This is a genomic window from Agrobacterium sp. O3.4, from assembly GCF_041414895.1.
GTDB classification, from domain to species: domain Bacteria; phylum Pseudomonadota; class Alphaproteobacteria; order Rhizobiales; family Rhizobiaceae; genus Agrobacterium; species Agrobacterium cucumeris.
Window position 1 is genome coordinate 1,929,929 of record NZ_JALPZP010000001.1, and the last position, 115,343, is coordinate 2,045,271.

The following is a 115,343-nucleotide window of genomic DNA, read 5'->3' on the forward strand; positions in this document are numbered from 1 at the left end:
CGCATCCGCACCGAGGCTTTCGCGTGAACCGGTTCCCGTCAGAACGGCGATGCGCAGGCCCGCGCCCGCATTTTTCGCCATATGCAGATCGTGGTTATTGTCGCCGACGACAGCCACACGTTCCGGCGGAAATCCGATCGCCTCGCAGAAACCGAGAACCATGCCGGGCTGCGGCTTGGTGCCGTAACCGCTGTCATAACCCGCGACGAAATCGACATCGCTCTCGAAACCGAAGCGGATGGCCGTCTGGCGGATGGAATTTTCATTGTCGCTGGAGGCGATGCCGAGCTTGTAGCCGCGCGCCTTCAGCCGTGCGAAAAACGCCTTGAGATCGGTGACGGGCACGGATTTATCAGCGGCCTCGGTGAACAGCCGGTCGAGGCGCTGCGTCAGTTCGACAACATCGCAGGGCGAGCCGGCGGCAACCAGACCGGCGGCGATTTCCGCCGTATTGCCGGCGGCGAGCAGGCTGTCGGGCACCACGTGGCCGGTGATCGGGTCCATGCCGCAAGCGGCCAGCAGGCGGTCGGCGAGGACAGGATCGCCCTTGGCAGCGATCGCCGCAAGTTCGCGGTTCACCGGTCCCCAGCTGGCGTCATAACCTAAAAGGGTTCCGTCCTTGTCGAAAAGCACAGCAGCGATCGACGGCGTCGCATCAACTTCGATATCCGCTACCATGAACCGATGGCACTCCGCGGTTGCAGCTTGGCCGAAACGGTAAGCGGGTTGATATAGGGTTCCAGCGCCTTGACGGTGGAGGACAGCGCGCCGCGCATATCCTGAATGACCCGGTTGCCGGCATCGATCATCTTGTAACGCTCATTGTCGTTGACCAGCAGATAATGCACCGCCTTGGCCAGCATCTCCACATCACGGATGATACGACCGCCGCCGGCGCGGATGAGCTTCTGATAGGCCTCACGGAAATTCTGCACATGCGCGCCGGACAATACGGCGCAGCCGAGCATGGCCGGCTCCAGCGGGTTCTGCCCGCCTTCAGCCGTCAGCGACCGACCGACAAAGGCAAGCTCGGTCAGCCGCAGGTAAAGCCCCATTTCGCCGATGGAATCGCCAAGGAAAATATCGGTTTCCGGCGTGATCACGTCGTTGCGGCTACGGCGCGCCACCGTCAGTCCCATGCCCTTCAGCATGGCTTCCACATCATCTCCACGCTCGGGATGGCGCGGCACGATGATGGTCAACTGGCCGTTGCGCGACTTGATCGCCGCATGCACGGTGGCGGCGGCCTTCTCTTCGCCGTCGAAGGTGGAGATCGCCGCCCAGGTCTTGCGATTGCCGACCTGCTTGCGATAGGTCTCCAGAAGCGCCTCGTCACAGGGCGGCGGGTCGGTATCGCCCTTGAGGTTGCCTGAAATCACCACCGGCCAGGAGCCGAGATCGCGGAAGCGTTCGGCATCGAGATCGGATTGCGCAACCACCAGCGCCAGCTTGGAAAACAGCGATTCCGCAATATCGTGACGGTTTTTCCAGCGGTCGAAGGAACGGTCGGACAGACGGGCATTGACCCGGATCTGCGGAATGTGCCGGCGCTCCAGCTCCATCATCGTTACCGGCCAGATTTCCGATTCAGCTGTTATGGCGGCATCCGGCGCCCAATAGGTGAGGAAGCGGTTGACCGCGATCTTGATATCGAGCGGCACATATTGGTGGATCACATCATCGCCCAGCCGCGTACGGGTCAGTTCGGCCGAGGTGACGGTGCCGGTGGTCAGGAGCACGAAAATATCGCGTTTGCGGATTTCGCGGATCAGCGGGATGAGGGCAAGCGTTTCGCCCACGCTTGCGGCATGGAACCAGACGAGCGGCCCACGCGGGCGCTCGGCGCTGGCATAACCGAAACGTTCGAAGCGGCGGCGCTTGTCTTCCTTGCCCTTCGCAGCCCGATAGGAAAGATAGGGTCGGGCAAAGGGATAGGCGGCAATACCGGCGATCCGGTAACCCGAAAGAGCGAAACGTGCGATACGGCTGCTCATGACATTCTGCCCTTGATCATTCCGCGCAAAGCCTGCCCCTGTTCTTGTTGTTGTCGCCGCCTACTTCTTCTTAAATTGCGTCATTTTTTATCATCGGAAACGAAAGCGCGATCACATTTTCTCGTGCCGGAGCTACCGGCCTGCGTTGAACGGCAGGAATCACGGAAAAGCTCGCCTTCACCCAATAGTATTACAACGCAAGGGCAAAAGGACTCAATTTTTGTCGTCGGGATTGAGAAGACGGTGCATATGCACGATAAAATAACGCATATGGGCATTATCGACCGTCATCTGCGCCTTGGACTTCCATGCCGTGAGGGCAGAAGCATAGTCCGGATAGATGCCGACGATATCGAGCGCATTCAAATCCCGGAACTGAACATCCTGAAGGTTTTCAAGTTCGCCGCCGAAGACGAGGTGCAGCAGCTGTTTCGGTTTGCCGGATTCCGTCATGTCTTTATCTCTTTCTTAAACGCTGAGAGAGGCCTTCATCTGCGGGATTTCCGGGCAAACGTCAACCGTCGGAAACGTGTGAAAACGCTTTCAAAAGTGCGGGCAGCGCATAATCTGCTGCGGCGCACAATGCGGGGTGGTTCACCTCCCGGCGATTATACATCAGAGGTTTTCCATCGAGGCCGACAAGCTGCCCGCCTGCCCTTTCCAGAATGAGGTCGGCAGCGGCCAGATCCCACTCGTGAGAATTGGCCTTGACCAGCGTACCGTCGATACGGCCATCCGCCACCATGGCCAGCCGGTAGGCGAGCGAAGGCACATGCGGAATGCGCTTGACGCCGGCGCGCACCTCCTCCGGCAGATAAGCGATCACGTCTTCGGGCGCCGCCAGATGGAAGATGCCGGCATTTCCGCGCGCGGTGGAAATGGCCTGGCCGTTCTTCAGCGCCTCGCCGCCTTCAATCGCCGTGAATTCCTCGGCAAGCGCCGGGGCAACAAGGACCGCGACGACCGGCCGCCCCTCATGCACCACCGCAACACTGACACACCAGGTATCCCGGCCGCCAATGAAGGCGCGTGTCCCGTCGATCGGATCAACGACGAAAACGGTGGAGCGGGAAAGCCTGTCGGCATCGTCATCCGTCTCTTCCGAAAGCCAGCCATAATCCGGCCGGGCGGAACGCAGGATGGTTTCGAGAATTTCGTTGGCGGCGTAGTCGGCCGCGCTGACCGGCGAAAGCCCGCCATTCTTCCACCAGACCTCGGGGTCCTTACGGAAAAAACCGAGAGCCGTCTCGCCCGCCTTGCGCGCGGCTTCAAGCACCAGCCGCAAATCGGAGGCCCAGCGGGCCTCAGCCATATCGTTCATTTTGCCGTCTTTTCCGCGCGCCTCAAACGGCGCGCCTGTTTTTCTCTTCGCACTTGCACATAAAGTGCCGGCGAAAACAACCCGCAGGCTGGGTTACTTGCCTGCGATCGTCATGCCTTCTATCGCCAGCGTCGATGCGGCGACGCCATATTTGCGGTCGATATCATTGGCCGGCGTGACCCGCATGAACATGTCCTTCAGGTTCGAGGCGATCGTCACCTCGGAAACCGCAAAGGTCTTTTCGCCGTTCTCGATCCAGAAACCGCTCGCGCCGCAGCTATATTCACCCGTTATCATGTTAGCGCCGTGGCCAATCAGTTCGGTGACGTAAAAGCCTGACCCGACCTGTTTCAGCAAATCTTCCGGCGAAATATCGCCCGGTTCCAGCGCCAGATTGGTGGAGGCCGGCGAGACGGAGGTGCCACCGCGCACGCCGCGGCCATTGGTTTCAAGGCCAAGTTCCCGCGCCGCCGAGGTGGACAGGAACCAGTGCTTCAGCACGCCGTCCTCGATCATCGTCATCTTCTCGCCCCTTACTCCTTCACCATCGAAGGGACGCGAGGATGGGCCGCGAACGATCTGCGGATCGTCGGTCAGATAAAGACCCTTTTTCAGAACCTGCTGGCCCATCTTGTCGCGCAGGAAGCTGGTCTTGCGGGCAACCGAGGCGCCGTTGATCGCACCGGCGATGGCGCCGACGAAACCGCGGGCGATGCGGGGATCGAACACCACCGTGATGTTGCTGCCGGTATCGACCTGACGCGGGCCGACGCGCCGCACGACTTTTTCACCGGCACGACGGCCGATTTCTTCGGCTGCATCCAGATCGGCATAATAAAGGCGGCTGTCGAAATCGTAGTCGCGCTCCATCTTCGTGCCTTCGCCGGCGATGACGCTGACGGAGCGGCTGAAACGGCTGCCCATATAGCTGCCGGAAAAACCGTGCGATGTGGCAAGCACGAGGCCGCCCATGCCGCTTGATGCGCCGGCGCCGGAGGAATTGCTGACACCCTTGACGGCAAGTGCTGCCTCTTCCGAAGCAAGAGCCGCCTCGCGCAGCTGATCGGACGACACCTCGGTGGCGTCAAAAAGTTCGAGATCGTCATAGGAAGTCGCCAGCCGTTCCTTGTCCGCAAGGCAGGCAAAGGGGTCTTCCGGCGAGACCTTGGCCATCGCCACCGCCCGCTCGGCCAGCGTCTTCAGATCAAAGCCCGGATTGGCCGAAACGCTCGCCACCCGGCGGCCGACAAAGACGCGCAGGGAAAAATCGTCGCTTTCGGATGATTCGGTGCTTTCCACCTTGCCAAGCCGCACACCGACCGATTGCGAGCGGGAGCGCACGACAACGGCATCCGCCTCATCCGCGCCGGCGGCGCGGGCAAGATCGACAAGTTCGCTGGCGCGATCGAGAAGTTTGGAAGAATCTATTTCTGAGGACATGAGTTGGCCTTTCATTCCTGTTCCATTTATTGTGCCAGCAACCCCGCATCAAGGGCGAAACGCCGCTTTCTCCATCGGCAAGGCTCTGTCGCCACCATATTCGAAAGTCCGCCCGCATGACTGAGCACGACGCTCTCTTTTCCGAACCCTTGCTGCTTCTGGCCGGAGCGGTCATCGCGGCCTCCATTTTCCGCAAGCTCGGGCTTGGCACCGTGCTCGGTTATCTGGTGGCCGGCATCATCATCGGACCGTTCCTGCATCTCGTCACGGATGCGAAGGACATCTTCAATGTCTCGGAACTGGGCGTGGTTTTCCTGCTATTCATCATCGGTCTGGAACTGAAGCCATCGCGTATCTGGCAGATGCGCCGCGATATTTTAGGCCTCGGGCTGGCGCAGGTGCTGGTGACGGGCAGCGTGCTTGCGGCGATTGCCTGGTGGGCGGGGCTGATCGATGCGCGCGGCAGCCTTGTCGCCGGTTTCGGCCTTGCGCTTTCCTCCACCGCCTTTGCGCTGCAAATCCTCGAAGACGACGGCGACATGAACACGCGGCACGGCAACCGCTCGTTTTCGATCCTGCTGTTTCAGGATCTCGCCATCGTGCCGCTTCTCGCCCTCGTCACCATTCTTTCCAACCGGCCGGATGTCGCGTCGGACTCGATGGTTTACGATCTCGTCGCCTCGGTCGTTGCGGTGGCCGGCATGGTGCTGGCGGGGCGCTTCCTGCTGACACCGATGTTCCAGATCATCGCCCGCACGGGTGCGCGCGAAGTGATGATCGCGGCGGCGCTCTTCGTTGTCATCGGCGCTGCCGCCATCATGGAAGCTGTCGGGCTTTCCATGGGCATGGGGGCGCTGCTGGCGGGACTGATGCTGTCGGAATCCTCCTACCGGCATGAGCTGGAAGCCGATATCGAGCCATTTCGCGGGCTGTTGCTGGCGCTGTTCTTCATGGCTGTCGGCATGTCGCTGCATGTCAACATCGTCTATGAGCATATTGTCCTCATCCTGATCGCCGTGCCGGCAATGATGGCGGTCAAGGCGGCGGTGATCTACAGCCTTTGCCGCATTGCCGGCTCTTCGCGTTATGCATCGAGCCGTATCGCACTGCTTTTGGCGCAGGGCGGCGAATTCGGTTTCGTGCTCTTCACCACGGCCGCGGCTTCCGGACTGTTTCCACAGGCGACCGCCTCGATCCTCGTCGCCGTCGTCACGCTTTCCATGGCGCTGACGCCGCTTCTGGCGGTGATATCGCGCCGGTTGACGGCGGAGGACGCCGCCGAAGACACGCTGGACGAAGATTTCGACGGGGCTGGCGCGGATGTGCTGATGATCGGCTTTTCACGCTTCGGCCAGATCGCCTCGCAGATCCTTCTCGCCGGCGGGCGCGACGTCACGGTCATCGACAGTTCCGCCGATCGCGTGCGTCAGGCCGCACGTTTCGGTTTCCGCATCTTTTTCGGCGACGGCACCCGCAAGGATGTGCTGATCGCCGCCGGCATCGAACGGGCCGATCTGGTGGCGGTCTGCACCCACAAGAAGGAAGTGACCGACCGCATCATCGACATGATCCAGTCGGAATTTCCAAGCGTGCGCATCTATGCCCGCTCTTATGATCGCGTGCACTCCCTCGATCTCAGGAAAAAGGGCGTGGAATATGAACTGCGCGAGACGCTGGAATCCGGCCTGCTATTCGGCCGGCGCATTCTGGAGGGGCTGGATATGGACGGCGAGCGGGCGCTGGCGATCTCCGACGATATTCGCGAACGTGACGAGGAGCGGCTGCAGCTTCAAGCCGTGGAAGGCCTCGCTGCCGGCCGGCAGATGCTGCACAACAAGCCGGTGCGTGAGGTGAAACCGGAGCCGCTGATGAAGCCGAAGAACAAGGCGGAGAAACGCGAGGAGGAAGAAGAGGATTTGGAGGACAGCGAGACGGAGGTGTCGCTGTGATTTCCGCTTCAAGCCAGTGACGGGGAGCGCGCCGCTTGTTTCTTCTCCCCGCCGGGGAGAAGAAACAAGCGGCAGCGGGATGAGGGGGCAAGGGTCGAGATATTCGACGAGCTGCCCCCTCATCCGACCCTTCGGGCCACCTTCTCCCCGGCGGGGAGAAGAAACACGTGGCACCCGCTCGCTCCCGAAAACTCAGGGGTAACGCTCAGGCCTCCACGCCCTGCCCGCGATGAAACAGCTCCACCTGCATTTCAATCTGCCGTTTCAGATCGTCCTTGATGCTGGCGGAGGCGTTCAGCACCTCCTCGGACTTCAGGAAATCCAGCACACCGAAGCGGTGCACCGGCGGACGCAGGAAGATGTGGGGTGGGCGTAATCTGAGTTTCAGGGCAATCGCTGCCTGCATCATCAGCTGGCTGGCGCCGAATAGGCTGTCCAGACGGTTCGGCATGGTGGTGCCGTCTCCTTCGGGGCCGCCAACCACATCGACGCCGATGACGATATCGGCCTTATCCAGCAGATGTTCATAGGGGACAGGATTGAAGATGCCGCCATCGATCATGATGCGGCCATCGATACGCACCGGCATGAACAACGCCGGAATAGCGGCGGAAGCCGCCAGCGCCTGAATGATCTCGCCGGTTTCCACCACCACTTCGGTCTGGGCGTAATAATCTGTCGTTATCACCTTCAGCGGGATGGCAAGCTCCGAAAAGTCCTTCGGCAGGGCCTGCGGCATCAAGGCGTGCAGAATGAGTTCGAGATTGAACTGCCCGAGGCGAAAACCATCGACCGCATGGCGCATCGATGCCGGGCCGAGGCTCCAGAGACGGTTTGCCACCGAGCCTTTGCGCCCCATGAGTTCGAGGGTGTATTCGCGGATTTCCCGGCCGCTCATGCCGGCCGCCATGCCCGCGCCGATGATGGAGCCGATGGAGGAGCCGGAGAGTGCTACCGGCCGGATGCCGAGTTCGTCGAAGGCCTCGACGACGTTGATGTGGCAGATGCCACGCGCGCCACCACCGCCAAGCGCCAGTCCGAATGTCGGCTCATGGCCACCCGCGCCGTCGCCTTCGAGGACATCTTCCCCGGCACGCACGATCGTGACACTCTCGTTTACACCCTGCTCCATGCGAATACCCAAATTCTTTTCGCAGAAAAAATCCTGCCTATTGCGCAAACAAGACAAGACCGTGGCGTGACGGGAAGGCCTTCCCGTCAGGGTTCGTAGCGGTAGAAATGCATTTTCGTGTCACCGAAGATACGGCTTTCGAGCAGTTTGAACGCCGCATCGACGGTTACTGCAACATCGCCGCGCTCTTCCAGAATGGCGAGCGCGCCGGGTGTCAGCCAGCCACCGGCGTGGGCTGCGGCAAAAGCCTTTTCGCCATGGCCCTGCCCATAGGGCGGATCGGCGAAGAGAAGATCGAAGGGCTCGATATTGTTGACGCCGCCCAGCTTGGTGGCGTCACGCCGCAGGATGCGGGCACGGCCGTGCAGCCCCAGCGCATCGATATTCTCCCAGAGCAGCCCCCTGCCCTCGACGCCATTTTCGACGAAGAGCGCCACACGACAGCCGCGCGACAGGGCTTCCAGCCCAACCGCCCCGGTTCCGGCGAAAACATCCAGAACGCGCGTACCGTCAAGACTTTCCGGATAGGCATGGCTCAGAATGTTGAAGAGGCTTTCCCGCGTCCTGTCGATGGTCGGACGAATGGAATTTGTTTTCGGCGCGGCCAGATTCCGGCCGCGGAACTCACCGCCTACGATCCGCATTACGTGTCATTCCCCTGCCACCAGAAGGTTTGCCACCCGGGCCTTTGCCACCCGGCTTGCCGCCGCCGGGGCCATTACCACCGGGGCCTTTACCTTTACCCGAAAAACCCGAACGTTCGCCACGCTCGCCCGATTTGCCGAAGGACGGCTTGCCCGATGCGGGCCTGCCGCCCGGCTTTCCGCCACGCGGCTTGTCGCCGAAAGGTCGCTCGCCGCGTGGACGATCGCTGCCGGAACGATCCCCCTCTTCGCGCGGCTTGTCACGGAACGGACGTTCGCTGAATGGCTTTTCACCACGCGCCGTACGATCACCAAAACTCTTCTCGCCACGCGGACGGTCGCTGCGTGGGCGATCACCATCTTCGCGAGGCCGGTCGCGGAACGGACGGTCACCGAAGGGCTTGTCGCCGCGCGCGGGACGATCACCGAAGCTCTTTGCGCCGCTGCGCGCCGGGCGCTCGCCACGCGGGCGGTCGCCATCTTCGCGGGGGCGATCCCGGAAAGGCCGGTCGCCGGATGGTTTACCACCAAAGGGTTTGCCGCCGCGTCCACCGCGATCGCCAAAGCTCTTTTCACCGCGTGCCGGGCGTTCGCCGCGGCCGTGGCCACGATCATCCTCACGGGTGGGTTCGGAGCGGATCCATTCACCTTCGTCGTCGGCATGGCGCACGACGCTGCGACGCGCCTCTTCCTGGGCGGACGGCTTCTTGAACAGGTTTTCGGCTTCGGCACGGGCGGACGACTTGCGCTCCTTGCCGTCACGCGTTGGCCTTGCGCCGGGCGCCATCCAGACATTGGCCGTCCGGTTCGTGCCCGCCGGCTGGCGGGGGCTGCGGCGCTCTTCGCCATCATCCTCGTTGCGGCCCTTGCCACCGAATTTCCCGGCAGGCTTTGCGCCGAACTTGCCCGCAGGCTTGTCGCCACGTTTGGTGTCCAGACGTCCGAGCGCCTTTTCGCGGCGGTCTTCCGGCTTTCCGGCTGCCTTGTCGAAACGCGGCCTGCCTTCCGGCGCATCGCTCTTTGCCCATTCGGACTTGGCGCGTTTGGCCGGAGCTTCGTCCTCGTCATCAGCGGATGTATTGTAGATCGGCGCGTCGAAATTGGCACCGGCCTCTTCGATCAGGCGCGGGCCGAGCTGATCGCGCAGCATGCGTCCGCGCACTTCCAGCACCTTGCCCTCGGGCAGATCACCAAGCTGGAACGGACCATAGGAGATACGGATCAGGCGGTTGACCTCGAGACCAAGCGCGCCGAGCACGTTCTTGATTTCGCGGTTCTTGCCTTCGCGCAGACCCATGGTGATCCAGACATTGTGGCCCTGGGTACGGTCGAGCGTCGCGTCGATCGCGCCATAAAGCACACCGTCGACGGCGATGCCGTCCTTCAGCTTGTCGAGTGCGGCCTGATCGACCTCACCATGGGCGCGCACGCGGTAACGGCGCAGCCAGCCGGTGGTCGGCAATTCCAGCACCCGGGAAAGGCCGCCGTCATTGGTCAGCAGCAGCAGGCCTTCGGTGTTGATATCGAGACGGCCGATGGAGAGCACGCGCGGCAATTCACCCGGCAGATTGTCGAAAACGGTCGGGCGACCTTCTGGGTCGGAGTTGGTCGTCACCAGGCCGGCGGGCTTGTGGTAAAGCCACAGGCGCGTGCGCTCGGCACCGCGAATCGGCATGCCGTCCACTTCGATCTTGTCCGAAAGCGTGGCGTTGACCACCGGGCTATCCAGCTTGACGCCGTTCAGCGACACGCGGCCTTCCATGATCATGCGCTCAACATCGCGGCGCGAAGCAACGCCAGCGCGCGCCATGATCTTGGAAATACGCTCGGGCTTGGTGCCGAGGACGGCTTCCTGCGCCGGCGCAGCCTTGGCTTCCGCCGGTTTCTTTTCGCGCTCTGCAGCGGGTTTGCCGGGGCCTTTCGGCTTGTTGTCGCGGCTAAATGTCTTGCCGCCGTCACGCTTCGGCTTGTCTTTAAAAGTCATTTGCTGTTTGCCTGTTGTTTGGGCTGTCCTATCAGGTCCAAGCACAAGGGTTAAGAGGAAATTGAAACGCAATGGCCGAAAGGACGCATTTCATGGAACTGGCGCTTTCGGAAGCCCGTGCCGCGGCTGAGCGGCAGGAGGTTCCGATCGGTGCCGTACTGGTTCTGGACGGCCGGGTCATTGCCAGTTCCGGCAATCGCACCCGTGAATTGAACGATGTGACGGCGCACGCCGAAATCGCCGTGATCCGCATGGCATGCGAGGCGCTGGGACAGGAACGCCTGCCCGGTGCCGATCTTTACGTAACGCTGGAGCCCTGCACCATGTGCGCGGCGGCGATCTCATTTGCTCGCATTCGCCGTCTCTATTACGGCGCGCAGGACCCGAAGGGCGGCGCGGTGGAGAGTGGCGTGCGCTTCTTCAGCCAGCCGACATGCCACCATGCGCCGGATGTTTATTCGGGACTGGCGGAAAGCGAAAGTGCTGACATTCTGCGGCAGTTCTTTCGCGACAAACGTCTCGAGGAGTAAGCGGCGAGCGGGAAAGACAAAACTCCCCGCCAGCCATCAGCCGTTTTTTTACTGGCCAGTTTTTACTGGAAAGGGTTCCACCAGCTCTTGCCGGTGTTTGCCACGGCCGCTTCTTTCTTGCGGCGCTTTTCCTTCTTCTGTTCCGGCTCGCCAAGATCGGTCAGCTGATCCTGCGGAACACTGCGATATTCAGCCGGCGGATCGGTGAGGAACCGGCGCTGGGCGTTGACGACAGAGCCACCCTGAGCGTCGGCCTTGGCCTTGCGGAAGGCTTCCCACTTCTGGCTTTCGGTCATCTGACCGGCCGTGCCGTTGCCGGCAAGCAGTGGCGAGCGGTAATGCGGGTTGTTCTTGTTGGCATCCGCTTCGTCGCGCAGGCGTTCGCGGGTTTCTTCCGGCGATTCGACCCATTGCGGATTGGATTCGCGGTTGGCCATGTTCTGCTGCGGCGAGGCCAGCTGTTCGGCACGGGACTGGGCCGGAACAACGAGGCCGGGGCGCGGGCTGTATTTAAGGTTGCGCTTTTCCTGGTCGTTGCCGGTGATCGAGGTCGCGTTGCCGAGATCGTCGACAAGCTGTTCCGCCGCCGTCTTACCTGTACCGTAGGTCGGGCTGGTGCAGGCGCCGAGCAACACGCCTATAGCGGTGATGCCAACAACCGTGCGAAACATGCCCAAACCCTGCGCATTACCCTGCATCATATTCATTGAACCCTTCCAGCCGTCCGTCCCACTTTGCCAGACATCGTCTTTCGGCAGGCAGCAGCCCGCATTGCCGTGCAAATCCGGCCATTTTCAGGCAGGTGTACCGGATGAAGAGGCAAAGCGCAATTCATCCGGTTATTTTCCTCGCGCATCGGCCCGAAACCGAAATCGGTTTCGAAAAGAACGATGCGCAGCTTGAAATCATGCCAGGGCGGCAAGCTCGCGCAGCGCCGCGGCATCGCGGGCCGATACGTCAGGATATTGCGGATCAGAACCGACATCGGTGGTGATGCGCCAGGAGCGGGCGCATTTTGCACCTTCCGCCAGCTTCTGTTCGACAACGACCTTCGCCACTTCCGGCAGACGGAAGCCATCGGCCGGGCCTTCATCGCCCACCACCGAGATGGCCGAGGTGATGCAGATTTCGGCGAAATCCTGCCCCTTCAGCGCCGCCAGAAGATCGGCATCGGCGATGTGCACGACGGGAGCAGCCTCGAGCGAAGAGCCGATGCGCTTTTCACGGCGCTCGACTTCCAGGGCGCCGGTCACGACCGTGCGAACCTTGCGGATCTTGTCCCACTTGGCTTCAAGAGCTTCGTTCTTCCATTCCGCCGGGATTGCCGGGAACTGGACGAGATGCACCGATTCCGCATCCGGATAACGCGACAGCCACGCTTCTTCCGTCGTGAAGGGCAGCATGGGCGCCAGCCAGGACACGAGGCAGTCGAACAGCTTGGCGATGACGGACAGCGAGGCCCGGCGCTTCAGCGACGACGGCGCGTCGCAATAAAGCGTGTCCTTGCGGATGTCGAAATAGAAGGCCGAAAGCTCGACATTCGAGAAATCGACCAATGCGCGGGCGATCTTCTTGAATTCGAAACCGTCATAACCTTCGCGCACGACCTTATCCAGATCGGACAGGCGGTGCAGCACCAGCTTTTCCAACTCCGGCAGATCGTCATAGGCGACCTCCTCGCCCTCATAATGGGCGAGCGTGCCGAGCATCCAGCGGATGGTGTTGCGCAGCTTGCGATAGGCATCGACATTTGTCTGGATGATGGCCTTGCCGAGGCGCTGGTCATCCCAGTAGTCCGTTGTCATGACCCACAGGCGCAGGATATCGGCGCCGGCGTCCTTCATGACTTCCTGCGGCGAGACCACGTTGCCCTTGGACTTCGACATCTTCTCGCCCTTCTCATCCATGGTGAAACCATGGGTGACAACGGCGTTGTAAGGCGCACGGCCGCGTGTCGCGCAGCTTTCCAGCAGCGACGAATGGAACCAGCCGCGATGCTGGTCGGAGCCTTCGAGATAGACGTCCGCCGGCCACTTCATGTCCGGGCGGTCTTCCAGCGTGAAGGTGTGGGTGCAGCCGCTATCGAACCACACGTCGAGGATATCCATGACCTGCAGCCACTTGTCGTGGTCGTGGTCATTACCGAGGAACCGTTGCTTGGCGCCTTCAGCGAACCAGGCGTCAGCGCCCTCGGCCTCGAAGGCCTCGAGGATGCGGGCATTGACGGCTTCATCGACCAGAACTTCACCCTTTTCGTCGGCGAAAACGGCGATCGGCACGCCCCAGCTGCGCTGGCGCGACAGAACCCAATCGGGACGACCTTCGATCATGGCGCGCAGGCGGTTCTGACCGGAGGCCGGAACGAAGCGGGTCTGGTCGATGGCGTCAAGCGAACGCGAACGCAGCGTCGTGCCGTCGCCCAGTTCCTTGTCCATATAGACGAACCATTGCGGCGTGTTGCGGAAGATGACCGGCTTCTTGGAGCGCCAGCTATGCGGATAGCTGTGCTTCAGACGGCCACGGGCAAACAGGTTATTGGCAGCGATCAGCGCCTTGATGACGCGGTCGTTGGCATCGCCCTTCTTGCCGTTATCATCCATGACGCGGGCAGCGCCGCCCTCGGCGGACGGGCCGAAACCGGGAGCGTCTTCGGTGTAGAAACCGTCATCGCCAACCGGGAACGGGATGGCCGACGAAACGCCACGCGCTTCCAGCTCGCGGTGATGCGCGGTCCAGACATCAAAGTCCTCACGGCCATGGCTCGGCGCGGTGTGAACGAAACCCGTACCGGCATCATCGGTGACGTGATCGCCATCGAGAAGCGGAACCGGGAAATCGTAGCCGAGCGACGCCAGAGGATGGGCACAGGTGATGGCGGCCAGTTCTTCGGTTTTCACATCGCGAACAAGCTTGAAGGTCAGCTTCGCCTTGGCCGCTGCCTCATCGGCAAGCTTCTTGGCGAAGATCAGCTTTTCACCCGGCTGCGGGCCAAAATCGTTCTGCGCGCTTTCGACTTCGAACAGGCCGTATTCGACCCGCGAAGAAAACGCGATGGCGCGGTTGCCGGGGATGGTCCACGGCGTCGTTGTCCAGATGACGACGGATACGTCGGAAAGACCGGGAACCGCATCCTTGACCGGGAATTTCACCCAGATCATGTCGCTCTCGACATCCGCATATTCGACTTCGGCTTCCGCCAGCGCCGTGCGTTCGACCACCGACCACATGATCGGCTTCGAGCCACGATAGAGCTGGCCGGTGCGGGCGATTTTCAGCAACTCGCCGGCGATGCGCGCTTCGGCGTGGAAGTTCATCGTCGTGTAGGGGTTTTCGAAGTCGCCCTCGATGCCGAGACGCTTGAACTCTTCCGACTGAACCTTGATCCAGCCGGCGGCGAAGTCACGGCACTCCTTGCGGAATTCGTTGACCGGAACCTCGTCCTTGTTCTTGCCCTTGGCGCGATAGGCTTCCTCGATCTTCCATTCGATCGGCAGGCCGTGGCAATCCCAGCCTGGCACGTAATTGGCGTCGTAACCGCGCATCTGGAACGAGCGGGTGATGACGTCTTTCAGGATCTTGTTCAGCGCGTGGCCGATGTGGATGTTGCCGTTGGCATAGGGCGGGCCGTCATGCAGCACGAATTTTTCGCGGCCGGCGGCGGAGGCGCGCAGGCGCTTGTAAAGGCCCATCTCCTGCCAGCGCTTCACCGTTTCCGGTTCTTTTTGCGGCAGGCCGGCGCGCATCGGAAAATCCGTCTGCGGCAGATAGAGGGTGGCGGAATAGTCGAGTTTTTCTGCGGTGTCGCTCATAATCGTACCGTTGTTGCGCGCCGTGTCGGTCGCGCCGTCTCAATTCAAAACAGGGCAAATACGGAAAGCGCCATGACAAATGTCATGACAAGCGCCAAAATCCCGGACCTTCCGGCTCGTCAGAGCGGGCGGAAAGCCGGGCCAATAATTCGGCCAATCTGAGTTTTAAACATCAACCGGTATTGGGACATGGCGGATTGTTTATGCGGTTTTCCAGTAAAAAGGAAGAGAAAAGCGACAGCAACCGGGGCCGGAATTAAGGGTCCGTCGACCCTTTCAGCTCAAAAGGCGATCTTGGCGTCCAGTTCGCTCAGCGGCCGCACGCCCGACAGCATCGCCCTTGCCTCTTCCTCATCGCGCCTGATCTGCGCCACCAGCGGTTCGAGGCCATCAAATTTCAGCTCGTCGCGCAGATGGCCGAAGAAGGATACCGAACAGACTTCGCCGTAGAGATCTCCCGAAAAATCGAAGACGAATGTTTCAAGCAGGGCTGCGCCGTTTTCCGTGACGGTCGGGCGGTAACCGAAGCTTGCGACGCCATCACGGATCGAACCATCGGGACGGCGAAACCGCACGGCATAGATGCCCGCCTTCAGTTCCGTCTCCGGTGCCAGCGCCATGTTGGCGGTGGGGTAACCCAGCGTGCGGCCGAGCTTCTTGCCGTCGATGACTTCACTTTCCACGGTGAAACGATAGCCGAGCAGCCCGGCAGCGCCCGCCACATCGCCCTCGCACAGAAGCGAGCGGATACGGCTGGAGGAGACGACATCGGCACCTTCGTCGCGGAAGGCGTCCACCAGCGTCACGTCGAAATCGTGGCGCTTGCCGGCAGCCATCAGAAATGCCGGACCACCTTCGCGGCCCTTGCCGAAATGGAAATCGAAACCGGTGACGACGGCGCTGGCGCCCAGCCAGTCGACCAGAATGGATTGAACGAATTCTTCCGCCGAACGCTGCGAAAATTCCCGGTCGAAGGGGTATTCGATGACGGAGCGGAAGCCGATGGCCTCGAGAATGCGCGCCTTCAAAGGCGCGGGCGTAAGGCGGAAGACCGGCACATCAGGGCGGAACACGGAACGGGGGTGTGGCTCAAAGGTCAAAACCAGCGCGGGCACGCCACGGGCTTCTGCAAGTTCCAGTGCCCGGTCCAGCACGGCGCGGTGGCCGCGATGCACGCCGTCGAAATTGCCGATCGCGATGACGCCGCCGCGAAGATTGTCCGGCAGCGGCTCCTTTTTTTCATTGCGATGAAAGACGGTCATGGCATTCGATCCATTGTTTTCGCCAGCTTAGGCCAGATGTTTCTCAGGCAAGGCGGGGCATCCACCAGCCTGGAGCGGCGCCCTGCCCCTTGAGATAGGCATTCAGCAGCGCCTCGTCCGTCTGGCCGTTCAGCGTATATTCGGCGGCGTGAATTCCGCCGCTGATATAAAGAAGGTTGAGACCGCTCGCAATCGCGCCCTTCACATCTGTCGGCATGCCGTCACCGATAGCGAGCACGCGATCCTTGGCGAAGGTGCCGCGAACTTCCCTGGCCGCCGCAAGGCAGGCTTCATAGATCGGCGTGTGCGGCTTGCCGGCAATGCGGACTTCGCCGCCGAGCTGTTCATAATAGGCGGCCATGGCGCCGGCGCAGGGAATGATGCGCTCGCCGCGCTCTACCACCAGATCGGGATTGGCGCAGATCATCGGAGCTTTACGGGCGATGAAGCCCTTCAGCATTTCGGTATAATCCTCGGGCGTTTCCGTCTCGTCATCGAAGAAACCGGTGCAGACAACGGATTGCGCCTCCGCCTCACCCACCCGTTCGACATCGAGGCCTTCCAGCAAGGGCATGTCCCGCTCCGGGCCAAGCAGGAAGACTTTTTTCGGGCCTTCCGCAATCAGCCCGCGGGTGACGTCGCCTGAGGTGATGATGCGGTCATAGGCCTCGTCAGGCACGCCGAGCACGCGCAGCTGGGCGATAACGCCGGGAGCCGGGCGCGGGGAATTGGTGATGAGCACCACCGTCTTTCCGGCCTTGCGCGCTTCATGCAGCGCAACCGACGCATCGGGAAAGGCGTTGACGCCATTGTGCAGCACGCCCCATACATCCGAGAGAATAACGTCGAACCCATCAGTGATTTCGCCGAGGGTGAGAATACGATGGGCCATGAGAATGCTTTCCGGATGCGAGAAAAGGGTGTGCGTGACATGGCAAAGCAGGACGCCGATGGCAAGGAAAAAAGCGGTGTCGAGCCTGCCTGCAATCCACCCGCCACCGTGCGGACATAAAACCCAGCTAGGCCCGAAACAATGAGGCGTTGCCAAAAGGGTTGGTTTTCACCCGCCGGTCAGCGCCTGGGAAATTTCTGTCATGGAACGCTGATAACCATAAGCCATGAAATTTTTCCGACAGGCCGTTCTTGACTCAGGCAGAAGGCCTCCTTATCTCGGCTTCGCTGGCACTCAAACAAGAAGAGTGCTAACACCCATCACGCGAGCCTCTGAAGGTTCGTGAAGTCATTTGATCGAGGGATTAGGCAATGACAAGCACCAATTTCCGCCCGCTTCACGATCGCGTCGTCGTTCGTCGCGTTGAATCCGAAGCCAAGACCAAGGGCGGCATCATCATTCCCGATACCGCCAAGGAAAAGCCGCAGGAAGGCGAAATCGTCGCCGTCGGTTCCGGCGCACGCGATGAGTCCGGCAAGGTCGTCGCTCTCGACGTCAAGGCTGGCGACCGCGTTCTGTTCGGCAAGTGGTCGGGCACCGAAGTCAAGCTCAACGGCGAAGACCTTCTGATCATGAAGGAAGCCGACATCATGGGCATCATCGGCTGATCTGGCCGAACCCGTCCTTCCTTAAATTTCAAGCCGGACCCGTTCCGGCCATTCGAAACCAGGAGTTTTGAACATGGCAGCCAAAGAAGTAAAATTCGGCCGCACAGCGCGCGAAAAGATGCTCAAGGGCGTCGACGTTCTTGCTGATGCAGTGAAGGTAACCCTCGGCCCGAAGGGTCGTAACGTCGTTATCGACAAGTCCTTCGGCGCTCCGCGCATCACCAAGGACGGCGTTTCCGTCGCCAAGGAAATCGAACTGGAAGACAAGTTCGAGAACATGGGCGCACAGCTCGTTCGCGAAGTTGCCTCCAAGACCAACGACATCGCCGGTGACGGCACCACCACCGCAACGGTTCTGGCCCAGGCCATCGTTCGCGAAGGTGCAAAGGCAGTTGCTGCCGGCATGAACCCGATGGACCTGAAGCGCGGCATCGATCTCGCCGTCTCGGAAGTCGTCAAGGACCTTCAGGCCAAGGCCAAGAAGATCAACACCTCGGAAGAAGTTGCACAGGTCGGCACGATCTCTGCAAACGGCGAGCGTCAGATCGGTCTCGACATTGCTGAAGCAATGCAGAAGGTTGGCAACGAAGGCGTCATCACCGTCGAAGAAGCCAAGACCGCTGAAACCGAACTCGAAGTCGTCGAAGGCATGCAGTTCGACCGCGGCTACCTGTCGCCCTACTTCGTGACCAACCCGGAAAAGATGGTTGCGGACCTCGAAGACGCCTACATCCTCCTGCACGAAAAGAAGCTCTCGAACCTTCAGGCCATGCTGCCGGTTCTCGAAGCTGTCGTTCAGACCGGCAAGCCGCTCGTCATCATCGCTGAAGACGTCGAAGGCGAAGCTCTTGCAACGCTCGTCGTCAACAAGCTGCGTGGCGGCCTCAAGATCGCTGCCGTCAAGGCTCCGGGCTTCGGCGACCGCCGCAAGGCCATGCTGGAAGACATCGCCATCCTGACCGGTGGTACCGTCATTTCCGAAGACCTCGGCATCAAGCTCGAAAACGTTACCCTCGACATGCTCGGCAAGTCGAAGAAGGTTTCGATCTCTAAGGAAAACACCACGATCGTTGACGGCGCCGGCCAGAAGTCCGACATCGAAGGTCGTGTTGCCCAGATCAAGGCCCAGATCGAAGAAACCACCTCCGACTACGACCGCGAGAAGCTGCAGGAACGTCTTGCCAAGCTCGCTGGCGGCGTTGCCGTTATCCGCGTTGGCGGTTCGACGGAAGTCGAAGTGAAGGAAAAGAAGGACCGCATCGACGACGCTCTCAACGCGACGCGCGCTGCCGTTCAGGAAGGCATCGTACCGGGCGGCGGCGTTGCCCTGCTGCGTTCTTCCACGAAGATCTCCGCCAAGGGCGAGAACGACGACCAGGAAGCCGGCATCAACATCGTGCGCAAGGCTCTGCAGGCTCTGGTTCGCCAGATCGCAGAAAACGCCGGTGACGAAGCTTCCATCGTTGTTGGCAAGATCCTTGACAAGAACGAAGACAACTACGGCTACAACGCCCAGACCGGCGAATATGGCGACCTGATCCAGCTCGGCATCGTCGACCCGGTCAAGGTTGTTCGCACGGCTCTGCAGAACGCAGCTTCGGTTGCTTCCCTGCTGATCACCACCGAAGCCATGATCGCCGAACTTCCGAAGAAGGAAGCTGCGATGCCGGCAATGCCGGGCGGCGGCATGGGCGGCATGGACTTCTAATCAGTCCTGTCACTGAAATTAAGAAAGGGCGGTCTTCGGATCGCCCTTTTTCGTTGCCGCCCATGCCTTTTTTTTTAAAAAGTCCGGCGTCGCAAGCGCACCGGACGGGCGGCATGGACTTCCAATCAGTCCCGGCCTTCGGATCACTCTCTTCCCTTAAAATTTCATAGGAAGGACTGTCATGCGGGATGGTACAATATCTTCTCGCGCGGGATGTCCGGCACTGGCTCAAAATATTGTCTCTTTTTGAGACAGCGGCTAATTTAGCCGAATTATTTTCCATGGCCCATGCAATAATCGGACATCAAGAAAGGCGAATCACCATCACTGACAGGCGGAGTTTCCGCTTCAAAAAGCCTATAAGTGCGACGATTAGTTGTCTTTTTTCATATATTTCGCGATTACGATGAAGGAATACATAATATTTTTGATTTTCTCACTAAGCGGTTGTTGTAGGTGGAAGAAAATAAACTATAAGTCACCCCCCATAAGGGTGCCGCGACTGGATGCAAGCATTGAAGGGGTTTCAATGCCTGGCAAAACGTCCGACTGCGGATGGCGGTGAAAATTCGACCTGGCGGCGAAGCTTGGAAACAGCGGCGCCGGCACGATGTTCATGCGGGGGCGCGATTTGTTCGAAATATCAAGACGCAACGATGCTCTGCCTATGGCCGCGGCGACCATGCCCGATCCGCGAACCCTGTCGCATTTCTTCATTTCAGAAGAATGGAACAGTGATCTTTCGAGCGGCGTCCTCCGGCTTGGTGAACACGCGTCTTTCATGCACGGCCTGCCGCCGGGCGAATGTGGTCTGCTCAGTCTGATCCGCTGTTATGATCGCGGCGACCATGCCCGTGTGCTGGAGCTTTTCGAGCAGGCTTCCACCGCAGCCTCGCGTTTCTGTTTTTCGACCGGCGTCTCCATCCTGCCCACAATGCGGCAGCCGGTCATCTGCATGGGCGAATCCTCCGGTTTCGAAGAGGGTCAGCAGGGCCGGATTTCCGGGCTGTTCCTGTTTCCCCGTTTCGAAGATATTCGCTTCGCCGCCTAAACAGTAACATCACACGACTGTGCTTCGTTCACAAAATGAAGACAATTTGTCTTCTATTGTTCATCTTTATGGGCGGATGAATTTCGGCCATTGATATTTCCAGACATTGCCTTGCAGCTAACCGGCGAAACGCCGATCATCTACCGGAGATATCCATGACCAGCAGCCAGAACGTTCTCGTTCTCATCGCCCGCATTCTGCTTTCCTTCATTTTCATCTATTCCGGCTTCGGCAAGCTTACCGATGCCTCCAGCACCGCCGGCATGATTGCCGGTGCAGGCCTGCCCGCCGCCGCAATACTAGCCTATCTCGCAGGTCTCTTCGAACTCCTGGCTGGCCTTGCCATCCTCGCCGGCTTCCAGACCAAGATTGCCGCCTGGGCGCTTGCCGCCTTCTGCGTCTTCACCGGCCTGGTTTTCCACAGCGGCACCGTTGCCGTTCCCGGCTGGCCGGACCCGGCTCTCGGCTGGATCAATGCACTGAACGGCATCATGCTGATGAAGAACATCACCCTTGCCGGCGCTTACATTCTGCTCGCCGCCTTCGGCCCGGGCGCCTATTCCGTCGACGCCAAGCGCGGCGCGGCTTTGGCCCACGCCTGAGCCGAATAAAACAACCAACAAAAAAGCCGCCGGAGCGATCCGGCGGCTTTTTTTGTTTTCAATCTCAGAGCGCCGCTTTTATGCGCGAGGCAATCTCGTGAACCGCCGCATCATTCTCATGCTCCGGTTTGCGGGCGCGCACGAAACAGGCTTCCGAGCGGACAATGATGCCGTCCGAGAGGATTTTCAGATGGTTGGCCTTGAGCGTCGAGCCGGTGGAGGTGATATCGACAATGATATCCGCCTGGCCTGCGGCCGGGGCGCCTTCGGTGGCGCCGAGACTTTCGACGATGCGGTAAAGCTGGATGCCATGCTGGCGCGAAAAGAACTGCTGCGTCAGCCGCCAGTATTTGGTGGCGATCGCCAGTCTCCGGCCATGCCGGGCGCGGAACTCAGACGCCACGTCGCCAAGATCGGCCATGCTGTCCACATCCAGCCAGATTTCCGGCACCGCGACCACGACGTCGGCATGGCCGAAACCGAGGCGGGCACAGAATTCCACCTGCGCATCGGCGTTGGTCAGCCCCTCGCGCACAAGGTCCTCACCCGTGACACCGAAATCCACCGTGCCGGCGCCGATTTCGCGGGCGATTTCCGAGGCCGACAGATAGGCGATCTCGATATCATCGCGTCCTTCGATGCGGCCGCGATAGGAGCGGTCATTGCCGACAGGCGCGACTTTTAGCCCGGCGCGTTCCAGAACGGCAGAGGCATCTTCTTTCATCCGGCCCTTGGAGGGTAATGCGATGGTGATCATGGCTTATCGCTCCCGCGCACCGCTTCGATGCGATCCAGCCAGAGCGAAAAGCCCACGGCCGGGATTTTTTCCTGCGCGCCCAGCAGGGTCAGCAACCGGTCGAAACGGCCACCACCGGCCAGCACGCTATCGCCGCCCGCTTCCACCACCTCGAAGACAAGACCGGTGTAATAATCGAGTGGACGACCGAAGGCCGCGCCATAGGTGACGGTTTCGAGATCAACGCCGGCATTGGCAAGCGCCGCAACACGTTTGTCGAAAGCGGAGAGCGCGCCGTCGAGCTTCAGCTTCGCCTTTGCGGCAAAATCGCCAAGGACCTTCGAGGCCTGCGGCAAGGGTGCCTGAAGGGCCAGGAACTGTTTTAGCAGCTCGAAACTCTCATCTGGCAGGCGCGTGGCCGCGAGCGCCAGTTTCTCCCGCAGACGGCGGGCGATTTCCTGCGGCGAGCGGCTGGCATTGGTGGAATAACCCGTCTCCTGCATCACCGTATCGAGATAATCGACCAGCACAGTCTCGTCACCCGTCGCCAGCAGGCCGGCGACACGGGCGTCGAGCCCCGTCATGGGTTTGGGATGCACGAGGCTTTCCAGCAGCGCGTCCAGCTGCGCCATATCGCCAAAGGCCTGCACCAGCCGCTTTTGCCAGCCGAGCGGCAGACCGAGGGCAGCAACCACCGCCTCGAATACCTGCTGGTCGCCCAGCGTGACGGCGAGCGAGCGGCCCGGCAGAAGGCGCTGCAGAATGCCTGTCGCATCGATTACGGCACGGGCATCGGCGGCGGCGATATCGGTATCGCCGAGATCCTCGATACCGGCCTGATAAAATTCGTTGGCGCCCTCACGACGCTGGCGGAAGACTTCACCGAGATAGGAGTAACGCTTCGGCGTACCGGTCGCCGTCTCGATATGGCGCAGGCAGACCGGAATGGTGAATTCGGGGCGCAGGCAAAGGCTCTCACCCGTTTCGCTCTCCGTCATGAAGATACGGCGGCGCAGATCCTCGCCGGCCATATCCAGAAACGGTTCGGCGGGCTGGATCACGGGCGTGTTCACACGGCTCGTGCGGCGCGCGGCGAATTCTTCCAGTAGCTCTCCGGAAAATTCCGGCATGTCGATCAGGGGCATCGTCAACCCTCAGATATTATCATCACGATCGCCGCTTTGCGTGGGATCGTAGGGGCGTTCGAAATTTCCGGCGGCGCGGCGAACGTCCTCTGCCTGATACTCAAGAATCTCGCGGACCTTCGCCACCACTTCAGCTTCCGGTACGCTGACCTGCGCCACACGCGCCTCGCGCCAGCTGGCATTGTCCTCGATTTCGCCGGACAGACGCTTGCCTTCGATCAGATCCTTGATCTGGACCACACCTTCGGCACGCTCGTCACCGCCCTGGATGATGGCGATGGGGGAGCCGAGGCGATCGGCATATTTCAGCTGGTTGCCGAATTTCTTCCAGTTGCCCTGGTACATTTCGGCGCGAATGCCCTCGGCGCGTAGCGCCTGGGTGAAGCGCTGGTAACGGCCCATGCTTTCCACATCGCCATCCATGACGGTGATGAGAACCGGTGCAAGCGGCTTGACCTGACCGAGCTTGCCGAGGTTCTTCAGCGCCGTCATCAGGCGCGAGACGCCGATGGAGAAGCCCGTGGCCGGTACAGGCTGGCCCATGAAGCGCGAAACGAGGCCATCATAACGGCCGCCACCGCCGACCGAGCCGAACACGACCTTTTCGCCCTTTTCATTGGTGACATCGAAGGTCAGTTCGGCCTCATAGACCGGGCCGGTGTAATATTCGAGACCACGCACGACGGAGGGGTCGATCTTGATGCGCGTCGCATCGTAACCGGCACTGGTGACCAAGGCGCCAATGACGTTCAGCTCATCAACGCCTTCCTCGCCTTTCGAGGTGCCCGCCACGAGTTTCGCCAGATCGTCGGCGTTTGCCGCGTAATCCTTGATGCCGACGAAAAACAGCACTTTTTCGATCTGTTCGTCGCCAAGACCTGCACCCTTGGTAAAATCGCCGGACTCGTCCTTGCGGCCGGGGCCGAGTAGCAGCTTCACACCCTCAGGGCCGAACTTGTCGAGCTTGTCTATGGCGCGCAGCACGTTGAGGCGGCGGCCGGCATTGTCTTCGCCACCGAGACCGATGGCTTCCATGACGCCATCGAGCACCTTGCGGTTATTGACGCGAATGACATAGTCACCCCGCGCAATGCCCAGTGCTTCCAGCGTATCGGACATCATCATGCACATTTCGGCATCCGCCTGCACGCCGGCGGCGCCCACCGTATCGGCATCGAACTGCATGAACTGCCGGAAGCGACCGGGGCCGGGCTTTTCATTGCGGAAGACGTAACCGGCGCGATAGGTGCGGTATGGCAGCTGGATTTCGTTGAAGTTTTCCGCGACATGACGGGCTAGCGGCGCGGTCAGATCGTAGCGCAGGCTCATCCACTGGTCGTCATCATCCTGCAGCGAAAAAACGCCTTCATTCGGACGGTCGCTGTCCGGCAGGAACTTGCCGAGCGCATCGGTATATTCGAACTGCGGCGTTTCGATCGGATCGAACCCGTAAAGCTCGTATACCCTGCGGATCTTCTCGATCATCTCATTGGTGGCATGGATATCGGCAGCCGAGCGGTCCACGAAGCCACGCGGCAGGCGGGCTTTCAGTTTCTGAGGCTTTTTTGCTTTTTCGCTCATGATGCCGATCCGATATTTTCCTGAAATTATGCCGGTGTATTAGAGGATGAAGCCCGGTGCGGCAAGCCGCAAAGGCTTTGGTTTTACTGGCAGCGCAGGGCAAGCGATGCTATATGGGATGCATGTATCCCATTTTGGTCGGAAAGGACGCGAGCAATGAGCAAACAGACGGCTATTCGCCTGCCGGATGAGACCTATGAGCGGCTGAAAGCGCTTTCGGAGCGCACCGGCCGCACCTCCGCCTATTATATCCGCGAGGCGATCGAGAAGCATATCGAGGATATGGAAGATCTTTATCTCGCCGAAGAGGCGACGCGGCGGCAGATTGCAAACAATGAGCGCACCTATACTCTGGAAGAAGTGATGCGCAATCTTGACCTGGAAAATTGAGTTTCAGCACCGCGCCGTCAAGCAGCTTGCAAAGCTGTCCAAGCAAGATGCGAACCGCATCGTTTCGTTTCTCGCAGATCGAGTGGTCCAAGATGAAAATCCTCGCAGGACAGGCACCGCCCTGCAAGGCTCCGAACTCGGCAATTATTGGCGTTACCGGGTAGGCGATTATCGCATCATCTGCGATATACAAGATCACAAGCTCGTCGTGCTGGTGGTCGAAATCGGTCATCGCCGTGAAATCTACCGTTAGGCATCCATGATCCTCGAAGCCCTGCAATATGCCGCCACCCGCGCGGTTACGCCGAAAGAATTCCGGCCGCATATCCGCTATTCCGTCAACCTGTGGGCACGCGCCAACCGCTGCGCCAAGGCATGGGCGGAGCATGAGGACAACAGCCGGCAATTCGTGCTGCAATCCGCCCGAAAGCTGCGGCAAAAGCGGACGGCAGTGGTGCTGGGATCGGGCCTGCTGCGCGATGTGCCCTATGGCGCGCTGGTGGCGATGTTCGATACCGTCGTTCTGGTTGATCTGGTGCATCTCGCCAGCGTGCAGGCAAAACTGCGCCTCAATGCCAAAAAGAACGTCCGCATCGCCAACCGCGATCTTTCCGGTTTTGACGATGTTCTCGCCGGCCGACAGCCGGAACCGCTCGATTTCCTGCGACGGGTGCCCTATCTCGATCTCGTCGTTTCAGCCAATCTCCTGTCGCAGATCGGCACCGGCGCGCACCACCGGCTGGAGCGGGAGAAGATCACGAATGCGCCGGATGATTTGCTGGCGAAACTCATTCAGACGCATCTCGATGCGCTGGCCGGGCTTCCCTGCAAGGCCTGCCTGGTAACGGACACATCCTTCGATGTCATCGGCAGGGATGGCAGCCTACAGCAGCACGAGGATTTGCTGCATGGCATCGATGTTCCCTCACCCGCTGCCGCGTGGGAATGGCCGCTTGCCCCCTTCGGCGAGGAAAGCAGGGATTACCGCATCATGCATCACGTCATCGCGCGTGAACTCACCTGACCGTCATGCTTATTCCACAATTTTCGCGGTAAATTGGCCCCATGCGCCTGATGATCCGCACTTTGATGTTTCTTGCCTGCCTGCTTTACGGTGCAATGCCGGCGCAGATGGCGATGAGCATGCCGGTGGGCGCCGGCATGGCCGTTTCGTCGCAACCCGCGATGAGCCGTGACAATGGCCATTCAAACCATGCCGGAAATCAGGACATCAATGCCGAGACCCATGGGCAGGACATATCCAAAGCCCATAAATCCGGCATGGGCGATTGCTGCCCACATGGCGATGACGCTGCGCATCCCGGATCCTGTGCTGCCTGCCTGATCGTGGTTCCGCAAACGATCTTTGCCGATGCTGGCCGGATGACCTTCGCGTATCCCAAGCCGCAGCGTGGCATTCTCTTTAATGGCAAGGCTTTCGCGCCGCCGCTGCCGCCTCCCCGCGCCTGACACCAGATTTTTCCAGTCAATCCATCGAAAAATCCGTCAGACACAGGAAGGATAATCCATGTCTATCAAGACCATCTCCCTCGCTGCCGCTTTCGCGGTCGTCTTCGCCATGCCCGTTTTCGCACAGGAAGCGGGCGGCCATGCCGGCCACACCATGTCCAAGGCTGCCGCAAGCGAAACCGATTCCACCAAGGCTTTCATGGAAGCCAGCAAGAAGATGCATGGCGATATGGCCATCGATTACAGCGGCGATGCCGATGTCGATTTCGTGCGCGGCATGATCCCGCATCATCAGGGCGCAATCGATATGGCCAAGGTCCAGCTCGAATATGGCAAGGACCCGGAAATCCGCAAGCTGGCAGAAGAGGTCATCAAGGCGCAGGAAGGCGAAATCGCCATGATGAAGGCCTGGCTGAAATCCAAGGGCAAGTGATTGCTGCAACCGAACGGAGCGCCGGCTGCGGCGCTCCGCTTTTTCTTCTCCCCGGCGGGGAGGAGAAATAAGTGGCAGCCTTCCTATCCAACGACAACCTGTGAACGCCGCCCTGCCCGGCTGCGACACTCCATTACAACCCCGCAAGACCGGCCTTGTAGTCCTCCGATGCCGCCCGGCTGAGGCGCTCCAGCTCCATGGCCGCCCGGCTGGTGTGGCGTTCCTTGTGGCGCAAAAGGGCAAAGTTGCGGGCGGGCAGATCGATGCCCGAACGGACCAGCAAACCCTGCCGCAAAAACAGTGACGCGACCGAGGCGGAAACTGCCGTCGCGGCCCCGCCGGAGCGCGCCGCCATCACCACCGCCTCGTTGGACGGCAGTTCCAGCATGACGGAAAGCTCGCCGGGATCGACGCCCATCTGCCGCACCGCCGCCTCAAAGGCGGAGCGGGTGCCGGAGCCCTGCTCACGCAACACCCATGAGGTTCCATAGAGCATATCGAGTGACGTGAGATAACGGCCATCGGCGAAGGGGTGGGCCGAACCGGTGACGACCAGCAGCTTGTCCGACACGACGGGCTGCACCATCAATGCCGGCTCGTCGATCCTGCCTTCGATGAAACCGACCTCCGCCAGACCATCCAGCACCGCCTGCGTGACAGTCTTGGTATTGCCGATATCGAGCCGGACGGTCACGCCAGGATAGAGCTTCTTGAATTGCATCAGGATCGGCGGCAGCCAGTAGCTTGCAATGGTCTGGCTGGCGCAGACGGTGATTTCGCCGCGCGTCAGGCCGCCCATTTCCGAGAGAATCAATTCGGCATTGCGCACGCGGGCCAGCGTCGCCTTTGCTTCGCCCAGAAACACCCGGCCGCTTTCGGTCAGTTCGATGTTGCGGCCAACGCGATGAAACAGCTCGACATTATAAAACGCCTCGAGATTCTTGATGGCGGAACTGACGGCGGAAGCTGTCAGGCCGATGGCTTCTGCGGCCCTCGTCAGATGTTCCCGTTCGGCGACGGCGATGAAGATGCGGAGTTGTTCGAAGGTCATGGCTTTTCATTCGATTTTATCGAATAATATATGCCATATTATTTGATAGAATAAAACAGGCGGCTACGGCATTGTCTGGCCATGGCACAGCATCGCACCCTCACCCATCCTTTCCAGTTTTCCCTTCGTTGGCTCACCCCGCTTCTGCCGGGCATCCTGCTCTGCGCCGCCGTCAGCTGCGCCGCCATTCTGGCCGAGCGTTTTCAGGTGCGGCTGGCCGGCCATGCATGGCTTGGCGATCTGGTGCTGGCAATTCTGATCGGCACGCTTCTGCGGTCGCTGGTGTCACTGCCGGCGGTCGCTTCTGCCGGCATCAAATTCAGTGCCAAGACCCTGCTCGAAATCGCCGTGGCGCTTCTCGGTGCGTCCCTCAGCCTTGCCATCCTCAAGGGTGCCGGCGGGCTGCTGATCGGCGGCATCGCGCTGATCGTCGCGCTGTCGCTGATCGTCAGCTATGTCGCCGGGCGAATGCTTGGCCTGCCGCCCAAGCTCGCAACGCTGATCGCCTGCGGTAATTCCATCTGCGGCAATTCCGCCATCGCCGCCGCCGCGCCCGCCATTGGTGCGAAGCCGGAAGATGTCGCCGCATCGATTGCCTTCACTGCGGTTCTCGGCGTCGCCGCCGTGCTTTTGATGCCGTTCCTGCCGCAGCTCCTCGGCCTCGATGCCACCCAATATGGCATCTTCGCTGGTCTAACTGTTTATGCCGTGCCGCAGGTTCTGGCCGCCACCGCGCCGCTTGGAGCCGTGGCCGTACAAACCGGCACCATCGTCAAGCTCATCCGCGTGCTGATGCTGGGGCCCGTCATCGCCACGCTTTCCGTCATCCATGGCCAGTCCGGCAAGGGACGCCTGAAATTGCAGCAGATGGTTCCGTGGTTCATCATCGGCTTTGTGCTGATGATCATGGCCCGTTCCTTCGGCCTCATCCCCGAAGTTCTGCTTTCCCCCGTCGCCTCGCTCTCCAACATCCTCACCATCATGTCGATGGCGGCGCTGGGTCTTTCGGTCGATATTCGCAGCCTTCGCCATGCCGGTGGCAAGGTCATTCTCGCCGCCAGCCTGTCGCTGGTGCTGCTGGGTGTTCTCAGTTTCGGCCTGATCGTGCTGACACAGGCGGCCTGAGGGCGCGCCGTTATGTCCCGGTGCTGACCGTCAACGTGTAATGCGCGCCGAGGCCACGGCGCGGCGATCCCAGAATGAGTGTCGGGCGGATCAACCATTCGGTATCCGCCTTCGGCGTCAGCGTGGCGATCTTGCCGCCGGAATCGCTGAAGAAGATCGCATCCTCATCCGGCGTCGAAAAATCGAAGACCGCCATCAGGACGAATTCACTGGAGGCGGCGAGCTCGATCTTCACCGTCTGCCCGGCCTTCACCTTCAGGCGGTAGACATCACCACGCCCGCGCCGGGTCCAGCCATCCAGCGTCAGTGGTCCGGACGGCGGCATGGCCACTTCCTTCAGCCTTTCGCCATCATCCAGCCAGATGCCATCGACATTGCGGCTTTCCGCGAATGACGGATGCGGCACGGCGGCCACAGTCATGGTGAAAGCCAGAAGAAGGGACGTTGCCTTCATGGACGTATGAACTCCCGCCGCAGGGCCTCGATCGGCTGGCGGCAATGGCAGCCTTCGATATGGTCGTTGACCATACCCATGGCCTGCATGAATGCATAGACGGTCGTCGGGCCGACGAAACTCCAGCCCCGCTTCTTCAAATCCCTGGAAAGGCGGATGGAGGCGGCACTGGTGGGGTTGGCCCTTAAAGTCGCATAGTCCAGCCTTTGCGGCCTTTCTGCGGCGGCGGGTTCGAAACCCCAGAAATATCGGGCAAGCGAGCCGAATTCGTCCCGCAGTTCCAGAGCGCGGCGTGCATTGTTGATGGTCGAAACGATCTTGCCGCGATGGCGGATGATGGCCTTGTCCGCAACGCAGCGCTCGATATCGGCATCGCCGAACTCCGCCACTGTTTCGAATTCGAAATTGGCGAAGGCAAGCCGGAAAGCTTCGCGTTTGCGCAGAACCGTCAGCCAGGAAAGCCCGGACTGGAAACCTTCCAGACAGATTTTCTCGAACAGCCGGCGATCGTCAGTGACGGGATAACCCCATTCCTCATCGTGATACCGGCTGTAATCCTCCAGCCCCTGCTGCCAGAAACACCGCACGCGGCCATCCGCACCGGTTTCAAGTCCCGCTTCGCTCATTCCGCAACAACCCTTTTCCGCTCCCGCCCGTGACCGTTGGAAGCTGCGCACTTACCACTCATTCACCATGTTTTAAAACCGGGCGCTAACCTTAAATCCAGCTTTCCCTAATCAAGGGCTTTTTAATGAACAGCCATTTACGATTCGCTGGGGTCGAGGTGCGAACGTGTCCGGCAATGCGGGACAATATTCCCCGCCATTTCCATTGTTGCGGCATACCGCAGAGAGAGTCCACCCGATGACGATGAAGTCCGTTTTTCTGGCACTGAGCCTCGTTTCCACCCTCGCCGTGCCGGCGGCCATGGCCAATGAGCGTTACCGCGAGCGCCCGCCGATCGTCGTCAGCCCGGACCTTTCCGCACCATGGGTCACGCAGCTGGGTGGCCGCGGCAATGTGCGACCGGTGGTTTATCCACGCGCACCTGCCGCACGCCAGCCATTCTTCCAGCAGCGCCAGGTCGCCATGCCCCAGCGCCCCAGCTCCGGCGTCACATCGCAGCGCCCGGCGCGGGTGCAGAATGCCGCCGTGCGACCCAACGCACCGGTGCGCACGCAGATCGCGCCGCAGTTCCTGCCGCAGATCGTCGCCTACCAGACCAATGAAAAACCCGGCACCATCGTCATCGATACGCCGAACCGCTTCCTCTATCTCGTGCTAGCCGACGGCAAGGCGCGGCGTTATGGCGTAGGCGTCGGCAAGCCCGGCTTCGAATGGGCCGGAACCCACAAGGTGACCCGCAAGGCAGAATGGCCGAGCTGGACCCCGCCGAAGGAAATGATCACCCGCGAGGCGGCCAAGGGACATTACCTGCCGGCCTTCATGGAAGGCGGCCCGGCCAATCCGATGGGCGCACGTGCCATGTATCTCGGCTCCACGCTTTACCGCATTCACGGCACCAACCAGCCCTGGACGATCGGCAGTAACAATTCGTCCGGCTGCATCCGCATGCGCAATGAGGATGTCACCGATCTTTATGAGCGCGTAAACGTCGGAACGCGGGTCATTGTGATATGACGGCAACGGTTGTGCCATTCCGGTCGCTCCATGGCCGGCGTGGCCGCCTATCCGCTTGAATTGCCGCCTTTGCGCGGTACAATCCGGCACAATTCAATCGAACGAAGCATTCGACGAGACTTGGCGGGGGACGCCAGGCGCCGGACCTCTCTCAGGGGATGATGGAACGGCCTTAAAACGGGTGGTCAGCTGACCGCCCGTTTTTCGTTTCTGTCATTCAAATGTTATCAAAAAACGGTTTGGTGGATTTCTGATATCAATCTGGATTCTCTCCATGCCGCGCCACACTTCTTTTGTCTGCGCCCTGCTCCTCAGCGGCGTTTCCTTCTCTGCCGCACTCGCAGGCGAATTCGAAATTTCCGGTTATGGCGGCTGGCAAAGCGCCCCGCACAGCGATGTGACGGTTTCCGACGGACCGGATTTCCGGGCCGGATGGGAAGGCAAGTCGTTTTCCAGCCCGCCCTATTGGGGCGTGCGCGGCACCTACTGGTTTGAAGAGGGCCGGCTTAACAACTTCGGTATCTCGCTCGATTTCACCCATGACAAGGTTTATGCCGACGACCAGACGCTTGCCCGCTCCGGCTGGTCGCATTTCGAATTCACCGACGGCCTGAACCTTTTGACGCTCAACGCGCTCTATCGCTTTCCGCTGGAATCCCTGCCGATCACCCCTTATGTGGGCGCTGGCGTCGGCATCAACGTGCCGCATGTGGAAGTGAACCGTCCGTCGGGCAAAACCTTCGAATACCAGTTTGGCGGCGCCACCCTGCAGGCGCAGGCCGGCCTCAGCTACCGCATCACCGACAACTGGTCGACCTTCGTGGAATATAAGGGCACCTATTCCTTTATCGACGTCGATATCGACAATGGCGCGTCGCTGAAGACCGATATCATCACCAATGCGGTGAATTTCGGCGTGGCGTATAAGTTCTAGCTCCCTTCCCTCATTCCTGTGCTTGTCACAGGAATCCAGCCGACGCGCGTCTGCGCGGCGGGAAAGCCTTTTCAGCCCAAGGACTTGGGCTGGCTGGATCCCTGTGACGAGCACAGGGATGAGGGAGAACAAAGAAAACTCACGATCCAATCTTTGCGGCACACGTTATGGCGCTCTGGATCACTGCCCTATGAGCGCACCACGATCTAAACCGAAAGCCTCGCCGGCTTCGGCCCGCCATAGGCCCAGTCCAGCAGCTCAACCGTGTGCAGGATCGGCACATCAGTACCGGTTCCGATCTGCGTGATGCAGCCGATATTGCCGGTGGCGATGACATCCGCGCGCGTGGCCTCGATATTCTTCACCTTGCGCGCCTTGAGCTTGGCGGAAATTTCCGGCTGCAGGATATTGTAGGTTCCGGCCGAGCCACAGCAGAGGTGCCCTTCCGCCGGATCGCGAACGGTAAAACCAGCCGCCTTCAGCAGCTGTTTCGGGGCGAGCGTGATCTTCTGGCCGTGCTGCATGGAGCAGGCGGAATGATAAGCGACCGTGAGACCCTGATTTTGCCCTTGCGGCAGATCGAGCGTGGCGAGATATTCGGTGATGTCCTTCGCCAAGGCCGAGACCCGCGCGGCTTTTTCGGCATAGGCCGGATCGAGCCGCAGCATGTGGCCGTAATCCTTGATGGTGGTGCCGCAGCCGGAAGCGGTGATAATGATGGCGTCGAGACCGCCGCTCTCCATCTCACGCGTCCAGACATCGACATTGCGCCTTGCCGAGGCGAGCGCCTCTTCCTCCCGGCCCATATGATGCACCAGCGAACCGCAACAGCCCTCCCCTTTCGGCACCACGACCTCGATGCCGAGCCGTGCCAGCAGGCGCAACGTCGCCTCGTTGATGCCGGGATCGAGCACCGGCTGGGCGCAGCCGGTGAGGATCGCAACGCGCCCGCGCTTCTCGCCTTCGGCCGGCCGCTCTCCCGGACGGGTTGACGCGGAGGCCGCGGGCACGGCGGCGGGAGCGAGAGCGAGCATGGATTGCAGCGGCTTCAGCGCCGGAACTTTGGCAAGCAGGCCGGAGAAAGGCCGCGCCAGCCGGGCCAGATGCAGGGCCAGCCGGAAACGGGCTGGATGAGGCAGGACGGCAACCAGAAGATTGCGGATCAGCCTATCCATGAAGGGGCGCTTGTATGTCTGTTCGATATGGGCGCGGGCATGATCGACCAGATGCATGTAATCCACGCCGGAGGGACAGGTGGTGGTGCAGGCAAGGCAGGAAAGACAGCGGTCGATATGGGTGACGACCTCGCGGTCGGCCGGGCGGCTGTTTTCCAGCATGTCCTTGATGAGGTAGATGCGGCCGCGCGGGCTGTCCAGCTCGTTGCCGAGCGTGACATAGGTGGGACAGGTGGCCGTGCAGAAACCGCAATGCACACATTTGCGCAGGATTTTTTCGGATTCCGCCACATGCGGATCAGCCAGCTGTTCGGGCGTGAAGGATGTTTGCATGGTTCAGACCGCCCTTTCGATCGTCACGGCCATCTTGCCGGGATTGAAGATGCCCGCCGGATCGAGCTTCTCCCTGATACGCGACGACAAGATGGCTTCCGCCGCCGGGCGCGGTTCGAAGGCAGCGACCGTGGCGCGCACCGCATCGCTCGCCCTCACCAAAGTTGCGTGGCCGCCGCCGAGCGCCCGGATCGCGCCGCGCAGCAAATTCGCCTCGGGGTCCGCCTCCATCTGCATCCAGACAAGGCCGCCCTGCCAGTCGTAAAAGGCGTCGATGCCCGCTTCCATGCGCAGCGCCGCGACAAGCTGATGACCCACGGAAGGCGCGACCGATACTTTCCACAAGGGCTTCGCTGCCTGTCCCACATATGGCGCGACATCCCGCACCTGACGCCACAAAAGCCCGCTCTCCTCGCCCTCCAGCAGCACCCACGGCCCGACCCGGTCCATGACGGAGAGGAGTTTGGCCGTGCGCGCCTCCACCGAGGCGGAGAGCCCTTCCAGCCGCAGGATGGTCGCCGGTCCGTCCGGCAATCCGCCATCGATGAAACGGGAACGAACGCTTTCCGGCAGATGCGCCGCGCCCGAAACCTCGACACTCATCGCCATTGCCGCCGCCATGATGCGCGTCGCCGCTTCATCGTCGAGACCGGAAACGACCACGGTTTTTTCCGCAGGCGGTTTCGGCAGGACACGGAAGGTGACTTCGGTGAGGAAACCGAGCGTGCCGAACGATCCGGCGAGGAATTTCGACAGATCGAGCCCGGTGACATTCTTCATCACCCGGCCGCCGGCCTTGATCACATCCCCGCTGCCGTTGACGAAACGGATACCGAGCAGGCTGTCGCGGGCCGCACCGGCTACATAACGGCGGGGGCCGGAAACATTGGCGGCGAAGACGCCGCCGATGGTCGGTTCACCTTCGGTGCCCATGATCGGGCGGTGATCCATCGGCTCGAAGGCCATCATCTGGCGGTTTTCCGCGAGAGCCGCTTCGACGATGGCGAGCGGGGTGCCGGCCTTGACGGTCATGACCATTTCGGCGGGCAGGTAGGAGACGATGCCGTTCATCGCGCGGGAAGAGAGTGCTTCATCTGCTGCGACAGCATTGCCGAAACCGGAGCGGGTGTTGCCGCCGATGATTTTCAGCGCGCTTTTACGCGCGGCGTGATCGCGGATGATGTCGGCGACCTGAGTTTCTGCGTAGGGGGTCAGCATGGGGTCGCGGGCTCCGGGCATGGGATAGCGACGTTTGCGCGAGGGATACCCCCCTCTGCCCTGCCGGGCATCTCCCCCTCAAGGGGGGAGATCGACTCGCGGCAAGGTCCCGCGTTTTTCTTCGGTCGAGATGGAGCGACGCCGGTGCGTCTCGCCAATCTCCCCCCTTGAGGGGGAGATGCCCGGGAGGGCAGAGGGGGGTAAGCCACACCCACCATCGTCACAAAATTCACACCCATCATCCCCTCCCCTCCAGCGGAAACACCTTGGAAGGGTTCATCAGCCAGCCCTCATCGAAAGCCGCCCGCACCGCCATCTGCTGGGCAAGATCGGCCTCACCATACTGGTGGCGCATCAAATCCCGTTTTTCGATGCCCACACCATGTTCGCCGGTCAAACAGCCGCCGGCATCGACGCAGAGCTTCAATATTTCATTGCCTGCCTCTTCCGCGCGGGCCGCATCCTCCGGATCGTTGGCGTTGAACAGGATGAGCGGATGCATGTTGCCATCGCCGGCATGGAAGACATTGGCGACGCGCAGGCCGAGCCGGTCGGTGATTTCGCTCGTCTTCTTCAGCACATAAGAAAGCTGGGAGAGCGGCACGGTGCCATCCATGCAGATATAATCCGCGATGCGGCCGGTTGCGCCGAAGGCGGATTTGCGGCCTTTCCAGATCGCCGCCGCCTCCATGGCCGACTGGCACTCCTTCACGGTCTTCACGCCATGTTTTCGGGCAATCGCCACGATGTCGGCCAGCATGGCGTCCATTTCCGCCTCGGAGCCTTCGACCTCGACGATCAGTAGCGCGCCGACATCCAGCGGATAACCCGCTTTGGCGAAGGCCTCGCAGATTTCGATGGCCGGCTTGTCCATGAATTCGATGGCGACCGGGATGATACCCGCGCCGATAATATCGGCCACGCAGGAGCCGGCCTCCTCCGACGTCTCGAAGCCGAACAGCACCGGTCGCGCGCCTGCCGGCCTGGCGATCAGCCGCACTGTCGCTTCCGTCACGATACCGAGCTGGCCTTCCGAGCCGCAGACAAGGGCGAGCAGATCGTAGCCGGCAGCATCGAGGTGCTTGCCGCCCAGTTCCAGCACCGTGCCATCCACCAGCACCATTTTCACGCCGAGCAGATTATTGGTGGTGACACCGTATTTCAGACAATGCGCGCCGCCGGAATTCATGCCGATATTGCCGCCGATGGTGCAGGCAAGCTGCGAGCTGGGGTCCGGCGCATAGAAGAAACCTTCCGCGCCGGCCGCATCGGAAATGGAAAGATTGGTGACGCCCGCCTGCACCCGCGCCGTACGGTTATAAAAATCCAGTTCGAGGATCGAGGCCATCTTCGAAAGGCCGATCACCACCGCATCTTCCTGCGGGATCGCGCCGCCGGAGAGCGAGGTGCCGGCCCCACGCGGAACGACCGGAATGCCGTAGCGGTGACAATACTTCATCACCGCCGCCACCTCCTCCGTCGTTTTCGGCAACGCCACGGCCAGCGGCAGGCGGCGATAGGAGACGAAGGCGTCGGTTTCAAAAGGCACAAGTTCGCGCGGTTCGTGCACAAGACAGTCCGCCGGCAGAATATCCTTGAGGTCCGCTATGATGCGGTCGCGGCCGGCGACGACTTTCGCGCGCGGCTCCAGAAACTTGATCGGCTGCGTCACCGCGCCTCCTCCCTGCCATTTTCCCAACTGGTATTCTTTCTTTACCACTTTGAAACGGCGCAATCAAATGTTATGGATTTTTTCCATTCTGGAAACAATCGAGGGCAACTATGACGAATCTCGGCGATCTGGAAGTCTTCGCAAGCGTTGCCGCTTCCGGCAGCATGTCGCTGGCCGCAAGGGAGCTTGGTTATTCGCCCGCCGTCATTTCCAAGCGCATCAAGCGGCTGGAAGAAAAGCTCGGGGCGCGGCTTTTTCAGCGCACCACGCGGCAAATCTCGCTGACCGAAGCGGGGCAGGGTTTTTATGAGCGTGTACTGGCCGTGCTGGAAGGGCTGGAGGAGGCCGAGGATTTCGTGTCCGGCCGCGCCAATACGGTCAACGGCACGCTGAAGGTTTCCGCGCCGACCTCCTTCGGGCGCATGCATATCGCGCCGCATCTGAAGGGTTTCATGGAGCGGCATCCTGATCTTTCGGTCAATCTAGTGCTGAGCGACGAATTCATCGACATCATCGAGGGTGGTTACGATCTGGCCATCCGTATCGCCGATCTGAATTCCTCCAGCCTCGTGGCCCGCAGGCTGGCGCCGGTGCGCCGGGTGCTCTGCGCCTCGGCGAATTATGTGGCCGCGCACGGCATGCCTGCAACAATCGAGGATCTGAAGAAGCACCGCTGCCTGCCGGCACATAATAATGATGTATGGCGACTGGAAGGACCGGGCGGCGCGCTCAGTATTCGCCCGGAAGGCATGCTGGTCACCAATTCCAGCGAGGTGATCCGCGAGGCGGTGATTTCAGGACTTGGCATTGCACTGCGTTCCACCTGGGATATCGGCCATGAATTGCGCGCCGGCAAACTGGTACAGGTTCTCCCTGGCTATGAAGGGTCGCGAAACGTCACTCTCTCGGCGGTTTATCCGAGCCGGCAGTTCCTGCCTGCGAAGGTTCGACTGTTCATCGACTATCTGGCCGGGCTCTATGGGCCTTCACCCTATTGGGAGCAGGGTTGAGGCAGGCGTCGCGTCGGCACCACCTATCCTCCCTCATCCCTGTGCCTGTCACAGGGATCCAGCCAGCCCAAGTCCTCGGGCTGAAAGGAGTCCTTCCCGCCGCGCGGACGCGCGTCGGCTGGATTCCTGTGACATTCTCGGGCTCGTTCCCGGGAACAGGAATGAGGGAAACTTGGCCCTCAGTGCCCGCCCTCGGCATGGGAGCGGCGGATGCGGCGCACCACCCACCAGACGCCGAGGACCGCGAAGGGAACGGAGATGCCGGTGACCACGGCGGGGTCGAGCGGCAGCACATCATGGCTGATCGCCTTGGTGAGATAACCGATGAGGCCGACGACATAATAGGAAATGGCGGCGACCGAGAGGCCTTCGACCGTCTGCTGCAGGCGAAGCTGCATAGCGGCGCGCTTGTTCATGGTGTTCAGCAACACCGTATTCTGCCGTTCCAGTTCCACATCGATCCAGCTTCGGACGAGCGCCGTAGCGCGATAGAGCTTGCGCGACAGATTGGCCTGCCGCTCCTCCACCGACTGGCACGTGCGCATGGCCGGCGCCATGCGCCGTTCCAGAAAGCTGCCCATGGTCTCGTGGCCCTGCACCGGGGTTTCCGCAAGCGCCCGGATGCGTTCGCGCACGATGCCGTCATAGGCGCGGCTGGCGCCGAAACGATAGAGGCTGAGCGCGGCATTGGCTTCCAGTTCCGCCGCAAGCCGGGTCATTTCCGCCAGCAGCGCGTCCGCCTCGTCGCGCGCGCCGTTTTTCATGCGCTGGGTGATACCGGTCAGGCCATCCTCGATGCGGCGGATTTCGGGCGAAAGCGTCTGCGCCATCGGCAAGCCGAGCATGGCAAGGGTGCGATAGGTCTCGATATCGAGAAGCCGCTGCACCAGCGCGCCACGGCTGTAATCGGTGAGGCCCCGGTCGATCACCAATATCTGCGTCAGCCCGTCGCGATCCTGCCGGAAATCGGTGAGGATCGCCGCCTGACCGTCGCGCACGTCGCTGTGACAGAGGCTGGTCGGCTCGAAGATCGTCTCTGCCTGAGACGCCACGCCGTTTTCCGGACGGATTTCAAGCCGCACGCCCGAGATCAGCGAGCCGGGCGGCGAAAAGCCGTCGCCGAAGGGATCGCCGGCAATCTCGCCGCCGAATTTTTCCGGCGCGGGGCCATCCCAGAACCAGGTCGAAAATTCGGTATGCCGCTCCCAGCGCAAGGTCCCCTGCCCCCAGGGCATGGCATGGTGGCGGGCATCGCGTTCCGGCGGCGCAACACCGCGGCTGCGCGACATTTCCGCGATGACCGAGTGATGCACGGCCGAACCGCCATCCATCATGAAGGCGAGCTGGACGATGATGCGCGAGGGTGCGAGAAGCACCGTCGGCCGCGCATGAACCTCCCCGAGCGCCAGCGATCTTTCCGGCGCGCTTGCGAAAGCAAATCTACCCTTGGCCATTGCGATTTCGTCCCCGCTTCCTATCCCGGATTTCTAAAACATCGATCACAATGAAAACATCGCAATCGAAGCCGATGTAATTGTTTTGATCCATCTGACGACAAAAATCCGCCATCGTCACCCTGCCCCAAGCCTGCTTTAACAAAAGCCAGTTTGGAAAGGCAGATGCCGAGTTGCCGCAGCTACACAAGACGCCACTCGCTCGGAACTGGACAGAATATTTGACCAGTGCAATGCTTGGCTGATAATTTGCCCAATATCAAAATCAGGGGCGGGATTTCGCCGGAGACTTCTGCGATGGATGAAACGCTTTTTGCGCGCATCGAGCACAGCCGCACATCGCAGGAGGTGATCCTACGCTTCGAGGAACTGATCCTCGACGGCATATTGCGGGATGGCGACCGCCTGCCCGGCGAGCGTGAACTGGCGCAAAAGCTGGACGTCTCGCGGCCGATCCTTCGGGAAGCACTGAAGGAGCTTGAAACCCGTGGCCTTCTCGTCAGCAGACATGGCGGCGGCACGTTCGTCGCGGATATTGTCGGCCCGGTGTTTTCCGACCCCCTGAGTGCGCTGATCACCCGCCACAGCCGGGCAACGCGGGATTTTCTCGAATATCGCCGTTATATCGAAGGCATGACCGCCGAACTTGCAGCGCAACGGGCGACAGAGCCGGACAGGCGCAACCTCGCCGCCATCGTCGACAGGATGCGGGAAGCCCATGAGGCCGGCCGTTTCGATGACGAGCTTTCCGGCGATGTGGAATTTCACAACGCCATTGGCGAGGCGGCGCATAATATCGTGCTGATGCACACGTTGCGGTCCTGCTACCGGCTTTTGAGCGACGACATCTTTTACAATCGCCATCTCATCTTCACCGTCGCGGGCGCCCATGACGAGGTGCTGAGACAGCATATCGCCATCCATGACGCCATCGCGAGCGGCTATCCGGCGGCGGCAAGGGCTGCGGCAGAGGCTCATATCGACTTCATCGTAGAGACGACATCCAGGGCGCATCAGGCGCGTGAATGGGACCGGATTTCCCGTTTGAGGCAGCAGCAGCGCAGCGTCTGAAAACGCTATCCGGCGAAATACGGCACCTATTTTATTCAGGTTTTTATGGAACCTTTTGTGCTCTTTGGTCTTTTTATCGGGTTAATTGGAAAAATTTACCAAGATGGGACCCATGACAACCACGAGCGAAACTGAACGCTATCCGCGGATAGCTCTCATATCGACGCATGGCTATGTCGCCGCGCACCCGCCACTGGGCGCTGCCGACACCGGTGGACAGGTGGTTTATGTGCTTGAGCTTGCACGCAAACTCGGCCAGCTCGGTTATACTGTCGATCTTTATACCCGCCGCTTCGAAGACCAGCCGGAATTCGACGAGGTTGACGAGCGCGTCCGTGTGGTGCGCATTCCCTGTGGCGGGCGCGATTTCATTCCCAAGGAATATCTGCATCGCCACCTGATGGAATGGTGCGAAAACGCACTGCGTTTCATCAAGAAAAACGACCTCAATTACTCCTTCATCAACAGCCATTACTGGGATGCGGGCGTGGCCGGGCAGCGACTGTCCGAAGCGCTGAAAATCCCGCATCTGCACACACCGCATTCGCTCGGCATCTGGAAGAAACGCCAGATGGAGACCGACTATCCGGAAAAGGCCGATACGTTCGAACTGGAATTCAATTTCAAGGAGCGCATCCAGCACGAGCTGATCATCTATCGCAGCTGCGACATGGTGATTGCCACGACGCCGGTTCAGCTTGACGTGCTGATTGAAGATTACGGGCAAAAGCGCAAACACATCCACATGATCCCGCCGGGTTATGACGACAACCGCTTCTTCCCGGTTTCGGATGCGACGCGGCAGATGATCCGCCAGCGTTTCGGTTTCGAGGGCAAGGTGGTGCTGGCGCTGGGGCGGCTGGCCACCAACAAGGGTTACGACCTTTTGATCGACGGCTTTTCCGTCCTTGCCGAGCGCGAACCGGAAGCCCGCCTGCATCTGGCCGTCGGCGGCGAGAACATGGACGAACAGGAAACCACCATTCTCAACCAGCTGAAGGACCGCGTGAAAGCGCTTGGACTGGAAGACAAGGTGGCGTTTTCCGGATACGTCGCGGATGAGGACCTGCCGGATATCTACCGCGCCGCCGATCTTTTCGTGCTTTCCAGCCGTTACGAACCTTTCGGCATGACGGCGATCGAAGCGATGGCCAGCGGCACGCCGACCGTCGTTACCATCCATGGCGGGCTATTCCGGGCTGTGAGCTATGGCCGCCATGCATTGTTTGCCGATCCTTTCGACAAGGAAGACCTCGGCATTACCATGATGAAACCCTTCAAGCATGAGCGGCTTTACGGGCGGCTTTCGCGCATGGGCGCGCACAAGGCGCGCAGCCTGTTCACCTGGACGGGCATTGCCCAGCAATTGCTGGCGCTTGTTGAAGGCAGGACCATGATGCCGGTTCTCGAAGAGGCGGACTGGGCCGAACCGTGGAATGACGGCGATTGAGACCACTTCGCCTTTTTTCCACCGATCTCGACGGAACCGTTGTCGGCAACAACGATGCCACGCGCCGGTTCCGCGATTTCTGGCAATCATTGCCGGACGAGTATCGTCCGGTTCTGGTCTTTAACAGCGGCAGGCTGGTCGATGACCAGCTTGCGCTGTTGGAAGAGGTGCCGCTGCCACCGCCCGATTATATCATCGGCGGTGTTGGAACCATGCTGCATGCCAAGGAGCGCAGCGAACTGGAAAGCGCTTACAGGCACTCACTCGGCACCGGCTTCGATCCGAAGCGGATTGCCGATGTCATGGGCCGCATAGCCGATGTGACGATGCAGGAAGAGCAATATCAGCATGGCCTCAAATCCAGCTGGTTCCTGCATGATGCCGATGAAAAGGCGCTTGCCGATATTGAAAACGCGCTGCTGGCGGCTGATATCGATGCCCGCATCGTTTATTCCAGCGGTCGCGACCTCGACATATTGCCAAAGGCCGCCGACAAGGGTGCCGCACTGGCATGGTTATGTGGACAACTGCATATCGGTCTCGACGAATCGGTCGTTGCGGGCGATACTGGCAATGATCGAGCGATGTTCGAGTTAAATGACGTTCGCGGTGTGATCGTTGGCAATGCCTTGCCGGAACTTGTTTCCCTGGCAAACCGCAATAGCCGGTTTTACCTCTCGGGCGCGACTGAAGCGGATGGTGTGATGGAAGGCCTCCGACATTGGGGACTGGATGCGGGCCAGCGCAATTCCGGCCGCAACCGTTGAGCGGTTCGCGTTCCGAATGACCTGAAGCAGACAGATACGGAATTCCGCAATCGGCTGTTAAACCGGGAACCCCGGCAAGCTTCCGTTCGCCTCCATCTGTGCCCCTTAATCTTCATCAGCATGAAGACAATAGTGGGTTATGGATGAAGGGGGATTGGCGGAACATACAGTGTATCTATATTAGCAATTATCACTACCCGGCAAACAAGGATTTATACGGATTGAAGATTTTGAATCGATTGGCGACAGACGTTGGCTTGATGTTGCGCAGACCGCCGCGACAGCAATATGCGGCGCTGTGCTATCGATTGTCCAAAAAACATCCGGAGCCGGAAGTTCTGCTGTTGACCAGCAGGGATACGGGACGATGGGTCATTCCCAAGGGCTGGCCGATGGGCGGCAAGAAGGCCCATGCGGTGGCCGAACAGGAAGCCTATGAAGAAGCCGGTGTCAAAGGCACGGTAGAGAAGGCTCCCTTCGGCTTTTATGAATATGAGAAAAAACTGAACAGCGGCGTCAACGTGCCGTGCAGGGTTCAGGTGCATCTGCTCGAAGTCTCGGAAATGCAGGAGAGCTTTCCCGAAAGAGACTCCAGAAAGCTGGAATGGGTCACTCCACAGGAAGCAAACAGGCGGGTTAATGAGCCGGAACTGAAGGCGCTGATGCTCGCTTTCGACAAGCGGATGGCGCATTCGAAATAGCGCCGACGCCCGAAGCGTGGCAATGTGCAGTTTGTTTTTCCAACATGGCTTTTATCGTCTTTCATTTTGGAAAGATGTGCGAGATGTAACAGTCTTTCTGTAAAATTGCCTTCAACCTGCGACATTGCCGGACGAGAGGGAATGTTGGCAAACGAGGTCTGAATTGGCAATAAAGCCACCATCGAACATGAAACCGACGCTCGACAAGGATCTCGACAAGATCACCCGTGTCGAAGAGGCGACGCTGCACGTCACGCAGCAGCTTGCCGGCCTTGGCGCTGGGTTCATGTTCGTTGTCCTGGCGGCGATATTTGCCGGTGCCTTCGTCACAGGCACCGACGGCTCGGTCATCATCATCGCCGCCGTCGCCATTGGCGCCTATATGGCGATCAATATCGGCGCGAACGACGTAACGAACAATGTCGGCCCGGCGGTTGGCGCCAAGGCCCTGCCGCTTGCCGCAGCACTCATCATTGCCGCCATCTGCGAGATCGCCGGTGCCCTCATCACCGGCGGCAATGTGGTCGAAACCATTTCCAGCGGGATCATCAACGTCCAGACCATTCCCGACAGGACCGCATTTTCCTGGGCGATGCTGTCGGCACTTCTCGCCGCCGGCCTTCTCGTCAATCTTTCCACCTGGACCAAAGCGCCGATTTCCACCACCCATACGGTGGTTGGCGGCGTTGCGGGTGCGGGCATGGCCGCGTATGGCATCGGTGCAGTCGACTGGCTGTCGCTCGGCAGCATTGCCTTCGCATGGGTGCTGGCACCCTTCATCAGTGCCGCCATCGCCATCCTCATCCTTGCCTTCATCAAGGAATGCATCATCTACCGCGAGGACAAGATCGAAGCCGCGCGGCTGTGGGTGCCTGTTCTTATCGGCCTGATGGCGGGGGTTTTTGCGGCCTATCTCATCTGGGTGGGGCTGCGGCAGCTCATGCATGTGTCATTGGGCCATGCCAGCCTCATCGGGCTCGTGACCGGCCTCGTTGCCTGGCGTCTCTGCGTGCCGATCATCCGCAAACAATCGCAAGGGCTGGAGAACCGCAACCAGTCGCTGCGAACGCTGTTCCAATGGCCGCTCGTGCTCGCCGCGGGATTGATGTCCTTCGCGCACGGGGCAAATGACGTTTCCAACGCCATCGGCCCGGTGGTGGCCATCGTGCGGGCATTGCACAACGAAGCGGTGGAGACGTCCGCCCGCGCACCACTCTGGGTGATGCTGGTCGGCGCATTCGGCCTTTCCTTCGGTATTTTGCTTTATGGCCCGCGCCTCATCCGCCTTGTCGGTGAGCAGATCACCAAGCTTAATCCCATGCGCGCCTTTTGTGTTTCCGTGGCCACCGCGCTCACCGTTCTTGTCGCCTCACGCTTCGGCCTGCCGGTCAGCACTACCCATACGGCAATCGGCGCGGTATTCGGCGTCGGTTTCTTCCGTGAATGGTACACACAGTCATCGCGCCGGCGGCAGGAACTCGTCAATGCGGGCACCGGGGATATCCGCCGGACCGCACGGTTTGCCGACAATCCTTCCGAGGTGCGCCGCCGCTACCTTGTCCGTCGTTCCCACTTCATGACGATCATCGCTGCCTGGCTGGTCACCGTTCCCGCAAGCGCCACGCTTGCGGCGCTGCTGTACTGGCTGATGTCTTCCATCTTTCTGTGAACCCGAAACCAAATCCCATGCGCGCAAATTTCCGGATGCAACGTCTGTTTATCGAAGCCCCACTTGCTACGGACATGGCACTGGAGGCGACGGGCGAACAGTTCAACTATCTCGCCAATGTGCTGCGCATGACGGATGGGGCGGAGATTCTGCTGTTCAACGGCCGCGACGGCGAGTGGAAGGCGAAACTGTCCTTTCCGAGCCGCAAGAAGATCGTTCTCGTCCCCCTGGAGCAGACGCGGCCACAGCCGGACGCGTCGGATCTGCATTATCTCTTTGCACCGTTGAAGGTCGGGCGCATGGATTATCTGGTGCAGAAGGCGGTCGAAATGGGTGCCGGCCTGTTGCAGCCAGTGATGACGCAGCATGTTCAGGGCAAGATCCACAACACCGAGAAACTGCGCGCCAACGCTGTCGAGGCCGCCGAACAATGCGGCATTCTGTCTCTGCCTGATGTCGCCGAGCCGGTGAAGCTGAAAGACATGCTGGAGAACTGGCCGCAGGACCGGCGCATCATCTATTGCGACGAAGGCGATGCGGGACAAAACCCGCTGCCGGTTCTGCAATCCATCAAGGAACGTAAAATTGCCCTGCTGGTTGGCCCGGAAGGCGGGTTTTCCGAGGAAGAACGGGAACTTCTGCGCAATCTCGCCTTCGTTACCCCCATTCCGCTCGGGCCGCGCATCCTGAGGGCGGATACGGCCGCCGTCGCAGCATTGGCGGTCATTCAGGCGACCATCGGTGACTGGAACTGAGGTGGAATATTACGCTTGATGCATCTTTAAAAGAAATTCATTTGCCTCCGGATGCGATCCGGCTCTATCTGCCAATCATATGCCTCGCCGCAACAGAGACGTCATAACAAGGTAAGCCATGGCACGCGACACGACCGACCAGACACCCCTCTCCTCCGTCACGGAGCTTACAGACTATCTGGCGGGCGGTAACAAAGCCGAAACCGATTTCCGCATCGGCACCGAGCACGAGAAATTTGCATTCTTCCGTGAGGACAACAGCCCCGTTCCCTATTTCGGCGAGGCCAGCATTTCCGCCCTTCTGAAGGGCATGCAGGCCAAGCTCGGCTGGGAGCCGATCATGGATGGTGAGAACATCATCGGGCTTGGCGAACAGCACGGCATGGGGGCCATCTCCATCGAGCCGGGCGGCCAGTTCGAACTATCGGGCGCACCTCTCGAAAACCTGCACCAGACCTGCAAGGAATCCAACCAGCATCTGGCGACCCTTCGCGAAGTGGCCGAGCCGATGGGCATCCGTTTCCTCGGCATCGGCGGCAGCCCGCTGTGGAGCTATGACGAAACACCGCATATGCCCAAATCACGCTATGCGATCATGACGCGTTATATGCCGAAGGTCGGGACCAAGGGTCTCGACATGATGTATCGCACCTGTACGATCCAGGTGAACCTCGACTTTTCCTCCGAAGCGGATATGCGCCAGAAGATGCGCGTTTCCATGAAGCTGCAATCGCTGGCAACCGCACTGTTTGCCTCCTCGCCCTTTACCGAAGGCAAGCCGAACGGCCTTCTCTCTTGGCGCGGCGATATCTGGCGCGACACCGACAATCAGCGTTCCGGCGTGCTGCCCTTTACCTTCAACGACGATTTCGGCTTCAAGGACTATGTCGAATGGGCGCTTGATGTGCCGATGTATTTCATCGTGCGCGACAGCAAATATCATGATTGCACCCATGTTACCTTCCGTCAGTTCATGAACGGTGCGCTGAAGGGCGAAATCGCCGATTGGCAGCCGACCATGGGTGACTGGACAAACCATCTCTCCACCCTCTTCCCGGATGTGCGCCTGAAGCGTTTCCTCGAAATGCGCGGCGCCGATGGCGGCCCTTGGAGGCGCATCTGCGCCCTGCCGGCTTTCTGGGTTGGCCTTCTTTATAATCAGGAAGCGCTTGACGCTGCCGATGCGCTGACCGCCGGCTGGAGCTTCGACGAGGTGATCGCACTTCGCGACGCCGTGCCGGTCAAGGGCCTTTCCGCCGAGATCGCCGGCAAGCCGCTTCTGGGTATCGCCCGCGAGGTTGTCGATATTTCCCGCACCGGCCTTAAAAACCGTAACAGGCTGAACGGCGAAGGCCAGGACGAGACCGTGTTCCTTTCGTCGCTGGACGAGGTGCTGGCCAAGAAGACCACGCTCGCCGAAGACCTGCTGGCGCTCTATAACGGACGCTGGGGCGGCTCTGTGCTGCCGGTGTTCGAAGAATATCAGTATTAAGATATCCCGGCGAACCTCATTGTAGGGTCAGGGAGCCGCGTAAACGCAGGCAAAGCGAAGCCACAAAAAAGCCCGGCGCGGCCGAGGGGCCTGACACCGGGCAAAGGCAGGGCTATTGGCAAATCACCCTGCGGGGAAAACTCTTGGGTTCGAAGCAGTTCCAGCCGCTGGAGGCCCGCTGGAACTGCGCAAGTTTGATTTACGGCGTCTTGAACCGTGTCACTGCCCGCTTGCGTGCGGCGCGGGTCAGATGAGCGGTCGGATCTTCGAACAGGCCGGTATTAAGCGCGTCCCGCACGTCCGAATGCGCCAGCCCGATATCGGCAAGAAGGCGGTCGTCAAGCTCGGTCAGCCCATTGGCGACGATACGATTGTAAATGCGCTGCAAAAACGTTTTCACGGCCGAAGCACCACCGAAGACGATGCGACGCAGGGTGTCGCTCTGCCTTGTGGTTGCAAGTTCCAGTTCCATTCTCCGTTCTGCCGTGCGCATGACACTTATCCTTCCGTAACGGCACGATGCGGCACCGCCCCCGACGCACCACGCGCGAGAAGCTGCCTTGGGTTGGGGCCCAGCGTTTCGCCGGCCCGTGGTTGAGATTGATTTGCTTGAAGTCAAAATGTCGCAAGACTATTGATCAGTCCAACGAATGTTTCTAATGTAAGACATCAATCATTCTGATGGATGACCATCCATGTCCGCACCTCTCGATATAGATCAGCTGCACACCTTCATCGCCATCGTCGATACGGGCAGCTTCACTAAAGCCGCCGACCGCGTTTTCAAGACACAATCCGCCGTCTCCATGCAGATGCGGCGGCTTGAGGAGCGGATCGGCAAACAGCTTTTCGCCAAGGACGGGCGTGGCAACCGCCTGACGGCGGAGGGCGAAAAGCTGATGAATTACGCCCGCCGTATCATCCGCCTCAACAACGAGGCGATCGCCGCCTTTGACGACAACCGGCTCGAAGGTACATTGCGCATCGGCACGCCCGATGACTATGCCGACCGTTACATGCCGGAAATCATCGGCCGTTTCGCCAAGACCCATCCGAATGTCGAGCTTTACATCGTCTGCGAACCTTCGGTCAGCCTTGCCGAAAAAATGGCGCGCGGCGAGCTGGATATTGCGCTGGTCACCCACAATCCCCGCGCCCGTTCTTCGGACGTGGTTCGCACCGAACCGCTCTGCTGGGTCGCTTCCGCCAACCATCCGCTGAAGGATGACGCGCCGGTGCCGCTTGCCGTCGGCCGGCGCGACTGCCACTGGCGGCAGCTTGCCTGTTCGGCGCTCGATGCCGACGGGCGGGATTATCAGGTTCTGTTCACCAGCTGGTCTTCCACGGTGGTGGCCGCCGCCGTGCTGGCCGGCATGGCCGTCTCGGTGCTGCCGGAATCGGCGTTGCGCACCGGCATGAAGGTTCTGACCGCCGCCGACGGTTTCCCACCGCTGCCGCCGGTGCAGATCGGCCTGATGAAACGGCCGGGCCTTTCCCCCTCGCTGGTGAATGCGATTACCGACCACATCACCGCCTGCCTCGACAACATCTCGCCGATGAACGTCGCCGACGAAATGGACAGTGACGTGAAGACCTACCCGAAGATGCCGCGCCTGCGCGCCGGGCACATGCTGCCAGGGTGGTGAACGGATAATACAAATAGAAAGGCCGGGGTAAGTTCCGGCCTTTCTGTTACGCGTTTGCGTGTTCCCCTTAACGCGCCCGCAGGGACGCGACCGCCAGCAGCGTTTCGCCGCTGATACCCGCCGAGCCGCTGCCATTGAACAGCATCATGATCGGATCCATGGTATTCTGCGCGTTGTCATACATGATGGTGAAACGGGCGACGAGTTTCTTGACTTTTTCCGGATCCTGAAAATCCTCGATGTCGAAATATTTCTTCATCATCGACACCTGCGTATCGACCGGGGCGTTGCCGAGTTCATCGGGAATACCAAAGGTGGTGTTGATGAAATTCTGGATCGCGGTGTCGGCGAGGATGGAATAATAGGACGTCGTTCCTGCCGCCATGCGCTTGAAATAGAGCGCCAGGCGCACGCCGGCATTCTCTTCACCCGCCTGCGTTTCCAGCGTCTGGGTCAGGTAATTGTCCAGCGTCTCGTAAAGGCCACGCCGCGTCTGGATCAAGCTGCGGTCTTCGCGAAGGATATTGCCGTCCGTATCGAAGTTGAAGGCGGTGACGAGGCGGCGGAAGACCGGATCCATTTCCTTGTTAACGTAGCTTTCGCTGTCATCCAGCTTGGAAGAGAATATCTTTCCCAACTGTTCCTTCGTCACGGTTTTCGGATCGATGCCCAGTGATTCCATCGCAAATTTCGTCAGGCGATCATTGGCCAGAAAGTCCTTCAGCGTCTTGACCTTCTGCATCTCGGCGGTGAAATATGCAGCCTCTTTCTTGGCCGCTTCCTTGTCCTTCTCCGTGCCGAATGCCGACTTCTTCTTGATATAGTCAGCCGACATGGTCTGCATTTCGATTTCCGACTGGGCCAGAACGGGAGACCCCAAACTCCCGTCGGACTTGAAGTTGAAAAGCTCCGCCAGCTTGACGTAGCGCTCGTCCTTCAGCGTATAGACGTAGCTCTTCTTGTCCTGCAGGTCGCTGGTAAGGACCTTGCGGATATCGGAAACATTCACCTTGGCCGGGTCGAGACCGACCGACTTCAGCGCGTAGTTATAGACCGCGCTACTGTCGAGAAAGTCCTTGACGGATGTGACGCTTTTTATGTCGCTCTTGAACAGTTTGAGCGCATTCGCGTCGGCCGCGTCATCCTTGTCGTTATAATGGGTCATATAGCCGTTGGTGGTGGTCGCGGTCTGCAACGTCGTCTGGGGCGTCGTGCCGGCGGCAAGCGTTCCGTCCGCCTGGAAGTTGAACGCATTTCTCATGGCGATGTAGCGCTTGTCGTTCTTGCCGAAAGTCGCGATGTAGTTGTTCGGGTCGCTCAGATCGCTGGTCAGAATATTCTCGATCGTCGCCTTGACGATGGTCACATCGTTCAGATCGAAAGCAACCTTTATATAGTTGAGAAGGCGTGCATCCGAGGTCAGTTCGGCCACCGTCTTGATAGAGCCGATCTTCGATTCGAAATAATCCCTGTGCAGGGTGGCGACCGTCGGCGTCACGCGCGGCGCGCTAGCGATATAGGCATCCGTCATCACTTTGACGTTGTCGGCCTTCTGCGCTCCGCCAGCGGCCACGGTGCCGTCGTTCTTGAACTCGAAGGCGGCCGCAAGCTGCGCCATCTTGTTATATTGCGTGACGGTGTTCGACAGCTTCGTCTGCTCCGCCGTGATTGCGGCGAGTTTCGCTTGCCACTCGCTCTTCGGTGGCAACACGGCTTCAAGCTGCGTCAGTTGATCCTGCCTCGTCACCTTTTCCGCCTCGAGCGCCGTGCGCTGCTCGGTGGTCAGATCTGTCCCCGCAAGCGAGGTGTCGATGGCGGTGATGCGGGCCGTGACCTGCCCGTGCAGTTCGATATTGCCTTTCATCGCCAGCTTTTCGACCGCGTCATTATAGGCGGCACCGAATTTCTGGTTGAGATAGCTATCGGGATCGGCGATGTCACTCGTCATCAATCCGCGGATATGGGCATAGGTAAAGGTCTTCTCGTCGATGCTGAAGACCTGGAAAATATAGGCGCGGGCCCTGTCATTCTGCAGCAGCTGATCCACATTGGTGACAGAGCCGATGATCGCCTTGTAATAACGCGTTTCTTCCGAAAGGCTGTTATCGAGATCAGATATCGACGTACCGTAAAGCCCGATCATCTTGTCGAGCTGGGCCTCCGTCTGGACGGTCTTCGTCGACGCCGTGAAGTTGAAGGCTGCGGCGAATTCGCGGTAGCGCTCATCGGTCAGCTTGTTGGCAAAGCTGTTCTGGTCGTTCAGGTCGCTTTCCAGAACCTTCTTCATGAAGGCCTTGGCGTAGGTCATCTCACCGAGACCGAAGGCATCCATGGCGTAGGAATAGAGCTGATAATTATTCAGGAACTCGTCAACGCTTTTCACATTGCCGATGTTTTCCTTGTAATATTTCGTCTGCCGCTCGATGAGACCCTGCTGCGCCACGCGCGAGATGCTCGTCTTCATATCGCGGTTGATGAGGTCGTAGCTGAGATACGTCGATACCATCTGAATGTCCTCTGGAACATCGCGCATCCCTTCGGGAGCATCGAGGTTCCGGTTTTTAAATCCACCCATCACGCCCCATCCGGACGCACGGCAAGCCTTGGCAGGACTATGCATGACGCTGCTTGCCCGGAGCTTGAAAGAGCACATTTTCAGGGATGATAAAAACCGCATTGTCTCAATCGGCTTTACGCAAACGAAACCATGCCACAGTGGGTTTTGCTAACCATTTGGGAATGCAAAGTTTTCTTAACCGCGATTTTTAAGCAGTCTCGAACATGCGGCGGATAATCTCCTGACATCAGAGGACGAAAAGTCCCGATGAGAAGACCGGAAACCGGCTCTCAGGTAAAACAAGGGTAGATTAAACATGACCAAGACCGTTCTGAAGCCCGACTGGGCCGTTGCCACACTCAGACTCGACCCGGCACGTTTTCCGCAACAGGTCACCTATGGAAAAGGTAACGGCACGACCGACGTCGCCGTGACGCTCGATGAACGGGGCGCCGTTCTGAGAAAGGTTCTGTCCTCTTCCGGCCTGCCTTTGTCTTTCGCCCTGCCAGCCCGCGCCTTCAAGGGCGTTGCCGCCCGCGCCATCGACCATGGCGACGGCCAGGTAACCGTGACGCTGGAACTTCACCATGATGATCCGGATCTCTGCGTTCCGCTGCTGGTCGCCCATGATCTCTGCGATATCGCCGCCGACTGGCGCAGCTGGTCTGAAGCCTACCGCATTCCCATGCTGATGGTGGAAGCCGATGGCGTTGCCCGCCCGCTGGAAGAACATCTCGGCAAGGTGCGCACCCAGAATACCCGCCCGCGCCGCCGCCATTCCTATTTCGCCGATCGCCGCCCGCGCTTCCTCGTTCGTCGCTCCACCGGCTCGCTCGGCATGAGCATGAAGATCGAGGGCAAGGAAATCATCGCCCGCAGCTGATAACCTTCAGCAAGACAATCAAAAGCCCGGCGCGCAACAATGCGGCCGGGCTTTTTTCGTATCTTTATTCCGGTGGTTCACACCAGCAGAAGCGGCAGGATGAGGCCGGCAAAAATCATCACGCCGACACGGTTGTTGGATTTGAACAATACGAGGCATTGCTCGACGTCGTCGATATCCAGCACCCAGACCTGGCGGAACAACATGATGGCCGCAGCGGCAAGGCCGCTATAGGCAATGACGTTAACGCCCGCGCCCCAGAAGGACAGGGCGATCATGGCAAGGGCTGTGCCATAAAGAAAAACCAGCCAGCGATGTGTGTTTTCTCCAAACAGCAGGGCGGTCGAACCGATGCCGACTGCCGTGTCGTCTTCCTTGTCCTGATGGGCGTAGATTGTATCATAACCGATCGTCCAGGCGATGGAGCCGACATAAAGCAGGACAGCCGGCCAGGCGATCGATCCGAACTGCCCGGCCCAGCCCATCAGTGCGCCCCACGAAAAGGCAAGGCCGAGGAAAAATTGCGGCCAGTTGGTGAAGCGCTTGGCAAAAGGATAGATCGCCACGAAGATCAGCGAGAAGATGCCTGTCGCGATTGCAAAGCTGTTGAACTGCAAGAGCACCAGAAATCCGGCAAGCGCCTGCAACACGATGAAGACCTTGGCCTGCAGCCGGGTCACGCGGCCCGATGGCAGCGGCCGGGAACGGGTGCGCGCCACGGCCATGTCGATCTTGTGGTCGGCCAGATCATTATAGGTGCAACCGGCACCGCGCATCGCCACCGATCCGATGAAAAACAGCACCAGGTGCCAGATCAGCGTGCCCCAGGAAAAGCCGCCGCTCACCGTCGCAGCATTGGCCGCAAGGGCGGCGGACCAGAAACACGGCCACATCAGCAATTGCCAGCCGATGGGGCGATCCCATCTTGCGAGCTGCGCATAGGGCCAGAGGGACCTCGGCAAAATGCGATAGACCCAGTTATTGGATGGCGCGTCGGAAACGCGGTCTGATAAATCGCTGTGGTGAACCATGGGATGGTTCTACAGCATTGGCGGGAAAATCGGAACGGTTTTCAAAGTGCAAAGATGCGCGGTTTTTGGTGATTTGCCCTCGGGCGACCGGCAAAGCGCCTCACCTCTCCACTGTCATCCTCGGGCTTGACCCGAGGATCCACCACCCGTTGAAATCAATGGATCCTCGGGTCACGCCCGAGGATGACACCGATTATTTGGATAGAAAAAACCCGCAGCAGAATGCTGCGGGTTTTCAATCTCCAAACAACGCGTTCATCTACCTCAGGGCAGCGAGAAATTGAATTTATAGCTTGCCTGAACGCCGATGATGAACTGGTTTTTCGAACCGCGCTCGCGCACCAGCGAGCTGTCGGCGGCGTCGCCCGTCAGGCGGCGATATTCCGCAAACGAACCGACTTCGGCGTTCTCGGTAACCTTCCAGGTGATGGCGGCGCCGATGCCGGCGGAATGAAGGCCACCGCCCGGGCTATAGGGCGAAGGCGCGCCGGCAGCTGTCTGCGCTGCGCTAACGCCGTAATAGCGCTCGTTATATTTGCTACTCACCCATGTGGCGCGCGGGCCGGCGGAAATCTGGATGCCAGGGGCGATATCGGTGAAGGCATCAACGGCAACATCACCGACCACGCCGCTATGGCTGCGGATGCCCTGACGGACTTCACCACGAACGCGCAGCCAGTCGGTCGGATAGGCTTCGGCGAAACCGCCAAGCTCGCCACCGCGCTTGATGCGGGTCATGCCTTTCAGATCGGAAGAGTCGCCTTCGTCACGCGGAGAAACCAGCTTGCCGGCAAGACCCATGCTGATCGGACCATTGTCCAGAAGCGAGATCGAGGCGCTGTCGTTGCGGGAGGTGAAGCGCGCGCCCTGCCCCTGACGTCCGAGTGAAATGATCGGCGAGAAGCCGAATTCATTCTTGTTATCGCCCTGATATTTCGGCGCAGTGAAACCCGCACCGCCGAGCTTCAGATACCAGTCGCCGGAAAACCAGCCTTCGGCATGGGCGTTGCCCACAGCAAAAAGCGACAGGACACAGGCGGCGACTGCCGCTGATGGCTTGAACATGAAAAGAACCCCAGAAACGCAATACAGACAGGTGCCCGTAGAATTAGAGGGATTGTCTTTCCATTCCATTAACCAGCGCAGGAAGAAAACTGGCGACTACCTCTTCCGTTATTCCGACCCTGAGCCGGAATCCAGCCGACACGCGTCGGCGCGGCGGGAAGACACTTTTCAGCCCAAGGACTTGGGCTGGCTGGATGCCGGATCAGGTCCGGCATGACGGTGGAAAATGCCCAGGCCCTAGAACGTTACCTTCTCCAGAGGTGGACGGGTCTTTTCAAACTCCAGCAGCTTCGCCTCGTTGCGGGCGATGTAATCGCGATTATGCGGCACGGCATCGCGATCCTTGGCGAGCTGGATCTGGAAAATATGGAAATTTTCATGGGTGAAGGCCATTTCGGACCCCGCCAGATAAAATTCCCACATGCGGAAGAAGCGCTCGTCGTAAAGTGCGATCGCCTCGGCCTTGCGCGCCACGAAACGTTCTCGCCAGTGCCGCAGCGTATGGGCGTAATGCATGGGCAGAATTTCGATATCCTTTACCAGCAGTCCCGACTTCTGGATCGCCGGCAGCACCTCGGCAAGCGAAGGGATATAGCCGCCGGGGAAAATATATTTTTCGATGAAGGGGTTGGTCGCCAGTGCCGGATAGGGCTGACCGATGGAGTGCAGTACCATCACGCCCTTGTCATCGAGCACCTCCGCCACCTTGTCGAAGTAATCGCGATAATGCGTCGGCCCGACATGTTCGAACATGCCGACGGAGACGATGCGATCATATTTCTTCGAGGCGGGCAGATAACGGTAATCCTGCAATTCGAAGCGGACATTGCCGGCGATACCGCGTTTTGCCGCCCGGTCGCGGGAAACACGCAGCTGCTCTTCGCTGAGCGTGATGCCCGTCACATCGGCACCGGCGCTTTCGGCGACATACATCGCCATGCCGCCCCAACCGGAACCGATCTCCAGCACGCTCTGGCCCGGCTCGGTCATCAGCTTGGCAGCGATATGCCGTTTTTTGGCAACCTGCGCCTCATAGAGGCTGATACCGGGCGGGTTGAAATAAGCGCAGGAATATTGCCAGTCCTCATCAAGGAAGAGGTCAAACAGCTTGGCGCTCAGATCATAATGATGGGCGACGTTGCTCTTGTTGTGATTGACCGGCAGATGCATCTTGATGCGGGCGGCGATGATGCGCGCCATGCCGCGCCAGACCATGCCGAAGGACAAGGCTTCGCTCAGCGTATTGCCTTTGACCAGTGCCAGAAAGTCGTAAATATCGCCCTCGGCGATGGTCATACGGCCTTCCATATAAATTTCGGCGAGTTTCAATGCAGGATCGGCAGCGATCTCCTGCATGGCGGCTTCGTCGGTGAAATTCAGAACAACCCGTTTTCCAGTGCCGTCGCCAAATGTGCGGCTACCCTGCGGGCTGTGGACGGCAAGATCACCGATCTTGATTATCTTTTCGAGAAGAACATGCAGAGACGACGCCATGGCACCCCCAATTGCTAAGTCTCACTTATCAATTTTGCTGACCGTATTCCTTTCGGCACAAGTTTCAAGATAGTCTTATTTCAAAAAAATTGAACGATTTCATCAAATAAAAAGCCCTGCCGGGGTACCCGGCAGGGCTTTTCGGTAAAAAATCATTTCAACCCTAGGTCAGCGTCGCTTCATTGCTTCAGCCAGTGCGGCGGCAAGAGCACCACCGGATTGCGACCCCTCGTTGCGATCTTTCGGCTTGGATGTCGCGTGGCGCATGGCGCTGGCATTGCCCTTCTCACGCATCGGCTGAGGCGCTGCCTCACCGCCATCCTTGCGCATGGTGAGACCGATGCGCTTGCGTTTCACATCCACTTCAACGACTCGGACCTTAACGACATCGCCCGCCTTGACGACCTCATGCGGGTCTTTCACGAAACGGTCGGCAAGCTGCGAGACATGCACCAGCCCATCCTGATGCACGCCGATATCCACGAAAGCACCGAACGCAGCAACGTTGGTGACGGTGCCTTCCAGCAACATGCCCGGCTTCAGATCGGTAATCTCGTCCACACCGTCTGCGAAGGTCGCGGTCTTGAAGCTCGGGCGCGGGTCGCGGCCGGGTTTTTCCAGCTCGGCGATGATGTCCTTGACGGTCGGCAGGCCGAACTGTTCATCGATGAAGCGTTTCGGATCGAGCCCCTTCAGCGTGGCGCTGTCGCCCATCAACGTGCGCAGATCGCGGCCGCAGGCGGCGACGATCTTTTTCGCCACACCATAGGCTTCCGGGTGAACCGAAGACGCATCCAGCGGTTCCTTGCCGTTCGGGATGCGCAGGAAGCCGGCGCATTGTTCGAAGGTGCGCTGGCCAAGCCGCGGCACCTTCAGCAAATCCTTACGGCTTGAAAAGGGGCCAGTCTGATCGCGATGGGCGACGATGGCGTCGGCGATCGAACTGCCAAGACCGGACACACGCGCCAGAAGCGGCGACGAGGCCGTATTGAGATCAACGCCGACGGCATTCACCGCATCTTCCACGACGGCATCAAGCGAGCGGCTGAGGCGGCCCTGATCGACATCGTGCTGATATTGACCAACGCCGATGGATTTCGGTTCGATCTTCACCAGTTCCGCCAATGGATCCTGAAGGCGGCGGGCAATGGAGACAGCCCCGCGCAGCGAAACGTCGAGATTGGGGAATTCTGCCGCCGCCCGTTCCGAAGCGGAATAGACCGATGCACCCGCTTCCGAAACGATGACCTTGGTGGGTTTTGTGCCGGAAGCCGAAGCGGGCATCTGCGCCAGAAGATCCGCCACCAGCTTCTCCGTTTCGCGGCTGCCGGTGCCATTGCCGATGGCAATCAGCTCGACATTGTGCTTGCGGATGAGCATAGCGAGTTCCGCCTGCGTGCCGCGCACATCGTTCTTCGGCGGGAATGGATAGACCGTCGTGGTCTCCAGGAGCTTGCCGGTGCCATCCACCACGGCCACCTTGACGCCGGTGCGGATGCCGGGATCGAGACCCATGGTGGCGCGGGAACCCGCCGGTGCCGCCAGTAGCAGGTCTTTCAGATTGCGGGCGAAAACATTGATCGCCTCTTCTTCGGCCCGCTCACGCACTTCGCGCATGAGATCGAGCGACAGCGACATGGAGAGCTTCACACGCCAGGTCCAGCCCGCCACTTCCATCAGCCACTGATCGGCGGGGCCGGCATTGCGGATATCGAAGGCGGCAGCGACGGTGCGTTGGGCCGGCTTGACCGGCGACGGATCATCAGCATCGACATCGATCGTCAGTGTCAGCACTTCTTCGTTCCAGCCGCGCAGCATGGCGAGCGCACGGTGGCCCGGCACGGTTGCCCAGCGTTCGAAATGATCGAAATAGTCGGAGAACTTCTCGCCGCTCGCCTGTTTGCCATCCACCACCTTGGCGCGGAAAATGGCGTTCTGGCGCATATAGTCGCGCAGCCGACCGAGAAGATCGGCATTTTCCGTCATCGTCTCGGCCACGATGTCGCGCGCGCCTTCAAGCGCTGCCTTCACATCTGCTACTTCACCCTTGATATAGGCCTCCGCAAGCTTTGCCGGATCGCTGGCGCGGTTATCCCAGATGGCTTGCGCCAGCGGACCGAGACCCCGTTCGCGAGCGATTTCCGCGCGGGTTCGGCGCTTCGGCTTATAGGGCAGATAGAGGTCTTCCAGTTCCGCCTTGGTGCCCGCCTGCATGATCTTGACCATCAGCGCATCGGTCATCTTCCCCTGACCGTTGATGGTCTCGACGATGGAGGCGCGGCGCGCATTGAGTTCCCGCAGGTAGACAAGGCGTTCCGCCAGCGTTCGAAGCTGGGTGTCATCAAGGCCGCCGGTCACCTCCTTGCGGTAACGGGCGATGAAGGGAACGGTCGCGCCCTCGTCCAGCAGCCCCACCGCCGCCTTCACCTGATCGGGGCGGGCGTTGATTTCGGAGGCGATGAGCGTGGCGAGGCGGGCATTATCTGCGGTCATGAGGTTCTCTGATGTGGCGTCTGGAGCGGCGAACATAATGTCTGATTGTGGCGTGACAACAAGAGGCGACAACGATTCCACAGGAAAGGCTGGCTTCAGGGGAAAGACAGGCGATTCTTCGTAGTGACTGCGGCGTCTCGAAAAGCGATTCCTGAGGCAGAATGGCACCATCCGCACACCGTCACCCCGGACTTGACCCGGGGTCCAGTGCGACCAAGTCGTTGATCGCAAAAGGCTCCCTTCACGGCGCAGACGCGCCGTGGCTGGATACCGGATCAAGTCCGGCATGACGCAGGAGGGATTTGCAGCCTCTATTCGCAGGCTCAACGCGCGACAATCGCCATATATTCGTCTTGACCTTTCGCCCCCCTGCCCTTAACGCCCCTGACACAAGGTTACTGGCGAATTTGCAGGGGTGTTGACCATGAAAGTTCTGTTGATCGGTTCCGGCGGACGCGAACATGCGCTGGCGTGGAAAATCGCCCAGTCTCCCCTGCTCGATGCGCTTTATGCCGCCCCCGGCAATCCCGGCATTGCCGACCACGCGACGCTGGTGGCGCTGAACGTAGAAGACCACGCCGCCGTCATCGCCTTTGCAAAGGAAAAGGCGATCGACTTCGTCGTTATCGGCCCGGAAGCGCCGCTGGTGGCGGGTCTTGCGGATGATCTGCGTGCCGCCGGCATCGCGACTTTCGGACCTTCGAAGGCTGCTGCCCAGCTTGAGGGCTCGAAGGGCTTCACCAAGGATCTCTGCGCCCGTTACGATATTCCGACCGGCGCTTACCAGCGTTTCAAATCCGCCGAACCGGCCAGGGACTATGTTCGTGAACAGGGTGCGCCCATCGTCATCAAGGCGGACGGGCTTGCCGCCGGCAAGGGCGTGACCGTGGCGATGACGGAAGCGGAAGCGCTTGCCGCCATCGACGAATGTTTCGATGGCGCTTTCGGCACGGCCGGCGCCGAAGTGGTGGTGGAAGCCTTCCTCGATGGTGAGGAAGCGAGCTTCTTCTGCCTTTCGGACGGCAAGACGGCGCTGGCGCTTGCAACCGCGCAGGATCACAAACGCGTCGGCGATGGCGATACCGGCCCGAATACCGGCGGCATGGGCGCCTATTCCCCCGCCCCCGTCATGACGCCTGCCATGGTGGAGCGCACCATGAAGGAGATCATCGAGCCGACGATTTCCGGCATGGCCAAGGACGGCAATCCCTTCTCGGGCGTGTTCTTCGCCGGCCTGATGATCACCGCCAAAGGCCCGGAACTGATCGAATATAATGTGCGCTTCGGCGATCCCGAGTGCCAGGTGCTGATGATGCGCCTCAAGAGCGACCTTCTGCCGATCCTCTACGCCACCGCCACCGGCACATTGGACAAGGTGCAGGCGGAATGGCGCGATGATGCGGCGCTGACTGTCGTTCTGGCTTCCAAAGGTTATCCCGGCGCTTACGACAAGAACACGCCGATTGCCCATGTTCCCGAGGCCAGCGCGGAGGCGAAGGTCTTCCATGCCGGAACGGCACTGAAGGACGGCAAACTCGTCGCAACCGGCGGACGTGTGCTGAACGTCACCGCCTTAGGAAAAGACGTGACGGAGGCGCAGGCACGCGCCTATGCACTCACGGACAGGGTTGAATGGGAAAACGGCTTCTGCCGCCGCGATATCGGCTGGCAGGCCGTGGCCCGGGAAAAGGCCTGATACTTGCAGCAAACGGTGATGGGGCGAATATTTCGTTCAATTTTTACCAAGTTTGCTGACCCGATGGAAACGAAAGACCAGTAATATTTGCCTGAATATTGAATGACGCGCCGTGCCTGAGCCACGGGTTTTGCGGTTATTTCGGGGGTTTTTCGATGCGTCGTCTTCTTTTGACAGCCATTATCGCGCTGACCAGCGGGTCGGCCATGGCGTCTTCCATCGAATATATCAATGGCGTGCATACCAGCAATGGCAGCTTCATTCGCCGTGACTGCACGGACTGCGAACCGGTGAAAGACAAGACCACAGCGCAGGGTTATGCCATTCCTTCGATCGAGCCGGGCACGCAACACACCGAAATGCGCGAAGTCGACGGCAAACGCACACTCATCCGCACCGAGGCATGGCTCGGAGGTGCGCCGGTTACCTTCGTCAGCACCAATCCCGCATGGATGCCGGAAACCTCCAGCTCCGCAATCGCAACCTATGACGATGCCGAACCCGTGGCGCATCCTCAAGAAACGGTTTCGACACCTGCCGGTATCGACGTGACGACGACGACCGCCGGCGTCAAGGAAATCTCTACCGATAATGCCGCAGCTCCAGCCAGCGCTTCGGTGGTCGCCCCACCCGAATTCCCGGATTTCAAATTGCGTGGCAACTGACGGGCAGCACTAGGCGCACCTTCCTGACAAACGTCAAATAATCGCGTCATTGCTGTATTTGTCGTAAGCCTCGGCAACCATTCGGGGAATAATATATTTTCCGGCCGTTATTCTGTCAGCCAAGCTGATAAAGCTTCCGCTAATTAAATATTTATTCAAATTTTTGGTCGCTAAGTGACTTCATGGTGCAATGCAGCACAATATGAGGCCTGGGGCGGACGCTCGCTTTTCAGGTCCATCACCGCGCATCAGGCGCCCTTTCCATTTCCGAAACTTCGGCAGCTCGCGGCCTTTCAAGGCCGCGACGCAAAACGTTTGTGAGCGCCCATGAAGAATCTCTCCATCTCCCGTCAACTGATCGTGCTCGTGGTGGCCCTTATGGCCGCTTTCTCCGTAGCGACCTTTTACCAGCTGAAATCCGCCACCGATGCGATCTATGAGGAACGCTACGGCATGCTGCGGACGCAGGTGCAATCGGCGATTTCCATTCTGCAATCCTTCCATGACAAGGAAACGGCCGGAACGCTCTCGCGGGAAGAAGCCATGAAACAGGCTTACGCCACCGTCAGCGCCATGCGGTTCACCCCTGATGGCTATCTGTTCGGTTACGACTATGACGTGACGATGAAGTTTCATCCCGATGCCAAGCGGGTTGGCGAAAACTACAAGGGCAAACCAGACAGCAAGGGCTTCGCTTATCGTGACGAGCTGGTGCGGCTTGGCCGCAACGGCGGCGGCCAGACGAGTTTTTATGGCCCGAAGCCCGGCATGGAAGGCAATGACTACGCCAAAAGTTCCTATGCGCTTGCATTCGAACCCTGGCAGGTGGTGGTCGCGACCGGCGTTTATATCGATGATCTGAATGCGCAGGTCCGCGGCGAGGTGATGAAGGCGCTGTCCATCGGTGCCGCCATCTTCGTGCTGGCGCTTGCCGCCGCCTTCTATGTCATCCGTGGCATTTCGAAACCGCTCGGCGATATTCACCGTGCGCTTGGTGAAGTGGCCAATGAAAACGTCTCGCTCACCATTCCTCACACCGGCCTCACCAACGAAGTGGGCATGATGGCGAAGGCCACCGCTTCGCTGCAGGACAAGGTGCGCGAGCGCCACGCCATGCAGCGCCGGCAGGAAGAACAGCAGAACCAGCTCGACACCGAGCGCCAGAACAATCTCGACATGCAGCGCGACGAAGCCGCATTGCAGGCCCGCGTCGTCACCACCATCGGCGAGGCGCTGGAAAAGCTGGCGGGCGGCGATCTGACCGTGCGTTGCGGCGATCTCGGCAACCGTTATGCGGCGCTGCGCGACAATTTCAACGAGGCCCTGACCCATCTTGATGCCGCCATGGCCAAGGTGAATTCCAAGAGCATCGATATTGGCGGCTCCAAGGAAGAAATCCGCAAGGCCTCCAACGAGCTTTCGCAGCGCACCGAACGGCAGGCTGCCAATCTGGAAGAGACGTCCGCGGCGCTGGACGAATTGACGGTTGCGGTACGCCAGACGGCCGAAGGCGCGGCAGACGCCGCCAAGCGCGTCACCACCGTCAGCTCGGAGACCATGCGCAGCGACCGGGTGGTGGAAGAGGCGATATCAGCGATGAGCGGCATCGAGCAATCTTCCGACCAGATTTCGAACATCATCGGCGTGATCGACGACATCGCCTTCCAGACCAACCTTCTGGCGCTGAATGCCGGCGTGGAGGCAGCACGTGCCGGTGAAGCCGGTAAGGGTTTTGCCGTGGTGGCGCAGGAAGTGCGCGAACTGGCGCAGAAATCCGCCGCCGCTGCCAAGGAAATCAAGGACCAGATCGCCCGTTCTTCTGCCCAGGTGGAAAACGGCGTGCGTCTTGTCGGAGAGGCCGGCGATGCGCTGAAACGCATTTCGGACCAGATCAAATCCGCAAACGAGATCGTCAGCAAGATCGCCCATTCGGCCGCCGAACAGGATACGACATTGCGCTCGATCTCCTCATCCCTCAACCAGCTCGACGTCGCCACCCAGCACAATGCCGCCATGGCGGAAGAAACCACGGCTTCGGCCGAAGCGCTGGCCGTGGACACGGAAGAACTGCTGAACCTCATCCGGGGCTTCCGCGTCTCCTCCGGCCACCAGCTTCACGGCATGGCAGAGCAGATGCGTATGGCGGGGTGACCGCGAACGGTCTCATGCGATTGAAACAAAAATGCCGGGCACAGACCCGGCATTTTTATATGCTCTCCAAAATGTTCCCTACATATTCGGCGTCATCCCCGGGCTCGACCCGAGGACCCATGGCCAGATTGCATTGTGGATCCTTGCCTCAAGGTCGAGGATGACGGCAGAGAGTATTTACCACGTCGAGAAGCTGGCGATGCCGTGTTTGCGGCACCTCATTTCAGCGGGTCAGCGCATCGAGACGATCGATATCAGCAGGTGAAAATACGGCAATACCGGCTTTTTCGAGCAGCGCCGCCGTCACGCCGTTGCCCGGATGTTTAAGGCCGGAGAACGAACCGTCATAGATCGCGACCGAGCCGCAGGACGGGCTGCCATCGATCAGCAGCGCATGGGTGCAGCAATTGGCTTTGGCAAAGGCAAGCGCCTTTTCCGCACCGGCGATAAATTCCGCCGTGACATCGCCGCCGGTCACCTCCAGCACTCGGGCGCGGCCCTCCAGCACATCGAGACCGGAGGCACCATTTTCGATTTCCGCCGGCGGGCGCGGAACGGGCATGCCGCCGGCCATTTCCGGACAGATCGTCACCAGCCTGCCCTCGCTTCGCCAGCGCTCTATTGTGGGGTGGGACAGGGGTTTGCCCTTGCCGTCATAGCGGACGGGCTGGCCGAGGAGGCAGGCGCTGATGAGGATTTGGGGAGGCGTTTGGGTCAATTGGGAGCCATTCTGTGAGAGTCGCGGTTGCTGCTTACCCCCTCTGTCCTGCCGGACATCTCCCCCTCAAGGGGGGAGATCGGCAAGAAGCTGGCTCTCTGCAAAAATTCGCAACCTCAAAGATCACCGAGAGGTCGCCACGATTCGATCTCCCCCCTTGAGGGGGAGATGTCCGGCAGGACAGAGGGGGGTGAACCAAGTACGCTGACATACCCGGCCACCCAATCCATCACCCCGTAATCTTCGAGAAATCCGCAACCGTACCGGTTGCCTCGCGGATGGCCTTCAGCAGCGCCAGACGGTTGGCGCGGATGGCCGCATCCTCGTCATTGACCAGCACATCCTCGAAGAACTTGTCGACCGGCGCACGCAGCGTCGAAAGCGCCTGCATGGCCGAGCGGAAATCCTCACCTTCGACAGCCTTCGCGGCATCGGCAGAGGCAGACTTGATCGCCGCGTAAAGCGCCTTTTCGGCGTCGAGCTTCAGCAGCTCTTCAGAGACGCCATCGGCAACCACGGTGCCCTTCTTTTCCTCGGCGGCCAGAAGCTGGGTGGCGCGCTTGGCGCCCGCCAGAAGGTTACGGCCATCCTCGCCGGTGATGAAGGCGGTAAGCGCCTCGACACGGCGGGCGATCAACAGGAGATCATCGGATTCCGGTGTCAGGACGGCGTCGATCAGATCGTAACGGGCACCGAGGTCGCGGAGATAGACTTTCAGGCGATCATGGAAGAAGGCCAGAAGATCAGCCTCCACTTCGAACATGACGTCATCCGGATTTTTCGCGAAAGTCACGTTTTCCGTAACGTGCTTTAGCCATGGTTCGAAAATGTCCGCTATTGGCAGCCGAACATTCCGCTCCAGAATAATCCGCACCACGCCCAGCGCCGCACGGCGCAGAGCGAAGGGGTCCTTCGAACCGGTGGGCTTTTCATCGATGGCCCAGAAACCCACGAGGGTATCGAGCTTGTCGGCCAAAGCGACCGTGATCGCCACCTTGTCGGCCGGCAGGCGATCCGAAGGGCCTTGCGGCTTATAGTGGTCTTCGATGGCCGCGGCGACGCTTTCGTTTTCGCCCTGCAGCGCCGCATATTTGCGGCCCATCAGGCCCTGAAGCTCAGGGAATTCGCCGACGGCTTCGGTGCGCAGGTCGGCCTTGGCCAGCACCACGGCGCGGTCTACCAGCGCTTCATCGGCACCAACGACGGGGGCCAGCGCCTTCGCCAGTTCACGGATGCGGGTAACGCGTTCGCCCTGAGAACCGAGCTTGGCATGGAACGTCACGTTCAGCGCATCGAGCTTCGCCATGCGTTGGTCGAGCGGCTTCTTGAGATCGAGGCTGAATTTCGCGGCCGAATCCTTCAAGGTGTCGAGATCGGGCAGATCGCCCTGGTCGCGGTTCCAGAAATGGCGGGCATCCGACAGGCGGGCGCGCACGACCTTGCCGTTGCCGTGGATGATTTCCTTGCCGCCATCGCTTGCCTCGATATTCGAGATCAGGATGAAGCGGTTGGAAAGGCCTTCTTCCGCACCCTGATTGCGGGTAACGAAACACTTCTGGTTGGTCTTGATGGTGAGGCGGATGATTTCCGCCGGGATCTGCAGGTAATCTTCCTCGAAGGTGCCCATCAGCACCTGCGGCCATTCGACAAGGCCGGAGACTTCTTCCAGCAGGCCTTCGTCTTCGACCAGATCGAGACCATTGGCAAAGGCCAGGTCCTTGGCGTCATGCAGGATGATATCCTTGCGGCGCTCGGCATCGAGAATGACCTTGGCCTTTTCGAGGCTCGAGACATAGTCCTCGAAACGGCGCACGGTGATCGGGCCCGGCGCATGGAAACGGTGGCCATAGGTGACGTTTCCGGCGACGATGCCGTCAATCACGAAAGGAATGACCTGCGTCTCGTCATGCTCGGGGCCGAACAGGCAGACGATGGATTGCAGCGGGCGCACCCAGCGAAGGCTTTCGGAGCCCTTGCCTTCGATGCCGGCATAGCTGGAACCCTTCGGCATGGAGGCCGGGCCGGAGCGCATGGATTTCGGCCAGGGGAAGGAGCGGATGATGCCGGGCATCACCTCGGCAATGATCTCTTCCGCCGGGCGGCCGGGCTTGTTGATGATGGCGACGTAGAAATCGCCCTTCTTCGGGTCGGAAACGACCTGGGCTTCCGAGATATCATTGAGACCGGCGCCGCGCAAAAAGCCTTCGATGGCCTTTTCATTAGCGTCGGTGCGCGGGCCCTTCTTTTCTTCGCGCACATCGGCGGAGCGGGCGTTGAGGCCGCGAATATCCAGCGTCAGGCGGCGCGGCGTCCAATATTCGCGCGCGCCCTCATAGGTCAGCCCTCTCTCCACCAAGGCATCGGTGACGAGTTTCTTCAGATCGCCCGCCGCCTTGCGCTGCATGCGGGCGGGGATTTCCTCGGAGCGAAGTTCAAGCAGAAGATCGGGCATGGGATAAGGACTTTATCTTTGTATCTTTTGTCGGACGATGTATGCCGCGAAAAGCGACAGCGGTCGGCTTAGCAAGCAACGCGGCAAAAGTCACCAAGGCATTCGGTTAAATTACCGCCGGCGCGCATCACCAGCCGCCGCCGCCACCACCGCCGCCGCCGGAGCCCGAAAAACCGCCGCCGCCGCCACCGCCCGAAAAGCTGGAATTGGACGAGCTGACGGGTTGTGGGATGGTGGAGGCGATGGTGCTTGCCATGGAGGTGGAAAAGCCGCCGATCCTGTCGCCGAAGCTGCCGTAATTGCTGCCCAAATACCAGCCGGGCGCATAACTTGCCACTGCGGCACCGGCGGCGGCTGTCGCAAGCCAGGTCTCGAAGGTGCGGCTCCAGGGCTTTTCGACGCCGAGCGCCACGGCATAGGGCAGCAGCGTCTCGAAATGTTGCGGCGACATGGCGGGAGCGCTCGCCATGTTCATCCGGTCTTTTTCCGCCAGCGTCAGATAGGTTCTAAGCCCTTCGATGCCGTCCATCAGTTTGCGGCCGAGCGGCGTCGGCGCGCCCATAAGAAACAGGAACAGCGCATTGGTGAGCACGATGCCGCCGATGGCGGTCAGCGCCAGCGACTTGGTATCATGCGTGACATCCAGCAGGATTTGCGTGGCAATACCGCCAATGGCTGAAAAGGCCACGAAACCGGCAAAGGCCAGCATGACGATGCCGCCGATGCGCTTGCGCAGTGGCGCGCCACGCGAAAACTGCCGGCCGATACCGATCGACAGGATGCTGAAGAAGAAAGAGAAAAAGCCGAACACCAGTATGGCGGCAATGGCGCTTTCATCAAGATCGCCAAACACCAGCGTCGCGATGATGATGGCGATGCTGAGGAAGATACCGAAAACGATATAACCGGCATTGCTGCGGTAATATTTGCCGCGATGTTCCTTTTCTATCGCCGCACGGAACTGCGTGCCGACCTTCTCGACTTCCGCCCCATGGGCCTTGTCGATGGTCAGTACCTTGCCTGCACCGCCGATGGCGGAAAGCAGCGTCTTCTGCCCGGTCGGCAGATCGGCGGCGGTTGCCTTTTCCGTGCGGCGGATGACGATGGAATTCTTCAGATCCTCCAGAACGACATAGCCTTTGACCGCGAGATCAAGGGCCGAGGCGGAGAGCGCCGTCCAGCCCGCGCCGGAAAAACCGCGGTTATCGACGTAATTGACCAAAGCCGGGGAAAGCCCCTCCGGTGCATCCCAGCGCGGCACCACCACGCCCTTTGCGGGATCACGGCCCACCGCGAACCACGCCCGCAGATAATAAAGCAGCACGACAAAAAGCCCGCCTCCCGAAAGCAGGATGGCCAGATTGTCGCGCAGCCACCAGCCCGCCTCCTGCGAGGTATCGGGTGCTGCAATTGCGCCCTTCGGCAGCTTGACGGCAATCGTCATGCCCTCGCCCACCGTAAACGGGCGGGTGGAGGCGAAGAACACCTCGTTGCCTTCGCTGAGGATGCGGGCGTCCTTGCCTTTTGCACCGAGTGGTCCGGTAAAGACGTTGGTGTCTGTCGCCTTAACGCCCTCAGGCAAAACCACGGTCGCGGAAATCTCGCCCATCGGGAACTGCCAGCCATTGCCGGTGACGTTCCAGGTCAGCTCGTCATAATCGCTGAAATAACGGATTTGCCGGGCGGTCGTGTAGGTGATCTGGAAGATATGTTCGCCGGTCGGCAGAAAACGGTCGGCGCTGCCGGTATAGATGCGGATGCCGCCATCGATAGTTTCGGTGCGCCAGTTTTCCGGAGCTCCATCGCGCTCCACAGAAACGACGTTGAAATCCACCTTGGTGCGGCGGTTATTCGCATCCAGCGCATAAAGCGGGAAATCGCGGAAGATGCCGCGCTTGATGTTCTGCCCTTCGGCGCGCGCGGTGATGGTTTCCGTCACCGCCAGCTTGCCATCCGCCGCCACCTCGACGACGGAATGATAGGAGCGGATGAATTCTTCCGCCAGGGCCGGAAAGGCCGCGCCCAGGAAGACGAACAACGCGAGAAGTCTTGCGGCGATGGTCTTCACGGGGCAGTCCCTCCTCAATACGTTCAGTGCTGCGGTTCGGCAGCGCTTTCCTTTTCCGTGTACTCGACGCCGAGCGAGGCGAGCTCTTTCCAGTAAGCCGGATAGGTCTTGCCCACGCAGGCAGGGTTCTGGATGGCGATGCCGCCGATCTTCAGCGCCGCCAGCGCAAAACTCATGGCGATGCGGTGGTCGGCGAAAGTATCGATGGAGGCATTCACCGTCTGGCCCGCCAGCGCCGGATCGGAATGCACGATCAGGTCGTCGCCTTCCTCATGCGCCAGACCGCTACGGATTTCGTTGAGCCCGAGCGAGACGGCGCGGATGCGGTCGCATTCCTTGACACGCAGGTTGGCGATGCCGACGAAGCGCACCGGCGTTTCGTTGAAGGCAGCGAGGACCGCGATGGTGGGAATGGCGTCCTGCATCTGCGAGCCGTCGATTTCGGCGGGCAGATGCGGAAACTTGGCCATGACCTCATAGGCTTTGGCATCCGGCTGGGTGAACTTGTCGGCGGGCGTGCCGATATCGATCGCGCCGCCGGTCAACAGTTCCGCACCCCAGAGATAGGTGGCGGCGGAAGCATCCGGCTCGATGTGGAAATCGGTTGCCGTATAGCCGGTGGGATGTACGCGCCAGATGGCGTTGCTGACCCGCTCCACCTTGGCGCCGAAGGCTTCCATGGCCGAGGTGGTGAGGTCGATATAACCTTTCGCGCCGATTTCCTCGCCCTTGAGGATGATATCGACCGGCTTGTCGCCGCAGGCGGCGGCCATCAGAAGCGCTGACACATATTGGCTGGAAAGGTTGGCATCGATGGTGACGCTGCCTTTCGGGAAACCCGTGCCCTTGCCACAGACAGTGACGGGCGGGCAGCCGGTCGGCGCTTCCGCCTCGACACCGAGGGAGCGCAGCGCCTCCACCAGCGGCATGATCGGGCGTTTGCGCATGTGCTCGTCACCATCGATGATGACGGCACCATCGACAAGTGCGGCAGCGGCGGTGAGGAAGCGCGTGGCGGTACCGGCATTGCCGAGGAAAAGCGGCTTTTCCGGCTGTTGCAAAACGCCCGTGCCTTCCACCACAAACGTCGTCGCATCAGGCTCGGTTACCTTCACGCCCATCTCGCGCAGGGCTTCGGCCATGTAAAGCGTGTCGTCGCTCTTCAGCGCCCCGGTCAGGCGGCTTTTGCCCTTGGCGAGGCCGGCGAGCAGAAGCGCGCGGTTGGTGATGGATTTGGAGCCGGGCGGCTCAACCTTGCCGGAAAGCGGGTGGCCGGGCGGGGTGATGGTCAGTTCGATCATGATCGTCGTCTTGTCAAAGAATGCGGCACGGAGCCGGATTATCGGAATTTGAGCGGGAGGTTTTTAAACCGTCAGAGGAACGGCGTCCTCAGAATTTCACCGTCGGCACGGCGCGGTCGGCCGGATTGTCGATCTCGAAATAAGGTGCCTTGGAAAACCCGAACTGGCCGGCGACCAGATTGGACGGGAAGCTCTCCACCTTGACGTTGAGATCGCGCGCCGCACCATTGTAATAACGGCGCGACATCTGGAGCTCGCCTTCGATGGTTTCAAGCGAACGCTGCAATTCCAGAAAATTCGTGTTGGCCTTGAGGTCGGGATAGGCTTCGGCGAGTGCAAAGAGTTTACCGAGCGCCTGCGACAACAGGCCTTCCGCCTGTGCACGACCCTCGACATCGCCCGCCGGCACGGCCTGCGCGCGGTTGCGCATGGCGATCACCTCCTCGAAGGTGGTTTTTTCATGCGCGGCATAACCTTTTACGGTCTCGATGAGGTTGGGAATGAGATCGGCGCGGCGTTTCAGCTGCACGTCGATGCCCGACCACGCCTCTTCCTTCATCTGCCGCGCCTTGACGAGGCCGTTATAGATGAAGACGACATAAAGCGCGATTGCCGCGATGATTGCCAGCGTGATGAACATTCCCGACCCCTCCTCAAGAGGCGCGGACGCCATGAGCGGCGTCCGCACGTTAGACTGTTGTCCGCCTTAGATAGATCGTCAGGCGGCCCTGTTCCAGTTCAGCCCGCCCGCATCCGTCAGCAGGAAGGCTTCGCCACAAGCTTTCGCCAGCGTGCGTACGCGCAGAATATAGCTCTGGCGTTCGGTAACCGAGATCACGCCGCGCGCATCCAGAAGGTTGAAGACGTGGCTTGCCTTGATGCACTGGTCATAGGCCGGGAAAACGCATTTGTGCAGGCGCTGGTTGTCGTTGTCACCGGGCGCACCGGCGGCGAGAAGCGCCTGGCATTCCTTTTCGGCGTCGATGAAATGGCGATGCAACATGGCCGTATCGGCAAATTCGAAGTTGTGACGGGAATATTCCTGCTCGGCCTGCAGGAAGACGTCGCCATAAGAAATCTTCTCTTCGCCCTCGCGGCCGTTGAAATTCAGGTCGTAGACGTTGTCGACGCCCTGAACATACATGGCCAGACGCTCCAGACCGTAGGTCAGTTCGCCAGCGACCGGCGAGCATTCAATGCCGCAAACCTGCTGGAAGTAAGTGAACTGCGACACTTCCATGCCGTCGCACCAGCATTCCCAGCCAAGACCCCAGGCGCCGAGCGTCGGGCTTTCCCAGTCGTCCTCAACGAAGCGCACATCGTGCAGCAAGGGATCGAGGCCGATCGCCTTCAGCGAACCGAGATAGAGTTCCTGCAGGTTCGAAGGGTTGGGCTTCAGAATGACCTGATACTGGTAATAATGCTGCAAACGGTTGGGGTTTTCACCGTAACGGCCGTCGGAAGGACGACGTGATGGCTGCACATAAGCGGCCTTCCACGGCTTCGGGCCGAGTGCGCGCAGCGTCGTTGCCGGATGAAACGTACCCGCGCCCACTTCCATATCGTAAGGCTGCAACACCGCGCAGCCCTTGTCGGCCCAGTAATTATGCAGCGTCAGGATCAGCGCCTGAAAGGAACGCTTCGGGTTCATATGGTCTGGAATATCGGTCATTGCAGTCATCGCGGCGTTAGGAGGACAAGTAAGCACTGACTTACTTCGGATGCGGACTGGTGCCACGGCATGGCCTGAGGGTCAAGGTTTTATGCGAAACGGCGACCCGCAGCAGTGGGGGATCAGCCCGCCGCCTCCGCCCGTGAACTTGCGATGCCGCGATCTGCGAACTTTCTGAAAAGCCTGATGACCGGCTTTTCAAACAGAATATGCGCCGCAATAGACACAGCCAGCGCAACGACAACGATCACGATGCTCGCCGCAAAACCCGGTGCTATGACCTTCAGGACGATCGAAATGACCAGCCCGTGCAGGAGATAAAGCGCATAGGAGGCGTCGCCGACAATTTCGAAAGGCTTCAGCCACGCTTCAGGCCAGCCACCGGCTCTTTCGATCCAGACACAACCCGCGACGAGCAGAAAGGCAGGCAGGCCCCAGCTCACGATACGCAAAAGACCAAATTGCTCACCGATACCCGCCGCAAAAGCAAACCCGACAAAAGACAGGGCGAGAGCGGCGATACCACTGCGCATGCTCGCAAAGGCAATCCGAGACAGGATAAGCCCCGCGAGGAATTCCAGCAGCAGGGGCGATGCCCAAATCTGCATGAATGGCGATTGCCAGTCCGCCAGCTGCCCCACGGCCACCATTGCCGACAGGATGACGACGGTTACGGCGATCGGCGCGCGCAATGCAAGACCCAGCGCGAATACAAGATAGAAGAATATCTCCATATTCAGCGTCCAGCCCACCAGCACCAGCGGCGTCACCTGGCCCGCAGCGTTGACATAGGGGACGAAGAGCAGTGATTTCCAGAGATGTTCCATCGTGAAAGTGAAGGTGGAAAACACCCCGGCCAGTGCGCCAAGGCACATGACGAATGTGATGGCCCAGTAAAGCGGCACGATACGGAAGAGACGATGGCGCAGGAACTTGCCGGGTGGCGACTTGTCAGCGACCAACCCCATGACAAATCCGGATATGACGAAGAAAACATCCACTCCGGCTGCGCCGATCGTGAAAGGCGTGCCGGCAATGTGGAAAAACATGACTGCCAGCGCTGCGACTGCTCGCAAAAACTGAATGGAATGAACTTTCTGCAAAAAATACCCCGTCCAGCAAGCTCGTGCGCGGCTTCAGCCAGCTTTGGGCGAAGCGCTGCAGATCGATCTCAAATATCGGGGACCAGTAGTTGCATAAATCCGGCAAAAATACTTGCAGAAATTGGGGTATATCTGAACAAGCTGCTTTTTGGGTTAACTTGTGACTTAAGCCCCGATGCCGGCGAAACGCCTCGCTTCGCGCCCGCGGTTACGCATCATCCTCGCGCTTGACGCGATATTCGCCCGTCTCAGGGTCCTTGATCAGCGTGCCGATGGCGCCGGTCTCGCGTTCCTTTTCGCGCTGTTTCGATTTTGCGGACAGCTTTTGCGCGTCGCGCACAAAGCGGCGGTAAAGGATGATGGATCCCACCACCAGAAGGATGATTGTAATCAGCTGCGCCATAAGGCCCTATTCCCGCGATATCAAAGACCGAAACGCGACCACAATGCCTTTTCTTCGGCAACCTCCGCAAGTCCCGAGACTGCGCCTGCAGCGAGCCTTTCGCCATTCAGGCCGAGTGCCGCATTCACGCCCGGCACCTTTTTGCCGAACAGGGTGCGCCCGCCGCTGATGAGCTGAAGCTTGATCTTTTCGCCGTAACGGCGGCGCAACACCTCACGCATGTCGCCCAGCCCGTCGATCAGGCCGATATCGAGGCCACGCATGCCGGTCCAGAACAGGCCGGAGAAGATCGTCTCATCGTCGACCAGTTTCGCGCCGCGGCGCATCTTCACCATATCAATGAAAACATTGTGGATTTCGACCTGAAGCGACTTCAGGTAATCGATATCGCCTTCCTTTTCCGGCTGGAAGGGATCGAGGATGACCTTGTTTTCGCCGGCCGTGTAGACGCGACGCTCCACGCCGATCTTCCGCAGCATTTCCGGAAAACCGAAACCGCCGGAGACGACGCCGATCGAGCCGACGATGGAGGTGGGGTCGGCAATGATCTCATCACCGGCAAGCGCGATCATGTAGCCACCGGAGGCCGCCACATCCTCCACGAAGATCAGGGCTTTCTTGTCGTTTTCCTCGGCAAGCTGGCGGATGCGATTATAGATCATCCGCGCCTGTACCGGCGAGCCGCCGGGAGAGTTGAGCGAAATGGCGACGGCCGGCGCGTCCTTGATGGCGAAGGCCTTTTCAAGCAGCGGCGCATAGGAGGCTAGATTAAGCGCGGGACGAAACTGGCTGCCGCCCGCCATGATCGCGCCATGCATGCGCACGACAGGGATGACGAGTTCTTTTTTGCGAAAGCGTTTCGGTACCAGATACTTCAAAAAACCCACAACTCAATCCTCGCAGCATTTGCCTGTTCGTCAGGCATGTATGTATCGCCCGGGAAAACACAATGGTGCGGCCGGCGGAACGGCGATATTTATAAGCCGGCTCTGATTGCCTTTACATTACGGCGATAGGCAATGCGGCCATTGTTCAGGTCATCCACGAAGGGGGTAAAGGCATGGCTGTCGGCCTCGTGCATGATGAGCGGCGAGCGGAATGACAGCCTCGCCCGCGAGCCCTTGATGGCCGTAACCAGCATGCGCACCGCGTCCTCGCCAGGACGTGGATGGATGAGGGTAATCTCCATGCCGCCGAAGCGGCTGCCGCAGGCGGCAATGACGTCCGCCACCGATTGCGGCCGTGCAATCAGCGACAGCTGCCCGCCCGAAACCATGATCGCCCCTGCGGTTCTGATCCAGTCCTCGAACAGGCCCTCCGTCATGGCATGGGCTTCGGCCTTCAGAGCATCCGGCGTGCGGCGGTCGCCCGCATCATTATAGGGCGGGTTCATGATGACATGGTGAAAATAGTCATCGGGCAATCCTGCCTCGACACGCGCTTTCGCCCGCAGGGTAACGTCGGCCTCGCGCACGCTTACCCGAGCGGAAAAAGCAGCGTTTTCCGGTAGCAACAGGCTGCGGCGGGCAAAATCCGCCATTTCCGGCGAGCGTTCGTAAAGCGTTACCCCGGCTGTCTCCAGCCGGGCGGCAACCGCAAAACCCGCCGCACCTGCACCCGCACCGAGATCTGCTACCCGGCAGGGGCGGTCATCCGCCACCAGCGAGGCCAGAAGCATGGCGTCCATGCCGGCGCGGTGCCCCCTGCCCTTCGGCTGAAGGATGTGAAACCGGCCCCGGTGAAAGGCGTCAATCGTTTCGGAAATATCGTCGCCCACGTCGCCTTAAGCCTCTTCGCCCCGCAACTCGTCCCCCAGCCCGGCATCGATGAGGATGCGTCGGCCCTCATCGGCACGATCCTCTTCCACAAGGAACCTTCGGGGCAAAAGACCGAGCGAACCTTCCAGAATGCTCATCGCCTGATCGGCAACAAGGCAGTGGATGCCGGCGTCCTTCATCAGGCTTTCAGCGAAGGAGAGCAGCACGGCATCGTTGGTACGGATCAGTTCACGCATGGATAAGCCCTAAATTCCCATCTTTTTGAATGGCTAGCGGCAATTCGCCCCTTGCCGCGCAAGGCGCCAGTTTTTATTGTCGAATTCAAATTCGAACAGGAGTCCTGTCCCTTGGGCGTCGTCATACCGCTTGAAGAAAGCAAAAACAAACTCGCATCCGTCAAGCCGCTTGTCGACCTGACCCGCCCCGACATGGAACGGGTGAACCAGCTTATCCTCTCCAAGGCGGGTTCCGATGTCCAGATGATACCCGAGGTGGCCAATCATCTGATCTCATCCGGCGGCAAGCGCCTGCGGCCGATGCTGACGCTCGCTTCGGCCTCGATGTTCGGTTACGAGGGTGATCACCACATCAAGCTCGCCACCAGCGTGGAATTCATGCACACGGCGACGCTTTTGCATGACGATGTGGTGGATGAAAGCGACCTGCGCCGCGGCAAATCCACCGCCCGCACCATCTGGGGCAACCAGGCAAGCGTTCTCGTCGGCGACTTCCTGCTCGGCCAGGCCTTCCGCATGATGGTGGATGTCGGCTCGCTCGACGCCCTCGATGTGCTGTCCACGGCCGCTTCGGTCATCGCCGAGGGCGAGGTGCTGCAGCTTTCGGTCGCCAAGAACATGGAAACCACCGAAGACGATTATCTGCAGGTGATTCGCGCCAAGACGGCGGCCCTGTTTGCGGCTGCGGCGGAAGTCGGCCCGATTGTCGCCAAGACCGACAAGGCAACCCGCAGCGCGCTCAAATCCTACGGCATGAATCTCGGCCTCGCCTTCCAGCTCGTCGATGACGTCCTCGATTATGGCGGCAAGTCCGCCGATCTCGGCAAGAATACCGGCGACGATTTCCGCGAAGGCAAGATTACGCTGCCGGTCATCCTTTCCTATCGTCGCGGCACGCAGGACGAGCGCGCCTTCTGGCGAAACGCCATCGAAAAGGGCGAAAGCAGCGATGAAAACCTCGAAAAGGCGCTTGGCCTGATCACCAAATATAATGGTCTTGGCGATACGATCGGCCGCGCCACACATTATGGCACCATTGCCCGCGATGCGCTGGCGCCGCTGCCACAGAGCCCGTGGAAAAATGCGCTTCTGGAAGTGATCGACTTCTGCATCGAGCGTCTGAACTGAGGCTAAAGGCCCACGCAAACGGCGGATGGACAGGACCGTCCGCCCGATGTTTCGGGTCGGATTTTTCGCAAGGCGCGATTGTGGCCGGGCCATAATTTCTTGCGGGGTTGCTTCAAAAAAGCCATTCTATCGTGACCAAACAATGGAAACTGATTTTTCCGTGCATTCGCACAAAGGCAAAGGTTCCCTCATGCGGCGTAAACCAGCACTCCGTCTTCTCTGCAGCGCGGCTCTTGCCGCTGCTCTCGCAATCGGCGCGGGCGCAAGCCCCGGCCTTGCGGAGACAAAGGCGAAAACGGAAGAGAAGGCCGTTACGTTCGATCCGGCCAAGGTGAACACCTTCTCCGGCGCTTTCCTTGCCGGGCGCAATGCCGATGTCGATCAGGACTATCCCACCGCGATTTCGCTCTACAAGAAGGCGCTGGAATTCGATCCGGCCAATTCGGAAATCCGCCAGCGGCTGATGATCGCCGAACTTCTGAGCGGCAACTTCGAGGCTGGCGCCAAGATCGCCGATTCGATGAAGGACGATACGTCCGTCGAGCGGGTGACGACCATCGTGCGTGGCCTTGACGCCATCAAGGACAAGGAATTCACCAAGGCCGAGAAAATCCTGAAATATACCGGCCCGAACGATCTTGACCGCATGGTCAACACGCTTTTGACCGCATGGGCGCGTGCCGGTTCCGGCAAGCCGAAGGAAGCTTTGGCGCTTGTCAACAACATGAAGGGCCCGGGCTGGATTTCGATCTTCCAGAAATACAATGCGGCGGCCATCGCCCTTGTCAGCGGCAATATCGATGCGGCCCGCAAGAGCCTCAACGAAGCGGTGACGGATCGCGAAGGCGGCGCAACGGCGTCCGATACCTATATGCGCGCGGTGATGGCGCTGGCACGCCTCGAGGCTTCCGCCGGCAACAGGCAGAAGGCGCTGGACGCGATTGCGGTCGGCGATACTTTCGCGCCGAATTACGCGCCGTTGAAAGCGCTTCGCGAAGCAATCGAAAAGGGTGAGAAGCCGGAACAGCAGATCACCAATGCGGTGGAAGGCGCCGCCAGTGTCATGTTCTCGATTGCCGGGGCATTGAACCGTGAAGGCGCCGAGGAAATCGTCACGCTTTATCTGCAGACATCACGCGCGCTCGATCAGAAAAGCCCCGATACGCTTATTCTTCTCGGCGGGCTTGCTGAAGCCATGAAGCAGCCTGAACGCGCCATCGTGTTTTACCGCGATGTGCCGAAGGATTCGCCAATGTATCGCATCTCCGAGCTGCAGCTCGGACTGACGCTGGCGCAGACCGGCAAGGTGGATGAGGCGCGCCAGCACCTCAAATCCCTGCTCGAATCCGACCCGAAGGACGTTCGCTCCTACCTCGCTTATGGCAGCGTGCTTTCGGACGCCAAGGACTACAAGGCCATGGCCGAAAACTACGACAAGGCCATCGAGGTGATCGGTGCCGTGCCGCAGAAATCCGACTGGTCGGTGTTCTTCCAGCGCGGTATCGCCTATGAGCGCCTGAAGGAATGGGACAAGGCCGAACCGAATTTCAAGCGGGCGCTGGAACTGAACCCGGAACAGCCGCAGGTGCTGAACTATCTCGGTTATTCGTGGGTGGATAAGGGCATCAATCTCGACGAAGGCATGAAGATGATCAGCCGCGCCGTCGAGCTTCGCCCGAATGACGGTTATATCGTCGATTCGCTTGGCTGGGCGCATTATCGTCTCGGCGCTTTTGATGACGCGGTGACCGAACTGGAGCGGGCAATCGAACTCAAGGCCGGCGATCCGACCATCAACGACCATCTTGGCGACGCCTATTGGCGCGTGGGCCGCAAGATCGAAGCGGTCTACCAGTGGAACCGTGCGTTGATCGGCGACAGCGATGACGTGGACAAGGCCAAGGTGAAGGAAAAGATCGCCAACGGCCTGCCGCCTCTCGAAAAGGATGCCGAAAATACCGCCAAGAAGGACGTCGCGCCGCAACCGCCGGCTCCTCCGGCACCGGCTCCTGTGCCTGCCCCGGACAAGAAATCCTGATGCCGCATGCGTGTGCATGAGGTTTCCGGGGCGGCCGAGACCATCGAGGCGGCCCCGGCAAAAATCAATCTGGCACTGCATGTGACCGGCCAGCGGGCGGATGGTTACCATCTGCTCGAAACGCTGGTGACATTCACCGAGGCCGGCGACACCATTCGCATTCGTGACGCCGATACCGACACCCTCTCGATCTCCGGCCCTTTTGGCGATCTCCTGCGCACGGACGATGGCGGCGATAATCTCGTCACCCGCGCCCGGGACAGGCTGCGTGATGCGCTTGCGGCCACGGGTCAGTCAGGCCGTCCGGTTGCCATTCACCTCGAGAAGAACCTTCCGGTCGCCTCCGGCATCGGCGGCGGTTCGGCCGATGCGGCGGCGACGCTGCGGGCGTTGTTGCGACACTGGCAGGTTACGATTGAGCCGGAAAGGCTGGCATCGCTCGCGCTCACACTCGGCGCGGATGTGCCCATGTGCCTTGAAAGCCGGCCCCTCATCGCACGCGGCATTGGCGAGGAGATCGAACCGGTCTCCGATCTGCCCTGCCTGTTTCTGGTTCTCGCCAATCCGCTGAAAGCCGTCGCGACACCGGATATATTCCGACGCCTGCAAAACAAAACCAATCCCCGCCTGCCGGCACATGCGACAATTGGCTGGGTGGATTTTCTGGCGCAAAGCCGCAACGATCTGCAACCGCCCGCGCAGACATTGCTGCCGGAGATCGGCGAGATCATCGGCATGCTGTCACAGGAAGGTGCCGCGCTTGTCCGCATGTCCGGTTCGGGTGCGACCTGCTTTGGGGTTTTCCATTCCTTCGATGCCGCCTGCAAGGCGGAAACATCGCTTCGGAAGAAACGCCCCGGCTGGTATCTTCAGGCGACTAGAACCATTTGAGGATTAGGTCATGGCAGGCGAAAGACCATTCATTCCCCTCGGCATTGCGGTTTTGACCGTGTCGGACAGCCGCACGCTGGAGAATGACAAATCCGGCGATACCCTCGTTGCAAGGCTTGAGGAAGCGGGACACCGCCTCGCCGCCCGCGCCATCGTGCCGGATGACCGGCAAGCCATTTTCAACACGGTGCGGGACTGGACGCTTGCCACCGGCGTAGACGTGGTGATCACCACCGGCGGCACCGGCTTTACCGGCCGCGACGTGACGCCCGAGGCGCTGGAACCGCTGTTCGAAAAGCGCATGGACGGTTTTTCCGCGCTTTTCCATCGCATTTCCTATGACAAGATCGGCACCGCCACCATCCAGTCACGCGCAACCGGCGGCGTGGCGAACGCCACCTTTATTTTCGTGCTGCCCGGCTCACCGGGTGCCTGCAAGGATGCCTGGGACGGCATTCTGAAAGCCCAGCTCGATTATCGCCACCTGCCCTGCAATTTCGTGGAAATCATGCCGAGGCTGGATGAACATTTGAAGCGTGGGGGTGGTGGGGTTTAGAGCATCCCCTGAGATTGGACCAAAGGTGCGTGGGGCTTCACCACCCTCTGCCCTGCCGGGCATCTCCCCCTCAAGGGGGGAGATCGACTCGCGGCTAGGTCTAGACAATCTCAACGTTGAGAGTGAAGTGGCGGTAGCCCCTCCTGCCGATCTCCCCCCTTGAGGGGAGATGCCCGGCAGGTCAGAGGGGGTAAAGCCCCACGCGCCCTTGATAATGACCAACATCCTGCGCCGCCAAAAACCCAATCACGCCAGATATTTCTTGAAAAACTCCACCGTCCGCCCCCAGGCGAGATCGGCGGCCGCCTTATCATATCGCGCCGAGGACGTATCGTTGTTGAAGGCATGGTTGACGCCGTCATAGACGAAAATCTCAAAGGTCTTGCCGTTTTCCTCCAGTGCCTTCTTATAGGCATCGATACCGGCATTGATACGTTCATCGAGACCCGCATATTGCAAAAGCAAGGGCGCCTTGATGGCTGGCACGTCGGCCGCCGGGGCCTGCTGGCCGTAATAGGCGACGCCGGCATTGAGGCCGGCCGATTTGGTGGCGAAACGGTTGACCAGCCCGCCGCCCCAGCAGAAGCCGACCGCGCCGACCTTGCCGTTGGCCCCCTGCCTTGCCGCAAGCCAGACCCGGCCCGCTTCGGCATTGGCGACGGTCGCGTCCATATCCAGGCCGCTGAACATCTGCCGCGCCTTCTCCTCATCCGGGGGCGTGCCGCCCTGCGGCGAGAGGAAATCGACGGCCAGCGCCCGGAAACCGGCAAGCGCTACACGCCTTGCCACATCGCGGATATGGTCGTTCAGGCCTCGGTTCTCGTGGATGACGATGACGGAGCCGATCGGCCCCGATACCGATTTCGGCGTGACGAGATAACCCTTCATCTCACCACCCGGAGCGGGATAGGTCACGTCCTCCGCGACGATCCCCGCATCGTCAGGTGCGACGATGGCGGCGTGGGCGCTGTTGGCTGAAAGGAGCGGTGCTATGGCCGCCGCAGCCGCGCCCGAGCCGGCGAGCAAGGTGAGCTTTTCCATGAATTTGCGGCGGTCGAGGCTGAGATGGGTGTATTCATCGTAAGCGTCGATCATGGCCTGCGTAATCTTGGGCTTGTCCATCGCCTGTCCTCCTTGAACGCGGATGTGACGGGCAGGATAACGCAGATCGCCCTGCGGGGAACGCAGCGGGCGGCGGCGGCGCCACACTTTTGCGTGAGCGCCGCAGGCCCTGCCATTTGCTTCAGGCGGCGAGGTCCACGACGATACGGCCGTCGATCTTGCCCTCTTCCATGCGATGGAAGATATCGTTGATATTTTCCAGCTTGTCCCAGGAGAAGTGGGCGGCCACCTTGCCTTCACCGGCGAAGGTCAGCGCCTCCTCCAGATCCTGGCGTGTGCCGACAATGGAGCCACGCACCGTGATGCGCTTCAACACCGTGTCGAACACCGGAATGGAGATGAAGCCCGGCGGCAGGCCGACAAGCGCCATGGTGCCCTTGGAGCGCAGGAAGCCATAAGCCTGCTCCATGGCCTTCGGCGAAACCGCCGTCACCAGCGCGCCGTGGACACCACCGGTTGCCTTCTGCACCTGCTCCACCGCGTCAGGCGCACGGCCGTTGACGGTGACATCGGCTCCGAGTTTTTTCGCAAGCGCCAGCTTGTCATCGAAAATATCAGCGGCAACGACATGCATGCCCATGGCCTTGGCATATTGCACGGCCATGTGACCAAGGCCGCCAATGCCTGAAATGACCACCCATTCACCGGGCCTGACTTCGGTTTCCTTCAGACCCTTATAAACGGTGACGCCGGCGCAAAGCACGGGTGCGGCCGGGCCAAAATCGAGATTATCCGGCAGGCGGCCGACAAATTTCGGATCGGCAAGGCCATATTCGGCAAAGCTGCCATTAACGGAATAACCGGAGTTCTTCTGGCTCGGGCACAAGGTTTCCCAGCCGGTGCGGCAGGGGATGCAGCAGCCGCAGGCGGTGTAGAGCCAGGGCGTGCCGGCGCGGTCACCTTCCTTGATGCCGGTGACGCCAGCGCCGATTTTTGCGACATAACCGGCACCTTCATGGCCGGGAATGAAGGGCGGGTTGGGTTTGACCGGCCAATCGCCCGTTGCGGCGTGCAGGTCGGTGTGGCAAACGCCCGTCGCCTTGTAGTTGATGAGAATCTCACCGGGGCCGGGATCCGGTATCGCCACTTCCTCGATGGTCAGCGGTTTCCCAAACGCGCGGACGACGGCTGCCTTCATTGTTTTTGCCATGACATACTCCTCAATCTCTGCTCGCCTGAAATCCTCGACGGCGGGCAGAGATTAGCGGGGATGGGGCGTCATGGAATTGACCCATCGCAAATCGGCTTATTTTGGAGGCGTCGACTGTCTCACTTATGGAGCAACCTGACGATGCTGTTTCATTCCAGAGCCAACCAGATGGCGAGCCAGCCCCACAGGCAGACCACAAGCGCAAAGCCGATGCCGAACAATGCTCCGCGCTGACGCAGGCGGTTGCTGGTGACATGAACATAGGAATGGGCGTAGCGCGAAAGCACGAACAGCCAGGCCAGCACGATGGTGACGATATTGTCCGCATCGGTGATGTAAAGCAGCAGGCAGGCGATGTGGAACAGGACAGGCAGTTCGAACTGGTTGGCGATATTGCGGTTCACCAGATAGCTCTCGCGCGCCTCTTCGCCCCGGTCGCGCAGCTTGATCGCCGATTCGCGATCCTTGAAGGTGTATTTGTTACGCCGAACGATCAGCAGGCCATAGAGCCAGAAAACGAGAAAGACATGGGCGATCATCGGCCAGAACATTGCGGTCGTTGGTGACATGCTTTCTCTCCCAATCGTGAAAACGCCCCCCGATCCGGCTGGAATCGGGGAGCGCCAAATACTCAGTCTATCTTTTACGGATTCGGTTCGAAAGATCAAACCGCGCCGGGATAGTTCGGGCTTTCGCGGGTGATCGTCACGTCATGGGCGTGGCTTTCACGCAGGCCCGCGCTGGAAATGCGCACGAAGGTGGCGCGTTCCTGGAATTCCTTGATGTTGCTGCCGCCGACATAACCCATGGCGGCCTTGAGGCCACCGGCCAGCTGGTGCAGAACGCCGGAGACCGGCCCCTTGTAGGGCACCTGACCTTCGATGCCTTCAGGCACGAGCTTCAGCGTATCGCGCACTTCCGCCTGGAAATAACGATCAGCCGAACCGCGGGCCATGGCGCCAACGGAGCCCATGCCGCGATAGGCCTTGAAGGAACGGCCCTGATAGAGGAACACTTCGCCCGGGCTTTCATCCGTGCCGGCGAGCAGTGAGCCGATCATGACGGCGGAAGCGCCGGCGGCGATGGCCTTGGCCAGATCGCCCGAGAACTTGATGCCGCCATCGGCGATGACGGGAATATCGGCAGCGTTGGCCGCTTCCACCGAAGCCATGACGGCCGCCAGCTGCGGCACGCCGACGCCAGCGACGATGCGCGTCGTGCAGATGGAACCGGGGCCGATACCGACCTTGACGGCGTCAGCACCGGCATCGATCAGCGCCTTGGTGCCATCGGCGGTCGCGACGTTGCCGGCGATGATGCGAACCGAGTTCGACATCTTCTTGACCTGCGAGACGGCATCCAGCACGCGCTGCGAATGGCCATGTGCTGTGTCAACGACCAGAAGGTCGACGCCGGCATCGATGAGGCGCTCGGCGCGCTCGATGGCATCGGCACCAACGCTGATGGCGGCGGCGGCGCGAAGGCGGCCCTGCGCATCCTTGGTGGCGTTGGGGTTCAGCTGCGACTTCTCGATATCCTTGACGGTGATGAGGCCGACGCAATTGCCCTTGGGGTCTACAACCAACAGCTTTTCGATGCGGTGCTTGTGCAGGAGCCGGCGCGCTTCCTGCTGATCGACGCTGCTTTCCTTGACCGTGACCAGGTTTTCGCGGGTCATCAGCTCATAGATTTTCTGCTGCGGATCGGAGGCAAACCGCACGTCGCGGTTGGTCAGAATGCCGACGAGGCGGCCGTTCTTGTGGCCGCCGGCACCGCCGTTTTCAACCACCGGAATGCCGGAAATGCCGTGCGCCTTCATCAAGGCCTGTGCTTCGGCAAGCGTCGCATCCGGGCCGATCGTGACCGGGTTGACGACCATGCCGCTTTCGAACTTCTTCACCTGCCGGACTTCTTCTGCCTGTTCGATGGGGGTCAGGTTGCGATGGATGACGCCGATGCCGCCGGCCTGGGCCATGGCGATGGCGAGACGGCCTTCGGTGACCGTATCCATGGCGGAAGACAGGATTGGCAGGTTGAGATCGATATCACGGGCGATGCGGGTGGCGATATTCGTCTGCCCCGGCATGACTTCGGAATGCCCGGGCTGCAGCAACACATCGTCAAATGTGAGAGCGTCCAAACCAGTGGGTGTTTGAATGATGCGTGCCATGACCAAATTCCTTCATACTGAAAATGCGTGGCCGTCCCGGAACGAAAAGTTCACCCCGGCGCCCTGCAAGGATTGCTTGGAAGTTGGCGAGGGCTGGTAACACGTTCATGACAGGAAGGGAATAGAAAAAACCCGGAATAACCTTCCGGGCTTTCTCTGTTGCTGCATTGCAGCAGATATTAAAGCGCGTCGTGTGGATCCCTGCTCCACAAGAAGCGCTTTAACTGCTTGTTTTTATGCATGTCATTATCGCAAAACCGCTTAACACTTTTGCGCGACATGCATTAGATGTCGAACTGGTAGGATTTCGGCACGAAACGATAACCCGTATCCAGCTTTTCCGCATAGCCAACGGACGGGAAAGGCATGTGATAGCCGAGGAAAGGCAACCGGTCAGTGGCGATCATGTCATAGACCTTCTTGCGGGTTGCAGCGGCCGCTGCCTTGTCCATGTCGAACTTCACCTCCCAGTCCGGCCTTTGCAGCGACAGGACGAAGTGGTTGGCGGTATCCGCCGTCAGGATCAGCGGCCTGCCTTCCGATTCGACACGGAATATCATGTGCCCCGGCGAATGGCCGAAGGCCGCAATGCCGGTGATGCCGGACACCACATTGTCGCCGTCACCGATGAAGGTTGTCTTTTCCGCCAGCGGCTTGACGTTGGCGACAACGCCCTTGTGCCCACCCTCGGCAGGTGTTCCGACCCGCTTCTCATCCGTCCAGAAATCATATTCCGCCTGGCCGACCACGTAACGCGCCTTTGAAAAGGCCGGCGCGCCCTTTTCCATCAGCCCGCCGATGTGGTCGCCATGCATGTGGGTCAGCACCACCACGGTCACGTCTTCCGGTGTGTAACCGGCCGCCGCCATGCCTTCAATCAGGCGGCCATTGCCGGCGCCACGGCCGGCCTCGCCGAAGCCCGTGTCGAACAGCACGAGGTCTGAGCCGGTATTGACGAGAACCGGCGAGAAGGAATTGACGAATTGCTCTTTAGGCAGAAAATTGTCTTCCAGCAATTTGCCGACCGTCTCTGCCGACTGGTCGGTGCCGAACGTCTCGCCCGGATTGGGTGCGGCGCGCGCGCCGTCCTTCACGACCAGCACCTCGAAATTGCCGAGCTTGAAGCGGTTGGTTTCCGGCGGCATGGCGTGTTTTATCTCCATGGAGGTCTGTGGCTGATTGGTCTGGGCCGTTGCGGTGCGCGCCATCAACAGCGGCGCGCCGAGGACGGTTGCGCCGGCCGCACCGATGAGGCCGCGTCTGCTCATGCTCAAGGATTGGGTCATCATCTTGTCTCCGATTTCGCCAACTGGCCGTTATCACCAACTGAACTCACCCAACGGACAATAGAGCGAGAAAGTTTCAAGAAAACCGGCCTCACGCAGGTTTGATCGGAGCGTTAGAAATAGACAATTAACATGTTGGCAAGCGGCCCCATCAGGCGTAGGAGGAACAAGCGACACCTTTGTCGCAGCGGAAAGCCGCAGGCAGCCCCATGAACCGCATCATCCCCCTCATCCTGGCAGTCGCTCTCTTTATGGAGCAGATGGACTCCACCGTCATCGCCACCTCGCTTCCGGCGATTGCAAAAGATCTCAATGTCGGACCGATCACGCTCAAGCTGGCGCTGACGGCCTATATGGTGGCGCTGGCGATCTTCATTCCCATCAGCGGCTGGATGGCCGACAAATACGGCGCGAAGAAAATCTTCCGTTTCGCCATCGGCGTTTTTGTCGTCGGGTCAATCTGTTGCGCGGTTTCGTCTTCGGTGTTCGAATTCGTCGTCTCGCGGTTCCTGCAGGGCATGGGCGGGGCGATGATGACGCCTGTCGGGCGCCTCGTGCTGCTGCGCACGACCAAGCGTAGTGAACTCGTTTCCGCCATGGCGTTGCTGACGATACCGGGGCTTGTCGGGCCGCTCACCGGCCCACCGATTGGCGGCTTCATCACCACCTATTTTTCATGGCACTGGATTTTCCTGATCAACGTGCCGATCGGCATCATCGGCATCTGGCTCTCGACCATCTTCCTGCCGGAAATCGAGACCACCAACCCGCCACCGATGGACGGCAAGGGGTTCGTGCTGTCAGGCATCGCCGCCTCGGGCGTGGTGTTCGGTGTGTCGGTGGTCAGCCTTCCGGCCCTGCCGCCGAGCATCGGTATCGCCTCGACGATCATCGGTTTCATCTGCGGATTTCTTTACATGCGCCACGCCGCGCGCCATCCCGCCCCCATTCTGGATTTTCGCATTTTCCAGAATGCGACGTTCCGGGCGGCCTCCGTCGGCGGCACAATCTTCCGCATTTCGACGGGCGCCATTCCCTTCCTGATGCCGCTGATGTTGCAGATCGGCTTCGGGCTCAATCCGTTCCAGTCGGGCATGATCACCTTTGCCGGCGCGATTGGCGCGATCACCACGAAATTCATGGCCAAGCGGGTGTTTGCGGCAACCGGGTTCAAGTCAACGCTGATCGGGGCCGGCATTGTCGGCGCCTGCACGACGCTTGCCAACAGCTTCTTCACGCCTGATACGCCCTACCCGCTGATCATGATCTTTCTGGTCACCGCAGGATTTGCCCGGTCGTTCTTCTTCACCGGATCGAACGCGCTCAGCTATTCCGATATCGAGGACAGCCAGGCCAGCCAAGCAACTTCAATGGCTTCGGTGCTGCAACAGATCAGCCTGGCGCTGGGCGTGGCTTTCGCCGCCTCCATTCTGGAAGTCAGCAGCATGATGTCCGGCACGCATCTGCAACTTGCCGATTTCCACATCGCCTTCACCATCGTGGCGCTGGTGTCGCTGTTCGCCGTCGTGCCGATCATCCGCATGGACGCACAGGCAGGCGCGGCCGTCTCCGGCCACCGCGGCAAGGTTTCGCAACCGGCGGAGTGATCAGTCTTCGGCAGCCTCTTGTGCGTCCGCATCGACAGCGGGCTCGTTCTTGCGGCCCTTGAAGTGCTTGGCAAGCAGGAACATCTCGACCGATTCCGAGCGTGACGAGGCAGGCTTGATGTGCAGGACCTGCTTGAAGTTCTTCTTCAGCATGTCCAGCAGCGCCTTTTCCGTGCCGCCCTGGAAGGTCTTTGCCAGGAAATGGCCGCCTTCCGCCAACACCTGAACGGCGAAATCGGCTGCGACTTCGCACAGATGCATGGTGCGGATGTGGTCGGTCTTCTGGTGGCCCGTGGTTGGTGCCGCCATATCCGACAAGACAAGATCGGGCGTGCCGCCGACAGCTTCCATCAGCTGGTCCGGTGCGGTCGGGTCGAGGAAGTCGAGCTGCAGGATCTTCACGCCGGGGATAGGATCGATTTCGAGGAAATCGATGGCTGCGACGCGAATATCGTCCTCGGTGGAATCGGTCACCTTGGAGGCGATCTGCGACCAGCTTCCGGGTGCGGCGCCAAGGTCGATGATGCGGGTCGCACCCTTCAGAATCTGATGCTTGTCGTTGATTTCCAAAAGCTTGAAGGCGGCGCGGGCGCGATAACCTTCAAGCTTCGCACGCTGCACATAGGGGTCATTGATATGACGCTCCAGCCAGCGGCGCGACGAGGCCTTGAGCTTGGTCTTCTTGACCTTCTGGCCGATCTTTCGGCCGGTACGATTGGTGCTTGTCGGCGCCTTGCTCATGTCAAACCTTCCGTTCTGTCCTGCCGTACCATCTGCATGCGCCTTATGCGGTTACGCCGCCATGCGCCGTCATCCGCCATCATATCCGTCAAAAGCCCTTCGCGCAGGCCACGATCTGCCACCCGCATGCGGCGTGACGGCCAGCGGCGGCGAATGGCCTCAAGAATGGCGCAACCCGCCAGAACCAGATCGGCCCTGTCAGGACCGATGCAGGCATTGGCGGCGCGACCGGCGAAATCCCATGCGAGCAACTTATCCTGCATCGCGGTCACCTCGGCGTCGGACAGCCAGAGGCCATCCACCTTGCGGCGATCATAGCGCGGCAGATCGAGATGGACACCCGCAAGCGTCGTCACCGTGCCGGATGTTCCGATCAGGTGGAAATCCTCGTGATGCAAATGCGGCGCCAGTGGCGGGCAATGGAACGCATCCAGCAGCCCTTCGACCTCCCGCACCATGGCGGCAAAGACATCGGGCGTCACATCACGGCCGCCGTGGCGTTCCGAGAGCGTGACGACGCCGACCGGCAGCGAGGTCCAGTGGGTGATGTGGTTGGCAAGCCGGTTCGAGCGGTTTTCACCGACCTTGATGACGGCGATTTCCGAAGATCCGCCGCCAATATCGAACAGCACAACGGAGCGCGCTTCCCGCCCGACAAGCGATGCGCAGCCAGAAACCGCAAGCCGGGCTTCCGTCTCGCGGCTGATGATTTCAAGTTTCAGCCCCGTTTCCCGCGTAACACGCGCCAAAAACTCCTCGCCATTGGAGGCGGCACGGCAGGCTTCGGTGGCGATCAACCGCATGCGCCTTATCGGGCGGCCGGAAAGTTTCGCCGAGCAGACCTTCAGAGCCTCGACGGCGCGATCCATCGCGTCATCGGAAAGCCGGCCGCTGGATACCAGCCCCTCGCCCAGCCGGACGATGCGTGAAAAGGCATCAACGACCCGGAACTGGCCGGGACGTGTGGGCTGCGCGATCAGCAGGCGGCAATTATTGGTGCCGAGATCGAGCGCCGCATACATATCCGCCGGCGTGTCCTGGCCATGCTCGTGCTGGCGGCCCGCCTGACGTGCGGAATCCAGTTGCTGGCGGTGCGGCTCCTGGGAAGCCCCGTTGGCGCGCCCGTTCTGCTTGCCGATATGTCTCGGTGCCTGGGAAGGAACCAGCGGGCGGCCCTGCGGATCACGACCACGCGGATCGCGATGAGCCCGCTTGCGGTTGCGCGACTTGCGAACACCACCGGGCGGTGCTGAGGATGGATTGGTGGCGTCCGTTACAATTGGAGCCTGCGCCTGCTCACCAGATGCAGGCACACTCTGCTGGGAGGACGTGCCTTTGCCGCGAGAACGCCGCCGGCGCTTTCTCTTGCGCGGTTCGGCATCCGGCTCGAGAGCCGACACGTAGGGAGAACCGGCCGGAACATCCGCGGCAACATCATGCGACAGCACAGCGGCGTCACGGGGCTTCCCGTCACGCTTGTGTTTCTTGCCACGACGGGATCGCTTCGCTTTCCCTTTGTTCGCCACCGATGCCCCTTGGTCCGACGGCTTTGGGCCGTTTCCGGGGTCGATCACTGTCTTGTCCATTTCGCCGCGCACAAGCGAAGACGCTATGCTGCTGGCTTTCATAAGGTTTCGTTGGGCAGACAATACCAGTGCAAGAGATTTTAGCCAAATGGTTTTTCCCGCACCGAAAACGGCAAGGGTTCACATGCGACAAAAAAGGCGGGCGCGACGGCCACAATCGCTGTGATTATTTTCGGCGACTTTCAAAACCGGGATATCAGACTGGGAGAAAAATTACTCCCATCTCCCGGTAAGTCCTTGTAGCATTTGAACTTATCGGGAGAAGGGAATGGTACGGTTGAGTGGGGTCGAACCACCGACCTCAGGTGCCACAAACCTGCGCTCTAACCAACTGAGCTACAACCGCACATGAAACGCCGAAGCGGCGTCACGGGGGGTGACATAAAAGGTGTTTCCCCCATTTGCAAGTGCCTCAGTGAATTTTGCGAAAAAAGGCATCGAAAGGCAAGCGCTTTCATTGCGCCGAGACGGATAACGGGCGAAGGCGAGGCCTGTTCATGTTAACTCTGTTTGGCGATTCATCCACCGGATGGTGGACCCCGCCGGCCTGTGAAGTTATTTAAAATTCTGTTAACGTGGTGCCATAGCGGGTTTACCTTTCAGCTTCATGAGGAGGCTGAAAAGCCCGCAAGGTCCGGTAGTGCCAGAATAGGTTTCGACATGCCCGCCGTCCAGTATCCCTTTATCGATATAGCAGTGCATGAACGGGTGCGTGAAGGTTTCGGGCGCGGCGAGGCGATGGCTTTGTTCTCGCTCGACCTTCAGAGTGCCCTTTGGGCCAACGGCCGGGGTGCGGCTTTGTTCGGCACGCCGATGGTTTACGATTTTCTGGAACAGGGGCCGAAGCGGCAGGATGTGACCTTCCGGCAGCTGGCGGCAACGGCGGCGCGGCTTTCCCGGGCAGGCGACAGCCTGCCGTTTACCATCCGCATCAATGCCGGTTTCCGCAGCATTGCCGTGACCGCCAAGGCGGAAATCATTGAAGCAGAACCGGGCCAGCCCGCAATACTGTTTTCCGCCCTTACCGATCAAACCGCACCTGACACGGCGGAATGCGCCCGGCGCATGATCGAAGGTTTTGACGACCCCGATATTCATATGGCGGTTCTGAATGGCGAGAACGAGATTATAGCTGCTTCGCCGCGCTTCTCGTCACTGGGTATTACGCCGCATACGGCAAGGACGCTGGTGCGCATGGCCGCGGGCCAGTCCGGTCATCTCGTCAAGCGTCCCGTGCCAACAGGCAAGGGTTATCTGCCGGCGGCTACCGGCCAGATCACGGCGTCGCCCGAACTCAACCTGATGTTCGTGGTCGAGACCGCGCTTGGTACGCTCGATCCTGTCAATGGGTTTGCTGAAGACAAGCCGCAGGAAACCCCGGCTGCCGTTCAGCCAGATTTGCCAGTTGCGGAGGCCGCACCTGTTGTCGCAGAAGCAGCCTCCTTTGATTCCGTGCTTGATGCCGTTGCCGGTATCGAGGATGTGGAGGACGTGCCGGAACTGCCCGTCGATGGCGAAGACGAGATTGTGACGGAACAGGAACTGGATGCCCTTCCCTTGCCGGCAGAAGAGCAGGCCGAGGCCCCGCTGGATATTCCTGTCGAAGATGCCGATGCGGCCGCGCATGAGGCCATGACCGACGATATTGCCGATCTCTTCGAACTCGATGCGGATGAGGCAGAGGCGCAGGTAATCGACCGTGCCGCCGGTCACGACCATGCTGAAGAGACATTGGCAGACGCTGAAAACGTACCAGCGGAAGAGATCACCGAAACCGTGACTGCGCAGGCAGCTGCGCCGGCGGCAGAGGAGATTCCGGCGGAAACGGAAGCCGCAGACGCAGCACCGGCTTTTGTTTTTAATGCCGGCGCGCGCGCCTCCCGTTTCGTCTGGAAAATCGATGCTGAAGGACGCTTCAGCTCGATTTCGCATGAATTCGCAGAAGCTGTCGGCGCAAAGGCGGCGGCTGTCGAGGGCATGGGCTTTGCCGATGTGGCCGCACTTTTCAACCTTGATCCGGATGGCAAGATTCGCGAACTTCTTAGCCGTCGCGACACATGGTCGGGCAAGACGATTTATTGGCCGGTGGAAGGCACTTCCCTGATGGTGCCAATCGACCTCGCCGCCCTGCCCACCTATACGCGCTCGCGCGAATTCGACGGTTTCCGTGGTTTCGGCATCGTGCGGCTTGCCGATGCCGCGCAAGATCCACATGCCACCGGCCTGACCTTCCTGGAAGGGGAAGAGGTTTTTCCGACCGAGACTTCGCCACAACCGGATGCCGAGGATGAAAGCCACGAATTGCTGGCGTTTATCGATGAGGATGACGTTGCCGAAGACGAAGCCGTTTCCGCCGGTGACGATGAGACCCCGACCGAATCTGGCGACACCACCGGCGAGGTGACGAACGAAGACCAGCGTCACGATGACAGCCAGGCGGAATTCGAAGCGCCGGTACCCGCTCCGGACGCCGAGCCTTCCTATTCCGACAAGGTCGTTCATCTGGAAGAGCGCCGCTCACGCTCCCGCGAGGGTCTGACCGCAGGCGAACAGGCCGCCTTCCGGGAAATCGGCCGGACACTTGCGCCCATCGACGCGCTTGCGGACGAGAGCCGCAAAGCGGACGAAGAGGTGCATTCCGCCGAGCCGGCTCCACAGTATAGCCGCGAAGATATCACGCCGGAAATCCCGGTGGACGAAACGCAGAATGTTCAAGAGGCTGCCAAGGCAACCGAAATGGCGGAAGAGGACGACCTTTTCGCTGACTATGTTCGCGGTGAGCGGCCGGCGGCTGCCCCGACACCGGCGACTGAAATAGACACCGGCGAAAAGGGAGACACCCCAACGGACCTGCAGCCGGCGGCTGATATTGCCGCTGCGATGGTCAGCCCTCCCCCTCGCCCCGCCGGCATACTGACGGCCGAGACGCTGGATCAGATGCCGGTGGCGCTTCTTGTCCATGCCGGCGACAGGCTGATCCACGCCAACCCGGATTTCCTGCGACTGACGGGCTACACCTCGCTTGAGGAGCTTCAGGACGTTGGCGGGCTGGAAGCGCTGCTGCAGCGGCAGGAGCTGGACGAGATGCCTGACAATGAGGGCGGCATGGTCGTGGTCAGTGCCGAAAACGACATCATTCCGGTCAAGGCGCGGTTACAGTCCATCCGCTGGGAAGAAACCAAGGCGCTGATGCTGTCGCTGGTTCCGCTGGAGGAAAAACAGACACCTGTTGCGGCAGCCAACGAAAATACGGCAGCGACAGCGGGTGCAGAAGCCGGCAGCGTTTCCGTGTTGCAGGGTGAAGTCGAGGAACTGCATTCCATTCTGGAAACCGCTACCGACGGCGTGGTGTTGCTGGGAGACAGCGGTGAAATCCGCTCGCTCAACCGTTCCGCCAGCGCGCTGTTCAACTATGACAATGGCGAAATCGCCGGAAAACCCTTCGTCACCCTGTTTGCGCATGAGAGCCAGCGCGCCGTGCTGGATTATCTCTCCGGCCTTGCCAATAACGGTGTGGCCAGCGTGTTGAATGATGGCCGCGAGGTGATCGGCCGCGAAGCATCCGGCGGGTTCCTGCCGCTGTTCATGACCATCGGGCGGCTTAAATCCTCGCATGGCTATTGCGCAGTCATTCGCGACATCACCCAGTGGAAGCGCACGGAAGAGGAACTCCGCAACGCCAAGCGCGCGGCGGAAACCGCCAATGCCCACAAGACCGATTTCCTGGCCCGCGTCAGCCATGAAATCCGCACACCGCTCAACGCCATTATCGGTTTTGCCGACATGATGGCGACCGAACGGTTCGGGCCGATCGGCCATCCGCGTTATGCGGAATATTCCAATGATATCGGCCGTTCCGGCCGGCATGTGCTCGACATCGTCAATGATCTGCTCGACATTTCCAAGATCGAAGCCGGACAGATGGATGTGGATTTCATCGCCGTGCCGCTGAACGAAACGGTGGCCGAAGCCGTCTCGCTGGTGCAGCCGCAGGCCAACAATCAGCGTGTCATCATCCGCACCGCACTGTCGCAATCCGTGCCGCATATCGTTGCCGACCTGCGCTCGATCAAGCAGATCGTGCTGAATATCCTGTCCAACGCCATCCGCTTCACGCCTTCCGGCGGCCAGATCGTGGTGTCTACGGCCTATGAGGCGAATGGCAGCGTCTCGCTGCGCATCCGCGACACCGGCATCGGCATGACGCGGGCGGAGCTGGAACAGGCCATGAAGCCATTCCGGCAGGTGGCCTCATCCAGCAAGCGCGTACGCGGCGACGGCACCGGGCTTGGCCTGCCACTGACGAAGGCGATGGTGGATGCCAACCGCGCAAATTTCTCCATCACCTCGACGCCGAATGAAGGCACGCTGGTGGAAATCACCTTTCCGTCGCAACGGGTTCTTGCCAACTGAGGTCATGCGGGCGTAGCAATGCGAAAGCCACCGGCGTAATGATCGCCGATCAAGGCTTTCGCAAGACAGGCCCGCATGCCCATGACGGTTTCCCTTCCAGCCACAAGACGTGTTTCAATACTGCCTGTCGCGGCGGTCATCGTCGCGGCCATTGCCGCCATGCCCATTCTGGCGATCTTCTGGCTGGCGCTCACCGGCAGCACGGAAGGATGGCAGCATCTTCTCGCCAATGTTCTGCCGCGTGCGGGGTTTCGCACATTCATGTTGCTGGGGATGACGGCCGCGACGACGGCGTTTTTCGGCATTGCCTGCGCCTGGCTCGTCACGACATTCGAATTTCCGCTGCGGCGTCTGTTGTCTGCGGCACTCGTGCTGCCGCTCGCCATTCCCTCTTATCTCGCCGCCTATGCCTTCGGCGAGTTCCTCGATTTCACCGGCCCGGTGCAGAGCGCTATTCGCGCCGCCTTCGACTATCACAGCATCCGCGATTACTGGTTTCCCGACATCCGCTCGCTTGGCGGCGCGGTGATCGTCCTGAGTTCGGTGCTTTACCCCTATGTCTATCTTTCGGCCCGCGCCGCCTTTTCCATGCAGGGCCGGTTTGCGGCGGAGGCGGCCCGCACGCTTGGCGCAAAGCCGCTCAGCGTGTTCTTTTCCGTGCAGTTGCCGATGGCGCGGCCGGCGATTGCCATCGGGCTTTCGCTCGTCTTGATGGAGACGCTGAACGATATCGGTGCAGTCGAATATCTCGGTGTCCAGACGCTGACCTTCACCATTTACGAGACCTGGCTCAATCGCGGCAATCTTGCCAATGCGACGCAGATCGCCGCCGTCATCCTCATCATCGTTGGCGCGCTGATCTTCATCGAACGCAATGCGCGTGAGAAACAGCGTTTCGGTGCGCCGAAAGCGACGAGTATGGCGCAGCGCCACCGGCTGAAGATGTTGACCGGCTGGCGGCGCTGGTGTGCGAGCCTGTTCTGTTTCCTGCCGGTGGCAAGCGGGTTTTTCATTCCCGTCATCGTGCTTGGGGGTTACGCCGCCAAGCGGCTCGATGCGCTGTTTGCGCCGAAACTTCTGAAAGCGCTGGGCCACAGTCTCGAGGTCTCCCTCTCCGCCGCTTTCGTGACCCTGATCGCGGCTTTCATCTTCTCCTACGCCATTCGAACCGAGCGCTCGCGCACGTCAAAGGTCGCCGCCCGCCTCGGTTCCATGGGATATGGCGTGCCGGGAACGGTGCTTGCCATCGGCGTGCTTATTCCGCTCGCCGGCCTCGACAATGGCGTCGACGGGTTCATTCGGTCGCATTTCGGGTTTTCAAGCGGGTTGCTGCTTTCCGGCACCGCCTTCGCCATCATCTATGCCCATAGCGTGCGCTTCATGACCATGGCGGAAGGCACGCTCGATGCCGGTTTCCAGAAGCTCTCGCCGCATATCGACATGGCCTCGCGAACGCTTGGGCGCAATCGTTTACAAACGCTGTTCAAGGTGCTGCTGCCGAACATGCGGCCGGCGGCTCTGACTGCTTTTCTGCTCGTGCTGATCGAATCCATGAAGGAACTGCCGGCGACCATCCTGCTCAGGCCTTTCGGTTTCAACACGCTTGCCACACTGGTCTATGAGGATGCATCCCGCTCCAGGGTGCAGGATGCCGCCGTGCCGGCGATCATCATCATCATCGCCGGGCTTATTCCCGTGCTTCTCGTCTCGAAATCCATGGATCATCCGGAAAACAGCTGAGCCGCGCCTGGTCTCTCGGCAAAAAGAAAGGCGGCCTTTCGGCCGCCTGTACTAGTTGTGCTTTTTTTAACGAGAGAAAGGGGGACAACCTCGCCATATGGAAATTATCAATCCCGGCCGTCAGAAATTTGACAGCCCTGCGTTAGGTTTACTTTCCGCCAACTCCTATTAACAAGCGGTTAAAACCAAAATCGAGCAATTACCGACGATAATTCCTATTTTGAGACCGTAAAGTCCCAAAACTAAATTATAGGTTTCTAATTTTATTGCGATTTCAACAGTAACGTGAGGAAATCGAAGCAGAGCCGATAATCAGTTGCGGGCGGCGGCGTGCTCGTCCCGCATCCGCTGCAGTTCGGTGCGTTTGGACGTGATGGAGGTGACGATGACGCCGATCGTCACAAGGCCGATGAGGATCGTGCAGATGGCATTGATTTCCGGCGTCACCCCGAGACGCACCTGCGAGTAAATCTTGATCGGCAGCGTGGTTGCACCGGGGCCTGTGGCGAAGCTGGCGATCACCAGATCGTCCAGCGACAGCGTAAACGCCAGCATCCAGCCGGCGATGACGGCGGGGAAGATCAATGGCAGGGTGATGCGGAAGAAAGTCTTCACTGGTGGGCAGCCGAGATCAAGTGCGGCTTCCTCAAGACTGCGGTCGAAGGTGAGCAGGCGCGACTGCACGACGATTGCCACATAACACATGGTGAAGGTGGTGTGGGCGATGACCACCGTCCAGAAACCACGATCCACCCCGACAGCCACGAACAAAAGCAGCAGCGACAGGCCGGTAATGACCTCCGGCATGACGAGCGGCGCATAGATCATGCCGGAAAACAGCACGCGCCCCGGGAAGCGGGCAAAACGGGTAAGCGACAGGGCCGCCAGTGTTCCAAGGATGGTGCCGATGGTGGCGCTTAAGATACCGACACGCAGCGTCACCCAGGCGGCATCCATCAGCCCCTGGTTCGACCACATGGACCTGTACCATTGCAGCGAGAAGCCGCCCCAGACCGTCACCAGTTTGGAGGCGTTGAAGGAATAAACGATCAGGATAATGATCGGGATATAGAGAAAGGCAAAACCGAGGGTGAGGACGGTGATATCGAATTTTCCGCGCTTCATGGCCTCACCCCACCTTCTTCTGCTGGTTCTGGAAGATGGCAATCGGCACCACCAGCAACAACAGGAGCAGCACGGCCACCGCCGATGCCAAAGGCCAGTCTCTGTTGCCGAAGAATTCCGTCCACAGCGTCTTGCCGATCATCAATGTCTGCGCGCCGCCGAGCAGATCGGGAATGACGAATTCGCCTGTTATCGGGATGAAGCAGATCATCGACCCGGCAACCACGCCCGGCAGCGACAGCGGGAAAGTGATCTTCCAGAAGGCCTTCCATGGCGGGCAGCCAAGATCGGCCGCCGCTTCAAGAAGCGTGTTGTCCAGTTTTTCCAGCGCCGAATAAAGCGGCAGCACCATGAAGGGCAGATAGGAATAAACGATGCCGATGAAGATCGCCGTCTCGGTGCGGAAGATGTTGACCTGCTGGTCAGGCCCCAGAAGACCGATCGACTGGAACAGCACCGTCAGCAGGCCCTCCGGTTTCAGAATGCCGATCCAGGCGTAAACGCGGATCAGGAACGAGGTCCAGAACGGCAGGATCACCAGCATCACCAGTGTCGGCCGCACGGCTGAAGGCGCGCGCGCCATGGCCAGCGCCATGGGATAACCGATCAGCAGCAGAAGGCAGGTGGAGATGAAGGCGATGCGCAGCGACGACAGATAGGCGTCGATGTAGAGCGGGTCTTCCGTCAGGAACAGGTAATTCTCGAAATCCAGCTGCGAGAAGAACGCGCCGAGCTTCGAAAAGCCTTCGAAGACCGGCGTGTAGGGCGGCATGGATATGGCCGTATCCGACAGCGATATCTTGAAGATGATGAAAAACGGCGCTGCGAAGAACAGCAGCAGCCAGAAATAGGGAACCGCAACGACCAGCCAGCGCCAGGGGCTTTGCCGGTTCTCGGGAGTGGTGATCGCCATGAAAGCCTCCCTCAGCGCGTCAGGACAAGACCTGAATCCGATTTCCAGTTCAACCACACCATGTCGCCGAAGGTGATCGGGCGATCAACGAGACGGGACACATTCGCCTGCGCCGCACGGAGGACACGGCCATCGGCGAGCTTGACGATGAAGACCGAGAAGTCACCGAGATAACCAATATCCCAGACCTCGCCATAGGCGGAGTTGACGGAGCTATCGGCCGGCTCATCCAGCGAGATGCGGACCTTTTCCGGGCGGATGGCATAAGCCACCTGACTGCCCGTCGCCGCAGCGCATTCCTGCTCCACCGCCACTTTCAGCCCGTCGCAATCGAGCGTCACCAGACCCGGTTTGCCGATATCGGAGGCATTGGCAACGACATTGGCGTCGAAAATATTGATGTCGCCGATGAAGTCAGCCACGTAACGGCTGTTCGGCGCCTCGTAAATCTCGGCAGGTGTCGCCACCTGCACGACGATGCCTTTGTCCATGACGGCGATGCGGTCCGACACCGTCATCGCCTCTTCCTGATCGTGGGTAACGATCAGGAAGGTGAGGCCGAGATTGGTCTGGATGTCCATCAGCTCGAATTGGGTTTCCTCGCGCAGCTTCTTGTCGAGCGCGCCGAGCGGTTCGTCGAGCAACAGCACCTTCGGCCGCTTGGCGAGTGAACGGGCGAGCGCCACGCGCTGCCGCTGGCCGCCGGAAAGCTGGCTCGGCTTGCGTTTGGCAAATTCCGTGAGTTTGACGAGCCGCAGCATTTCCTCGACGCGGGAAGCGATTTCCGCTTTCGGCAAGCCGTCCTGTTCGAGACCGAAGGCGATGTTCTTTTCCACCGACATATGCGGGAAAAGCGCATAGGACTGGAACATCATGTTGGTGGGACGCTTATAGGGCGGGACGCCGGAAATATCCTTGCCCTGCAACAGGATGCGGCCCTCGGTCGGCTCCTCGAAACCGGCCAGCATGCGCATCAGCGTGGTCTTGCCGCAGCCAGAGGGACCAAGCAGCGAGAAGAACTCGCGCTCGTAAATATCGAGCGTCAGGTTATTGACGGCGACAAAATCGCCGAAACGCTTGGTGACATTTTCAAAACGGATGAAGGGAACCGCATCGGGGTTGTCCCACGGGCTGAATTTGCGTTTGACCGGCCCCAGAGTTTTCGCCATTCACCCTACCCTCAAATCCCGTTGGTCTTTCGATCGATGCTTCGGGGCGGGCAGCGCCGGCAGGTAAGGTGACCTGCCGGCAAAGCTATCAGAGAAACAGGCCCGCCGGCCGTTCCTCAACCAGCGGACGGAAATGTCAGCTGCCGGTCTTTATCTGCGTCCAGACGCGGTTCAGCACGCGCTGCTCCTTCGGTCCGTAAGGCGAGATGGTGAAGAGCTTCTTCATCGTCTCGGCATCAGGATAGACCGCAGGATTTTTCGAAACCGACTCATCCATCAGCGCCTGTGAGGCGAGATTGCCATTGGCGTATTGAACGTAGTTCGACGCCTTGGCGATGACTTCCGGCCGCATCAGATAGTTGATGAAGGCATGCGCTTCCTCGACATTCTTGGCATCCGCCGGGATGGCGAGGTTGTCGAACCACATATAGGTGCCTTCCTTCGGGATGACGTAATTCACCTCAACGCCGTTCTTGGCTTCTTCCGCACGGCTTTTCGCCTGCAGGATATCGCCCGACCAGCCGATGGTGATGCAGCTGTCGCCATTCGCGAGTTCATCGATATAGGCGGAGGAATTAAACGTCTTCACATAGGGGCGGATCTTCGAGTAGACCTCACCGCCCGCTTCCAGATCGGCCGTTTCCTTGCTGTCCGGGTTCTTGCCGAGATAGTTCATGGCAATGGCGAAGGTTTCATCCGACGCATCGAGAATGTTGATGCCGCAGGATTTCAGCTTTTCGGCATTTTCCGGCTTGAAGAGAACATCCCAGCTATCAACAGGCACATCGCCGAGAGCAGCCTTCACCTTGGCGACGTTATAACCGATGCCGGTGGTGCCCCACATGTAGTTCACGGCATATTCGTTGCCGGGGTCGTATTTCGCCAGGCGCTCGGAGACCTCAGGCCACATGTTCTTCAGATTCGGCAACTTGGACTTGTCGAGCTTCTGGAACACGCCGGCATTGATCTGACGGGCGAGGAAGGGGCCGGTTGGCACCACGACGTCATAACCGGAGCTGCCGGCCAGAAGCTTGGTTTCCACAAGCTCGTTGCTGTCGAACACGTCATAGACAACCTTGATGCCGGTTTCCTTGGTGAAATCGGCAAGCACTGATTCGTCGATATAATCCGACCAGTTATAGACGTGGACGACCTTCTCCTGGGCCATTGCCGAGCCTGCTGCAACGAGCGCGGTGGTGAGAGCCAAGGTCAGGCGGAGAGAACGGTTTTTCATGATGTCTCCTGTTAACGCATCCTCACGGTGGGAGCGTGATCCCCTTTTTTTGGAGAGACTAGAAAGGAAAACAAAAGGGAGCAAGCGGGAAATGTGCAGCACAGCATTTTCAACCGAATGTTTTCCGGTCACAAAAAAGCGAATGGAAACACCTACTGGAAGTCGAAAACACTGAGACCGGTGACCATTTCATCCAGCCCCAGGGGCCGCGTCAGCGGTGCTTCGGCCCGCGACAGACAGCCCTGCCTTTCGCACAGCCGGCAGGAGGGACCGACGGTGACAGGTGCAGCACCCGAGGCGGCGGGACCATAGACCGTCTCTCCCGCCTGAGCGAGATCGCAGCCGACCAGCACGGCCGTGCGCCTTACCCTTTCGCCAAAACCCGCCTGCGGGCCTTCGAGTGTGCGCGAAACAGTGAGAAAGGCGTCACCATCAGGCATTTCCACCGCTTCCACCAGCACCTGCCCCGGCTGGGCGAAAGCCGCATGGATATTGAGCCGTGGACAGAGCCCACCGAAACGCGCCCTTGGAAAACCGCCGGCGCCTGCGAGGCGGAACCGGTTGCCGGCATTGTCTATCTCCATCAGGAAAAACGGGATTGCCGCAGCCGTCGGTCGTTGCAGGCTGACGAGGCGGTTGGCAGCCTGTTCAAACGACACATTGAATCGCGATCGCAAAACCTCAAGGTCATATTTTGCGCGCTGGGCGGCGGCAAGGAATGCACCATAGGGCATCATCAGCGCATGGGCAGCGTATCGCGCCAGTTCAAAACGGGCGATGCGCCGCGCTTCCTCGCCCTTCAGGCCAAGCGCCTCCAGTTCCGCACCGATCTCTTCGCGAAGCGCCAGAAGACAGGTCTCCATAGCCATTTCCCTCAGCTGATCCGGCTGCGACAGGCGCTCGGATAAAAACAGCCGCATGGAATGGCGATCATAACGCCGCCGCAGATTGGGCATGGCATGGACCGGCAGGGTTCTGACGACGATGCCATGGTTTTTCTGGAGCCATGCGCGCAGACCGGAGGCGAGATCATCGCCTGATGACAATTGTTTGTGGAGTTCTTCCGCCGACGCATCGATGGTGTGGAAATAGGCCGGCCGGTTTTCAAAGACGTGCCGTACTTCATCGATCGGCAGGCGGGTGGAGGAAAGCGCCGTCTCATGCCCCTCGCGCGCCAGGAGATCGGAGAGGTCGGAAAGGCGTTGCGCCTGCTCCCGATAGGCCCGGTAGAGCTTGAGGACACCGCTTGCCGCATTGGGCGCAGCATCGGCGACTTCGATCAGTTCCTGCGGCGACGGCACCTCGCCCGCAAGCAGCGGATCGGCAAAGACCTCGCGCAGCTGCCCGGCGGAACCGGCGCTTTCGCCTTGCAGGTCATCCAGATCGACCTTGTAGACCGAGGCGAGCTTCAGCAGCAACTGCACGGTCAGCGGCCGCTGGTTGCGCTCGATGAGATTGAGATAGGAGGGTGAGATCGCCAGCGCCTCGGCCATGGCCGTCTGCGTCAGTGCGAGACCGTTACGAATGCGGCGCACGCGCGGGCCAGCAAAAATCTTGTTTTCCGACACAGTGTCGCCCCTCCATCCCCGTCAACTCATACAAGCCTGTTACAAAATCGTCGACTTAAAGTCTTTTACAAAATTTACAATTTTACAGCTCTTCCCTGTCATGCATCCTACAGGATAACCTCTTTCAAGTCACTGTTTTTATGTTTGTTCTGGCGCTCAAATCTCGAAAAATGTAAATGTAGTCACATCGAACGGCGCTTCATGAAATCGAAAGAAAGCCGTTTCCGAAACTGCATTTGTCATGGGAGAGAGAAGTATGACGGATTTTTACAAGCTTGTTCCGGGTGCACCGCAGGGGCGTTTTGACGGCATTGAGCGCACCTACACCGCCGCCGACGTAGAGCGGCTGCGCGGCTCCGTCGAAATCCGCCATTCGCTGGCCGAAATGGGCGCGAACCGGCTGTGGAAGCTGATCAACGAGGAGAATTTCGTCAATGCGCTTGGTGCGCTCTCGGGCAATCAGGCCATGCAGATGGTTCGTGCCGGGCTGAAGGCGATCTATCTGTCCGGCTGGCAGGTTGCGGCCGACGCCAACACGGCGTCGGCCATGTATCCGGACCAGTCGCTTTATCCCGCCAATGCGGCGCCGGAGCTTGCCAAGCGCATCAACCGCACTTTGCAGCGCGCCGACCAGATCGAGACGGCGGAAGGCAAGGGCCTTTCGGTCGACACATGGTTTGCGCCGATCGTTGCCGATGCGGAGGCCGGTTTCGGTGGCCCGCTCAACGCCTTCGAGATCATGAAGGCCTTTATCGAAGCGGGTGCGGCGGGCGTTCATTATGAAGACCAGCTGGCATCGGAAAAGAAATGCGGCCATCTCGGTGGCAAGGTTCTGATCCCGACGGCGGCGCATATTCGCAACCTGACGGCGGCGCGACTTGCGGCTGACGTCATGGGCGTACCGACGCTGGTCATCGCCCGCACGGATGCGGAGGCCGCCAAGCTTCTGACCTCCGATATCGACGAGCGCGACCAGCCCTTCGTGGATTACGATGCCGGCCGCACTGTTGAGGGCTTCTATCAGGTCAAGAACGGTCTTGAACCCTGCATCGCCCGCGCGGTGGCCTATGCGCCCTATTGCGACCTGATCTGGTGCGAGACATCCAAGCCGGATCTCGAACAGGCGCGCAGGTTTGCGGAAGGCGTGCACAAGGCACATCCCGGCAAGAAGCTCGCTTACAATTGCTCGCCGTCGTTCAACTGGAAAAAGAACCTCGACGACGCGACGATTGCCAAGTTCCAGCGGGAACTGGGAGCGATGGGCTACAAGTTCCAGTTCATTACGCTCGCCGGTTTCCACCAGCTGAATTTCGGCATGTTCGAACTGGCGCGCGGTTACAAGGACCGGCAGATGGCGGCCTATTCCGAGCTTCAGGAAGCGGAATTCGCTGCCGAGGTTAACGGTTACACCGCCACCAAGCACCAGCGCGAAGTTGGCACCGGCTATTTCGACGCCGTGTCACTGGCGATTTCCGGCGGCACGTCTTCGACCACCGCCATGAAGGAATCCACCGAGCACGACCAGTTCCGCCCGGCGGCCGAATAAACAGGCAAAACGGCCCTTTCCGATTTCGGGAAGGGCTTGCAAACCGGATCAAGAACCCCGACCAATAAAGAGAGGAGAAATGCCATGAATGCCCATAACCCCATCAAGACCCACGTCAAGGAACGCGCCGAGGAGCAGTCCTCCGCCATGACGCAGGATCAGCAGGCCGCCATCCGCATGCTGGCCAATGATCTGCACCGCCTTAACCAGGCCGTCATGAAAGCCGTTGAGGCCGGTGTTTCCGTCGAGCTGGTCCGCTCGGCCCGCCACCATGGCGGCGGCGGCAACTGGGGCGATCTGCTGATCCCGGTCATCGTCGCGCAGGGCGCTGCGGCCTGAAACGGCCCCCTTTACGCCGGACGGCTCTTGAGCCCGGCATATAAATCGGAATGCCCCTTGATCAGACGGGTCATCCGGTCCGCCACCGTCCGTATATCGCGGCGGTGGCGATCGTCATTGTTCATGACGATCCACTGATTATGGCGGAGAGGTTCGATCTCGCCGCCCTCGCGTGTGAGCCGTGCATCTGCATCGCCGACGAAACAGGGGAGTACGGCGACGCCTGCCCCTGAAAGCACCAGATCAAGAAGCGCGGTTGGCCGGTTCACCGTTACCACGATATCACCACTACGGTTTTCGTGCGGCCAGCGCAGATAGGCGGAAATGGCATTTTCGTCCGTCACTGCCAATAAGCGGTCGGCAACCGATACGGCAGCATTGCGCAATCTGTAGGGCGCATAGGCCACCTCCCCCGTCTTGATGGCGGCAAGGTTCTTTTCCTGCGGCTCGAAAGCGCGGATACCGATGTCGTTTTCGCGATGGGCCAGGGACGCCCTCTGTTCCGCAATGAAGAGATCGATGCGGAAATCATCGCGATCCGTACAGATGGCGGAGAAGTTCCCGGTCAGCAGCCAGGCGTTCCAGGTGCCGACGGCAATACGCACGACGGAAGAGGCCGATGACGCCTTCTGCCATCCTTCGATGTCCTTCGCTGCATGCTCCATCGCCTGAAGCCGGTCGAACAATGCGCGACCATCCGCCGTCAGGGCGTATCCCGTCTGGCTGCGCTGGAACAGGGCCTTGCCAATGCGCTCCTCCAGCTCGATCATGCGCCGCCCGACGGTTGCCGGGCTCAAACCCGTCAACGTAGCGGCGCCCGTTAGACCGCCGCTGCGTGACACATCAAGGAAAAGCTGATAGGAATCCCAAGTGACGTTTTTCATTGGTGAAAAACGTAGCGCATTTTCTTGCGCAGATAAATCAAAAAACGGCGCGCATCATGGCCCTCCGCATTACGAGGAGAGTGACATGCACGCGATTTTTGCAGCCCGGGCCATCATCGAAAACCAGCAGCCGCGCACACGGCGCGAGGCCATTCAGCAGGAAGAGAAATTTTATGCCGATATGGCGCAGGCATCGCGCCCATCGCGGCTTGTCAGCGCGCTTATCGGCTTGATGAAGGCGAAGGGCCGCAGATCAGTAAAAGAGGGCGATCAGGGTCGCGATAGCGCCGGCGGCGATGACGGTCAGTCGAAGAGCCAGCTGCCGGCTCTCGCTTTCGGCGCGGGCGATGGCAATGGCGCGAGGGCGGCGATGTGCGGATCTGTTCATGCGCGGGCTCCTGACGAAAAACTCAACCGACCCATGCCCTGTTAAGAGCCTCCAGCAGGACATCATGTATAGCGGGATCACTTGAGTAACCCGGCTTTGCTGGCATTCACTCAGGATGACTCGGTGCCCATTAACAGAATGTTAAAAGGGCGAGGAAGGGCCACAACTTTACGAACTGAAATTGAGTTGGCGAACAGGTCACATCCGCACTCCGTCACCCCGGACTAGTTCCGGGGTCCAGCGCGATCAAGTCCTTGATCGCGAAAGACTCTTCACGGCGCAGACGCGCCGTGGCTGGATGCCGGATCAAGTCCGGCATGACGAAGGAGAGAGGTCCGAACTTTTCCACGACCAGAGACGATCACGCGAATTCGCCTGCCGCCTGCCCGGATGCCCAGGCCCACTGGAAATTATAACCGCCGAGCCAACCGGTCACATCAACACATTCGCCGATGAAATAGAGGCCGGCGACCGATTTTGCCGCCATGTTGCGGGAATCGAGGCCGGTCGTGTCCACGCCGCCAAGTGTGACTTCCGCCGTGCGATAACCTTCAGAACCGGCGGGTTTGATCTGCCAGTCCTGCACCTCACCGGCCAGCTTTGCCAAAGCCTTGTCCGACATATCGGCGAGATTGCCGGTCAGGCCGGATTGTTCGACCACATGCTGGGCGAGCCGTTTCGGCAGGATTTCTGCAAGAGCAGTTTGCGCGGACTGACGACCGTTCTTCTGTTTAGCCTCTTTCAGCAACGCAACAATATCGCGCCCCGGCTCCAGTTTCAGACGGATGACATCACCCTCCCGCCAATAGGAGGAAATTTGCAGGATCGACGGGCCACTCAAACCGCGATGGGTGAACAGCAGTGCTTCGTTGAAAGCCGTCTTGCCGTGCGAAATTTCAGCTGGAACCGCGACACCGGCAAGCGGGCTCAGCCTTTCAAGCGCTGCGGGATCGAGCGTCAGCGGCACCAGGCCGGGACGCGTTTCGATGAGTTTGAGGCCGAATTGTTCGGCGATCTGATAGGCAAAACCCGTCGCACCCATTTTCGGGATCGACTTGCCGCCTGTCGCCACGACAAGGCTTTGGGCCTCAATGACGCCGCCAGACGTGGTCACGCGAAAACGCCCGCCATCATGGGCGACGGTCGAGACAGCAGTTTCGAGCCGCAGCTTCGCATTCACCGCCTGCATTTCGCCAAGCAGCATGCGGATGATGTCCTTGGCGCTATCGTCGCAAAACAGCTGGCCGAGCGTCTTTTCATGCCAGGCGATGCGGTGTTTTTCCACCAGCGCAATGAAATCGCGCGGCGTATAACGGGCGAGCGCGGATTTGGCGAAATGCGGGTTGGCGGAGAGATAATTCTTCGGCCCGGCATGGATATTGGTGAAATTGCAGCGACCGCCGCCGGAGATGCGGATTTTCTCCCCCGGCGCCCTGGCATGGTCAAGAATGATGACGGAACGGCCGCGCTGGCCGGCGCGGATGGCGCACATCATGCCAGCGGCGCCCGCCCCCAAAATCAGCACGTCACATTTCTCTGTCATCATTCCATCCGATCCGTTTCCTTTCCTCTTTTCGAAGTGCCGCCCATTGTCAATGGCGCTTTCCCCCTCGCCAATTGCCAAACTACGGTTATGATGGCGCCAGTCGAAACACAGACCCGGTGATACATGCCCCCGAAGAAAACCATGCTCCGCCCGAAGAAACAGGCAACCATGGCAAAGACACCTCCCCTCGACCTTTCCTCAACCCGTGGCGTTTCCTCCTGGCGCGAAGCCGCGCAATGGCTGCGCGCGCGCGGTATCGAGGATATAGAATGCATCACGCCCGATCTTGCCGGCGTTGCACGCGGCAAGATGATGCCAACGGCGAAATTCACGGGCGACACATCGCTCGCCCTGCCATCCGCGCTCTATCGCCATACGATATCAGGCGAATACCCTGACGAGACGGCGAATTTCCGTTATGAGCCGCGCGACAGCGACCTGAAGCTGGTGCCTGATCTTTCCACCCTGTCCGTCGTGCCGTGGGAAAGCGATCCGACCGCGCAGGTGATCTGCGACGTCGTGGATGCCGAGGGCAATTTCGTTCCCTACACGCCGCGCAACGTTTTGAAGAACGTGCTTTCGCTCTATACCGAAAAGGGCTGGAAGCCGGTCGTTGCGCCGGAAATCGAATTTTATCTCGTCGCCATGAACGACGACCCGGACTATCCGCTGCATCCGCCGAAGGGGCGCTCCGGCCGGTCGATCGTCGGCGGGCAGAGCTATTCGATTGCCGGCATCAACGAGTTCGACGAGCTGATCGACGACATCTATCACTTCTCGGAAAAACAGGGTCTCGAGATCGACACGCTGATCCATGAGGAAGGCCCGGCGCAGCTGGAAATCAACCTGCGCCATGGCGACCCGATCCAGCTTGCCGACCAGGTATTCCTGTTCAAGCGCACCATCCGCGAGGCGGCACTGAAGCACGGCATCTACGCCACCTTCATGGCCAAGCCGATGCAGGGCCAGCCGGGTTCGGCCATGCATATCCACCAGTCGGTGGTGGAGATCGACAGCGGCCGCAATATTTTCTCGAACAAGGATGGCGGCCCCTCCAAGGAGTTCTTTTCCTTCGTGGGCGGCATGCAGCGTTATGTGCCGAATGCACTGGTTATGCTCGCGCCCTACGTGAATTCCTATCGTCGCCTAACGCCCGACATGGCCTGCCCGGTCAACAATGCCTGGGGTTACGACAACCGCACGACCGCCTTCCGGGTGCCGATTTCCAGCCCGCAGGCGCGCCGTGTCGAAAACCGACTGCCGAGTTCCGACGCCAATCCCTATCTTGCGCTTGCCGCGTCACTCGGCTGCGGCTGGCTTGGCATCGTCAACAATATCGAGCCGACCGAACCGACCGCCGAGACGGCCAATGAAGGCTCCATCGACCTGCCGCGTGGCCTGCTGGAGGCCGTGGCGCTGCTGGAAGGCGAAGAGCAGTTCGACCGGGTGTTCGGCCATGAATTTGTCGGCCTCTATGCCGGCCTGAAACGCGGGGAATTCGAGACCTTCATGCAGGTCATCAGCCCCTGGGAGCGGGAATTCCTGCTTCTCAACGTGTGAGGGGTTGTTAAAGCATGACATGGCAAAGCCCGATTGCGCCCGGAATTTCCTGGTATCAGGCAACCGTCGGTGAGCGGCCGGACTATCCCGCTCTCGACGGATCGAAAGAAGTGGACGTCGCGATTATCGGCGGCGGCTACACCGGTCTTCAGGCCGCCTGTAACCTCGCCGAAAATGGCGTCTCCGTCGCCCTCATCGAAGCGCATCGGTTCGGCGATGGCGCGTCCGGCCGCAATGGCGGCCAGTTCGGCACCGGCCAGCGCTCGTTTCCCGACGAGATGGAACATGAGATCGGCTTTGAGCAATCCAAGCTACTGTTCGATATTGCCGAGGATGCCAAGAACTACGTGCGCAGCTTCGCCGTCAATCGCGGCATCGACATGGAGTATCTGCCGGGGCAGCTTTATGTGGCGCACAAGGCCGCTTACGAGGACGACTATCGCAAAAGCGTCGATGCGATGAACAATCGCTACGGCTATCCGCATATTTCCTACATGGAACGGGGCGAAGCGCGCAAACGTGTTGGCTCCACCCATTATTTCGGTGGCACGCGCGATACCGGCACCGGCCATATCCATCCGTTGAAGCTCTTGGTCGGGCTGGCAAGGGCGGCGAAAGCTGCGGGTGCCGCCATCCATGAAATGACGCCGGCGAAATCCATCCGCCAGTCCGGCGGCAAGACGATCATCGAAACGCCCTTCGGCAATCTGACGGCGACAAAGGTGCTGATCGCGACCAATGCCTATATCGGCAATCTGGAGCCGGTAACGGCCGCCCATATCATGCCGATCCGCTCCTTCATTGGCGCGACGGCACCGCTCGATGCGTTTCCCGACATCATCCCAGGCCGGGAAGCCGTGGCGGATTCGCGTTTCGTGGTGCGCTATTTCCGCAAGACGGCCGACAACCGTCTGCTGTTCGGCGGACGTGAGGCCTATACGGCCGATACGCCGCGCGACATTTCCACCCATATTCGCCGGCAGATAGCGGAAATCTATCCCGCGCTGAAGAATATCGACATCACCCATTCCTGGGGCGGCTCCGTCGGCATCACCCTGCCGCGACAGGTGTTCGTGCGCGAAGTCATGCCCGGCGTCACCTCCATCGGCGGTTATTCCGGCCATGGGGTGATGCTGTCGAATTATTGCGGCAAGCTCTATGCCGATCTCGTACTCGGCAAACAGGACATGCTGGCACCCTTCGCGCGCCTGAAGGTGCCCTCCTTCCCCGGCGGAGCGTCACTGCGCGCGCCGCTGCTTTTCCTGGCGCTTTCCTGGTATGCGTTGCGAGACAGGTTTTAGGATAATGTTTACAGCCGGTTATCGAAACAGGACGGGCGAAAAAAGCCAAAATTCATAATTTCACATAACTGAGTCTGGCATTTTTAAATCGATTAGATTATTGATGCCCCAACCCTTGAAGATCGAGAGAATCGATATGAGCAGTCAGATCATTCCTGTTGAACCTTTTGATTGTGTCGTTTTCGGCGGCACGGGCGATCTTGCCGAGCGCAAGCTTCTGCCGGCCCTTTATCACCGGCAGGTCGAAGGCCAGTTCACGGAGCCGACCCGCATCATCGGTGCGTCGCGTTCGGTCATGAGCCATGAGGAATATCGCAAATTCGCGCAGGACGCGCTGAAGGAGCACCTGAAGGCCGGCGAATATGACGACGCGCAGGTCACGCTGTTCCTCAACCGGCTTTTCTACGTGCCTGTTGATGCCAAGGGCAGCAATGGCTGGGACGTGCTGAAGAAGCTGCTCGATGAGGGCAAGGATCGCATCCGCGCCTTTTATCTGGCCGTCGCACCGGGCATTTTCGGCGATATTGCCGACAAGATCCGCGAGCACAAGCTGATCACCCGCTCGACCCGCATCGTCGTTGAAAAGCCGATCGGCCGCGATCTCGCTTCCGCGCAGGAACTGAACGACACAATCGGCCACGTCTTCAAGGAAGAGCAGATTTTCCGCATCGACCACTATCTCGGCAAGGAGACGGTGCAGAACCTGATGGCGCTGCGTTTCGCCAATGCGCTTTACGAGCCGCTGTGGAACTCCGCCCATATCGACCACGTGCAGATCACCGTTGCCGAAGCCGTCGGCCTTGAAGGTCGCGCCGGTTATTACGACAAGGCCGGTGCGCTGCGCGATATGGTGCAGAACCATATCCTCCAGCTGCTTTGCCTCGTGGCCATGGAGCCGCCCGCATCCATGAATGCGGAAGCCGTGCGTGACGAAAAGCTCAAGGTTCTGCGCTCCCTGAAGCCGATCAACACCAGCAATGTCGAAAAGCAGACGGTTCGCGGCCAGTACCGTGCCGGTGCTTCCGCCGGTGGCCCGGTGAAGGGCTATCTGGAAGAGCTGGAAGGCGGCGTTTCCAACACCGAAACCTTCGTCGCCATCAAGGCCGAAATCGCCAACTGGCGCTGGGCCGGCGTTCCTTTCTACATCCGCACCGGCAAGCGCCTCGCGACCCGCGTTTCGGAAATCGTCGTCACCTTCAAGCAGATCCCGCATTCGATCTTCGACGATGCGGCCGGCAAGATCGAGGCCAACAAGCTGGTCATCCGCCTGCAGCCGGATGAAGGCGTCAAGCAGTCGCTGCTCATCAAGGACCCCGGCCCGGGCGGCATGCGCCTGCGCCAGGTGTCGCTGGATATGAGCTTCGCCGAAGCCTTCAACGTGCGCAGCCCCGATGCCTATGAGCGGTTGTTGATGGACACCATCCGCTCCAACCAGACGCTGTTCATGCGCCGCGACGAAGTCGAGGCCGCGTGGGACTGGATCGACCCCATTCTCAAGAGCTGGGAAGAACTGGCGCAGGGCGTGCAGGGTTATACCGCCGGCACCTGGGGTCCGAGCGGCTCGATCGCGCTGATCGAGCGTGACGGTCGCACCTGGCACGATGGAGATTGAGGATGACGGAGATGAGTGAGACATTACATGTCTTCGACAGCGCCGCCGACCTCGCCTCCGCACTGGCAACAGAAGTTGCCAGCCGCCTTTCGGCCGCAACGCAGGAGCGCGGCACGGCGAGCATTGCCGTTTCCGGCGGCTCGACGCCGAAACTGTTCTTCCAGGCGCTTTCCAAACACGATCTCGACTGGCCCAATATCAGCGTGACGCTGGTGGACGAACGTTTCGTGCCGCCGGAAAGTGATCGTTCGAACCATCGCCTCGTCGCCGAGAACCTGTTGCAGGACAAGGCGAAGGCGGCCTATTTCGTGCCGCTTTTCCAGTCGGCAGCCTCGCCGGAGGATGCGGCAACGCTCGCAACCGTCAAGACCGAAGCGATCTGCGATCCTTTCGATGTGGTCATTCTGGGTATGGGAACGGATGGCCATACGGCATCGTTCTTCCCCGGTGGCGACAATCTCTATGAGGCGCTGGACCTTGATGAGCCACGCGGCGTCTTGACCATGGCGGCGGAAAATGCGGGAGAGGAGCGGTTGACCTTCAATTTCTCCAGCCTGCATGATGCCGATTTTCTGGTGCTGCACATTGAAGGTGCAGCCAAGAAGGCGACGCTTGAAAAAGCTCAGTCAGGCGAGGATGAGGACGAAATGCCTGTTCGTGCCGTGCTGAACCGCGCAGAAACGCTCGTGGATATATACTGGGCGCCGTAAGCCGAAAGTACCGCCGCACACGCGGCCCGGCGACAAGCGCCCCGAAGACATGAAGACAGAAACACGACAACCGGCCGTTCACCTCCCGGAACGCCGGTTGCCGACCAACGAACAGGATGAACGCCCATGTCCGCCGATTCCCGCATTCAGGCCATCACCGCCCGCATCGTCGAACGTTCCAAGCCTTACCGCGAGACTTATCTCGAGCGGTTGCGGCTGCAGGTCTCAAAAGGCGTTCACCGTTCCGTGCTTTCCTGCGGCAACCTTGCGCACGGGTTTGCGGTCTGTTCCCCCGCCGACAAGGACATCCTTGCCGGCGACCGGGTTCCAAACCTCGGCATCATCACCGCCTATAACGACATGCTGTCGGCGCACCAGCCCTATGAGACCTTCCCGGCGATCATTCGCGATGCGGCCAAGGAGGCGGGTGGCATCGCCCAGGTGGCGGGCGCGGTTCCGGCCATGTGTGATGGCGTGACGCAAGGGCAGCCGGGCATGGAGCTTTCGCTGTTTTCCCGCGATGCCATCGCCATGGCGGCCGGCATCGGCCTGTCGCACAACATGTTCGACGCCGCCGTCTATCTCGGCGTCTGCGACAAGATCGTGCCCGGCCTCGTGATTGCGGCACTGGCCTTCGGCCATCTGCCCGCCGTCTTCGTTCCCGCCGGCCCGATGACATCAGGCCTGCCGAACGATGAGAAGTCCCGTATCCGTCAGCTTTATGCCGAAGGCAAGGTCGGTCGCGCCGAGCTTCTGGAGGCGGAATCGAAATCCTATCACGGCCCCGGCACCTGCACCTTCTACGGCACGGCGAACTCCAACCAGATGCTGATGGAGATCATGGGCTTCCATATGCCAGGCTCCTCCTTCATCAATCCCGGCACACCGCTGCGCGATGCGCTGACGCGTGAAGCTGCCAAGCGCGCTTTGGCAATCACTGCGCAGGGCAATGAATTCACACCGGCGGGCGAGATGATCGATGAACGGTCGGTCGTCAACGGCGTTGTCGGCCTGCATGCAACGGGTGGTTCCACCAACCACACCATGCATCTGATCGCCATGGCGCGCGCCGCCGGCATCATCCTCACCTGGCAGGATATTTCCGATCTCTCGGATATCGTGCCGCTGCTCGCCCGCGTTTATCCCAACGGTCTTGCCGATGTGAACCATTTCCACGCCGCCGGCGGCATGGGTTTCCTCATCAAGCAGCTCTTGAAGCAGGGCTTTGTGCATGATGATGTGCGCACCGTCTTCGGACAGGGTCTTGCAGCCTATACCGTGGATGCCAAGCTCGATGAAAAGGGCGCGGTAACCCGTGAGCCCTCCCCCGAGCAGAGCCATGATCCGAAAGTGCTTTCCAGCATCGAAACGCCGTTTCAGCCGACCGGCGGCCTGAAGATGCTGACGGGCAATCTCGGCAAATCCGTTATCAAGATCTCCGCCGTCAAGCCGGAACGCCACATCATCGAAGCGCCCGCTATCGTTTTCGACGACCAGCAGGCACTTCAGGATGCCTTCAAGGACGGCAAGCTCAACCGCGACTTCATCGCCGTCGTCCGCTTCCAGGGGCCGAAGGCCAATGGCATGCCGGAACTGCACCGCCTGACACCGCCGCTCGGCGTTTTGCAGGATCGCGGCTTCAAGGTGGCGCTGGTGACGGATGGGCGCATGTCCGGCGCATCAGGCAAGGTGCCGGCCGCTATCCACGTCACGCCGGAGGCTTCCGATTGCGGCCCGATCTCGCTCATCCGTGATGGCGACATCATCCGTCTCGATGCCATTTCTGGAACGCTGGAAGTGCTGGTGTCCGCCGCTGAACTGGCGAAACGCGAACCGGCACGCGCCGATCTTTCCGGCAATGAATGGGGCATGGGCCGCGAACTTTTCGCCCCCTTCCGCCGCAATGCCGGCCCGGCCGATCAGGGCGCAAGCGTGCTCTTCCATTGATCTTTTGAGAGGCGAAGGTCAATACGGCTTTCGCCTTTCAACCCTGCTTTGCGGCATCGTTTGAGTGCACTTTCTCGCGCCTGATAATCCGGCGCAGAAACAGCTTTATTTCCCAATTCGTAAAAGTCACACTTGTCATGCGGCTGTGATGATCGCCCTATAGGGCCTTCTCCAGCAACCGTGGGATGACGGTGCAGTTTCGGATGATGGGGCCAGGACATGACGATTTTCTCAAGCAAACGCCGCGATGTGCTGAAGCTTATGGCTGGCACAGCCGTGCTGCCGTTGATTGCGTTAGCCACGCCAGCGACGGCGCAGGATGTCGCGCTGCGTGCGATCGTGATCTCCGACCTGCATTCGGCCTATGAACGCATCGGCCAGCTTCTCGCGGCCATAGAAACGCGCGTCGCTGCCGACAAGACGCCACATATCATTCTGCTGAATGGCGACCTGTTCGAACTCGGCAATGCCGTGGCCACCCGTTCGGCCGGCGAAATCGAGTGGACGTTCCTCGCTGCACTCGCCAAGCTCGCCCCCACCGTGATCAATATCGGCAATCATGAGCCCGATATCGACAATGATCTTGCCAATTTCGTCAGCCGCGCCCAGGCGCTCGGCATCACCGTTCTGTCCAACATTATCGATAAGCGCAACGGAAAGCCCTACGCGCCTGATAGTGCCGAGGTAAGCGTCGGCGGGCGGCAGGTCGTCGTGGCAGGTTTCGCCACCAATGCAATCAACACCTATCCGAAGGCGACGCGCGAGATGCTCGACATCCCGCAGCCGGTCGAATGGGCGAAGGCCAATCTGCCCGGCATCGTTAAGTCGGGCGCTATCAACATCGTCTTGAGCCATGCCGGCGTCGTTGCCGACCGCGACATCCTGCCCCTGCTGCCGGATGGCACGCTGCTGGTCGGCGGTCACGATCACCTGAACTTCGTGCACGAGCAGGGTGCCACGCGTTATCTCCATACCGGCTCATGGTGCACCTCCATGACGGTGGCAACGATCTCCGCCCCCGGCAAGGCTCCGGCCATCGAGACGATCGCGATCGATAGCGACGCCCCCGCCTCCCCGGCCCTCAAGAGCCTGATCGAGCAGACGCTCGAAAAGCACCTGACGGCAGAAGAACGGGCGGTTATCGGCAAATCCGCCAAGGCAATGACCGTCGATGAGGCCGGACGCCATGTGGCGCAGCTTATCGCTGCGAAAACCGGCGCGGATGTCGGTTTCATCGGCCATACGTCACTCGGCGCCGGTCTGCCGCAGGGCGATATTCGCCGCTATGATTTCAACGCCTCGCTGCGTTTCGACGGCAAGCTGATGGTGACGGAAGTGGATGGCGAAGCGCTTGCTGAAATCCTTGAACGTTGCAATCAGGACGGCGACATTCCGCTTGCTGCTCGCACCGGCGATTATCTCTACGCCATGCCGGAAAAACCGGAAACGAAACAACGTTACAAGCTGGTCTGCAACGACTGGTCGGCCACCAACCAGAAATCCTATTTCGGCCGCAGCGATCTTGTTTTCACGGAAGTGCCTGAAGTGAAGCTGAAGCAGACGGTTGTGGACGGGCTTTCTTAAGTCCCTTCGGCAGATTTGGATATTTCAGAAAGACCGGATATCGAGCTTCCGGTCCCTGTGTGCCGGGTGCGTGCTGAACACGAAGATGCGGTCCAGTTCCTTCTGCGTCAACATGCGCAGGAAGCGGACATGGATGGTGTTGTTGGCGTTGACGCGCAACATCACGCAGCCGATCTTGGTGATGCGGGCGTCGGGAATATCGAGATAGAACTGGTTGGGCAGGTTATATTTCGTCAGCAGTGCCAGCACCGCTTCGGTCTGGGAGATGCGGATGACGTCGCAGCGCCGCGCCGCCATGTGCATGACGGCCTTTTCGGTATATTCGATGCGTGCCGCATTCATGGTATCTTCCATGCGAAACCGGCTTTCGCGGTCGTACATGAAGGATTCTTCCTTGCTCAGGTAATGGTTCCTGATGACACCCGCACTGCTCTGCACGCCCGGACTCCCATGCTTTCTTAACAGATCGAGACTAGGCCATAGTCTTTAACAATTCATATCAGACTTGCCTCAAACAGACCGGAAGCGGGACATTTCCGATGTTTTTCCACAGGGGCAAAAACGCACGAAAAAGCCCCGGAACGGTAAGGTTCCGGGGCGTGTTTTACGATATTGCCGGCGATTATGGACGGTAGGTCTTGCCGTCAGCATCGAAGAGATGGAGCTTTTCCTGCGGTGCTGCAAAACGCAGGGTTTCGCCCCTGGAGACGGAAAGGATGCCCGGGATCTTGACGATGATCGGCTCCTGTCCCTTCGGAGCCTCGAGATAAAGCAGCGTCACTTCGCCCAGAGCCTCGACGATCGAGACTTTGCCTTCGAAAAGATAGTCGTCGCTGGTGACGACGCTGAGGTCTTCCGGCCTCACACCAAAGCTCGCAGCCTTGCCCTGCTCGGTGGCCGGAGTCGGAACATTGACGGCCAATGTTTTGCCGCCGGCCAGTTCGATCGACGTCCGTTCGCCGGTTCCGGCGATCTTCGCCGAGATGATGTTCATGGCGGGCGAGCCGATGAACTTCGCCACGAAAAGATTGGCCGGCCTTTCGTAAAGTTCGAGCGGCGGGCCGACCTGCTCCACACGACCCGCATTCAACACGACGATGCGGTCTGCCAGCGTCATCGCCTCCACCTGATCGTGGGTGACGTAGATCATCGTCGTATCGGCCATCTGCTCGTTGAGCTTGGCAATCTCGATGCGGGTGGCGACACGCAGGGCAGCATCCAGGTTCGACAGCGGTTCATCGAACAGGAAGACCTTGGGATTGCGGCAGATGGCACGACCGATCGCGACGCGCTGGCGCTGGCCACCGGAGAGCGCCTTGGGCAGACGCTCCAGATATTGCGTCAGCTGCAGGATTTCGGCGGCG

The 115,343-nt window shown here is 60.0% G+C and carries 99 protein-coding genes and 1 tRNA gene (2 of these 100 running past the window's edge); 44 read left to right on the forward strand and 56 right to left on the reverse strand.

The window, feature by feature from the left end:
* The 5 genes from M0412_RS09380 to M0412_RS09400 all read right to left on the reverse strand — a co-directional run.
* On the reverse strand, positions 1-678 hold the 5' portion of the coding sequence (locus M0412_RS09380; RefSeq protein ID WP_269698588.1) for an HAD family hydrolase. It extends 60 nt beyond the left edge of the window; the window shows 678 of its 738 coding nt (coding positions 1-678); its start codon is at positions 676-678; its stop codon lies off the left edge, out of view.
* On the reverse strand, positions 672-1,994 hold the full coding sequence (waaA, locus tag M0412_RS09385; protein ID WP_110757256.1) for a lipid IV(A) 3-deoxy-D-manno-octulosonic acid transferase: 1,323 nt from the start codon (positions 1,992-1,994) through the stop codon (positions 672-674). Before waaA ends, M0412_RS09380 begins: the two co-directional genes overlap by 7 nt.
* Positions 1,995-2,207: 213 nt before the next feature.
* Positions 2,208-2,447 carry a DUF4170 domain-containing protein gene (locus M0412_RS09390; RefSeq protein WP_046800695.1) on the reverse strand — a complete coding sequence of 80 codons (240 nt, stop codon included), beginning with the start codon at positions 2,445-2,447 and terminating at the stop codon, positions 2,208-2,210.
* Between the two features lie 61 nt (positions 2,448-2,508).
* Positions 2,509-3,315: a 3'(2'),5'-bisphosphate nucleotidase CysQ gene (locus M0412_RS09395; RefSeq protein ID WP_269698589.1), complete on the reverse strand. Its 807-nt coding sequence runs from the start codon at positions 3,313-3,315 to the stop codon at positions 2,509-2,511.
* Between the two features lie 93 nt (positions 3,316-3,408).
* Positions 3,409-4,755, reverse strand: coding sequence for a TldD/PmbA family protein (locus tag M0412_RS09400; protein WP_269698590.1), 1,347 nt, complete (start codon positions 4,753-4,755; stop codon positions 3,409-3,411).
* A 116-nt stretch (positions 4,756-4,871) separates the two neighbouring features.
* Here M0412_RS09400 and M0412_RS09405 point away from each other — a divergent pair, with 116 nt between their 5' ends.
* Positions 4,872-6,704, forward strand: a complete 1,833-nt coding sequence (locus M0412_RS09405) for a monovalent cation:proton antiporter-2 (CPA2) family protein (RefSeq protein ID WP_142839175.1) — start codon at positions 4,872-4,874, stop codon at positions 6,702-6,704.
* Between the two features lie 205 nt (positions 6,705-6,909).
* Here M0412_RS09405 and M0412_RS09410 read toward each other — a convergent pair whose 3' ends face one another.
* The 3 genes from M0412_RS09410 to M0412_RS09420 form a co-directional block, all read right to left on the reverse strand.
* Positions 6,910-7,836, reverse strand: a complete 927-nt coding sequence (locus M0412_RS09410; protein WP_269698591.1) for a patatin-like phospholipase family protein — start codon at positions 7,834-7,836, stop codon at positions 6,910-6,912.
* An 86-nt stretch (positions 7,837-7,922) separates the two neighbouring features.
* The gene (rsmD, locus tag M0412_RS09415) at positions 7,923-8,480 is read right to left on the reverse strand and encodes a 16S rRNA (guanine(966)-N(2))-methyltransferase RsmD (RefSeq protein ID WP_269698592.1); all 558 of its coding nucleotides are present in this window, start codon (positions 8,478-8,480) and stop codon (positions 7,923-7,925) included.
* Positions 8,461-10,464 carry a pseudouridine synthase gene (locus M0412_RS09420; protein WP_142839172.1) on the reverse strand — a complete coding sequence of 668 codons (2,004 nt, stop codon included), beginning with the start codon at positions 10,462-10,464 and terminating at the stop codon, positions 8,461-8,463. Before M0412_RS09420 ends, rsmD begins: the two co-directional genes overlap by 20 nt.
* Before the next feature lie 71 nt (positions 10,465-10,535).
* On the opposite strand from M0412_RS09420, the gene M0412_RS09425 reads away from it, so the two are divergent.
* On the forward strand, positions 10,536-10,994 hold the full coding sequence (locus M0412_RS09425) for a nucleoside deaminase (protein ID WP_142839171.1): 459 nt from the start codon (positions 10,536-10,538) through the stop codon (positions 10,992-10,994).
* A 62-nt stretch (positions 10,995-11,056) separates the two neighbouring features.
* Here M0412_RS09425 and M0412_RS09430 read toward each other — a convergent pair whose 3' ends face one another.
* From M0412_RS09430 to M0412_RS09445, 4 genes are all read right to left on the reverse strand, one after another.
* A complete protein-coding gene (locus M0412_RS09430) occupies positions 11,057-11,701 on the reverse strand; it encodes a hypothetical protein (RefSeq protein ID WP_161991135.1) in 645 nt (214 codons plus the stop codon).
* 198 nt (positions 11,702-11,899) lie between these two features.
* On the reverse strand, positions 11,900-14,803 hold the full coding sequence (gene ileS / locus M0412_RS09435) for an isoleucine--tRNA ligase (RefSeq protein WP_269698593.1): 2,904 nt from the start codon (positions 14,801-14,803) through the stop codon (positions 11,900-11,902).
* A 281-nt stretch (positions 14,804-15,084) separates the two neighbouring features.
* Entirely contained in the window at positions 15,085-16,065 is a 981-nt protein-coding gene (locus M0412_RS09440; protein WP_142839169.1) for a bifunctional riboflavin kinase/FAD synthetase, read from the reverse strand.
* Positions 16,066-16,108: 43 nt separating this feature from the next.
* A complete protein-coding gene (locus M0412_RS09445) occupies positions 16,109-16,957 on the reverse strand; it encodes a TIGR01459 family HAD-type hydrolase (protein WP_269698594.1) in 849 nt (282 codons plus the stop codon).
* Here M0412_RS09445 and M0412_RS09450 point away from each other — a divergent pair.
* From M0412_RS09450 to M0412_RS09470, 5 genes are all read left to right on the forward strand, one after another.
* Complete coding sequence (locus M0412_RS09450; RefSeq protein ID WP_269698595.1) at positions 16,949-17,077, forward strand: hypothetical protein; 129 nt, start codon at positions 16,949-16,951, stop codon at positions 17,075-17,077. The two genes, M0412_RS09445 and M0412_RS09450, sit on opposite strands and share 9 nt — an antisense overlap.
* A gap of 251 nt (positions 17,078-17,328) precedes the next feature.
* On the forward strand, positions 17,329-17,625 hold the full coding sequence (gene groES / locus M0412_RS09455) for a co-chaperone GroES (RefSeq protein WP_003522946.1): 297 nt from the start codon (positions 17,329-17,331) through the stop codon (positions 17,623-17,625).
* 73 nt (positions 17,626-17,698) lie between these two features.
* Positions 17,699-19,333 (forward strand): chaperonin GroEL, encoded by a 1,635-nt coding sequence (groL, locus tag M0412_RS09460; RefSeq protein ID WP_269698596.1) that lies wholly within the window; start codon positions 17,699-17,701, stop codon positions 19,331-19,333.
* Between the two features lie 616 nt (positions 19,334-19,949).
* Complete coding sequence (locus tag M0412_RS09465; protein WP_142839167.1) at positions 19,950-20,384, forward strand: hypothetical protein; 435 nt, start codon at positions 19,950-19,952, stop codon at positions 20,382-20,384.
* A gap of 155 nt (positions 20,385-20,539) precedes the next feature.
* Entirely contained in the window at positions 20,540-20,986 is a 447-nt protein-coding gene (locus tag M0412_RS09470) for a DoxX family protein (protein ID WP_142839166.1), read from the forward strand.
* 64 nt (positions 20,987-21,050) lie between these two features.
* Here the strand turns inward: M0412_RS09470 and hisG are convergent, their stop codons facing one another.
* Genes hisG through hisS form a run of 3 tightly spaced genes read right to left on the reverse strand, consistent with a single transcriptional unit; the run spans position 21,051 to position 24,448 of the window.
* On the reverse strand, positions 21,051-21,743 hold the full coding sequence (gene hisG / locus M0412_RS09475) for an ATP phosphoribosyltransferase (protein ID WP_142839165.1): 693 nt from the start codon (positions 21,741-21,743) through the stop codon (positions 21,051-21,053).
* A complete protein-coding gene (locus tag M0412_RS09480; protein WP_269698597.1) occupies positions 21,740-22,867 on the reverse strand; it encodes an ATP phosphoribosyltransferase regulatory subunit in 1,128 nt (375 codons plus the stop codon). The genes hisG and M0412_RS09480 overlap by 4 nt, the downstream gene beginning before the upstream one ends.
* Positions 22,868-22,876: 9 nt before the next feature.
* Positions 22,877-24,448 carry a histidine--tRNA ligase gene (hisS, locus tag M0412_RS09485; RefSeq protein ID WP_269698598.1) on the reverse strand — a complete coding sequence of 524 codons (1,572 nt, stop codon included), beginning with the start codon at positions 24,446-24,448 and terminating at the stop codon, positions 22,877-22,879.
* Positions 24,449-24,604: 156 nt separating this feature from the next.
* Here hisS and M0412_RS09490 point away from each other — a divergent pair, with 156 nt between their 5' ends.
* From M0412_RS09490 to M0412_RS09510, 5 genes are read left to right on the forward strand one after another with little or no spacing between them, the layout of a single operon-like run.
* Positions 24,605-24,838: a DUF6290 family protein gene (locus M0412_RS09490; RefSeq protein ID WP_142839162.1), complete on the forward strand. Its 234-nt coding sequence runs from the start codon at positions 24,605-24,607 to the stop codon at positions 24,836-24,838.
* Positions 24,822-25,091 (forward strand): type II toxin-antitoxin system RelE/ParE family toxin, encoded by a 270-nt coding sequence (locus M0412_RS09495; RefSeq protein WP_142839161.1) that lies wholly within the window; start codon positions 24,822-24,824, stop codon positions 25,089-25,091. The genes M0412_RS09490 and M0412_RS09495 overlap by 17 nt, the downstream gene beginning before the upstream one ends.
* Before the next feature lie 6 nt (positions 25,092-25,097).
* Positions 25,098-25,862, forward strand: coding sequence for a hypothetical protein (locus M0412_RS09500; RefSeq protein WP_142839160.1), 765 nt, complete (start codon positions 25,098-25,100; stop codon positions 25,860-25,862).
* A gap of 41 nt (positions 25,863-25,903) precedes the next feature.
* Positions 25,904-26,308 (forward strand): hypothetical protein, encoded by a 405-nt coding sequence (locus M0412_RS09505; RefSeq protein WP_237681340.1) that lies wholly within the window; start codon positions 25,904-25,906, stop codon positions 26,306-26,308.
* A 58-nt stretch (positions 26,309-26,366) separates the two neighbouring features.
* Positions 26,367-26,741, forward strand: a complete 375-nt coding sequence (locus M0412_RS09510; RefSeq protein ID WP_142839159.1) for a DUF305 domain-containing protein — start codon at positions 26,367-26,369, stop codon at positions 26,739-26,741.
* Positions 26,742-26,874: 133 nt separating this feature from the next.
* Here M0412_RS09510 and M0412_RS09515 read toward each other — a convergent pair whose 3' ends face one another.
* Entirely contained in the window at positions 26,875-27,792 is a 918-nt protein-coding gene (locus tag M0412_RS09515) for a LysR substrate-binding domain-containing protein (protein WP_142839158.1), read from the reverse strand.
* A gap of 81 nt (positions 27,793-27,873) precedes the next feature.
* Between M0412_RS09515 and M0412_RS09520 the strand changes: the two genes are divergently transcribed.
* Positions 27,874-28,917, forward strand: coding sequence for a YeiH family protein (locus tag M0412_RS09520; protein ID WP_269698599.1), 1,044 nt, complete (start codon positions 27,874-27,876; stop codon positions 28,915-28,917).
* Positions 28,918-28,927: 10 nt separating this feature from the next.
* On the opposite strand, the gene M0412_RS09525 is transcribed toward M0412_RS09520, so the two are convergent.
* On the reverse strand, positions 28,928-29,371 hold the full coding sequence (locus M0412_RS09525) for a hypothetical protein (protein WP_142839156.1): 444 nt from the start codon (positions 29,369-29,371) through the stop codon (positions 28,928-28,930).
* Positions 29,368-29,997 carry a DNA-3-methyladenine glycosylase I gene (locus M0412_RS09530; RefSeq protein ID WP_142839155.1) on the reverse strand — a complete coding sequence of 210 codons (630 nt, stop codon included), beginning with the start codon at positions 29,995-29,997 and terminating at the stop codon, positions 29,368-29,370. Before M0412_RS09530 ends, M0412_RS09525 begins: the two co-directional genes overlap by 4 nt.
* Before the next feature lie 238 nt (positions 29,998-30,235).
* On the opposite strand from M0412_RS09530, the gene M0412_RS09535 reads away from it, so the two are divergent.
* Together M0412_RS09535 and M0412_RS09540 are read left to right on the forward strand one after the other, a co-directional pair.
* Entirely contained in the window at positions 30,236-31,012 is a 777-nt protein-coding gene (locus M0412_RS09535; protein WP_142839154.1) for a L,D-transpeptidase, read from the forward strand.
* A gap of 274 nt (positions 31,013-31,286) precedes the next feature.
* Entirely contained in the window at positions 31,287-31,946 is a 660-nt protein-coding gene (locus tag M0412_RS09540; RefSeq protein ID WP_142839153.1) for an outer membrane beta-barrel protein, read from the forward strand.
* 206 nt (positions 31,947-32,152) lie between these two features.
* Here M0412_RS09540 and glcF read toward each other — a convergent pair whose 3' ends face one another.
* From glcF to M0412_RS09555, 3 genes are all read right to left on the reverse strand, one after another.
* Entirely contained in the window at positions 32,153-33,454 is a 1,302-nt protein-coding gene (gene glcF, locus M0412_RS09545) for a glycolate oxidase subunit GlcF (protein ID WP_142839152.1), read from the reverse strand.
* Between the two features lie 3 nt (positions 33,455-33,457).
* On the reverse strand, positions 33,458-34,672 hold the full coding sequence (locus M0412_RS09550; protein ID WP_142839151.1) for an FAD-binding protein: 1,215 nt from the start codon (positions 34,670-34,672) through the stop codon (positions 33,458-33,460).
* Between the two features lie 238 nt (positions 34,673-34,910).
* Positions 34,911-36,344 (reverse strand): FAD-linked oxidase C-terminal domain-containing protein, encoded by a 1,434-nt coding sequence (locus tag M0412_RS09555; protein WP_142839149.1) that lies wholly within the window; start codon positions 36,342-36,344, stop codon positions 34,911-34,913.
* A 110-nt stretch (positions 36,345-36,454) separates the two neighbouring features.
* Here M0412_RS09555 and M0412_RS09560 point away from each other — a divergent pair, with 110 nt between their 5' ends.
* Complete coding sequence (locus M0412_RS09560) at positions 36,455-37,354, forward strand: LysR family transcriptional regulator (protein ID WP_142839148.1); 900 nt, start codon at positions 36,455-36,457, stop codon at positions 37,352-37,354.
* 179 nt (positions 37,355-37,533) lie between these two features.
* Here the strand turns inward: M0412_RS09560 and M0412_RS09565 are convergent, their stop codons facing one another.
* Positions 37,534-38,808 carry a DUF3422 family protein gene (locus M0412_RS09565; protein WP_080817722.1) on the reverse strand — a complete coding sequence of 425 codons (1,275 nt, stop codon included), beginning with the start codon at positions 38,806-38,808 and terminating at the stop codon, positions 37,534-37,536.
* 297 nt (positions 38,809-39,105) lie between these two features.
* On the opposite strand from M0412_RS09565, the gene M0412_RS09570 reads away from it, so the two are divergent.
* The 7 genes from M0412_RS09570 (at position 39,106) to M0412_RS09600 (ending at position 46,713) form a co-directional block, all read left to right on the forward strand.
* Entirely contained in the window at positions 39,106-39,879 is a 774-nt protein-coding gene (locus M0412_RS09570) for a FadR/GntR family transcriptional regulator (RefSeq protein ID WP_269698600.1), read from the forward strand.
* 103 nt (positions 39,880-39,982) lie between these two features.
* The gene (locus tag M0412_RS09575) at positions 39,983-41,329 is read left to right on the forward strand and encodes a glycosyltransferase family 1 protein (RefSeq protein WP_161991134.1); all 1,347 of its coding nucleotides are present in this window, start codon (positions 39,983-39,985) and stop codon (positions 41,327-41,329) included.
* On the forward strand, positions 41,326-42,096 hold the full coding sequence (locus M0412_RS09580) for an HAD-IIB family hydrolase (protein WP_269698601.1): 771 nt from the start codon (positions 41,326-41,328) through the stop codon (positions 42,094-42,096). Before M0412_RS09575 ends, M0412_RS09580 begins: the two co-directional genes overlap by 4 nt.
* A gap of 260 nt (positions 42,097-42,356) precedes the next feature.
* Entirely contained in the window at positions 42,357-42,797 is a 441-nt protein-coding gene (locus M0412_RS09585) for an NUDIX hydrolase (protein ID WP_161991133.1), read from the forward strand.
* Positions 42,798-42,960: 163 nt separating this feature from the next.
* Positions 42,961-44,466: an inorganic phosphate transporter gene (locus M0412_RS09590; RefSeq protein ID WP_269698602.1), complete on the forward strand. Its 1,506-nt coding sequence runs from the start codon at positions 42,961-42,963 to the stop codon at positions 44,464-44,466.
* 17 nt (positions 44,467-44,483) lie between these two features.
* Complete coding sequence (locus M0412_RS09595) at positions 44,484-45,221, forward strand: 16S rRNA (uracil(1498)-N(3))-methyltransferase (protein ID WP_269698603.1); 738 nt, start codon at positions 44,484-44,486, stop codon at positions 45,219-45,221.
* Between the two features lie 118 nt (positions 45,222-45,339).
* Positions 45,340-46,713 carry a glutamate--cysteine ligase gene (locus M0412_RS09600; protein ID WP_142839141.1) on the forward strand — a complete coding sequence of 458 codons (1,374 nt, stop codon included), beginning with the start codon at positions 45,340-45,342 and terminating at the stop codon, positions 46,711-46,713.
* A gap of 199 nt (positions 46,714-46,912) precedes the next feature.
* On the opposite strand, the gene M0412_RS09605 is transcribed toward M0412_RS09600, so the two are convergent.
* On the reverse strand, positions 46,913-47,206 hold the full coding sequence (locus M0412_RS09605) for a DUF1127 domain-containing protein (RefSeq protein ID WP_142839140.1): 294 nt from the start codon (positions 47,204-47,206) through the stop codon (positions 46,913-46,915).
* A 202-nt stretch (positions 47,207-47,408) separates the two neighbouring features.
* On the opposite strand from M0412_RS09605, the gene M0412_RS09610 reads away from it, so the two are divergent.
* On the forward strand, positions 47,409-48,359 hold the full coding sequence (locus tag M0412_RS09610; protein ID WP_142839139.1) for a LysR substrate-binding domain-containing protein: 951 nt from the start codon (positions 47,409-47,411) through the stop codon (positions 48,357-48,359).
* Positions 48,360-48,426: 67 nt separating this feature from the next.
* Here the strand turns inward: M0412_RS09610 and M0412_RS09615 are convergent, their stop codons facing one another.
* Complete coding sequence (locus M0412_RS09615) at positions 48,427-50,865, reverse strand: DUF1217 domain-containing protein (RefSeq protein WP_142839138.1); 2,439 nt, start codon at positions 50,863-50,865, stop codon at positions 48,427-48,429.
* Between the two features lie 367 nt (positions 50,866-51,232).
* Between M0412_RS09615 and M0412_RS09620 the strand changes: the two genes are divergently transcribed.
* Positions 51,233-51,799 carry a DUF6101 family protein gene (locus M0412_RS09620; protein ID WP_142839137.1) on the forward strand — a complete coding sequence of 189 codons (567 nt, stop codon included), beginning with the start codon at positions 51,233-51,235 and terminating at the stop codon, positions 51,797-51,799.
* A gap of 77 nt (positions 51,800-51,876) precedes the next feature.
* On the opposite strand, the gene ubiA is transcribed toward M0412_RS09620, so the two are convergent.
* The 4 genes from ubiA to M0412_RS09640 form a co-directional block, all read right to left on the reverse strand.
* A complete protein-coding gene (gene ubiA / locus M0412_RS09625) occupies positions 51,877-52,830 on the reverse strand; it encodes a 4-hydroxybenzoate octaprenyltransferase (RefSeq protein ID WP_269698604.1) in 954 nt (317 codons plus the stop codon).
* A 264-nt stretch (positions 52,831-53,094) separates the two neighbouring features.
* The gene (locus M0412_RS09630) at positions 53,095-53,895 is read right to left on the reverse strand and encodes a MipA/OmpV family protein (RefSeq protein ID WP_035219028.1); all 801 of its coding nucleotides are present in this window, start codon (positions 53,893-53,895) and stop codon (positions 53,095-53,097) included.
* A 237-nt stretch (positions 53,896-54,132) separates the two neighbouring features.
* On the reverse strand, positions 54,133-55,389 hold the full coding sequence (locus M0412_RS09635; RefSeq protein ID WP_269698605.1) for a cyclopropane-fatty-acyl-phospholipid synthase family protein: 1,257 nt from the start codon (positions 55,387-55,389) through the stop codon (positions 54,133-54,135).
* A gap of 168 nt (positions 55,390-55,557) precedes the next feature.
* A complete protein-coding gene (locus M0412_RS09640; RefSeq protein WP_269698606.1) occupies positions 55,558-57,882 on the reverse strand; it encodes a Tex family protein in 2,325 nt (774 codons plus the stop codon).
* Between the two features lie 424 nt (positions 57,883-58,306).
* Between M0412_RS09640 and purD the strand changes: the two genes are divergently transcribed.
* From purD to M0412_RS09655, 3 genes are all read left to right on the forward strand, one after another.
* Positions 58,307-59,578: a phosphoribosylamine--glycine ligase gene (gene purD / locus M0412_RS09645; RefSeq protein WP_269698607.1), complete on the forward strand. Its 1,272-nt coding sequence runs from the start codon at positions 58,307-58,309 to the stop codon at positions 59,576-59,578.
* A gap of 155 nt (positions 59,579-59,733) precedes the next feature.
* Positions 59,734-60,243, forward strand: coding sequence for a plant virulence effector HPE1-like domain-containing protein (locus M0412_RS09650; protein ID WP_269698608.1), 510 nt, complete (start codon positions 59,734-59,736; stop codon positions 60,241-60,243).
* 327 nt (positions 60,244-60,570) lie between these two features.
* Positions 60,571-62,394, forward strand: a complete 1,824-nt coding sequence (locus M0412_RS09655) for a methyl-accepting chemotaxis protein (RefSeq protein ID WP_269698609.1) — start codon at positions 60,571-60,573, stop codon at positions 62,392-62,394.
* A gap of 223 nt (positions 62,395-62,617) precedes the next feature.
* On the opposite strand, the gene M0412_RS09660 is transcribed toward M0412_RS09655, so the two are convergent.
* From M0412_RS09660 to M0412_RS09710, 11 genes are all read right to left on the reverse strand, one after another.
* Positions 62,618-63,112 carry a DUF523 domain-containing protein gene (locus M0412_RS09660; protein ID WP_269698610.1) on the reverse strand — a complete coding sequence of 165 codons (495 nt, stop codon included), beginning with the start codon at positions 63,110-63,112 and terminating at the stop codon, positions 62,618-62,620.
* Positions 63,113-63,341: 229 nt separating this feature from the next.
* On the reverse strand, positions 63,342-65,564 hold the full coding sequence (glyS, locus tag M0412_RS09665) for a glycine--tRNA ligase subunit beta (RefSeq protein ID WP_269698611.1): 2,223 nt from the start codon (positions 65,562-65,564) through the stop codon (positions 63,342-63,344).
* Between the two features lie 127 nt (positions 65,565-65,691).
* Positions 65,692-67,632: a DUF2207 domain-containing protein gene (locus tag M0412_RS09670; RefSeq protein WP_269698612.1), complete on the reverse strand. Its 1,941-nt coding sequence runs from the start codon at positions 67,630-67,632 to the stop codon at positions 65,692-65,694.
* Positions 67,633-67,655: 23 nt separating this feature from the next.
* Positions 67,656-68,933 (reverse strand): 3-phosphoshikimate 1-carboxyvinyltransferase, encoded by a 1,278-nt coding sequence (locus M0412_RS09675; RefSeq protein ID WP_269698613.1) that lies wholly within the window; start codon positions 68,931-68,933, stop codon positions 67,656-67,658.
* Positions 68,934-69,021: 88 nt separating this feature from the next.
* On the reverse strand, positions 69,022-69,573 hold the full coding sequence (locus M0412_RS09680; protein ID WP_269698614.1) for a LemA family protein: 552 nt from the start codon (positions 69,571-69,573) through the stop codon (positions 69,022-69,024).
* A gap of 78 nt (positions 69,574-69,651) precedes the next feature.
* Complete coding sequence (locus M0412_RS09685; RefSeq protein ID WP_035218800.1) at positions 69,652-70,614, reverse strand: glycine--tRNA ligase subunit alpha; 963 nt, start codon at positions 70,612-70,614, stop codon at positions 69,652-69,654.
* A gap of 113 nt (positions 70,615-70,727) precedes the next feature.
* Positions 70,728-71,708 (reverse strand): acyltransferase, encoded by a 981-nt coding sequence (locus tag M0412_RS09690; protein ID WP_142841222.1) that lies wholly within the window; start codon positions 71,706-71,708, stop codon positions 70,728-70,730.
* A 208-nt stretch (positions 71,709-71,916) separates the two neighbouring features.
* A complete protein-coding gene (locus tag M0412_RS09695) occupies positions 71,917-72,111 on the reverse strand; it encodes an NfeD family protein (RefSeq protein WP_046800646.1) in 195 nt (64 codons plus the stop codon).
* 20 nt (positions 72,112-72,131) lie between these two features.
* Positions 72,132-72,998: a S49 family peptidase gene (locus tag M0412_RS09700; protein ID WP_269698615.1), complete on the reverse strand. Its 867-nt coding sequence runs from the start codon at positions 72,996-72,998 to the stop codon at positions 72,132-72,134.
* An 89-nt stretch (positions 72,999-73,087) separates the two neighbouring features.
* Positions 73,088-73,888 (reverse strand): tRNA1(Val) (adenine(37)-N6)-methyltransferase, encoded by an 801-nt coding sequence (locus M0412_RS09705; protein ID WP_269698616.1) that lies wholly within the window; start codon positions 73,886-73,888, stop codon positions 73,088-73,090.
* A gap of 6 nt (positions 73,889-73,894) precedes the next feature.
* A complete protein-coding gene (locus tag M0412_RS09710; RefSeq protein WP_142841218.1) occupies positions 73,895-74,125 on the reverse strand; it encodes a DUF2007 domain-containing protein in 231 nt (76 codons plus the stop codon).
* Between the two features lie 111 nt (positions 74,126-74,236).
* Here M0412_RS09710 and M0412_RS09715 point away from each other — a divergent pair, with 111 nt between their 5' ends.
* The 4 genes from M0412_RS09715 to moaB all read left to right on the forward strand — a co-directional run bounded on the left by M0412_RS09715 (position 74,237) and on the right by moaB (position 78,738).
* Positions 74,237-75,253, forward strand: a complete 1,017-nt coding sequence (locus tag M0412_RS09715) for a polyprenyl synthetase family protein (RefSeq protein ID WP_035219036.1) — start codon at positions 74,237-74,239, stop codon at positions 75,251-75,253.
* A 142-nt stretch (positions 75,254-75,395) separates the two neighbouring features.
* A complete protein-coding gene (locus tag M0412_RS09720) occupies positions 75,396-77,291 on the forward strand; it encodes a tetratricopeptide repeat protein (protein ID WP_161991323.1) in 1,896 nt (631 codons plus the stop codon).
* Between the two features lie 6 nt (positions 77,292-77,297).
* Positions 77,298-78,182: a 4-(cytidine 5'-diphospho)-2-C-methyl-D-erythritol kinase gene (locus M0412_RS09725; protein ID WP_142841214.1), complete on the forward strand. Its 885-nt coding sequence runs from the start codon at positions 77,298-77,300 to the stop codon at positions 78,180-78,182.
* A 10-nt stretch (positions 78,183-78,192) separates the two neighbouring features.
* Entirely contained in the window at positions 78,193-78,738 is a 546-nt protein-coding gene (gene moaB, locus M0412_RS09730) for a molybdenum cofactor biosynthesis protein B (protein WP_142841212.1), read from the forward strand.
* A gap of 246 nt (positions 78,739-78,984) precedes the next feature.
* Here moaB and M0412_RS09735 read toward each other — a convergent pair whose 3' ends face one another.
* The 5 genes from M0412_RS09735 to M0412_RS09755 all read right to left on the reverse strand — a co-directional run bounded on the left by M0412_RS09735 (position 78,985) and on the right by M0412_RS09755 (position 84,466).
* The gene (locus tag M0412_RS09735; protein ID WP_142841210.1) at positions 78,985-79,860 is read right to left on the reverse strand and encodes a dienelactone hydrolase family protein; all 876 of its coding nucleotides are present in this window, start codon (positions 79,858-79,860) and stop codon (positions 78,985-78,987) included.
* A gap of 121 nt (positions 79,861-79,981) precedes the next feature.
* Entirely contained in the window at positions 79,982-81,010 is a 1,029-nt protein-coding gene (gene adhP / locus M0412_RS09740) for an alcohol dehydrogenase AdhP (protein WP_110755438.1), read from the reverse strand.
* A 149-nt stretch (positions 81,011-81,159) separates the two neighbouring features.
* Complete coding sequence (locus tag M0412_RS09745) at positions 81,160-81,561, reverse strand: MAPEG family protein (protein ID WP_161991334.1); 402 nt, start codon at positions 81,559-81,561, stop codon at positions 81,160-81,162.
* A 113-nt stretch (positions 81,562-81,674) separates the two neighbouring features.
* Entirely contained in the window at positions 81,675-83,180 is a 1,506-nt protein-coding gene (guaB, locus tag M0412_RS09750) for an IMP dehydrogenase (protein ID WP_142841206.1), read from the reverse strand.
* Positions 83,181-83,464: 284 nt separating this feature from the next.
* On the reverse strand, positions 83,465-84,466 hold the full coding sequence (locus tag M0412_RS09755) for an MBL fold metallo-hydrolase (protein ID WP_269698861.1): 1,002 nt from the start codon (positions 84,464-84,466) through the stop codon (positions 83,465-83,467).
* Between the two features lie 209 nt (positions 84,467-84,675).
* Between M0412_RS09755 and M0412_RS09760 the strand changes: the two genes are divergently transcribed.
* Complete coding sequence (locus M0412_RS09760) at positions 84,676-86,073, forward strand: MDR family MFS transporter (RefSeq protein ID WP_142841204.1); 1,398 nt, start codon at positions 84,676-84,678, stop codon at positions 86,071-86,073.
* Here the strand turns inward: M0412_RS09760 and M0412_RS09765 are convergent, their stop codons facing one another.
* The 3 genes from M0412_RS09765 to M0412_RS09775 all read right to left on the reverse strand — a co-directional run bounded on the left by M0412_RS09765 (position 86,074) and on the right by M0412_RS09775 (position 88,746).
* Entirely contained in the window at positions 86,074-86,814 is a 741-nt protein-coding gene (locus tag M0412_RS09765) for an RlmE family RNA methyltransferase (RefSeq protein WP_142841202.1), read from the reverse strand.
* Positions 86,811-88,442 (reverse strand): Ppx/GppA phosphatase family protein, encoded by a 1,632-nt coding sequence (locus M0412_RS09770; RefSeq protein ID WP_161991322.1) that lies wholly within the window; start codon positions 88,440-88,442, stop codon positions 86,811-86,813. Before M0412_RS09770 ends, M0412_RS09765 begins: the two co-directional genes overlap by 4 nt.
* A gap of 227 nt (positions 88,443-88,669) precedes the next feature.
* Positions 88,670-88,746: transfer RNA gene (locus tag M0412_RS09775), tRNA-His, on the reverse strand.
* Between the two features lie 314 nt (positions 88,747-89,060).
* On the opposite strand from M0412_RS09775, the gene M0412_RS09780 reads away from it, so the two are divergent.
* Both M0412_RS09780 and M0412_RS09785 read left to right on the forward strand, forming a co-directional pair.
* On the forward strand, positions 89,061-92,813 hold the full coding sequence (locus tag M0412_RS09780; protein WP_269698617.1) for an ATP-binding protein: 3,753 nt from the start codon (positions 89,061-89,063) through the stop codon (positions 92,811-92,813).
* Between the two features lie 75 nt (positions 92,814-92,888).
* Positions 92,889-94,553, forward strand: a complete 1,665-nt coding sequence (locus tag M0412_RS09785; protein ID WP_269698618.1) for an iron ABC transporter permease — start codon at positions 92,889-92,891, stop codon at positions 94,551-94,553.
* 312 nt (positions 94,554-94,865) lie between these two features.
* On the opposite strand, the gene M0412_RS09790 is transcribed toward M0412_RS09785, so the two are convergent.
* The 5 genes from M0412_RS09790 to M0412_RS09810 all read right to left on the reverse strand — a co-directional run bounded on the left by M0412_RS09790 (position 94,866) and on the right by M0412_RS09810 (position 100,562).
* Positions 94,866-95,678 (reverse strand): ABC transporter permease, encoded by an 813-nt coding sequence (locus M0412_RS09790; RefSeq protein WP_046800630.1) that lies wholly within the window; start codon positions 95,676-95,678, stop codon positions 94,866-94,868.
* 4 nt (positions 95,679-95,682) lie between these two features.
* On the reverse strand, positions 95,683-96,591 hold the full coding sequence (locus M0412_RS09795; RefSeq protein WP_142841196.1) for an ABC transporter permease subunit: 909 nt from the start codon (positions 96,589-96,591) through the stop codon (positions 95,683-95,685).
* 11 nt (positions 96,592-96,602) lie between these two features.
* On the reverse strand, positions 96,603-97,760 hold the full coding sequence (locus M0412_RS09800) for an ABC transporter ATP-binding protein (protein ID WP_142841194.1): 1,158 nt from the start codon (positions 97,758-97,760) through the stop codon (positions 96,603-96,605).
* Positions 97,761-97,896: 136 nt separating this feature from the next.
* Positions 97,897-98,994 (reverse strand): polyamine ABC transporter substrate-binding protein, encoded by a 1,098-nt coding sequence (locus M0412_RS09805; RefSeq protein WP_142841192.1) that lies wholly within the window; start codon positions 98,992-98,994, stop codon positions 97,897-97,899.
* Positions 98,995-99,146: 152 nt separating this feature from the next.
* Positions 99,147-100,562, reverse strand: a complete 1,416-nt coding sequence (locus M0412_RS09810) for a short-chain fatty acyl-CoA regulator family protein (protein WP_142841190.1) — start codon at positions 100,560-100,562, stop codon at positions 99,147-99,149.
* 256 nt (positions 100,563-100,818) lie between these two features.
* Between M0412_RS09810 and aceA the strand changes: the two genes are divergently transcribed.
* Together aceA and M0412_RS09820 are read left to right on the forward strand one after the other, a co-directional pair.
* Positions 100,819-102,108 carry an isocitrate lyase gene (gene aceA, locus M0412_RS09815; RefSeq protein ID WP_269698620.1) on the forward strand — a complete coding sequence of 430 codons (1,290 nt, stop codon included), beginning with the start codon at positions 100,819-100,821 and terminating at the stop codon, positions 102,106-102,108.
* Between the two features lie 84 nt (positions 102,109-102,192).
* Positions 102,193-102,447 (forward strand): hypothetical protein, encoded by a 255-nt coding sequence (locus tag M0412_RS09820; RefSeq protein ID WP_046800624.1) that lies wholly within the window; start codon positions 102,193-102,195, stop codon positions 102,445-102,447.
* Positions 102,448-102,458: 11 nt separating this feature from the next.
* Here M0412_RS09820 and M0412_RS09825 read toward each other — a convergent pair whose 3' ends face one another.
* The gene (locus M0412_RS09825; protein WP_269698621.1) at positions 102,459-103,331 is read right to left on the reverse strand and encodes a LysR family transcriptional regulator; all 873 of its coding nucleotides are present in this window, start codon (positions 103,329-103,331) and stop codon (positions 102,459-102,461) included.
* 85 nt (positions 103,332-103,416) lie between these two features.
* On the opposite strand from M0412_RS09825, the gene M0412_RS09830 reads away from it, so the two are divergent.
* Positions 103,417-103,764, forward strand: a complete 348-nt coding sequence (locus tag M0412_RS09830) for a hypothetical protein (RefSeq protein ID WP_269698622.1) — start codon at positions 103,417-103,419, stop codon at positions 103,762-103,764.
* A gap of 316 nt (positions 103,765-104,080) precedes the next feature.
* Here M0412_RS09830 and M0412_RS09835 read toward each other — a convergent pair whose 3' ends face one another.
* The gene (locus tag M0412_RS09835) at positions 104,081-105,265 is read right to left on the reverse strand and encodes an NAD(P)/FAD-dependent oxidoreductase (RefSeq protein WP_269698623.1); all 1,185 of its coding nucleotides are present in this window, start codon (positions 105,263-105,265) and stop codon (positions 104,081-104,083) included.
* A gap of 123 nt (positions 105,266-105,388) precedes the next feature.
* On the opposite strand from M0412_RS09835, the gene M0412_RS09840 reads away from it, so the two are divergent.
* The 6 genes from M0412_RS09840 to M0412_RS09865 all read left to right on the forward strand — a co-directional run bounded on the left by M0412_RS09840 (position 105,389) and on the right by M0412_RS09865 (position 113,979).
* On the forward strand, positions 105,389-106,825 hold the full coding sequence (locus M0412_RS09840) for a glutamine synthetase family protein (RefSeq protein ID WP_046800620.1): 1,437 nt from the start codon (positions 105,389-105,391) through the stop codon (positions 106,823-106,825).
* A gap of 14 nt (positions 106,826-106,839) precedes the next feature.
* Positions 106,840-108,126: an FAD-binding oxidoreductase gene (locus tag M0412_RS09845; RefSeq protein ID WP_269698624.1), complete on the forward strand. Its 1,287-nt coding sequence runs from the start codon at positions 106,840-106,842 to the stop codon at positions 108,124-108,126.
* 136 nt (positions 108,127-108,262) lie between these two features.
* Positions 108,263-109,738: a glucose-6-phosphate dehydrogenase gene (gene zwf, locus M0412_RS09850; protein WP_142841179.1), complete on the forward strand. Its 1,476-nt coding sequence runs from the start codon at positions 108,263-108,265 to the stop codon at positions 109,736-109,738.
* 11 nt (positions 109,739-109,749) lie between these two features.
* Positions 109,750-110,448 (forward strand): 6-phosphogluconolactonase, encoded by a 699-nt coding sequence (gene pgl / locus M0412_RS09855; RefSeq protein WP_269698625.1) that lies wholly within the window; start codon positions 109,750-109,752, stop codon positions 110,446-110,448.
* 126 nt (positions 110,449-110,574) lie between these two features.
* Positions 110,575-112,395 (forward strand): phosphogluconate dehydratase, encoded by a 1,821-nt coding sequence (edd, locus tag M0412_RS09860; protein ID WP_269698626.1) that lies wholly within the window; start codon positions 110,575-110,577, stop codon positions 112,393-112,395.
* 219 nt (positions 112,396-112,614) lie between these two features.
* Complete coding sequence (locus M0412_RS09865) at positions 112,615-113,979, forward strand: metallophosphoesterase (RefSeq protein WP_269698627.1); 1,365 nt, start codon at positions 112,615-112,617, stop codon at positions 113,977-113,979.
* A gap of 24 nt (positions 113,980-114,003) precedes the next feature.
* On the opposite strand, the gene M0412_RS09870 is transcribed toward M0412_RS09865, so the two are convergent.
* Both M0412_RS09870 and M0412_RS09875 read right to left on the reverse strand, forming a co-directional pair.
* Positions 114,004-114,360 (reverse strand): hypothetical protein, encoded by a 357-nt coding sequence (locus M0412_RS09870; protein WP_035236048.1) that lies wholly within the window; start codon positions 114,358-114,360, stop codon positions 114,004-114,006.
* 241 nt (positions 114,361-114,601) lie between these two features.
* Positions 114,602-115,343, reverse strand: the 3' portion of a protein-coding gene (locus tag M0412_RS09875; protein WP_269698629.1) for an ABC transporter ATP-binding protein. Its footprint extends 347 nt past the window's final position; the window shows 742 of its 1,089 coding nt (coding positions 348-1,089); its start codon lies off the right edge, out of view; it ends in the stop codon at positions 114,602-114,604.

Excerpts from the sequence above, each read along its gene's own strand:
- waaA (WP_110757256.1), bottom strand. The coding sequence starts at position 1,994 with ATGAGCAGCCGTATCGCACGTTTCGCTCTTTCGGGTTACCGGATCGCC.
- M0412_RS09390 (WP_046800695.1), bottom strand. The coding sequence starts at position 2,447 with ATGACGGAATCCGGCAAACCGAAACAGCTGCTGCACCTCGTCTTCGGC.
- M0412_RS09395 (WP_269698589.1), bottom strand. The coding sequence starts at position 3,315 with ATGAACGATATGGCTGAGGCCCGCTGGGCCTCCGATTTGCGGCTGGTG.
- M0412_RS09400 (WP_269698590.1), bottom strand. The coding sequence starts at position 4,755 with ATGTCCTCAGAAATAGATTCTTCCAAACTTCTCGATCGCGCCAGCGAA.
- M0412_RS09405 (WP_142839175.1), top strand. The coding sequence starts at position 4,872 with ATGACTGAGCACGACGCTCTCTTTTCCGAACCCTTGCTGCTTCTGGCC.
- M0412_RS09410 (WP_269698591.1), bottom strand. The coding sequence starts at position 7,836 with ATGGAGCAGGGTGTAAACGAGAGTGTCACGATCGTGCGTGCCGGGGAA.
- rsmD (WP_269698592.1), bottom strand. The coding sequence starts at position 8,480 with ATGCGGATCGTAGGCGGTGAGTTCCGCGGCCGGAATCTGGCCGCGCCG.
- M0412_RS09420 (WP_142839172.1), bottom strand. The coding sequence starts at position 10,464 with ATGACTTTTAAAGACAAGCCGAAGCGTGACGGCGGCAAGACATTTAGC.
- M0412_RS09425 (WP_142839171.1), top strand. The coding sequence starts at position 10,536 with ATGGCCGAAAGGACGCATTTCATGGAACTGGCGCTTTCGGAAGCCCGT.
- M0412_RS09430 (WP_161991135.1), bottom strand. The coding sequence starts at position 11,701 with ATGAATATGATGCAGGGTAATGCGCAGGGTTTGGGCATGTTTCGCACG.
- ileS (WP_269698593.1), bottom strand. The coding sequence starts at position 14,803 with ATGAGCGACACCGCAGAAAAACTCGACTATTCCGCCACCCTCTATCTG.
- M0412_RS09440 (WP_142839169.1), bottom strand. The coding sequence starts at position 16,065 with ATGACCGTCTTTCATCGCAATGAAAAAAAGGAGCCGCTGCCGGACAAT.
- M0412_RS09450 (WP_269698595.1), top strand. The coding sequence starts at position 16,949 with ATGGGCCATGAGAATGCTTTCCGGATGCGAGAAAAGGGTGTGCGTGAC.
- M0412_RS09445 (WP_269698594.1), bottom strand. The coding sequence starts at position 16,957 with ATGGCCCATCGTATTCTCACCCTCGGCGAAATCACTGATGGGTTCGAC.
- groES (WP_003522946.1), top strand. The coding sequence starts at position 17,329 with ATGACAAGCACCAATTTCCGCCCGCTTCACGATCGCGTCGTCGTTCGT.
- groL (WP_269698596.1), top strand. The coding sequence starts at position 17,699 with ATGGCAGCCAAAGAAGTAAAATTCGGCCGCACAGCGCGCGAAAAGATG.
- M0412_RS09465 (WP_142839167.1), top strand. The coding sequence starts at position 19,950 with ATGCGGGGGCGCGATTTGTTCGAAATATCAAGACGCAACGATGCTCTG.
- M0412_RS09470 (WP_142839166.1), top strand. The coding sequence starts at position 20,540 with ATGACCAGCAGCCAGAACGTTCTCGTTCTCATCGCCCGCATTCTGCTT.
- hisG (WP_142839165.1), bottom strand. The coding sequence starts at position 21,743 with ATGATCACCATCGCATTACCCTCCAAGGGCCGGATGAAAGAAGATGCC.
- M0412_RS09480 (WP_269698597.1), bottom strand. The coding sequence starts at position 22,867 with ATGCCCCTGATCGACATGCCGGAATTTTCCGGAGAGCTACTGGAAGAA.
- hisS (WP_269698598.1), bottom strand. The coding sequence starts at position 24,448 with ATGAGCGAAAAAGCAAAAAAGCCTCAGAAACTGAAAGCCCGCCTGCCG.
- M0412_RS09490 (WP_142839162.1), top strand. The coding sequence starts at position 24,605 with ATGAGCAAACAGACGGCTATTCGCCTGCCGGATGAGACCTATGAGCGG.
- M0412_RS09500 (WP_142839160.1), top strand. The coding sequence starts at position 25,098 with ATGATCCTCGAAGCCCTGCAATATGCCGCCACCCGCGCGGTTACGCCG.
- M0412_RS09505 (WP_237681340.1), top strand. The coding sequence starts at position 25,904 with ATGCGCCTGATGATCCGCACTTTGATGTTTCTTGCCTGCCTGCTTTAC.
- M0412_RS09510 (WP_142839159.1), top strand. The coding sequence starts at position 26,367 with ATGTCTATCAAGACCATCTCCCTCGCTGCCGCTTTCGCGGTCGTCTTC.
- M0412_RS09515 (WP_142839158.1), bottom strand. The coding sequence starts at position 27,792 with ATGACCTTCGAACAACTCCGCATCTTCATCGCCGTCGCCGAACGGGAA.
- M0412_RS09520 (WP_269698599.1), top strand. The coding sequence starts at position 27,874 with ATGGCACAGCATCGCACCCTCACCCATCCTTTCCAGTTTTCCCTTCGT.
- M0412_RS09525 (WP_142839156.1), bottom strand. The coding sequence starts at position 29,371 with ATGAAGGCAACGTCCCTTCTTCTGGCTTTCACCATGACTGTGGCCGCC.
- M0412_RS09530 (WP_142839155.1), bottom strand. The coding sequence starts at position 29,997 with ATGAGCGAAGCGGGACTTGAAACCGGTGCGGATGGCCGCGTGCGGTGT.
- M0412_RS09535 (WP_142839154.1), top strand. The coding sequence starts at position 30,236 with ATGACGATGAAGTCCGTTTTTCTGGCACTGAGCCTCGTTTCCACCCTC.
- M0412_RS09540 (WP_142839153.1), top strand. The coding sequence starts at position 31,287 with ATGCCGCGCCACACTTCTTTTGTCTGCGCCCTGCTCCTCAGCGGCGTT.
- glcF (WP_142839152.1), bottom strand. The coding sequence starts at position 33,454 with ATGCAAACATCCTTCACGCCCGAACAGCTGGCTGATCCGCATGTGGCG.
- M0412_RS09550 (WP_142839151.1), bottom strand. The coding sequence starts at position 34,672 with ATGCTGACCCCCTACGCAGAAACTCAGGTCGCCGACATCATCCGCGAT.
- M0412_RS09560 (WP_142839148.1), top strand. The coding sequence starts at position 36,455 with ATGACGAATCTCGGCGATCTGGAAGTCTTCGCAAGCGTTGCCGCTTCC.
- M0412_RS09565 (WP_080817722.1), bottom strand. The coding sequence starts at position 38,808 with ATGGCCAAGGGTAGATTTGCTTTCGCAAGCGCGCCGGAAAGATCGCTG.
- M0412_RS09570 (WP_269698600.1), top strand. The coding sequence starts at position 39,106 with ATGGATGAAACGCTTTTTGCGCGCATCGAGCACAGCCGCACATCGCAG.
- M0412_RS09575 (WP_161991134.1), top strand. The coding sequence starts at position 39,983 with ATGGGACCCATGACAACCACGAGCGAAACTGAACGCTATCCGCGGATA.
- M0412_RS09585 (WP_161991133.1), top strand. The coding sequence starts at position 42,357 with ATGTTGCGCAGACCGCCGCGACAGCAATATGCGGCGCTGTGCTATCGA.
- M0412_RS09595 (WP_269698603.1), top strand. The coding sequence starts at position 44,484 with ATGCGCGCAAATTTCCGGATGCAACGTCTGTTTATCGAAGCCCCACTT.
- M0412_RS09600 (WP_142839141.1), top strand. The coding sequence starts at position 45,340 with ATGGCACGCGACACGACCGACCAGACACCCCTCTCCTCCGTCACGGAG.
- M0412_RS09605 (WP_142839140.1), bottom strand. The coding sequence starts at position 47,206 with ATGCGCACGGCAGAACGGAGAATGGAACTGGAACTTGCAACCACAAGG.
- M0412_RS09610 (WP_142839139.1), top strand. The coding sequence starts at position 47,409 with ATGTCCGCACCTCTCGATATAGATCAGCTGCACACCTTCATCGCCATC.
- M0412_RS09615 (WP_142839138.1), bottom strand. The coding sequence starts at position 50,865 with ATGGTATCGACGTATCTCAGCTACGACCTCATCAACCGCGATATGAAG.
- M0412_RS09620 (WP_142839137.1), top strand. The coding sequence starts at position 51,233 with ATGACCAAGACCGTTCTGAAGCCCGACTGGGCCGTTGCCACACTCAGA.
- ubiA (WP_269698604.1), bottom strand. The coding sequence starts at position 52,830 with ATGGTTCACCACAGCGATTTATCAGACCGCGTTTCCGACGCGCCATCC.
- M0412_RS09630 (WP_035219028.1), bottom strand. The coding sequence starts at position 53,895 with ATGTTCAAGCCATCAGCGGCAGTCGCCGCCTGTGTCCTGTCGCTTTTT.
- M0412_RS09635 (WP_269698605.1), bottom strand. The coding sequence starts at position 55,389 with ATGGCGTCGTCTCTGCATGTTCTTCTCGAAAAGATAATCAAGATCGGT.
- M0412_RS09640 (WP_269698606.1), bottom strand. The coding sequence starts at position 57,882 with ATGACCGCAGATAATGCCCGCCTCGCCACGCTCATCGCCTCCGAAATC.
- purD (WP_269698607.1), top strand. The coding sequence starts at position 58,307 with ATGAAAGTTCTGTTGATCGGTTCCGGCGGACGCGAACATGCGCTGGCG.
- M0412_RS09650 (WP_269698608.1), top strand. The coding sequence starts at position 59,734 with ATGCGTCGTCTTCTTTTGACAGCCATTATCGCGCTGACCAGCGGGTCG.
- M0412_RS09655 (WP_269698609.1), top strand. The coding sequence starts at position 60,571 with ATGAAGAATCTCTCCATCTCCCGTCAACTGATCGTGCTCGTGGTGGCC.
- glyS (WP_269698611.1), bottom strand. The coding sequence starts at position 65,564 with ATGCCCGATCTTCTGCTTGAACTTCGCTCCGAGGAAATCCCCGCCCGC.
- M0412_RS09675 (WP_269698613.1), bottom strand. The coding sequence starts at position 68,933 with ATGATCGAACTGACCATCACCCCGCCCGGCCACCCGCTTTCCGGCAAG.
- M0412_RS09680 (WP_269698614.1), bottom strand. The coding sequence starts at position 69,573 with ATGTTCATCACGCTGGCAATCATCGCGGCAATCGCGCTTTATGTCGTC.
- M0412_RS09685 (WP_035218800.1), bottom strand. The coding sequence starts at position 70,614 with ATGACTGCAATGACCGATATTCCAGACCATATGAACCCGAAGCGTTCC.
- M0412_RS09695 (WP_046800646.1), bottom strand. The coding sequence starts at position 72,111 with ATGGCGCAGCTGATTACAATCATCCTTCTGGTGGTGGGATCCATCATC.
- M0412_RS09710 (WP_142841218.1), bottom strand. The coding sequence starts at position 74,125 with ATGCGTGAACTGATCCGTACCAACGATGCCGTGCTGCTCTCCTTCGCT.
- M0412_RS09720 (WP_161991323.1), top strand. The coding sequence starts at position 75,396 with ATGGAAACTGATTTTTCCGTGCATTCGCACAAAGGCAAAGGTTCCCTC.
- M0412_RS09725 (WP_142841214.1), top strand. The coding sequence starts at position 77,298 with ATGCGTGTGCATGAGGTTTCCGGGGCGGCCGAGACCATCGAGGCGGCC.
- moaB (WP_142841212.1), top strand. The coding sequence starts at position 78,193 with ATGGCAGGCGAAAGACCATTCATTCCCCTCGGCATTGCGGTTTTGACC.
- M0412_RS09735 (WP_142841210.1), bottom strand. The coding sequence starts at position 79,860 with ATGGACAAGCCCAAGATTACGCAGGCCATGATCGACGCTTACGATGAA.
- adhP (WP_110755438.1), bottom strand. The coding sequence starts at position 81,010 with ATGGCAAAAACAATGAAGGCAGCCGTCGTCCGCGCGTTTGGGAAACCG.
- M0412_RS09745 (WP_161991334.1), bottom strand. The coding sequence starts at position 81,561 with ATGTTCTGGCCGATGATCGCCCATGTCTTTCTCGTTTTCTGGCTCTAT.
- guaB (WP_142841206.1), bottom strand. The coding sequence starts at position 83,180 with ATGGCACGCATCATTCAAACACCCACTGGTTTGGACGCTCTCACATTT.
- M0412_RS09755 (WP_269698861.1), bottom strand. The coding sequence starts at position 84,466 with ATGACCCAATCCTTGAGCATGAGCAGACGCGGCCTCATCGGTGCGGCC.
- M0412_RS09760 (WP_142841204.1), top strand. The coding sequence starts at position 84,676 with ATGAACCGCATCATCCCCCTCATCCTGGCAGTCGCTCTCTTTATGGAG.
- M0412_RS09765 (WP_142841202.1), bottom strand. The coding sequence starts at position 86,814 with ATGAGCAAGGCGCCGACAAGCACCAATCGTACCGGCCGAAAGATCGGC.
- M0412_RS09770 (WP_161991322.1), bottom strand. The coding sequence starts at position 88,442 with ATGAAAGCCAGCAGCATAGCGTCTTCGCTTGTGCGCGGCGAAATGGAC.
- M0412_RS09780 (WP_269698617.1), top strand. The coding sequence starts at position 89,061 with ATGCCCGCCGTCCAGTATCCCTTTATCGATATAGCAGTGCATGAACGG.
- M0412_RS09785 (WP_269698618.1), top strand. The coding sequence starts at position 92,889 with ATGCCCATGACGGTTTCCCTTCCAGCCACAAGACGTGTTTCAATACTG.
- M0412_RS09790 (WP_046800630.1), bottom strand. The coding sequence starts at position 95,678 with ATGAAGCGCGGAAAATTCGATATCACCGTCCTCACCCTCGGTTTTGCC.
- M0412_RS09795 (WP_142841196.1), bottom strand. The coding sequence starts at position 96,591 with ATGGCGATCACCACTCCCGAGAACCGGCAAAGCCCCTGGCGCTGGCTG.
- M0412_RS09800 (WP_142841194.1), bottom strand. The coding sequence starts at position 97,760 with ATGGCGAAAACTCTGGGGCCGGTCAAACGCAAATTCAGCCCGTGGGAC.
- M0412_RS09805 (WP_142841192.1), bottom strand. The coding sequence starts at position 98,994 with ATGAAAAACCGTTCTCTCCGCCTGACCTTGGCTCTCACCACCGCGCTC.
- aceA (WP_269698620.1), top strand. The coding sequence starts at position 100,819 with ATGACGGATTTTTACAAGCTTGTTCCGGGTGCACCGCAGGGGCGTTTT.
- M0412_RS09820 (WP_046800624.1), top strand. The coding sequence starts at position 102,193 with ATGAATGCCCATAACCCCATCAAGACCCACGTCAAGGAACGCGCCGAG.
- M0412_RS09825 (WP_269698621.1), bottom strand. The coding sequence starts at position 103,331 with ATGAAAAACGTCACTTGGGATTCCTATCAGCTTTTCCTTGATGTGTCA.
- M0412_RS09830 (WP_269698622.1), top strand. The coding sequence starts at position 103,417 with ATGCACGCGATTTTTGCAGCCCGGGCCATCATCGAAAACCAGCAGCCG.
- M0412_RS09835 (WP_269698623.1), bottom strand. The coding sequence starts at position 105,265 with ATGATGACAGAGAAATGTGACGTGCTGATTTTGGGGGCGGGCGCCGCT.
- M0412_RS09840 (WP_046800620.1), top strand. The coding sequence starts at position 105,389 with ATGCCCCCGAAGAAAACCATGCTCCGCCCGAAGAAACAGGCAACCATG.
- M0412_RS09845 (WP_269698624.1), top strand. The coding sequence starts at position 106,840 with ATGACATGGCAAAGCCCGATTGCGCCCGGAATTTCCTGGTATCAGGCA.
- zwf (WP_142841179.1), top strand. The coding sequence starts at position 108,263 with ATGAGCAGTCAGATCATTCCTGTTGAACCTTTTGATTGTGTCGTTTTC.
- pgl (WP_269698625.1), top strand. The coding sequence starts at position 109,750 with ATGAGTGAGACATTACATGTCTTCGACAGCGCCGCCGACCTCGCCTCC.
- edd (WP_269698626.1), top strand. The coding sequence starts at position 110,575 with ATGTCCGCCGATTCCCGCATTCAGGCCATCACCGCCCGCATCGTCGAA.
- M0412_RS09865 (WP_269698627.1), top strand. The coding sequence starts at position 112,615 with ATGACGATTTTCTCAAGCAAACGCCGCGATGTGCTGAAGCTTATGGCT.
- M0412_RS09870 (WP_035236048.1), bottom strand. The coding sequence starts at position 114,360 with ATGTACGACCGCGAAAGCCGGTTTCGCATGGAAGATACCATGAATGCG.